Origin of the sequence: Streptomyces sp. NPDC017936 (genome assembly GCF_044328485.1) — a bacterium.
Taxonomy (GTDB): Bacteria; Actinomycetota; Actinomycetes; order Streptomycetales; family Streptomycetaceae; genus Streptomyces.
Genome location: NZ_JBIRHK010000002.1, coordinates 175,014 through 287,446 on the forward strand (window position 1 = coordinate 175,014; position 112,433 = coordinate 287,446).

General features: G+C 74.0%; 98 protein-coding genes and 2 pseudogenes (1 of these 100 only partly in view). 62 read left to right on the plus strand and 38 right to left on the minus strand.

Annotated features, from left to right (window positions below; all coding sequences use genetic code 11):
* The first annotated feature begins 331 nt into the window (after positions 1-331).
* On the plus strand, positions 332-1,024 hold the full coding sequence (locus tag ACH4F6_RS04375) for a response regulator (protein ID WP_397958363.1): 693 nt from the start codon (positions 332-334) through the stop codon (positions 1,022-1,024).
* 452 nt (positions 1,025-1,476) lie between these two features.
* Here ACH4F6_RS04375 and ACH4F6_RS04380 read toward each other — a convergent pair whose 3' ends face one another.
* The 5 genes from ACH4F6_RS04380 to ACH4F6_RS04400 form a co-directional block, all read right to left on the minus strand.
* Positions 1,477-1,899, minus strand: coding sequence for a pyridoxamine 5'-phosphate oxidase family protein (locus ACH4F6_RS04380; protein WP_397958364.1), 423 nt, complete (start codon positions 1,897-1,899; stop codon positions 1,477-1,479).
* Positions 1,900-1,985: 86 nt separating this feature from the next.
* Complete coding sequence (locus ACH4F6_RS04385) at positions 1,986-3,725, minus strand: GAF domain-containing protein (RefSeq protein ID WP_397958365.1); 1,740 nt, start codon at positions 3,723-3,725, stop codon at positions 1,986-1,988.
* A 200-nt stretch (positions 3,726-3,925) separates the two neighbouring features.
* Positions 3,926-4,483, minus strand: a complete 558-nt coding sequence (locus ACH4F6_RS04390; RefSeq protein ID WP_397958366.1) for a TetR/AcrR family transcriptional regulator — start codon at positions 4,481-4,483, stop codon at positions 3,926-3,928.
* Positions 4,484-4,493: 10 nt separating this feature from the next.
* A complete protein-coding gene (locus tag ACH4F6_RS04395) occupies positions 4,494-5,078 on the minus strand; it encodes a sugar O-acetyltransferase (protein WP_397958367.1) in 585 nt (194 codons plus the stop codon).
* 194 nt (positions 5,079-5,272) lie between these two features.
* Positions 5,273-6,238, minus strand: coding sequence for a glycoside hydrolase family 6 protein (locus ACH4F6_RS04400; protein WP_397958368.1), 966 nt, complete (start codon positions 6,236-6,238; stop codon positions 5,273-5,275).
* A gap of 381 nt (positions 6,239-6,619) precedes the next feature.
* Here ACH4F6_RS04400 and ACH4F6_RS04405 point away from each other — a divergent pair, with 381 nt between their 5' ends.
* Both ACH4F6_RS04405 and ACH4F6_RS04410 read left to right on the plus strand, forming a co-directional pair.
* Positions 6,620-7,633, plus strand: a complete 1,014-nt coding sequence (locus ACH4F6_RS04405; RefSeq protein ID WP_397958369.1) for a LacI family DNA-binding transcriptional regulator — start codon at positions 6,620-6,622, stop codon at positions 7,631-7,633.
* A gap of 289 nt (positions 7,634-7,922) precedes the next feature.
* Positions 7,923-9,488, plus strand: coding sequence for a hypothetical protein (locus ACH4F6_RS04410; protein WP_397958370.1), 1,566 nt, complete (start codon positions 7,923-7,925; stop codon positions 9,486-9,488).
* A gap of 431 nt (positions 9,489-9,919) precedes the next feature.
* Here ACH4F6_RS04410 and ACH4F6_RS04415 read toward each other — a convergent pair whose 3' ends face one another.
* Positions 9,920-10,057 carry a hypothetical protein gene (locus ACH4F6_RS04415; protein WP_397958806.1) on the minus strand — a complete coding sequence of 46 codons (138 nt, stop codon included), beginning with the start codon at positions 10,055-10,057 and terminating at the stop codon, positions 9,920-9,922.
* A gap of 38 nt (positions 10,058-10,095) precedes the next feature.
* On the opposite strand from ACH4F6_RS04415, the gene ACH4F6_RS04420 reads away from it, so the two are divergent.
* The 5 genes from ACH4F6_RS04420 (at position 10,096) to ACH4F6_RS04440 (ending at position 13,761) form a co-directional block, all read left to right on the plus strand.
* Positions 10,096-10,299: a respiratory nitrate reductase subunit gamma gene (locus ACH4F6_RS04420; protein WP_397958778.1), complete on the plus strand. Its 204-nt coding sequence runs from the start codon at positions 10,096-10,098 to the stop codon at positions 10,297-10,299.
* Between the two features lie 158 nt (positions 10,300-10,457).
* On the plus strand, positions 10,458-11,759 hold the full coding sequence (gene pcaC / locus ACH4F6_RS04425) for a 4-carboxymuconolactone decarboxylase (protein WP_397958371.1): 1,302 nt from the start codon (positions 10,458-10,460) through the stop codon (positions 11,757-11,759).
* A gap of 40 nt (positions 11,760-11,799) precedes the next feature.
* Positions 11,800-12,435 (plus strand): MBL fold metallo-hydrolase, encoded by a 636-nt coding sequence (locus ACH4F6_RS04430; protein WP_397958779.1) that lies wholly within the window; start codon positions 11,800-11,802, stop codon positions 12,433-12,435.
* 39 nt (positions 12,436-12,474) lie between these two features.
* Positions 12,475-13,254, plus strand: coding sequence for an exodeoxyribonuclease III (locus ACH4F6_RS04435; RefSeq protein ID WP_397958372.1), 780 nt, complete (start codon positions 12,475-12,477; stop codon positions 13,252-13,254).
* A gap of 66 nt (positions 13,255-13,320) precedes the next feature.
* Positions 13,321-13,761: a DUF6278 family protein gene (locus ACH4F6_RS04440; protein ID WP_397958373.1), complete on the plus strand. Its 441-nt coding sequence runs from the start codon at positions 13,321-13,323 to the stop codon at positions 13,759-13,761.
* A gap of 243 nt (positions 13,762-14,004) precedes the next feature.
* Here ACH4F6_RS04440 and ACH4F6_RS04445 read toward each other — a convergent pair.
* A pseudogene (locus ACH4F6_RS04445) lies at positions 14,005-14,186 on the minus strand (acyl esterase); the annotation flags it as partial.
* A gap of 65 nt (positions 14,187-14,251) precedes the next feature.
* Complete coding sequence (locus ACH4F6_RS04450; RefSeq protein WP_397958374.1) at positions 14,252-15,013, minus strand: hypothetical protein; 762 nt, start codon at positions 15,011-15,013, stop codon at positions 14,252-14,254.
* A gap of 143 nt (positions 15,014-15,156) precedes the next feature.
* Between ACH4F6_RS04450 and ggt the strand changes: the two genes are divergently transcribed.
* Complete coding sequence (gene ggt, locus ACH4F6_RS04455; RefSeq protein ID WP_397958375.1) at positions 15,157-16,956, plus strand: gamma-glutamyltransferase; 1,800 nt, start codon at positions 15,157-15,159, stop codon at positions 16,954-16,956.
* On the opposite strand, the gene ACH4F6_RS04460 is transcribed toward ggt, so the two are convergent.
* Positions 16,951-19,494 carry an ATP-dependent Clp protease ATP-binding subunit gene (locus tag ACH4F6_RS04460; protein WP_397958376.1) on the minus strand — a complete coding sequence of 848 codons (2,544 nt, stop codon included), beginning with the start codon at positions 19,492-19,494 and terminating at the stop codon, positions 16,951-16,953. The two genes, ggt and ACH4F6_RS04460, sit on opposite strands and share 6 nt — an antisense overlap.
* A 610-nt stretch (positions 19,495-20,104) precedes the next feature.
* Positions 20,105-20,926, minus strand: a complete 822-nt coding sequence (gene map / locus ACH4F6_RS04465) for a type I methionyl aminopeptidase (RefSeq protein WP_397958377.1) — start codon at positions 20,924-20,926, stop codon at positions 20,105-20,107.
* A gap of 32 nt (positions 20,927-20,958) precedes the next feature.
* Here map and ACH4F6_RS04470 point away from each other — a divergent pair, with 32 nt between their 5' ends.
* The 9 genes from ACH4F6_RS04470 to ACH4F6_RS04510 all read left to right on the plus strand — a co-directional run bounded on the left by ACH4F6_RS04470 (position 20,959) and on the right by ACH4F6_RS04510 (position 32,539).
* A complete protein-coding gene (locus tag ACH4F6_RS04470; protein ID WP_397958378.1) occupies positions 20,959-21,210 on the plus strand; it encodes a helix-turn-helix domain-containing protein in 252 nt (83 codons plus the stop codon).
* A 129-nt stretch (positions 21,211-21,339) separates the two neighbouring features.
* On the plus strand, positions 21,340-23,226 hold the full coding sequence (locus ACH4F6_RS04475) for a hypothetical protein (protein ID WP_397958379.1): 1,887 nt from the start codon (positions 21,340-21,342) through the stop codon (positions 23,224-23,226).
* A 253-nt stretch (positions 23,227-23,479) separates the two neighbouring features.
* On the plus strand, positions 23,480-24,322 hold the full coding sequence (locus ACH4F6_RS04480) for a nitrilase-related carbon-nitrogen hydrolase (RefSeq protein ID WP_397958380.1): 843 nt from the start codon (positions 23,480-23,482) through the stop codon (positions 24,320-24,322).
* Positions 24,319-25,605 (plus strand): aspartate aminotransferase family protein, encoded by a 1,287-nt coding sequence (locus ACH4F6_RS04485; protein ID WP_397958381.1) that lies wholly within the window; start codon positions 24,319-24,321, stop codon positions 25,603-25,605. Before ACH4F6_RS04480 ends, ACH4F6_RS04485 begins: the two co-directional genes overlap by 4 nt.
* A 27-nt stretch (positions 25,606-25,632) precedes the next feature.
* Entirely contained in the window at positions 25,633-27,249 is a 1,617-nt protein-coding gene (locus tag ACH4F6_RS04490; protein WP_397958382.1) for a PucR family transcriptional regulator, read from the plus strand.
* Between the two features lie 193 nt (positions 27,250-27,442).
* A complete protein-coding gene (locus ACH4F6_RS04495) occupies positions 27,443-28,285 on the plus strand; it encodes a nitrilase-related carbon-nitrogen hydrolase (protein WP_397958383.1) in 843 nt (280 codons plus the stop codon).
* A gap of 121 nt (positions 28,286-28,406) precedes the next feature.
* Positions 28,407-29,810, plus strand: a complete 1,404-nt coding sequence (hydA, locus tag ACH4F6_RS04500) for a dihydropyrimidinase (protein WP_397958384.1) — start codon at positions 28,407-28,409, stop codon at positions 29,808-29,810.
* An 11-nt stretch (positions 29,811-29,821) separates the two neighbouring features.
* Positions 29,822-30,841: a TIGR03842 family LLM class F420-dependent oxidoreductase gene (locus tag ACH4F6_RS04505; protein WP_397958385.1), complete on the plus strand. Its 1,020-nt coding sequence runs from the start codon at positions 29,822-29,824 to the stop codon at positions 30,839-30,841.
* A gap of 171 nt (positions 30,842-31,012) precedes the next feature.
* Entirely contained in the window at positions 31,013-32,539 is a 1,527-nt protein-coding gene (locus ACH4F6_RS04510; RefSeq protein WP_397958386.1) for an NCS1 family nucleobase:cation symporter-1, read from the plus strand.
* A 207-nt stretch (positions 32,540-32,746) separates the two neighbouring features.
* Here the strand turns inward: ACH4F6_RS04510 and ACH4F6_RS04515 are convergent, their stop codons facing one another.
* Positions 32,747-33,406, minus strand: coding sequence for a hypothetical protein (locus ACH4F6_RS04515; RefSeq protein ID WP_397958387.1), 660 nt, complete (start codon positions 33,404-33,406; stop codon positions 32,747-32,749).
* 298 nt (positions 33,407-33,704) lie between these two features.
* Between ACH4F6_RS04515 and ACH4F6_RS04520 the strand changes: the two genes are divergently transcribed.
* From ACH4F6_RS04520 to ACH4F6_RS04535, 4 genes are all read left to right on the plus strand, one after another.
* Positions 33,705-35,531 (plus strand): gamma-glutamyltransferase family protein, encoded by a 1,827-nt coding sequence (locus ACH4F6_RS04520; protein WP_397958388.1) that lies wholly within the window; start codon positions 33,705-33,707, stop codon positions 35,529-35,531.
* 145 nt (positions 35,532-35,676) lie between these two features.
* Positions 35,677-36,519 carry an inositol monophosphatase family protein gene (locus ACH4F6_RS04525; protein ID WP_397958389.1) on the plus strand — a complete coding sequence of 281 codons (843 nt, stop codon included), beginning with the start codon at positions 35,677-35,679 and terminating at the stop codon, positions 36,517-36,519.
* Between the two features lie 163 nt (positions 36,520-36,682).
* The gene (locus ACH4F6_RS04530) at positions 36,683-38,095 is read left to right on the plus strand and encodes a phytoene desaturase family protein (RefSeq protein ID WP_397958780.1); all 1,413 of its coding nucleotides are present in this window, start codon (positions 36,683-36,685) and stop codon (positions 38,093-38,095) included.
* A 47-nt stretch (positions 38,096-38,142) separates the two neighbouring features.
* A complete protein-coding gene (locus ACH4F6_RS04535; RefSeq protein WP_397958390.1) occupies positions 38,143-38,652 on the plus strand; it encodes an O-acetyl-ADP-ribose deacetylase in 510 nt (169 codons plus the stop codon).
* Between the two features lie 19 nt (positions 38,653-38,671).
* Here the strand turns inward: ACH4F6_RS04535 and ACH4F6_RS04540 are convergent, their stop codons facing one another.
* Positions 38,672-39,097 (minus strand): DUF2267 domain-containing protein, encoded by a 426-nt coding sequence (locus ACH4F6_RS04540; protein ID WP_397958391.1) that lies wholly within the window; start codon positions 39,095-39,097, stop codon positions 38,672-38,674.
* Between the two features lie 542 nt (positions 39,098-39,639).
* Here ACH4F6_RS04540 and ACH4F6_RS04545 point away from each other — a divergent pair.
* The gene (locus tag ACH4F6_RS04545) at positions 39,640-43,797 is read left to right on the plus strand and encodes a molybdopterin-dependent oxidoreductase (protein WP_397958781.1); all 4,158 of its coding nucleotides are present in this window, start codon (positions 39,640-39,642) and stop codon (positions 43,795-43,797) included.
* Positions 43,798-43,967: 170 nt separating this feature from the next.
* Positions 43,968-47,876, plus strand: coding sequence for a glycoside hydrolase family 2 TIM barrel-domain containing protein (locus ACH4F6_RS04550; RefSeq protein ID WP_397958392.1), 3,909 nt, complete (start codon positions 43,968-43,970; stop codon positions 47,874-47,876).
* A 55-nt stretch (positions 47,877-47,931) separates the two neighbouring features.
* On the opposite strand, the gene ACH4F6_RS04555 is transcribed toward ACH4F6_RS04550, so the two are convergent.
* Positions 47,932-48,261, minus strand: a complete 330-nt coding sequence (locus ACH4F6_RS04555) for a DUF6980 family protein (RefSeq protein ID WP_397958393.1) — start codon at positions 48,259-48,261, stop codon at positions 47,932-47,934.
* 95 nt (positions 48,262-48,356) lie between these two features.
* Here ACH4F6_RS04555 and lpdA point away from each other — a divergent pair, with 95 nt between their 5' ends.
* Both lpdA and ACH4F6_RS04565 read left to right on the plus strand, forming a co-directional pair.
* Complete coding sequence (gene lpdA / locus ACH4F6_RS04560; protein WP_397958394.1) at positions 48,357-49,769, plus strand: dihydrolipoyl dehydrogenase; 1,413 nt, start codon at positions 48,357-48,359, stop codon at positions 49,767-49,769.
* A gap of 115 nt (positions 49,770-49,884) precedes the next feature.
* Positions 49,885-50,358, plus strand: a complete 474-nt coding sequence (locus ACH4F6_RS04565; protein ID WP_397958395.1) for a hypothetical protein — start codon at positions 49,885-49,887, stop codon at positions 50,356-50,358.
* Between the two features lie 76 nt (positions 50,359-50,434).
* Here ACH4F6_RS04565 and ACH4F6_RS04570 read toward each other — a convergent pair whose 3' ends face one another.
* Positions 50,435-50,800, minus strand: a complete 366-nt coding sequence (locus ACH4F6_RS04570; protein ID WP_397958396.1) for an ArsR/SmtB family transcription factor — start codon at positions 50,798-50,800, stop codon at positions 50,435-50,437.
* A 68-nt stretch (positions 50,801-50,868) separates the two neighbouring features.
* On the opposite strand from ACH4F6_RS04570, the gene ACH4F6_RS04575 reads away from it, so the two are divergent.
* The 3 genes from ACH4F6_RS04575 to ACH4F6_RS04585 all read left to right on the plus strand — a co-directional run bounded on the left by ACH4F6_RS04575 (position 50,869) and on the right by ACH4F6_RS04585 (position 54,890).
* On the plus strand, positions 50,869-52,818 hold the full coding sequence (locus ACH4F6_RS04575) for a heavy metal translocating P-type ATPase (RefSeq protein ID WP_397958397.1): 1,950 nt from the start codon (positions 50,869-50,871) through the stop codon (positions 52,816-52,818).
* A gap of 79 nt (positions 52,819-52,897) precedes the next feature.
* Positions 52,898-54,397: an AlkA N-terminal domain-containing protein gene (locus ACH4F6_RS04580; protein WP_397958398.1), complete on the plus strand. Its 1,500-nt coding sequence runs from the start codon at positions 52,898-52,900 to the stop codon at positions 54,395-54,397.
* Positions 54,398-54,407: 10 nt separating this feature from the next.
* The gene (locus tag ACH4F6_RS04585; RefSeq protein ID WP_397958399.1) at positions 54,408-54,890 is read left to right on the plus strand and encodes a methylated-DNA--[protein]-cysteine S-methyltransferase; all 483 of its coding nucleotides are present in this window, start codon (positions 54,408-54,410) and stop codon (positions 54,888-54,890) included.
* Here ACH4F6_RS04585 and ACH4F6_RS04590 read toward each other — a convergent pair.
* A complete protein-coding gene (locus ACH4F6_RS04590) occupies positions 54,887-55,630 on the minus strand; it encodes an SIR2 family NAD-dependent protein deacylase (protein WP_397958400.1) in 744 nt (247 codons plus the stop codon). The genes ACH4F6_RS04585 and ACH4F6_RS04590 overlap by 4 nt on opposite strands.
* A 78-nt stretch (positions 55,631-55,708) precedes the next feature.
* On the opposite strand from ACH4F6_RS04590, the gene ACH4F6_RS04595 reads away from it, so the two are divergent.
* Positions 55,709-55,909, plus strand: a complete 201-nt coding sequence (locus tag ACH4F6_RS04595; protein WP_397958401.1) for a type II toxin-antitoxin system VapB family antitoxin — start codon at positions 55,709-55,711, stop codon at positions 55,907-55,909.
* A 108-nt stretch (positions 55,910-56,017) separates the two neighbouring features.
* Here ACH4F6_RS04595 and ACH4F6_RS04600 read toward each other — a convergent pair whose 3' ends face one another.
* Together ACH4F6_RS04600 and ACH4F6_RS04605 are read right to left on the minus strand one after the other, a co-directional pair.
* Positions 56,018-56,515 (minus strand): NUDIX domain-containing protein, encoded by a 498-nt coding sequence (locus ACH4F6_RS04600; RefSeq protein WP_397958402.1) that lies wholly within the window; start codon positions 56,513-56,515, stop codon positions 56,018-56,020.
* A gap of 69 nt (positions 56,516-56,584) precedes the next feature.
* A complete protein-coding gene (locus tag ACH4F6_RS04605; protein ID WP_397958403.1) occupies positions 56,585-57,673 on the minus strand; it encodes an ADP-ribosylglycohydrolase family protein in 1,089 nt (362 codons plus the stop codon).
* Positions 57,674-57,861: 188 nt separating this feature from the next.
* Here ACH4F6_RS04605 and ACH4F6_RS04610 point away from each other — a divergent pair, with 188 nt between their 5' ends.
* Positions 57,862-58,980 (plus strand): glycerate kinase, encoded by a 1,119-nt coding sequence (locus ACH4F6_RS04610; protein ID WP_397958782.1) that lies wholly within the window; start codon positions 57,862-57,864, stop codon positions 58,978-58,980.
* Positions 58,981-59,414: 434 nt separating this feature from the next.
* On the opposite strand, the gene pssA is transcribed toward ACH4F6_RS04610, so the two are convergent.
* The 12 genes from pssA to ACH4F6_RS04670 all read right to left on the minus strand — a co-directional run bounded on the left by pssA (position 59,415) and on the right by ACH4F6_RS04670 (position 72,252).
* On the minus strand, positions 59,415-60,233 hold the full coding sequence (gene pssA, locus ACH4F6_RS04615) for a CDP-diacylglycerol--serine O-phosphatidyltransferase (RefSeq protein WP_392001135.1): 819 nt from the start codon (positions 60,231-60,233) through the stop codon (positions 59,415-59,417).
* 22 nt (positions 60,234-60,255) lie between these two features.
* Positions 60,256-60,912 (minus strand): phosphatidylserine decarboxylase, encoded by a 657-nt coding sequence (locus ACH4F6_RS04620; RefSeq protein WP_397958404.1) that lies wholly within the window; start codon positions 60,910-60,912, stop codon positions 60,256-60,258.
* A gap of 170 nt (positions 60,913-61,082) precedes the next feature.
* Positions 61,083-62,288: an acyl-CoA dehydrogenase family protein gene (locus ACH4F6_RS04625; protein WP_397958405.1), complete on the minus strand. Its 1,206-nt coding sequence runs from the start codon at positions 62,286-62,288 to the stop codon at positions 61,083-61,085.
* A gap of 2 nt (positions 62,289-62,290) precedes the next feature.
* Entirely contained in the window at positions 62,291-62,815 is a 525-nt protein-coding gene (locus tag ACH4F6_RS04630) for a MaoC family dehydratase (RefSeq protein WP_397958406.1), read from the minus strand.
* 5 nt (positions 62,816-62,820) lie between these two features.
* Positions 62,821-63,783 (minus strand): HpcH/HpaI aldolase/citrate lyase family protein, encoded by a 963-nt coding sequence (locus tag ACH4F6_RS04635; RefSeq protein ID WP_397958407.1) that lies wholly within the window; start codon positions 63,781-63,783, stop codon positions 62,821-62,823.
* On the minus strand, positions 63,780-65,807 hold the full coding sequence (locus tag ACH4F6_RS04640; protein ID WP_397958408.1) for a protein meaA: 2,028 nt from the start codon (positions 65,805-65,807) through the stop codon (positions 63,780-63,782). Before ACH4F6_RS04640 ends, ACH4F6_RS04635 begins: the two co-directional genes overlap by 4 nt.
* Positions 65,808-65,815: 8 nt before the next feature.
* A complete protein-coding gene (gene ccrA / locus ACH4F6_RS04645; protein WP_397958783.1) occupies positions 65,816-67,153 on the minus strand; it encodes a crotonyl-CoA carboxylase/reductase in 1,338 nt (445 codons plus the stop codon).
* A 420-nt stretch (positions 67,154-67,573) separates the two neighbouring features.
* The gene (locus tag ACH4F6_RS04650) at positions 67,574-68,389 is read right to left on the minus strand and encodes a TetR family transcriptional regulator (RefSeq protein ID WP_397958409.1); all 816 of its coding nucleotides are present in this window, start codon (positions 68,387-68,389) and stop codon (positions 67,574-67,576) included.
* 136 nt (positions 68,390-68,525) lie between these two features.
* Positions 68,526-70,331, minus strand: a complete 1,806-nt coding sequence (locus ACH4F6_RS04655; protein ID WP_397958410.1) for a 3-hydroxyacyl-CoA dehydrogenase family protein — start codon at positions 70,329-70,331, stop codon at positions 68,526-68,528.
* Positions 70,332-70,756: 425 nt separating this feature from the next.
* Complete coding sequence (locus ACH4F6_RS04660; protein WP_397958411.1) at positions 70,757-71,095, minus strand: hypothetical protein; 339 nt, start codon at positions 71,093-71,095, stop codon at positions 70,757-70,759.
* 108 nt (positions 71,096-71,203) lie between these two features.
* Positions 71,204-71,686 (minus strand): hypothetical protein, encoded by a 483-nt coding sequence (locus tag ACH4F6_RS04665; protein WP_397958412.1) that lies wholly within the window; start codon positions 71,684-71,686, stop codon positions 71,204-71,206.
* Positions 71,683-72,252, minus strand: coding sequence for a sigma factor-like helix-turn-helix DNA-binding protein (locus tag ACH4F6_RS04670; RefSeq protein WP_397958413.1), 570 nt, complete (start codon positions 72,250-72,252; stop codon positions 71,683-71,685). Before ACH4F6_RS04670 ends, ACH4F6_RS04665 begins: the two co-directional genes overlap by 4 nt.
* A 581-nt stretch (positions 72,253-72,833) precedes the next feature.
* On the opposite strand from ACH4F6_RS04670, the gene ACH4F6_RS04675 reads away from it, so the two are divergent.
* Positions 72,834-73,409, plus strand: a complete 576-nt coding sequence (locus ACH4F6_RS04675) for an adenylosuccinate lyase (protein WP_397958414.1) — start codon at positions 72,834-72,836, stop codon at positions 73,407-73,409.
* Positions 73,410-73,602: 193 nt separating this feature from the next.
* Here the strand turns inward: ACH4F6_RS04675 and ACH4F6_RS04680 are convergent, their stop codons facing one another.
* Together ACH4F6_RS04680 and ACH4F6_RS04685 are read right to left on the minus strand one after the other, a co-directional pair.
* On the minus strand, positions 73,603-74,001 hold the full coding sequence (locus ACH4F6_RS04680) for a RidA family protein (protein WP_397958415.1): 399 nt from the start codon (positions 73,999-74,001) through the stop codon (positions 73,603-73,605).
* Positions 74,002-74,077: 76 nt separating this feature from the next.
* A complete protein-coding gene (locus tag ACH4F6_RS04685) occupies positions 74,078-75,655 on the minus strand; it encodes an alpha/beta hydrolase (protein WP_397958416.1) in 1,578 nt (525 codons plus the stop codon).
* Positions 75,656-76,076: 421 nt separating this feature from the next.
* Between ACH4F6_RS04685 and ACH4F6_RS04690 the strand changes: the two genes are divergently transcribed.
* From ACH4F6_RS04690 to ACH4F6_RS04710, 5 genes are all read left to right on the plus strand, one after another.
* A complete protein-coding gene (locus ACH4F6_RS04690) occupies positions 76,077-76,520 on the plus strand; it encodes an SRPBCC family protein (protein WP_397958417.1) in 444 nt (147 codons plus the stop codon).
* 162 nt (positions 76,521-76,682) lie between these two features.
* Positions 76,683-79,088, plus strand: a complete 2,406-nt coding sequence (locus tag ACH4F6_RS04695) for an MFS transporter (protein WP_397958418.1) — start codon at positions 76,683-76,685, stop codon at positions 79,086-79,088.
* Between the two features lie 140 nt (positions 79,089-79,228).
* Positions 79,229-81,718, plus strand: a complete 2,490-nt coding sequence (locus ACH4F6_RS04700; RefSeq protein WP_397958419.1) for a SpoIIE family protein phosphatase — start codon at positions 79,229-79,231, stop codon at positions 81,716-81,718.
* A gap of 220 nt (positions 81,719-81,938) precedes the next feature.
* Positions 81,939-82,664 (plus strand): methyltransferase domain-containing protein, encoded by a 726-nt coding sequence (locus ACH4F6_RS04705; protein ID WP_397958420.1) that lies wholly within the window; start codon positions 81,939-81,941, stop codon positions 82,662-82,664.
* Between the two features lie 129 nt (positions 82,665-82,793).
* Positions 82,794-83,135 carry a DoxX family protein gene (locus ACH4F6_RS04710; RefSeq protein ID WP_397958421.1) on the plus strand — a complete coding sequence of 114 codons (342 nt, stop codon included), beginning with the start codon at positions 82,794-82,796 and terminating at the stop codon, positions 83,133-83,135.
* 7 nt (positions 83,136-83,142) lie between these two features.
* On the opposite strand, the gene ACH4F6_RS04715 is transcribed toward ACH4F6_RS04710, so the two are convergent.
* Positions 83,143-84,072, minus strand: a complete 930-nt coding sequence (locus ACH4F6_RS04715) for a sigma-70 family RNA polymerase sigma factor (RefSeq protein WP_397958422.1) — start codon at positions 84,070-84,072, stop codon at positions 83,143-83,145.
* 216 nt (positions 84,073-84,288) lie between these two features.
* Between ACH4F6_RS04715 and ACH4F6_RS04720 the strand changes: the two genes are divergently transcribed.
* The 6 genes from ACH4F6_RS04720 (at position 84,289) to ACH4F6_RS04745 (ending at position 90,216) form a co-directional block, all read left to right on the plus strand.
* Positions 84,289-85,122: a M55 family metallopeptidase gene (locus ACH4F6_RS04720; RefSeq protein ID WP_397958423.1), complete on the plus strand. Its 834-nt coding sequence runs from the start codon at positions 84,289-84,291 to the stop codon at positions 85,120-85,122.
* Complete coding sequence (locus tag ACH4F6_RS04725; RefSeq protein ID WP_397958424.1) at positions 85,115-86,419, plus strand: M20/M25/M40 family metallo-hydrolase; 1,305 nt, start codon at positions 85,115-85,117, stop codon at positions 86,417-86,419. Before ACH4F6_RS04720 ends, ACH4F6_RS04725 begins: the two co-directional genes overlap by 8 nt.
* Before the next feature lie 17 nt (positions 86,420-86,436).
* The gene (locus ACH4F6_RS04730) at positions 86,437-88,389 is read left to right on the plus strand and encodes a prolyl oligopeptidase family serine peptidase (protein ID WP_397958425.1); all 1,953 of its coding nucleotides are present in this window, start codon (positions 86,437-86,439) and stop codon (positions 88,387-88,389) included.
* On the plus strand, positions 88,386-89,309 hold the full coding sequence (locus ACH4F6_RS04735; protein WP_397958426.1) for an LD-carboxypeptidase: 924 nt from the start codon (positions 88,386-88,388) through the stop codon (positions 89,307-89,309). The genes ACH4F6_RS04730 and ACH4F6_RS04735 overlap by 4 nt, the downstream gene beginning before the upstream one ends.
* A 74-nt stretch (positions 89,310-89,383) precedes the next feature.
* Positions 89,384-89,635 (plus strand): DUF1049 domain-containing protein, encoded by a 252-nt coding sequence (locus ACH4F6_RS04740; protein WP_397958427.1) that lies wholly within the window; start codon positions 89,384-89,386, stop codon positions 89,633-89,635.
* Positions 89,636-89,655: 20 nt separating this feature from the next.
* Positions 89,656-90,216: a GNAT family N-acetyltransferase gene (locus ACH4F6_RS04745; RefSeq protein WP_397958428.1), complete on the plus strand. Its 561-nt coding sequence runs from the start codon at positions 89,656-89,658 to the stop codon at positions 90,214-90,216.
* On the opposite strand, the gene ACH4F6_RS04750 is transcribed toward ACH4F6_RS04745, so the two are convergent.
* Entirely contained in the window at positions 90,179-90,535 is a 357-nt protein-coding gene (locus tag ACH4F6_RS04750; RefSeq protein ID WP_397958429.1) for a DUF6204 family protein, read from the minus strand. The two genes, ACH4F6_RS04745 and ACH4F6_RS04750, sit on opposite strands and share 38 nt — an antisense overlap.
* 59 nt (positions 90,536-90,594) lie before the next feature.
* Between ACH4F6_RS04750 and ACH4F6_RS04755 the strand changes: the two are divergent.
* A pseudogene (locus tag ACH4F6_RS04755) lies at positions 90,595-91,526 on the plus strand (arginase family protein).
* 12 nt (positions 91,527-91,538) lie between these two features.
* Here the strand turns inward: ACH4F6_RS04755 and ACH4F6_RS04760 are convergent.
* Complete coding sequence (locus ACH4F6_RS04760) at positions 91,539-91,889, minus strand: VOC family protein (protein WP_397958430.1); 351 nt, start codon at positions 91,887-91,889, stop codon at positions 91,539-91,541.
* A gap of 122 nt (positions 91,890-92,011) precedes the next feature.
* Here ACH4F6_RS04760 and ACH4F6_RS04765 point away from each other — a divergent pair, with 122 nt between their 5' ends.
* Positions 92,012-92,506, plus strand: coding sequence for a phage holin family protein (locus ACH4F6_RS04765; protein WP_397958431.1), 495 nt, complete (start codon positions 92,012-92,014; stop codon positions 92,504-92,506).
* A 51-nt stretch (positions 92,507-92,557) separates the two neighbouring features.
* Positions 92,558-93,562 carry an SDR family oxidoreductase gene (locus tag ACH4F6_RS04770; RefSeq protein ID WP_397958432.1) on the plus strand — a complete coding sequence of 335 codons (1,005 nt, stop codon included), beginning with the start codon at positions 92,558-92,560 and terminating at the stop codon, positions 93,560-93,562.
* Between the two features lie 228 nt (positions 93,563-93,790).
* Here the strand turns inward: ACH4F6_RS04770 and ACH4F6_RS04775 are convergent, their stop codons facing one another.
* Entirely contained in the window at positions 93,791-94,744 is a 954-nt protein-coding gene (locus ACH4F6_RS04775; protein ID WP_397958433.1) for an LLM class F420-dependent oxidoreductase, read from the minus strand.
* A 222-nt stretch (positions 94,745-94,966) separates the two neighbouring features.
* On the opposite strand from ACH4F6_RS04775, the gene ACH4F6_RS04780 reads away from it, so the two are divergent.
* The 13 genes from ACH4F6_RS04780 to ACH4F6_RS04840 all read left to right on the plus strand — a co-directional run bounded on the left by ACH4F6_RS04780 (position 94,967) and on the right by ACH4F6_RS04840 (position 105,350).
* Entirely contained in the window at positions 94,967-97,021 is a 2,055-nt protein-coding gene (locus tag ACH4F6_RS04780; RefSeq protein WP_397958434.1) for an FAD-dependent oxidoreductase, read from the plus strand.
* A 4-nt stretch (positions 97,022-97,025) separates the two neighbouring features.
* Complete coding sequence (locus ACH4F6_RS04785) at positions 97,026-98,873, plus strand: transketolase (RefSeq protein ID WP_397958435.1); 1,848 nt, start codon at positions 97,026-97,028, stop codon at positions 98,871-98,873.
* A complete protein-coding gene (ligD, locus tag ACH4F6_RS04790; protein WP_397958436.1) occupies positions 98,870-99,793 on the plus strand; it encodes a non-homologous end-joining DNA ligase in 924 nt (307 codons plus the stop codon). Before ACH4F6_RS04785 ends, ligD begins: the two co-directional genes overlap by 4 nt.
* A 155-nt stretch (positions 99,794-99,948) precedes the next feature.
* Complete coding sequence (locus tag ACH4F6_RS04795; RefSeq protein WP_397958437.1) at positions 99,949-100,299, plus strand: gas vesicle protein; 351 nt, start codon at positions 99,949-99,951, stop codon at positions 100,297-100,299.
* Between the two features lie 57 nt (positions 100,300-100,356).
* Entirely contained in the window at positions 100,357-100,779 is a 423-nt protein-coding gene (locus ACH4F6_RS04800) for a gas vesicle structural protein GvpA (RefSeq protein ID WP_397958438.1), read from the plus strand.
* Positions 100,776-101,528, plus strand: a complete 753-nt coding sequence (locus tag ACH4F6_RS04805) for a GvpL/GvpF family gas vesicle protein (protein WP_397958439.1) — start codon at positions 100,776-100,778, stop codon at positions 101,526-101,528. The genes ACH4F6_RS04800 and ACH4F6_RS04805 overlap by 4 nt, the downstream gene beginning before the upstream one ends.
* Before the next feature lie 27 nt (positions 101,529-101,555).
* Positions 101,556-101,819, plus strand: coding sequence for a gas vesicle protein GvpG (locus ACH4F6_RS04810; RefSeq protein WP_397958440.1), 264 nt, complete (start codon positions 101,556-101,558; stop codon positions 101,817-101,819).
* Complete coding sequence (locus tag ACH4F6_RS04815) at positions 101,816-102,460, plus strand: DNA primase (RefSeq protein WP_397958441.1); 645 nt, start codon at positions 101,816-101,818, stop codon at positions 102,458-102,460. The genes ACH4F6_RS04810 and ACH4F6_RS04815 overlap by 4 nt, the downstream gene beginning before the upstream one ends.
* Positions 102,460-103,692: an SRPBCC family protein gene (locus tag ACH4F6_RS04820; RefSeq protein WP_397958442.1), complete on the plus strand. Its 1,233-nt coding sequence runs from the start codon at positions 102,460-102,462 to the stop codon at positions 103,690-103,692. The genes ACH4F6_RS04815 and ACH4F6_RS04820 overlap by 1 nt, the downstream gene beginning before the upstream one ends.
* Positions 103,689-104,030 carry a gas vesicle protein gene (locus ACH4F6_RS04825; protein WP_397958443.1) on the plus strand — a complete coding sequence of 114 codons (342 nt, stop codon included), beginning with the start codon at positions 103,689-103,691 and terminating at the stop codon, positions 104,028-104,030. The genes ACH4F6_RS04820 and ACH4F6_RS04825 overlap by 4 nt, the downstream gene beginning before the upstream one ends.
* Positions 104,027-104,875, plus strand: a complete 849-nt coding sequence (locus tag ACH4F6_RS04830; protein WP_397958444.1) for a GvpL/GvpF family gas vesicle protein — start codon at positions 104,027-104,029, stop codon at positions 104,873-104,875. The genes ACH4F6_RS04825 and ACH4F6_RS04830 overlap by 4 nt, the downstream gene beginning before the upstream one ends.
* Positions 104,872-105,060 carry a gas vesicle protein gene (locus ACH4F6_RS04835; protein ID WP_397958445.1) on the plus strand — a complete coding sequence of 63 codons (189 nt, stop codon included), beginning with the start codon at positions 104,872-104,874 and terminating at the stop codon, positions 105,058-105,060. The genes ACH4F6_RS04830 and ACH4F6_RS04835 overlap by 4 nt, the downstream gene beginning before the upstream one ends.
* On the plus strand, positions 105,057-105,350 hold the full coding sequence (locus ACH4F6_RS04840) for a gas vesicle protein K (RefSeq protein ID WP_397958446.1): 294 nt from the start codon (positions 105,057-105,059) through the stop codon (positions 105,348-105,350). The genes ACH4F6_RS04835 and ACH4F6_RS04840 overlap by 4 nt, the downstream gene beginning before the upstream one ends.
* 52 nt (positions 105,351-105,402) lie before the next feature.
* Here ACH4F6_RS04840 and ACH4F6_RS04845 read toward each other — a convergent pair whose 3' ends face one another.
* Positions 105,403-106,224, minus strand: a complete 822-nt coding sequence (locus ACH4F6_RS04845) for a methyltransferase domain-containing protein (protein WP_397958447.1) — start codon at positions 106,222-106,224, stop codon at positions 105,403-105,405.
* Positions 106,225-106,917: 693 nt separating this feature from the next.
* On the opposite strand from ACH4F6_RS04845, the gene ACH4F6_RS04850 reads away from it, so the two are divergent.
* Both ACH4F6_RS04850 and ACH4F6_RS04855 read left to right on the plus strand, forming a co-directional pair.
* Complete coding sequence (locus ACH4F6_RS04850; protein WP_397958448.1) at positions 106,918-107,574, plus strand: histidine phosphatase family protein; 657 nt, start codon at positions 106,918-106,920, stop codon at positions 107,572-107,574.
* Positions 107,575-107,660: 86 nt separating this feature from the next.
* Positions 107,661-109,280 (plus strand): ABC-F family ATP-binding cassette domain-containing protein, encoded by a 1,620-nt coding sequence (locus ACH4F6_RS04855; RefSeq protein WP_397958449.1) that lies wholly within the window; start codon positions 107,661-107,663, stop codon positions 109,278-109,280.
* A 165-nt stretch (positions 109,281-109,445) separates the two neighbouring features.
* Here the strand turns inward: ACH4F6_RS04855 and ACH4F6_RS04860 are convergent, their stop codons facing one another.
* A complete protein-coding gene (locus ACH4F6_RS04860) occupies positions 109,446-110,558 on the minus strand; it encodes a Vms1/Ankzf1 family peptidyl-tRNA hydrolase (protein ID WP_397958450.1) in 1,113 nt (370 codons plus the stop codon).
* Positions 110,559-110,616: 58 nt separating this feature from the next.
* On the opposite strand from ACH4F6_RS04860, the gene ACH4F6_RS04865 reads away from it, so the two are divergent.
* Positions 110,617-110,955 (plus strand): DUF6158 family protein, encoded by a 339-nt coding sequence (locus tag ACH4F6_RS04865; RefSeq protein ID WP_397958451.1) that lies wholly within the window; start codon positions 110,617-110,619, stop codon positions 110,953-110,955.
* Between the two features lie 93 nt (positions 110,956-111,048).
* Here the strand turns inward: ACH4F6_RS04865 and ACH4F6_RS04870 are convergent, their stop codons facing one another.
* Positions 111,049-112,433: the 3' portion of a catalase gene (locus ACH4F6_RS04870; RefSeq protein ID WP_397958452.1), read on the minus strand. The gene runs 718 nt beyond the window's last position; 1,385 of the gene's 2,103 nt are visible here — the last part of the coding sequence; the start codon falls outside the window, past its right edge; its stop codon occupies positions 111,049-111,051.

Here is a 112,433-nt window from a genome sequence, read left to right on the forward strand (position 1 = left end):
TGACGCACCGTCGGCCCACGGCCCCGCCCGGCGCGCCGCGCGAGGTCCCCGGGCGGGCCCGCCCCGCGGGGGCGCCCGGGGGCGGGGCCCGGCCCCCCCGGGGCGGGCCCCGCGTCCTGAGCGCGCCCCGCGGACCCCGTCCGGTCGCACCGGCCGCGGACGGACCCTTCCCTCGGGTGTCCGCGGGCGGCCGGGGAATGGGGCGGGCAGGGCCGACCGGCCCTGGTCCTTCGGCCCTGGAACGCGCAGGATCTGCGGTAGACAGGGACGGGTACGGCCCGCCGGGCCGTACCCGTGCACGATCCAGACGGCGCAGAACGAGGAGCATCCGATGGCGGACGGCGAGCGGCCCGGCCCCGACAACCCGATCCGGGTCTTCCTGCTGGACGACCACGAGGTGGTACGGCGCGGGGTGCACGACCTGCTGAACGACGAACCGGACATCACCGTGGTCGGCGAGGCCGGCACGGTCGAGCAGGCGCTGGTGCGCGTGCCCGCGCTGCGCCCGCAGGTCGCGGTGCTCGACGTGCGCCTGCCGGACGGCGACGGCGTGACCGTCTGCCGGGAACTGCGCTCGCGGATGCCGGAGCTGGTCTGCCTGATGCTGACCTCGTTCGACGACGAGGAGGCCCTCCTGGACTCGATCATGGCGGGGGCGTCCGGCTACGTGCTGAAGCAGATCCAGGGCTCGGACCTCGTGTCGGCCGTGCGCACGGTGGCCGCGGGCCAGTCCCTGCTCGACCCGAGCGCCACCGCCAGGCTGATGGCCCGGCTGCGCCAGGGCCAGGAGCCGGAGCCCGAGCCCGACGCCCTGCCCGGTCTGACCGAGCGGGAGCGGGAGATCCTGGCACTGATCGGCGAGGGACTGACCAACCGTCAGATCGGTCAGCGGCTCTACCTCGCCGAGAAGACGGTGAAGAACCACATCTCCCGGCTGCTGGCCAAGCTCGGTGTCGAGCGGCGCGTCCAGGCCGCCGTCATCGCCACACAGGCCCAGGACCGGCTCAGGCAAGAAGGCCACTGAGGCGCCCGGTCCGGACGACGCGCCGTGCCGCCCCACCCCGGCCGACGTCGGCGCGCCGGCCGGGGCGGGGGGGCACCACCGGGCGTCCGTCGTGCCTCGGGGCACAGCACGCCGGTGCCGGCACCGCGGGACCCGCCCGAGCCGTGCGCCGACCCTCGGGAGCGCCGGCCGGGCCTGGCGGCCGGGCACCGGGTGGTGCATGACGGGACGCGGGAGGCGCCGAGCGGGGCGAGCCGCCCGCCCAGCCGCCGGTGGCCGGGGCGCGGCGGGCCCACCGGGCTGCTCCCGGGGCCGGCTGGCCGGACACCGCGGCACCACGCACCACGCGCGGTGCCGGTCGCCGTGGCGCGGGGAGCGGGGAGCGGGCGAGCCTCACCGAGGGCGCCGGCGGACCGGCCCGGCGGTCGCCGTCCCCGTCCCGGCGGCCGTCCCGGCGCCGACAGGGCCGGCTCTCACCGTGCGCCGTGCGGTCCCCTGAGCTCGCGTCCGGTGACCATCTCGGACTCGATCCGCACGAACACCGCGTCCCGCGGCGGCATCCAGGAGACGGGACCGGCCTGCGACAGACGCTCGTGCTCGTCGGGGTCGGTCACCACGGTGGCCCGTCCGGTGACGACCACGCTCCAGCCGGACCGGCCCGCCGCGTCGAACTCGTCCGCCTCGAAGGCCACCACGACGCCGTCGACGGCGCGCACGAGGTCCGAGTCCGGTGAGGTGCACAGCAGGACGGAGGCGTCCGTGTCCAGCGAGAAGTTGAGCGGAAGGACCGCGGGCAGGGCGTGCCGGGTGTAGACCACGCGGCCGACCGGCACCTTGGTGAGCAGGCGCAGGCACTCCTGCCGGTCGAGTGCGCGAAAGGCGTCGTTCTGGGACATCGGCCCATCGTCCCCGCGGCCGTGGCGCGGTGGTAGGGCCGACCGGCCCTACCCTTCGCGTCCCGGCCGCGACGGCGAAGCCGGGCTCAGGCCTGCGCCTGCGTGGGGAGCGGGACCGTCCACTCCGCGACGGTGCCGGCGGGGCCGTTCGCTCCGAGCGTGAAGTCGCCGCCGAGGTCGGTGGCGCGCCGGCGGAGGTTGTCGAGGCCGCTGCGCCGGGTGACGGCGGGGTCGACGCCGGCGCCGTTGTCCGCGACGCGCAGCCGGAGCCGGCTACCGTCGGTCTCGGCCGTGACCTCCACCTGGGTGGCGTGCGCGTGCCGGGCGGCGTTCGACAGCGCCTCGCGCAGCACCGCCAGCAGGTGCTCGGCGTGCTCGGCGGGTACGGCGGTGTCCAGCAGGCCGGTCATGCGCAGCGCGGGGGCGAAGCCCAGCACGCCGGCGGCCCGGTCGGTCTCGGCCAGCAGCTGGGCGCGCAGTCCGCCCCGCGTCCCGGTGCGGTCGCGCTCGTGCAGCGCGTAGATCGTGCCCCGCACCGTCTTGATGGTGTCGTCGAGGTCGTCGACCACCCGCTGCACCCGCTCGGCCACCTCGGGCCGGTCGGAGACCCGGTTGAGCACCGAGTTCAGGGTCAGCCCGGAGGCGAACAGCCGCTGGATGGCCAGGTCGTGCAGGTCACGGGCGATGCGGTCACGGTCGGACAGGACCAGCAGCTGGTCGGCCTCGCGCCGGTGCTCGGCGATCTCCAGGGCGAGCGCGGCCTGGTCGGCGAATCCGCTGATCATGGTCATGGTGGCCTCGGAGAACTCCGGCCGGCCGGGCAGGTTGGCGACCTGCAGCACTCCGCGGGCGTGCTGGTCGCCGCCCAGCGGAAGCAGGAACCCCGGCCCCAGGTCGAGCTGCCCCGCGGAGCCGCCGCCCTCCTGCGGTTCCCGGGACAGCGCGCCGCTGCTGATCCGCTCGTTGGAGTGGTACACCTTCGCCGCCAGGGTGGTGAGCGGCAGCACCAGGCCGTGCACCTGCTCGGAGCCCACTCCGTCGGCGGCCTCGATCACCAGCTCGTCGCCGCCGTCGAACGGCACCGCCAGCGTCACGAGATCCGCCTCGGCCAGCGTCCGTACGGTGGAGGCGACCTGGTGCAGCACCCGGTCCTGCTCCGTGCCCGAGAGCAGGCTGCGGGTCAGCTCGCTGCTCGCCGACAGCCACTGCTCCCTGCGGCGCGAGTCCTCGTACAGGCGGGCGTTGTCGATGGCCACGCCGGCCGCGGCGGCGAGCGTGCGCAGCACCGCCTCGTCCTCGTCGTCGAACTGCGCCCCGCCGCGCTTGTCGGTCAGGTAGAGGTTGCCGAAGACCCGGTCGCGCACGCGCACCGGTGTCCCCAGGAACGTGGTCATCGGGGGATGCCCCTCGGGGAAGCCCACCGAATCGGGATGGGAGCCGAGGTCGGCGAGGCGCAGCGACTCCGGCTCCCTGATCAGCAGGCCCAGGATGCCGTGGCCCTCGGGATAGTGGCCGATCGTCCTGATCGTCGCCTCGTCCACGCCGACCGTGATGAACTGCTTGATCCGCCCTTCCTCGCCCACCACGCCCAGCGCCCCGTACTCGGCGTCCACCAGGGCCACCGCGGACTCGGTGATCCGCCGCAGCACCACGGCGAGATCCAGGTCGGAGCCGATGGCGAGGACCGCGTCCAGCAGCGTGTGCACCCGGTCCCGGGTGGCGCGCACCTGCGCCACCTGCGCCTGCAGCCCCTCCAGCAGTTCATCCAGCCGCAACTGCGGCGCCGTCGGACCGTTCCCGCGCCCCGCTGCCGGACTCTCCGCCATCCCCGCTCCCTCCGGAAAGGTGCCCCCGGCACCTCCACCATCATGCTCGAACGGCCCTGTCGGCACGCGAACACCTGTGTGGTCCGCGGCCGTGCCGACGGTTCAGATCCTAGGGCCCGGCGACCTTGGTGAAGAAGCGGTTCCCGGCCGCCGGCCGGTGGTCCGCGACGTCGTGAACGGGCCGTCGGCGGGGCGGGCCGTCAGCGGGTCCGCCGGGTGGGCGAGGTGATGCGCGTGACGGCTTCCAGGGTCAGGGCGCGGTCGCCGGGTTCCCGGTCCAGGGCGCGGTGGAGGGCCAGCCCCTCGATGAGGGCGTCGAGCTGGCGGGCGGTGTCCGGGTCGAAGTGCTTCTCCAGGTGGGCGCGGCTGCGGGCCATCCACGCGTGGGTGAGTTCCCGGTAGGAGGGCTGCCGGGCGGCGAGGGTGTACAGCTCCTGGGTGAGGACGAGGTCGCGCCGGCTCCCCTCGGACAGGGCGTCGATGAGGTCGGCCACGGCGGCCCTGGCCTGGTCGCGGTCGGCCGGCGCGGCGAGATGCGCGTCGAACAGCGAGACGACGTGGTCGGTGAAGCGCCGGAACGCCTCCCGCAGCAGCTGGTCGATGCCGCTGAAGTGGTAGGTCATCGAGCCCAGGGGCACCCCGGCGCGTGCGGCGATCTTCCGGTGGGAGACGCCCGCCACGCCCTCGTCGGCGATGAGGTCGAGGGTCGCGGCGAGGATGCGTTCACGGCGCTGCGGGTCGGTGTGTCCGGTGGCCACGGCGGGGCCTTCAGAGGGTGCGGACCGGGCGGGCGGGGTTGCCGACGGCGACGACGTTCGCGGGCACGTCCTTGGTGACGACGGCGCCGGCGCCGATGACGGAGTTGTCCCCGATGGTCACGCCGGGCAGCACGATGGCGCCTCCGCCGATCCAGACGTTGTCGCCGATGGTGATCGGCCGGGCGGCTTCCAGCTTGTCGCGGCGGGGCTGCGGCTCCAGCGGGTGGGTGGGGGTGAGCAGCTGGACGTTCGGCCCGATCTGGCAGTCCTCGCCGATGGTGATGGCGGCGACGTCCAGTGCGGTCAGGTGGTAGTTGACGAAGGTCCGCGCCCCGATCGTGATGTTGCTGCCGTAGTCGACGTGGAGGGGCGGCCGTACGTGCGCCTCCTCGCCCAGGGAGCCGAGCAGCTCGGCCAGCAGGGGCCGCGCGGCGTCGGCGTCCTCGGCGTAGGCGGCCTGGTAGCGGGCCGCCAGGCGTACGGCCTGCTGCTGGCGGCGGGCGATCTCGGGATCGTCGGCGATGTAGAGGTCGCCCGCGAGCATGCGCTCCAGGTTCGTGCGCGGGTCCTGTGCGAAGTGGTCCGTCGTCGGCATGCGCCGAGCGTACCCGAGGAGTGTACGAACGTACCCTCGTGGGGCGGGGCGCCCGGTACGGGCACGGCCGCCCCGCCCCTGACAGGGCGCGCGCCCCGCCGGCGCCGAGCCCGCCGACCTGGTCGACGAACCGGTCGGGGGAGCGCCCGCCGCCCCGGCGGACCGCCGGTCGCCGGGGCGGCGGGCGTCCCGGATCAGTAGCCGTAGATCATCTTGTAGGCGACCTCGGGGAGGAACTGCCCGGCCGTGGAGCCGGCTCCGACGCCGCAGTTGCCGTCCGACTCGCCCGGGGCCTTGATCCACAGGAGCATCTCGGCTCCTCCGCCCGTCCGGGTGGGCGTGCCGATGCGGCGGCCCGAGGGATTGCACCACTGGCCGTCGGAGCCGTTGCCGTTGCGGCTGGTGTCCACGACGAACGGCTTGGTGTAGCCGAAGCGGGCGCTGAGTTCGCTGTTGACGGCGTTGCCGTAGGCGGTGTTCTCCGCGGTGGTGAAGTAGTTGGAGACGTTGAGCGAGAAGCCGTGGGCCTGCCGGAGGCCGGCTTCGTGGAGGCGCCGGGCCATGGTCGCCGCGTCGACCCAGCGCGGGTTGCCGGCGTCCAGGTAGACCCAGGTGTTGGGGGCCTGGCGGCCGAACTGGGCGAGGGCGCCCGTGAGCATGCCCTCGCGTTCGTCGATCTGCGCCTGGGTCATGCAACCGTAGTCCCCGAGGGAGTCCGGTTCGAGGATGACGACGGCCGGGCGGTTGCCTATCCCGCCGGCGAACCGGGCGATCCAGTCGGCGTAGGCGGACGGCGAAGCGGCTCCGCCGGCGGAGTGTCCGCCGCAGTAGTCGCGGTTGTAGACGTTGTAGGCGACGAGGACGGGCAGCTTGTCCCGCTGGTCCGCCGCCCCGACGTAGGCGCCCGTGGCGGTGCCGATGCTGCCGCTCCAGGAGCCGAACCAGCGGGCCGTCGGCGTGTTGGCGAGGGACGCGTCGATCGCGGCGGCCCGGCCGTCGCCGGGGTTGGCGGCCACCCACCTCTTCGCGCTGGAGTCGGGGTCCACGTAGAACCCGCTGGTCATGGTGGTCGGGTCGGCCGCGTGGGCGGACGGTGCGGCGGCGAACGCCAGCGGCAGGGCGAAGAGCGCTGCGGCCAAGGCGCGGAGTCTGCGGCGCATGACGGAACCTCGTTCTCCTGGCAGGGATGCGTCGCGCGCTCTCGTCCCGAGCGGGCGACACGCTGAGGAAGTGCGGGGGTACGACCATGTACGGGAGCGCTCCCACTGGAAGCGCTCCCAGTAGCGCGGCACAACTGTTGGGGCGTGGTCGGTATGGTGTGGCGGGGTGGCTGAGCTGTCAAGGGCCAACGCGCAAGCGCTCTCTGCGACTTGTGGACCGCGGGCCTGACGGACGCAGAGACTGGAAGCGCTCCCAATCGGTCGGCCCCTGAGGGTCCTCGCCGGTTCTCGCCGGTCCCCGCCGTCCACCGGACGGGTGGCAGCGGCACGGGCCGAGGTGAGACGCTGCCCGTCCGGTCGAGAGGGAAGGGCTCGTGATCCATGGCAGAGGATGCGCCGCGTCGGCAGCCGACGCTCGACGAGGTGGCCGAACGCGCCGGTGTCTCCCGCTCCGTGGCCTCCCGCGCCCTCAACAACGCCCCGCATGTCAGCCGCGCCAAGCGCGAGGCGGTGGAACGGGCCGTCCGGCACCTCGGGTACGTACCCAATCCGACCGCCCGCGCCCTGGCCACGCGTCAGACGGGAGCGGCCGCCCTGGTCGTCTCGGGCGAGGATCCGTCGATCTTCGCCGATCCGTTCTTCGCCCAGGTGATCGTGGGGGCGTCGGCCGCCCTGGAGGAGGCCGACCTGCATCTGATGCTGTGTCTGGCCGCTTCCGAACGGGGCCGCAAGCGGGTCGAGGAGCTCCTTCGGTCCAAGGGCGCGGACGGGGTCATGCTGATGGCGCTGCGCGAGGACGATCCGCTGGCCCGTACGGCCGATGAGGCGCAGATGCCCGTCGTGTTCGGCGGACGTCCGGTCGGTTCGGTTCCCCGGTGGTACGTGGACGTCGACAACGTCGGCGGAGCGCGTCAGGCGACCGAGCACCTGCTCTCGCGCGGCCGGAGGCGCGTGGCCGCGATCTGCGGGCGTCTGGACACCGAGGCCGGGCGCGCCCGGTACCGCGGCTACCGGGACGCCGTGCTGGGCGCCGGCCTCGATCCGTTCCCCCCGTGGGAGGGCGACTTCACCGAGCCCAGCGGAGCCGCCGCCATGGCCGCACTGCTGGCGGACCACCCCGAGGTGGACGGGGTCTTCGCGGCCAACGACAACATGGCGGTGGGAGCGCTGCGCACGTTGCGGGAGGCCGGCCGACGGGTCCCCGCCGACGTCGCCGTGGTCGGCTTCGACGACCTGACGGTCGCCCGGATCGCCGATCCGCCGCTCACCACCGTCCGTCAGCCCATAGAGGCTCTCGGACGGGAGATGGCGCGCATGCTCGTCGCGCTCGTCAACGGCCAGGACCCCACCCCGCTGATCCTTCCGACCCGCTTGGTCGTCCGCTCCAGCGCCTGACGGCCGTGATCCGGACGCAGCTGTCGACACGGCGGTGACCGACCCACCGTCCGGGAGTCGGGTCCCGGCCCGATCCGGGGCCCGGCATCGGTCAGCAGGCCGAGTGGGTCTGCCGGAACTTTCCGGCCCCTGTGCCACCATGCCGTCCGCTGACGCCGCCCCGGGCCCGGGACCGGTTCCCCGCGACGTGTTCCACGGCATCCCGAGGAGTTTCCCCACCGCACCCCTTCTGTTGGCCGTGCCCGGCTACCTTCGCCTCGCCCGGTCCGGCAGCAGGAGAGGTACGTCCATGAGCACTCCGGTCCACCGCACCCCGCCACGGCGGTCCGCGGCCGTCCCGGCGCCGGCCCGGCAGCGTCGGGAAGGGAGCCGGACCGGGAGCCCGGCGGAGCACGCCCTCCTCCAGATGCAGTCCAGTGCCGGCAACCGGGCCACGACCGCGGCGGTGCAGCGTGCCAGGGGCGCGGACAAGGGGAAGGCCCCGGAGAACGGCGGCGCGTCCGCCGGAGCGAAGAAGAACTACCGCGACCGGATCGCCGAGCTCCTGGACAGGTTCAAGAAGAATCTCGAGCCCATCGACACCTTCATCAAGGGGGTCCAGACCCCCACCAACGCGGGCTTCACCCAGCAGGCCGCCGCCGCGGCCGACGAGGGCCTCAAGCACTCCGCCGCCGCCTCGGGGACCTCCGCCGCGTCGGGGAACCTCCTCACGGAGGCCACCGGCACCGTGGTCAGCGGCATGGACGCGTACAAGAACATGAAGGACGCCAAGAAGCACGAGACCGGGGCCGGCCACCACACGGCGAAGAAGAAGGCCAAGACCAAGGGGACCGACACGGTCATCGGCGCCGCCGGTTCGGGAAGCTACAGCGCCGCCATCGCCAAGGAAGTGACCAAGATCCAGAAGGCGGCGGACGCCGCGGTGGCGTCCGAGGCGAGCGGTGTCGCCAGCGCCTCCGTCGGTGCGATCAAGGGCATGCGGGCGGCCTTCCGCGTCGGGGGAGCGGCCCGCAAGTACAAGAAGGTGAAGGAGCTCGGGGACCCCCACCTCGTCCACGCGGGGTCGCTGGCCCGGCTGAACGAGTCGCGGGAGCAGGCCGACTGGGCCGCGGCCGAGGCGTACGTCGCGCTGGACGCCTACTGGGACCACGAGGGCGAGGGACGGCTGGAGCTCGTCTCCGAGGCCATCGACGCCGCCTGGGAGGCGATGGGGGAGGCCCGTGACGCCGCCGAGAGCCTCCAGCGCGCGGAGCGAGACGTGGAAAAGCTGAGCACGGTGCAGGAGTACGCGAAGAAGAAGCAGCTCACCAAGATCGGCAAGGAGGCGATCGGCGGCGCGGTGGGCGAATCCACCAAGGCCGCGGCCGGCGTCGTGACGGCGGTCGCGGCGGGAACGGCCGGGCTGGCGAGCAACCCGGTCGGATGGGGCCTCGCCGGGGCCGGGGCCGGCCTCGTCCTCGGCGTCACCCTGTACAAGGCGCTCCGCGCCGCCACGAAGCGCTACGAAGAGGTCCGCCACCCCGAGCGCTGGGCGCCGGAGGGCGAGACCCCGGCGGAGGCCGCGTCCCGCGGTGAATCGCTGAAGCACGCCCTGACGTTCTGGAAGAAGGTGTCGAAGGGCGAACGTCAGGCCATGGCGCGCGAGATCTACGCCCTGGCGGCAGGCCCCGACATCCCCGGCAGCGGCGACACGACGGCCGAGATGAGGCAGTCCGCAAGGGCCCTCCTCGTCGCTCTCAAGTCAGGCCCCACCCAGCACAAGCTGGAGCCGGAAGCGTGGGCGGACACCCTCAACGACCCGGCGAAGACCGCCGGTTGGATCAAGGAGATAGCGGAACAGCTGGCCTCGGGGTGACCGGGGGCGGAGAGCGGGACGGTTCGCCGGGCGGCACGGCTGTCGTACGTCTCCCGGTGGGACACGTGCGTGTGTCTCCCGGTGGGACGTGTGCGTGGCTGTGGGACTCGGCGCGTTCCGTCCTCGGCCGCGGGAGGTGCTGCCGGGCGAGCCACGGCCTGCCCGCCCGCGGTGTGCAGCCGCCGTCAGGGCCGTAGCCGAAGCGGATCAGCACCTGCGGATGGCACCGTTCGCGCCGGGGGAGGGCCATGGCCGACCGCAGGCCGGGCCACTCCATGTCCGGCTGTCCGGATCGAGTTGGAAGCGCCGGGGCCGGGTGTCATGGATCGACGGGGCTGCCACGGCGGCTGCCGACAGCGACTCCACGGTGGCCGGCCCGGGCAGGACGGGGGTACGCATGATGCCTCCGGTGTCCGTGTCGTGGTCGCGGCTCATGCGGCGGGCAGGGCGGTGGCGAGCAGGACGACGCCGAACGAGCCGACGAGGGAGACGACCGCCAGGGCACGGACCAGGTCGGTGCGGCCCTCGGAGTGGGCGATGCCGTGCCCCGCGGCGGCGAGCATCACCACCGCGAACAGGGCGAGTTTGGCCGCCGGCCGACCCGGACCTGATGTCCGGCGCCCCGGTGCCGTTCGAGCTGCACGCGATCAGTGCCCTGCTGCTGTTCACGGCCTGGCCGTTCACCCGGCTCGTCCACAGGCCCACCGCGCCGGCGGGCTGTCCGACCCGCCCCTACGTCGCCCACCGCGGCCGCGACGTCCGACTCGGTGCCCGGGCCCCGCACCGCGGCTGGGAACGGACGGGTCCCTGACGGCCCGTCCCGCCACCGGGACCGGCGGGCAGGACCCGACGTGAGGCCGTCCGGCGCCTCGGGCGGTGCGCCGCCCGAGAGGCCTTCGATCCGGCCGGAACGGTACCCGGCGCCCCCTCGTTACAGGGGTGTCCGTGATACATGAGAGGGTCTGACGGGTGAGCGAGACACCACCGAACACCCTGCAATACCGCTTTGACGGGCCAGAAGACGCTCCGGTCCTGATCCTGGGGCCCTCCCTGGGCACCACCTGGCACATGTGGGACCGTCAGGTTCCCGAACTCGCCCAGCAGTGGCGGGTCTTCCGCTTCGACCTGCCCGGTCACGGCGGCGCCCCGGCCCACCCGGCGGGTTCCGTCGCCGACCTCGCCGCCCGGCTGCTCGCCACCCTCGACGCGCTCGGCGTGCAGCGCTTCGGCTACGCGGGCTGCGCGCTCGGCGGCGCCGTCGGCGTCGAACTGGCCCTGCGTCACCCCGAGCGGGTCGCCTCTCTCGCACTGATCGCGGCCTCGCCGCGCTTCGGCACGGCGGACGAGTTCCGGCAGCGGGGCGTGATCGTCCGCACCAACGGCCTCGACCCCATCGCCCGCACCTCGCCGGACCGCTGGTTCACCGGCGGCTTCGCGGCAGCACAGCCCGCGATCACCGACTGGGCGGTGCAGATGGTGCGCACCACCGACCCCGGCTGCTACATCGCGGCCTGCGAGGCGCTCGCCGCCTTCGACGTGCGCCCCGAGCTCGGCCGGGTGGGCGTGCCGACCCTGGTCCTCGTCGGCTCCGACGACCAGGTCACCGGACCCGCCGAGGCGCGCACCCTGGTCGCCGGCATCCCCGACGCCCGCCTCGCCGTCGTCCCCGGCGCCTCCCACCTGGTCCCGGTGGAGCAGCCCGCCGCCGTCACCGACCTGCTGGTCCGGCACTTCTCCACCGCCTGGCAGCCCGCCCACGACCACGGCACGGGCCAGACCGTCCTCCCCGGGATCCCCCCCAAGCCCGCCCTGAACGTGCCCCCGCAGGCCGCGCCCATCGCCGAGATCGCGCCCGCCGCGGCGGTCGTCCCGCCCCGGGTGACGGGCCGCCCCGACCCGTACGACGTGGGGCTGAAGGTGCGCCGGGAGGTGCTCGGCGACGCCCATGTGGACGGGGCCCTGGCGCAGGCCGACGACTTCTCCGGCGACTTCCAGGAGTTCATCACCCGCTACGCCTGGGGCGAGATCTGGGACCGCCCCGGTCTCGACCGGCGCTCACGCTCCTGCGTCACCCTCACCGCGCTCGTCGCCGGCGGCCACCTGGAGGAGCTCGCCTTCCACACCCGCGCCGCCCTGCGCAACGGCCTCACCCCCGACGAGATCAAGGAAGTGCTGCTCCAGGCCGCGGTCTACTGCGGCGTACCGGCGGCGAACAGCGCCTTCCGGGTGGCGCAGCAGATCATCCGGGAGGAGACGACGCCCACCGAATGAGCCCCGCACCGGGCGGGGGCAGGATGGACCCATGACGCTCATGAAGCTCACGAAGAAGTCGCACGCCTGCGTCCGCCTGGTCAAGGACGGGCGCACCCTCGTCCTCGACCCGGGCGCGTTCACCGAGGAGGACGCCACGCTCGGCGCGGACGCCCTGCTCGTCACGCACGAGCACCCCGACCACTTCGACGAGGGGCGGCTGCGGGCGGCCATGGAGGCCGACGCGGCCACGGAGATCTGGGCGCCGAAGTCCGTCGCCGGGAAGATCGCGGCCGCCTTCCCGGGCCGCGTCCACACCGTCGGCCACGGCGACGCCTTCACCGCCGCCGGCTTCGACGTCCAGGTCCACGGCGAGCTGCACGCCGTGATCCACCCGGACCTCCCGCGCGTCACCAACGTCGGCTACCTGATCGACGGCGGCCGCGTCTTCCACCCCGGCGACGCGCTCACCGTGCCCGACCAGCCGGTGCTCACGCTCCTCGCCCCGGTCCAGGCCCCCTGGAACAAGATCGCCGAGGTCATCGACTACGTCCGCGAGGTCAAGCCGCGGCGCGTCTACGACATCCACGACGCCCTCCTCACCGACCTGGCCCGCCCCCTCTACGACACCCACCTGGGCAACCTGGGCGGCGCGGACCACGGCCGGCTGGCGTCGGGCGCCTCCACGCAGGTGTGACGGGCCGCGTTGTCACAGGCGCCGGGTAGGTTGAGAGGCATGCGCATCGCGACCTGGAACGTGAACTCGATCACCGCCCGCCTGCCGAGGCTCCTGGCCTGGTTGGAGAGCAGCGGCACCGACGTGCTCTGCCTCCAGGAGGCCAAGGTCGCCGAGGAGCAGTTCCCGTTCGACCAGCTGCGCGAGCTGGGCTACGAGGCCGCGGTCCACGCCACCGGCCGGTGGAACGGCGTGGCGGTGCTCTCCCGCGTCGGCCTGGAGGACGTGGTCAAGGGCCTGCCCGGCGACCCCGGCTACGAGGGCGCCCCGGAGCCCCGGGCGATCTCCGCCACCTGCGGCCCGGTCCGCGTCTGGTCGGTGTACGTGCCGAACGGCCGCGCGGTGGACCACCCGCACTACGCCTACAAGCTCCAGTGGTTCGAGGCCCTCAGGGCGGCCGTCGCCGGTGACGCGGCGGGCAGCCGCCCCTTCGCCGTGCTGGGCGACTACAACGTGGCGCCGACGGACGACGACGTCTTCGACGTGGCCGTCTTCGAGGGCTCCACCCACGTCACCCCCGCCGAGCGCGCCGCCCTCGCCGCCCTGCGCGAGACCGGCCTGTCCGACGTGGTCCCGCGCCCCCTGAAGTACGAGCACCCCTTCACCTACTGGGACTACCGCCAGCTCGGCTTCCCCAAGAACCGCGGCATGCGCATCGACCTGGTCTACGGCAACGCGCCGTTCGCCAAGGCCGTGCAGGACTCCTACGTCGACCGTGAGGAGCGCAAGGGCAAGGGCGCCTCGGACCACGCGCCGGTCGTGGTCGACCTCGAGGTGTAGCGGCGCCGGCCGTCGCGGTCCGCGCGCCTGTGGTGCGCCCGGTGGTGCGGGTGTCAGGCTGGGCCCATGGAGATCTCCTTCCTGGACAGGTGGCGCAGAAGGCGTGACCCCGCCCGCGGTGCCGCGGCGTTCGACGAGGACGGGGACGGGTCGGGCGGTTACGCCGGGCTCCTGGCCGAGTGCGAGCTGCTGCGTTCCCTGGCCGAGCGGGAGGGGGTCCGGCTCGACGACACCACCGCCTCGCTGGAGGCGCTGGACCAGCTGGTGCCGCGCTGGCGCGACGACGAGGAGACGCTGCAGTGGCTCGGCAACGACGCCGGGCTGTACCTCGGCACGGTCGTCGTGCGCACCGTGCCCGGCGCCGTCTGGCGGATCCTGCCCGGCGGCCGCCCGGTCGTCCGGCTGGCCTCGGGCCGCGAGATCGACGTCGTGTCCGACGGCCAGGCGTGGGCCGCCAGCGGGGTCCCCGAGCTGTCCCAGGCGTACGCCGGGATCGCGGAGGTCTGAGCCGCCGCCGCGGCCCGCTGCCGGACCGGGGGCGCCGGCCCGGCCCGCCGTCCGCACCCGGCTGCCGTCCGGGATCCGTGACGCGTGCCGGGCCCCCGGTCCGCGGCCCGGCCCCCCCCGGGCCGGTCCCCGGTTGTCCCGTGGGCCATGCCCCCGGAGCGGACGTCGACTAGCATGTGCCGTTCGTCCGGGCCGTGAAGGCGGCGGTTCGCAGAGCCCCACCCGCCCGGCCGCGGTCGCAGATCACTGCTCACGCAGCGGGGCCGACACGTACGACGGGTCGTTCGCCGGTGAGGAGAAGGTCAGCCGTGCGCCGGACGGGTTGTGCTCGCGGCAGAGCGGGCCGGCCGGGCCGACGACCGGGGCGAGCCGTGCCCCGCCGGGATGCCGTGGGCGGTGCGGAACGGCGCCCGCGGCGACCGTCCCGCTCCACCGTGAGCGCCCGTCGACAGGTCGCGCGGGAGCGACGATCGCCGGGGCGCGCGGGGCCTCAGGAGGCGCGGTGCGAGTTCCGCGGCGCCGTCGCCTGCGCCGGCAGCGGCGTCTGGGCCGCCCGCGTCACGTCCCCGACCAGTTCGACCACGTCGGGGCCGTAGGCCTGGGAGTTGACGACCTTCAGCAGCAGCACGAACGAGTGGTGGCCGTGCTTGCGGTGCAGGCGCTCGTGGTGACGGGCGAGATAGCGGGTCGCCGCCTGGTTGGTGATCGCCCGCTGCCCGCAGAACAGGAACACCGGACGCGTCTCGCGGTGCTGGCCGGCGGTGAGCCGGGCCAGCATCACGTACTCCGTGACGCCGGGATCCATGCGGTAGCGCTCGCCGCCGATCTGGAACGCGCCCCGGTCCGGCCCCGGTTCGGGATCGACGTTGACGCGCACGCCGGGCAGCATGGCGGACATGTGCGCCGTCATGCGCCGGTTCGAACCCGGCCCTCCCACGCAGAACTCGGTGCGCTCGCCGAACCCCTGGTGGACCGCGTCCTGCGTGACCACCTGGACGTTGGCGCCGCAGTCCTTGATCAGCGCCGAGAGCTCCAGGAGGGCGAAGACGTCGAAGCGGTGGACGGCCGGCTCGGAGGTCGCCGGGTCGCGGTTGACGACGAGCAGCGACTCCGCGTTCTCCGGCAGCCCGAAGAAGGCCTGCTTGCGCCGGAGCCGGCGCTTCCACAGGTAGGTGCGGGCCACCCAGCCGAGCGCGGCACTGACGCCGGCCGCGATGACGCCCAGGACGATGTTGCGCACGTCGTCGTTCATGGGCGCGCATGCTAGCGGGCCAAGAAGGCCCGGGCGTACCCGTGTTCGATGTGTGACGGTCGTGCGACATGCCCGCGACGGGGGCTGTCGGGGCCCCCGCGATCTGGTTACGCTGCGCGGACGGTCCCGGACTGGAGGTATGGATGCGTCGCCCCGTCGCGCGGAAACTGTCGGTCCTGGCGGTCACGGCCGCCGTCGTCTCGGTGGGGGCCGCGGCGCCACCCGCCGCCCCGCACCGGCCCGTCGAGAAGGTCCCGGTCGCCGTCGGTCACGGCGGTGCCGTCGCCAGCGTCGACGCGGACGCCTCCGCGGCCGGCATCGAGGTGCTGCGCAAGGGCGGCAACGCGGTCGACGCGGCCGTCGCCACCGCCGCCGCCCTCGGCGTCACCGAGCCCTACTCCGCCGGCATCGGCGGAGGCGGCTACTTCGTCTACTACGACGCCAAGTCCCGTACGGTCCACACGATCGACGGTCGTGAGACCGCCCCGCTGACCGCCGACGCCGGCCTGTTCCTCGAGAACGGCAAGCCCCTCGCCTTCGCCGACGCCGTCAGCAGCGGCCTCGCCGTCGGCACCCCGGGCACACCCGCCACCTGGGCGACCGCGCTCGACCAGTGGGGCAGCAGGAAGCTCGGCACGGTCCTGAAGCCCGCCGAGCGCCTCGCCCGCGACGGCTTCACCGTCGACGAGACCTTCCGCAGCCAGACCGCCGCCAACGAGACCCGCTTCCGCTACTTCCCGGACACCGCCGGGCTGTTCCTGCCCGGCGGCCGGCTCCCGGTCGTCGGCTCGACCTTCAAGAACCCCGACCTCGCCCGCACCTACGCGGAGTTGGGCAGGAAGGGCGTGCGCACCCTGTACCGGGGCGACCTCGCCGACGACATCGTCGACACCGTCAACCACCCGCCCGTGGACCCGGCCTCGGGCTGGAACGCCCGGCCCGGGAAGCTGACGGAGAAGGACCTCGCCGCCTACGGCGCCGAGCTCCAGGCGCCCACGAGGACCTCCTACCGCGGCCTCGGCGTCTACTCCATCGCCCCCTCCTCCTCCGGCGGCACCACCGTCGGCGAGGCGCTCAACATCCTGGAACGGACGGACCTGTCCAAGGCGAGCGAGGTCCAGTACCTGCACCGCTTCGTCGAGGCGAGCCGCATCGCGTTCGCCGACCGCGGGCGCTGGGTCGGCGACCCCGCCTTCGAGGACGTACCGACGCGGGAGCTGCTGTCCCAGCGGTACGCCGACTCACGGGCCTGCCTGATCGAGGACGACGCCGTGCTCACCAGCCCGGTGGCCCCCGGCGACCCGCGCCGCCCGGAGGCCTGCGGCACGGGCGGCACGGCGGCGCCGACGACGTACGAGGGCGAGAACACCACGCACCTCACCGTCGCCGACAAGTGGGGGAACGTCGTCTCCTACACGCTCACCATCGAGCAGACCGGCGGCAGCGGCATCACCGTCCCCGGACGCGGCTTCCTCCTCAACAACGAGCTGACCGACTTCTCCTTCGCCCCGGCCGACCCGGCCGTCCACGACCCGAACCTGCCGGGCCCGGGCAAGCGGCCGCGCTCCTCGATCGCGCCCACGATCGTCCTCGACCGGCACGGCAAGCCGGTCGTGGCGCTCGGCTCGCCCGGCGGCGCGACCATCATCACCACCGTGCTGCAGACCCTCACCGGGTTCCTCGACCGCGGACTGCCGCTGGTCGACGCCATCGCCGCGCCCCGCGCCAGCCAGCGCAACGCGGCCCAGACCGACCTCGAACCGGGCCTGCACGGCACGGACACCGCCCGGCGGCTGGAGGCCATCGGGCACTCGTTCCGGCTGAACCCCGAGATCGGCGCGGCCACCGGCGTCCAGCGGCTGCCGGACGGCCGGTGGCTCGCGGCCGCCGAGACCGTGCGGCGGGGCGGCGGCTCGGCGCAGGTGGTGCACCCGGCCTCATAGCTCCGCGGTGGGGACGGGCGGCGGCGTCCGGAACGCCAGCCGCCCGTCCCGCACCTCCACCGTCACCCGGTCGCCGTCCTTGACCCGGCCGTCCAGCAGCAGCCTGGACATCTGGTTGTCCACCTCGCGCTGGATGACGCGGCGCAGCGGACGGGCGCCGTACTCGGGCTGGAAGCCGCGCTCGGCGAGCCAGTCCACGGCCCCGTCGGTGAACTCGACCGTGATGCCCTGCGCGTGCAGCAGCCGGCGCGTCTTCTCCAGCAACAGGTCCGTGATCCGCCGCAGCTGCTCACCGGTGAGCTGGCGGAAGACGACGATCTCGTCGATGCGGTTGAGGAACTCCGGCCGGAAGTGCTCGCGCAGCGGCCGCAGGATCTGCTCCCGCCGCGCCTCCTCGTCGGCGTCGGCGCCGCCCGGTCCGAAGCCGATCCCGGCGCCGCGCCGGGTGATCGCCTCCGAGCCCAGGTTGCTGGTCATCACGATCACCGTGTTGGTGAAGTCGACCGTGCGGCCCTGCGCGTCGGTCAGCCGCCCGTCGTCCAGCACCTGGAGCAGGATGTTGAAGACGTCCGGGTGCGCCTTCTCCACCTCGTCGAGCAGCAGCAGCGAGTACGGGTGCCGGCGCACCACCTCGGTGAGCTGGCCGGCCTCCTCGTGGCCGACGTAGCCGGGCGGGGCGCCGACCAGCCGGCTGACGGTGTGCCGTTCCTGGTACTCGCTCATGTCGAGGCGGACCATCCGCTCCTCGCTGCCGAACAGCACCTCGGCCAGGGCGCGGGCCAGCTCCGTCTTGCCCACGCCGGTCGGGCCGAGGAACAGGAAGCTGCCGATCGGCCGGTCCGGGCTCGCCAGACCGGCGCGGGAGCGCAGCACCGCGTCCGCGACGACCCGCACGGCCTCGTCCTGGCCGACGACCCGCTCGTGCAGGTGCTCCTCCAGCCCGAGCAGCCGGTCCTTCTCCTCCTGGGTGAGGCTCGCGACGGGGATGCCGGTCTGCCGCGACACCACCTCGGCGACGGCCTCCGCGGTGACCTCCAGGTTCTGGCCCTCGTCGGCCTCGTCGCCGCCGGTGGCGGCCGCGATCCGCTCCCTCAGCTCGACGATGCGGTCCCGCAGCTGGGTGGCCTGCTCGTACTGCTCGTCCGCGACCGCCTGGTCCTTGTCGCGGGCGAGCTGCTCGACCTCGCGCTCCATGGCGCGCACGTCCGTGCCCTTGGTGCGGGCGCCGAGGCGCACCCGGGCGCCGGCCTGGTCGATCAGGTCGATGGCCTTGTCGGGCAGACGCCGGTCGGTGAGGTACCGGTCGGACAGTCCCACGGCCGCCGCCAGCGCCTCGTCGGTGTAGCGGACCTGGTGGTGGGCCTCGTAGCGGTCGCGCAGCCCGCGCAGGATCTCCAGCGCGTCCGCGACGGACGGCTCGGGCACCAGGATCGGCTGGAAGCGCCGGGCCAGCGCCGCGTCCTTCTCGATCCGCCGGAACTCCTCCAGCGTCGTCGCGCCCACGATGTGCAGCTCGCCGCGGGCCAGCGGCGGCTTGAGGATGTTGCCGGCGTCCATCGAGCCGCCCTCGCCGCCTCCGCCCGCGCCGACCACGGTGTGCAGCTCGTCGATGAAGACGATCAGCTTGTCGGAGTGCGTGCGGATCTCGTCGACGATGTTGTTCATCCGCTCCTCGAAGTCGCCCCGGTAGCGGGTGCCGGCGACCACTCCGGTCAGGTCCAGGGCGACGACGCGGCGCCCGGACAGGACGTCCGGCACGTCGCCGTCCGCGATGCGCTGCGCGAGCCCCTCCACGATCGCGGTCTTGCCGACGCCCGCGTCCCCGATCAGCACCGGGTTGTTCTTGCCGCGCCGGGACAGCACCTCGATGGTCTGCTCGATCTCGTCGTCCCGCCCGATCACCGGGTCGATGCGGCCCTGGCGCGCCAGCTCGGTGAGGTCCCGGCCGTACTTGTCCAGCGTGGGCGTGGCGGCGGGCCGGGCCCGCTCGGGGCGGGCCTGGGCGGTGTCCGGGGCCTCGGCGGGGCCGCCCGAGGGCGCGAAGCGGGCCGCGTTCAGGATGTGCCCGGCCGCGGAGTCCGGGTTCGCCGCGAGGGCGCTCAGCACGTGCTCCGGGCCGATGTAGCCCGCGCCGCGCGAGCGGGCCAGGTCGTGGGCGTCCAGCAGGGCGCGCTTGGCGGCCGGCGTGAGGGACAGCGAGGTGGGCGGTGGCGCCTCGCCCGGCGGGTGCTGGGCCGGGCCCGCCCGCTCGTCGATCTCCGTCGCGAGGGAGTCCGGATCCGCTCCGGCGCGGCTGAGCAGACTGCGGGTCGGCTCCGCGGTGAGGGCCGCGCGCAGCAGGTGCTCGGTGTCCAGGTCGCGGCTGCCGTGCTCGGCGGCGTACTGCGCCGCACCGCGGACCAGCTCCCTGGCCGGCTGGCTCAGGAGCTGGCCGATGTTGATCTGGCGGGGGCCGGGACGGGGCCCGCCGAAGAAGCGGGCCAGGAATTCACCGAAGGGGTCGTTGTAGCCCTCCGGACTGGTGAAGCCGCTGGTCATGGCGTTCCGTTCCTTGGCTGGTCGGCGTGCCGGGGCCGGGTAACCAGGTCTGAGCTCGCTCATGCCACGATGACATGATCCGTCCTGGGGGGCATGTGCGGGAACTCCTGCGGGACGGCAGGGCCCGGACCGGCCCGCGGCTCGTCGGGAGCCCGGGCGAGGAGGCGGGTGCGGCACCCAGCTAGCTGCACGGTGCGGGGGCTCGGCACGGTGAACGCATGAAAGTGGGATCATGCGCAGATGGCGGATGCCGCCGGCCGGCCGCCGGTCGGCTCGCGCCCGCCGACGAGGGCCCGATCGTCGCGGACCGGTCACGCGAATGCGCGAGGAAACGTTTCGAGCTGCGTGTCCGCCATGGTCTCCGACGCGCCCGCGCACATGTCCGGCGGCGCCCCGCGGGGGAGCCGCCGGGCGCATTCCTCACCCGCCGCCGCGCACCGCTCCGGCCCGGAGGTCTGCCGTCACCTCCCTGCCCGCCCCGCGAGATCCGGCGCGCGCATGCGCACGTTCCTCCACGCCCGGCTGCTTTTTCGCTCCGGGCTTCGCTCGAGCGGGAAGGACCCCTGCGCGGGAGGTCCCTGCTCACCGGACGCCGATCAGCCGCGGCTGCTCACCCGCGACCTGATCCGCCGGACAGTCCCCGGGCGGCGGTGCCCCGGGCGGCTTCGCGTGCCGTGAGAACGCGTGGGCCCGTCTCCGTGATCGCCACCGTGTGTTCCGCGTGGGCCGCCCTCGAGCCGTCGTTCGTCCGGAGGGTCCAGCCGTCGGGGGCCGCGTGGTAGTCGTCCCCGCCGCCGGCGATCAGCATCGGCTCGATCGCCAGGACCATGCCGCGGCGCAGGGGGAGACCCCGGCCGGGGCGGCCCTCGTTGGGGACCGCGGGGTCCTCGTGCATCCGGCGGCCCACGCCGTGGCCGCCGAAGCCGTCCGGGACGCCGTAGCCGGCGGACCGGCAGACCGTGCCGATCGCGTGGGCGATGTCGCCGATGCGGTTGCCCACGACCGCCGCCTCGATCCCGGCCGCCAGCGCGCGCTCGGCGGTCTCCACCAGACGGACGTCCGCCGGGCGCGGTGTGCCGACGACGAAGCTGATCGCGGAGTCGCCGGCCCAGCCGTTCAGCTGGGCGCCGAAGTCGATCGAGACCAGGTCGCCGTCGCGCAGCCGGTAGCCGGTGGGGATGCCGTGCACGATCGCGTCGTTCACGGACGCGCAGATCACGGCCGGGAAGGGCGTCGGCGCGAAGGACGGGCGGTAGCCGAGGAACGGGGAGGTCGCGCCCGCCCCGCGCAGCACGTCGTGCGCCAGCTCGTCCAGCTCCAGCAGGGAGACGCCCACGGCTGCGGCCTCGCGCACGGCCGTCAGGCCGCGCGCGACCACCTGGCCCGTCTCGTACATGGCATCGATCGATGCGTCCGTCTTCAGTTCCACCATGCCAATTACTATACCGGTATTAGAATGGCGTCATGGTACGCACCCCGCTGACCCCCGAAGAGCGCGAACGTGGCGAGCGGCTCGGCAGACTGCTCCGCGAGGCCCGGGGCGACAGGAGCATGGCCGAGGTCGCGGCGAGCGCCGGCATCTCCGCCGAGACCCTCCGCAAGATCGAGACCGGCCGCGCCCCGACCCCGGCCTTCTTCACCGTCGTCGCCCTCGCCCGCGCCCTCGGACTGTCCACGGACGAACTGGCGGAGCGGTGCGTCCTCGTGGTCGTGTGAGGCCCGCCGGCCGGCGGCGGTGAGCGCGGTGGGCCCGCCGCCTCCCCCGGAAAACTCCCCGTAGTCCGGCTGTAACACGGCTGGTGTTTCCTACGGGCCGGAGTGTTCCGGTCGGACGGGAGCTGGGTGATGACTCTGGACCGACTCCCGGCCGAGGTACGGGAGTTCGCGCACTACCTGGACGGTCTGCTGGCGCGCGTCGACCAGGGCTCCGGCTGGTGCGCGGTGTTCTGGGGGCGCGACGCGGACGGCATGCGGGCCTGTCTCGACGGGCGTGAGGTGCCGCCCTGGGACGTGGTGGAGGCGGTGCTCCAGGACCTCGCCGCGCAGTACGGCACGCCGGCCGCCGCCCGGGAGGCCGAGCGGGCGCGCCCCCTGCACCTGGCCGCCCTCGCCGCCCACGACGACCGGCCCGGCGGCCGCGAGGCCCTCGGCGACCGCCTCGACGTCATGCTCCGCGAACAGCGCCACGCCGTCGCACGCCAGGCCGAGCTGGGCCGTCTGCTCGCCGACGCGGCCACCCGCGAGGAGGCCGACGCCCTCCGCCTCGACCTCGCCTGGGCCCACGACGACCACGAGCGGGCCACCGCCCGGTGCGCCGAACTCCGCCACCGCATGGCCGCGGCGGACCGGCGCGCGGCGCACGCGCCGCGACGGACCACGGACGCCACCGGCACCGATGCCCTCGCCTCCGGCTACGACGACGCCCCGACGGCCCCGGCGCCAGCCACCCACGACGGCACTCCGGCGGCCCACGACGGCACTCCGGCGGCCTCGGCCTGGCCCGCCTACGGTGACGCCTCCGTGGCCTCGGTTCGGCCCGCCCACGGTGACGCCTCCGTGGCCTCGGTTCGGCCCGCCTACGGCGGTACTCCGGCGGCCTCGGCGCCAGCCACCCACGACGGCACTCCGGCGGCCCACGGCGGTACTCAGGCGGCCTCGGCCTGGCCCGCCTACGGTGACGCTCCGGCCGCCTCGGCTCGGCCCGCCTACGGCGGTACTCCGGCGGCCCCGGTTCCGGCCGCCCACGGTGACGCCTCCGTGGCCTCGGCTCGGTCCGCCTACGGTGATGCTCCGGCGGCCTCGGCTCGGTCCGCCCACGGTGACGCCTCCCCGGCCCCCGCCGCCCACGGTGGCGCCCGCGAGGCCTCGTACGACGACCTCCGCCGCTTCGCCGACGCCGACCCCGCGCACGCGTCGCACCGGGGGAGCCGCCCCGGGGCCGCCCCCGCCGAAGCGGCCCCGGGCGTCCCCGCGCCGAGCGCGTCCGTCCCCGAGCAGCGCAAGCGCCGGCGGGGCGGTGCCCGCTTCGCCGGCATGGCCGAGGAGGAGGCCGCCGCACCCGTCGTCGTACCGCCGGCCGCCGCACCCGTGCCGCCCGCGTCCGCGGCCGCCTCGCGCCGCACCCCCCGCGGCGCCCGCTTCGCCGGGGCCGCCGAGGCCGTGGAGCCGCGGCCGCAGCCCCCGGGGCGCGAGCCGCTGGACGCGGTGGCGCGCCGGGAGACCGCCGGGGCGGTGGAGCGGCTGGTGCGGCTGCGCGGCGAAGGGCGCAGCGGCGAGGCGCACGCGCTGCTCGCGGAACTCGCCCACTGGCCCGCCGCCCGCCTCCCGCTGCTCGCCGCCGACCTCCGGCGCGCCGGGCTCACCGCCGACTGGACGACCCTGCTCTGGGAGGCCGCCTCGCTGCCCGCGGACCGGCTCGTCGCCGTGGCGGACGCGCTGGCCGCGGCCGGGCGGACGGCCGACGGCGAGCAGGTCCTGCGGCAGGGCGTCGTGCGGCCCGCCGGCGAGATGGGGGAGGCCGTGCGCGGACTCCTCGCCGACGGCCGCCACCAGGAGGCGCGGGCGCTGCTCGACGCCTACGTCCGGGTCCGCGCCCCCGAGGAGGCCGCCCGCAGCGCCGCCCCCGACCCGCACACCCTCGCCCCGCTGCTGCTGGAGGCGGCCCGGGGCGTCTCGGAGCAGCGCCGCCGCGACCTCGCGCACGCCCTGCGGGTCGCCGGCCTCGGCACCTGAGCCGCGCCTAGGCGCCCCCGCTCCCGCACACCACCCGCCGGCCCGCCGGCCCGCACCCTCCGCGACACCCGGCCCGCCCTCCGCGCGTACGCCGTACGCGCGCCTCCCGCCCACCGGAGGGTGAAACGCGATCGACTCCGCGGGTTAACGACGACGGTCTTGGCAAGCCTGTCCCGGAGGCTTACGTTCGTCCCTCTACGGCCGTCGTCTACGGGCGTAGAGGCTCTGGCGTTCCCCGTCGAAGGAGCAGCTCATGGCCAACGTCGTGCGTGCCGCCCTGGTCCAGGCCACCTGGACCGGCGACACGGAGTCCATGGTGGCGAAGCACGAGGAGCACGCCCGTGCGGCGGCCCGGCAGGGCGCGCGGATCATCGGGTTCCAGGAAGTCTTCAACGCTCCTTACTTCTGCCAGGTCCAGGAACCGGAGCACTACCGCTGGGCCGAGCCGGTCCCCGACGGGCCGACCGTGCGCCGCATGCGGGAGCTCGCGCGCGAGACCGGCATGGTCGTCGTCGTCCCGGTCTTCGAGGTCGAGCAGTCCGGTTTCTCCTACAACACCGCGGCCGTGATCGACGCCGACGGCGCCTACCTCGGCAAGTACCGCAAGCACCACATCCCCCAGGTCGAGGGCTTCTGGGAGAAGTACTACTTCCGCCCCGGCAACAGCGGCTGGCCGGTCTTCGACACCGCCGTCGGCAAGGTCGGCGTCTACATCTGCTACGACCGCCACTTCCCGGAGGGCTGGCGCCAGCTCGGCCTGAACGGCGCCCAGCTGGTCTACAACCCGTCCGCCACCCACCGCGGCCTGTCCGCCCACCTCTGGCGGCTGGAGCAGCCCGCGGCGGCCGTCGCCAACGAGTACTTCGTGGCGGCGATCAACCGGGTGGGCGTCGAGGAGTACGGCGACAACGACTTCTACGGGACCTCCTACTTCGTCGACCCGCGCGGACAGCTCGTCGGCGAGCCGGCCAGCGACCGCCACGAGGAACTCGTCGTCCGCGACCTCGACTTCGACCTGGTCGAGCAGGTACGCCGGACGTGGGCCTTCTACCGCGACCGACGCCCCGACGCCTACGAAGGGCTGGTGCAGCCGTGAGCAGCGACCTCCACGCACGCCACCGCGACGTCCTGCCGGACTGGCTCGCCCTCTACTACGACGACCCGCTGGAGATCACCCACGGCGAGGGCCGCCACGTCTGGGACGCGCAGGGGAACAAGTACCTCGACTTCTTCGGCGGCATCCTCACCACCATGACCGCGCACGCGCTGCCCGAGGTGACCAAGGCGGTGAGCGAGCAGGCCGGACGGATCGTCCACTCCTCCACCCTCTACCTCAACCGGCCGATGGTCGAACTCGCCGAGCGCGTCGCCCGGCTGAGCGGCGTCCCGGACGCCCGCGTCTTCTTCACCACCTCCGGCACCGAGGCCAACGACACGGCCCTGCTGCTGGCGACGACGTACCGGCGCAGCAACACGGTCCTGGCCATGCGCAACAGCTACCACGGCCGCTCCTTCAGCGCCGTCGGCGTCACCGGCAACCGCGGCTGGTCCCCGACGTCCCTGTCCCCGCTGCAGACCCTGTACGTCCACGGCGGCGTGCGCACCCGCGGCCCGTACGCCGCGCTCGGCGACGCCGAGTTCATCGCCGCCTGCGTCGAGGACCTGAAGGACCTCCTCGGCCACACCCGGCCGCCCGCCGCGCTGATCGCCGAACCCGTCCAGGGCGTCGGCGGGTTCACCTCGCCGCCGGACGGCCTGTACGCGGCGTTCCGCGAGGTGCTGGACGCCCACGGCATCCTGTGGATCGCCGACGAGGTGCAGACCGGCTGGGGCCGCACCGGCGACCACTTCTGGGGCTGGCAGGCGCACGGCAGGAACGGCCCGCCGGACATCGTCACCTTCGCCAAGGGCATCGGCAACGGCATGTCCATCGGCGGGGTCGTCGCCCGCGCCGAGATCATGAACTGCCTGGACGCGAACAGCATCTCCACCTTCGGCGGCACCCAGATCACCATGGCCGCCGGCCTCGCCAACCTCGCCCACCTGCTGGAACACGACCTCCAGGGCAACGCCCGACGGGTCGGCGGACTGCTCATCGAACGGCTGCGGGCGGCCGCCGCGCAGGATCCCGGCGTACGGGAGGTGCGCGGGCGCGGACTGATGATCGGCGTCGAACTCACCCGGCCCGGCACCGACCGGGCCGACCCGGACCGGGCGGCCGCCGTGCTGGAGGCGGCCCGCGCCGGCGGCCTGCTCGTCGGCAAGGGCGGCGGCCACGACACCAGCGCCCTGCGCATCGCGCCACCGCTGTCCCTGACCGTCGCGGAGGCCGAGGAGGGCGCCGCGATCCTCGAGGGCGCACTGAGGAGCACGCAGTAGCGGCACCGGCAGCAAGGGAACGCACACATGACTACCGTCCCGGAGTACCGGGGGGCCGCGGAGCCCCTCGAACCCGCCCTGTCGGTCCGTCAGGTCCTGTCGCTGGAGCGCGTGCTGGCCGGGGAGCCCGAGGTGGTGGCCGGCGCGGCCCAGCTCGACCGGCCCGTGCGCTGGGTGCACGTCGCCGAGGCCGCCGACGTCGGCGTGATGCTCAGCGGCGGCGAGATGGTGCTCACCACGGGGGTGCTGCTCGCCGGCGACGAGGGCAAGCAGGCCGAGTACATCCGGTCCCTGCACCGCGCGGAGGCCGCCGCCGTCGTCCTGGGCCTCGGGCGGGCCTTCCCCGCGCCGCCGGACGTGATGCGGCGCGCCGCCGAGCGGTGCGGGCTGCCCCTGGTCGTCCTGCACCGGCCGTTCCCCTTCGCCGCGCTGACCGAGGAGGTCCAGTCCCGGCTGGTGCGGCGCAAGTTCGCCGCCGTCAGCCTCTCCGAGGCCGTCCGCACCGCGCTCACCGGACTGATCACCGCCGGCGCGCCGCTGCAACGCCTGCTCGACGAGGTCGCCCACCACACCGGCTGCCCGGTCGTCGTCACCAACCTCGCCCACCGCGTGCTGGCCACGGCGGGGGAGCGGCCCGCGGTCGACGACGTGCTGCGCGACTGGGAGCGCATCGCCCGCCAGGCAGGGGGGCACCACCCAGGCCGTTCAGGCACGGGGGGAGGCAGCGAGGGCGACGGCTGGATCCGCGCCGAGCTGGGCGGACACGGCGAGCGCTGGGGACAGGTCGTGCTGTGCGGCTACCGCGGCGACACCGCGGGCGGGCGGCTGCTCGCCGACCGGGCCGCCGAGGCCCTCGTGCTGCACCGCATGCTCGCCGGCCCCGCCGCCCCCTCCTGGGAGGAGCAGTCCGCCCAGGGCCTGCTCACCGACCTGGTCTCCGGCGTCGTACCGGCCCGGCAGTCGCTGCCCCGCGCACGGGCCGCCGGGCTGCCGGTCAACCGGCGCACCTTCGTCCCGCTCGTCGTCCGGGACGCCGATCCCGCCGGCCTCGACCGCGTGCTGCGGCTGCTCGGCCTGCCCGGCCTGGTCGCCCGGCTCGCCGACGGAGCCACCGCCGTCCTGCTCAGCCTCGCCCGGGACCAGGACGCCGAGGCGCTCGCCGCGCACTTCGCGACCCGGCTGCGCACCGAGTCGGGGGAGGACCGGACCGTCGTCGCCGCGGCCGGCCCGCGGACCGCCTGGGACGACGTGCCGGCCGGGCTGCGCGAGGCCCGGCACGTCGCGGACGCCGTCGCCGGCTCCCCGGCCGTCCTCGACCTCCCGCCCGTCGTCCGCCTCAAGGACGTCCACCTGCGCGGCCTGGTCCGGCTGCTGAGGGACGACCCGCACGTGCAGTCCTTCGCCGAGCGGGAGCTGGACGGGCTGCTGTGCGCGGCCGGCGACGACCTGCTCGCCGTCCTGCGCACCTACCTCGCCACCGGCCGCAACAAGTCCCGCACCGCCCAGCTCCACCACGTCTCCCGGCCCGCGCTGTACCGCCGGCTGGAGGCGATACAGGCGCGGCTCGGGATCGACCTCGACGACTTCGAACAGGCGGCGTCGGTGCACATCGCGCTCCTCGCGCACGACGCCCAGCGGGGATGAGCGCACGCCCGCCGACGCGGCGCGCGCAACAGCAGTGAAACATGGGACGACTTGGGAGAACGGTGGTGAAACATGGGCCCACGACGGCGTGACACCGTGGCACGCCGCACGCCTTCGGACGTGACACCGTGCACCTCAAAGCGGGCCCGCCGGCTTCCTAGGCTCCTCGCACACCGAGCGACCGGAGGTCCCGATGAGCCCAGTGATCCGTGCCGCCGTCTTCCAGACCGCGTGGACCGGCGACAAGGAGTCGATGATCCAGGTGCACGAGCGGGCGGTGCGCGACGCGGCCGCCCAGGGCGCCCGCGTCATGTGCTTCCAGGAACTGTTCTACGGGCCGTACTTCTGCCAGGTCCAGGACCCCGCCTTCTACGAGTACGCCGAACGCGTCCCCGACGGGCCGATCGTCAAGCGCTTCCAGGCCCTCGCCCGCGAACTGGGCATCGTCCTGGTGCTGCCGATGTACGAGGAGGAGCAGCCCGGCGTCCTCTACAACACCGCGGCCGTGATCGACGCGGACGGCTCGTACCTCGGCAAGTACCGCAAGCACCACATCCCCCAGGTCGAGGGCTTCTGGGAGAAGTTCTACTTCCGCCCCGGCAACAGCGGCTGGCCGGTCTTCGACACCGCCGTCGGCCGGATCGGCGTCTACATCTGCTACGACCGCCACTTCCCCGAGGGCTGGCGCGCCCTGGGCCTGGCGGGCGCCGAGATCGTCTTCAACCCGTCGGCCACCTCCCGCGGCCTGTCCGCCTACCTCTGGCAGCTGGAGCAGCCGGCGGCGGCCGTCGCCAACGAGTACTTCGTCGGCGCGATCAACCGGGTCGGCGTCGAGGAGCTGGGCGACAACGACTTCTACGGGACCTCGTACTTCGTGGACCCGGAGGCCCGGTTCGTGGGCGAGGTGGCCGGCGACAAGGAGACCGAGCTGGTCGTCCGCGACCTCGACATGGCCAAGCTGCGCGAGGTCCGCGACCGCTGGCAGTTCTACCGCGACCGCCGTCCGGAGGCCTACGGCCCGCTGACGGCACCGTGACCCACGCGGACCCCCGCGCCCCCCGCCGGGCGCGGGCCGGTGGCCCCGTGCGGTCCCGCCGCGGGGCGCGACCCACCGCGCACGCACCGCACCGTCCCGATCGCCGTTCTGGAGATGCCCCATGAGCAGCCGGAAAATCATCCGCGGCGGTCTCGTCGTCACCGCCTCCGACGAGATCCACGCCGACGTCCTGATCGAGGACGGCCGCATCGCCGCCCTCGCCGCGTCCGGCACCCCGGCCGCCGAGGCCTGGACCGCCGGGCGGATCATCGACGCCACCGGGAAGTACGTGATCCCGGGCGGGGTCGACGCCCACACCCACATGGAGCTGCCGTTCGGCGGCACCTTCGCCTCCGACACCTTCGAGACCGGCACCCGGGCCGCCGCCTGGGGCGGTACGACGACCATCGTCGACTTCGCCGTGCAGAGCGTCGGCCACACCCTGCGCGAGGGCCTGGACGCCTGGCACGCCAAGGCGGAGGGCAACTGCGCGATCGACTACGGCTTCCACATGATCGTCTCCGATGTGAACCAGGAGACGCTCAAGGAGATGGACCTGCTGGTGGAGGAGGGGGTGACCTCCTTCAAGCAGTTCATGGCCTACCCGGGCGTCTTCTACTCCGACGACGGCCAGATCCTGCGCGCCATGCAGCGCTCCGCCGAGAACGGCGGACTGATCATGATGCACGCGGAGAACGGCATCGCCATCGACGTCCTGGTCGAGCAGGCCCTCGCCCGCGGCGAGACGGACCCCCGGTACCACGGCGAGGTCCGCAAGGCGCTGCTGGAGGCCGAGGCCACCCATCGCGCCATCAGGCTCGCGCAGGTCGCCGGCGCGCCCCTGTACGTCGTGCACGTCTCGGCGATGGAGGCGGTCGCCGAACTGGCCAGGGCGCGCGACGAGGGGCTGAACGTCTTCGGCGAGACCTGCCCGCAGTACCTGTTCCTGTCGACCGACAACCTCGCGGAGCCCGACTTCGAGGGCTCCAAGTACGTGTGCAGCACACCGCTGCGGCCGAAGGAGCACCAGGCCAAGCTCTGGCAGGGCCTGCGCACCAACGACCTCCAGGTGGTCTCCACCGACCACTGCCCCTTCTGCTTCGTGGGGCAGAAGGAGCTGGGCCGCGGCGACTTCTCCAAGATCCCCAACGGCCTCCCGGGCGTGGAGAACCGGATGGACCTGCTCCACCAGGCCGTCGTCGACGGACACCTCTCGCGCCGCCGCTGGATCGAGATCGCCTGCGCCACCCCGGCCCGCATGTTCGGCATGTACCCGAAGAAGGGCACCATCGCCCCGGGCGCCGACGCCGACGTCGTGATCTACGACCCGCACGCCGAGCAGACCGTCTCCGCCGAGACGCACCACATGAACGTCGACTACTCCGCGTACGAGGGCAAGCGCCTCACCGGCCGGGTCGAGACGGTGCTCTCGCGCGGCGAACTCGTCATCACCGAGCGGGAGTACACCGGACACGCCGGGCACGGCGTCTACACCCCGCGCTCCACCTGTCAGTACCTCACCTAGGAAGGGCGCACATGGACTTCGGACTCGTCCTGCAGACCGATCCGCCGGCCTCGCGGGTCGTCGAGCTGATGCGGCGCGCGGAGGACAACGGCTTCACCCACGGCTGGACCTTCGACTCCGCCGTGCTCTGGCAGGAACCGTTCGTGATCTACAGTCAGATCCTCGCGCACACCAGCAGGCTGACCGTGGGACCGATGGTCACCAACCCGGGCACCCGCACCTGGGAGGTCACCGCCTCCACCTTCGCCACCCTCAACGACATGTTCGGCAACCGCACCGTCTGCGGCATCGGCCGCGGCGACTCCGCGATGCGCGTCGCGGGCCGCACCCCGAACACCCTCGCCCGGATCAGCGGCGCCATGAAGGTCATCAGGGCGCTCGGCTCGGGCCAGGAGGCCGACCTCGGCGGCACGGTGGTCAGGTTCCCCTGGATCGGGGAGGACGCCCGGCTCCCCGTCTGGATGGCCGCGTACGGCCCGAAGGCGCTGAAGATGACCGGCGAGGAGGCCGACGGCTTCATCCTCCAGCTGGCCGACCTCTATCTCACCGAGTACATGGTCAAGGCGGTCAAGGACGCGGCCGTCGCCGCCGGGCGCGACCCGTCCGAGGTGACGATCTGCGTCGCGGCCCCCGCCTACGTCACCGACGACGACTCGCCCGAGGCGCTCGCCCACGCCCGTGAGCAGTGCCGCTGGTTCGGCGGGATGGTCGGCAACCACGTCGCCGACCTGGTGTCGAAGTACGGCGAGCACTCGGCGGCCGTCCCCGACGAACTCACCGAGTACATCAAGGCGCGCGAGGGCTACGACTACTCCCACCACGGACGCGCCGACAACCCCGACACCGCGTTCGTCCCCGACGAGATCGTCGACCGGTTCTGCCTCGTCGGCCCGGTCGAGAAGCACATCGAGAAGCTCACCGCCCTGCGCGAGCTGGGCGTCGACCAGTTCGCCGTCTACGACATGCACGACGCGCAGGAGAAGGTCATCGACGCCTACGGCACGACGGTGATCCCTGCCCTCAACGGCTGACCCGCACCGCCCGGGTTCGATCCCCCCACCCCGCTCTCCCCTCCCCGCCGTCCCGGGGAGGGGCCGGCGGGGCCGGGGAAGGACGGGCACGTCCCCCCACGCCGCTCTTCCCCGGCCCCGCCGGCCCCGCACGGCCTCTCCGGACCCACCCCTCGTTTGATTGGCCTGCCCATGACCGACACCGCTCCCACAGCGATACCGCCGACCTCCCAAGTCACCCTCGCCGACGGCCGGGTGGAGATCGCCCCTGGTTCGCCGCAGCCCAGCGGCCCCTACGCCAACGAGGACCTGCTCCCGGTCCCCGTCGAGAAGCGCACCTGGACCACGTACAACTTCTCCGCGCTGTGGGTCGGCATGGCCCACAACACGGCGTCCTGGACGCTCGCCTCCGGTCTGATCGCCGTCGGCATGGACTGGAAGCAGGCGGTGCTCACCATCGCGCTGGCCAATGTCGTCGTGCTGGTGCCGATGCTGCTCACCGGGCACGCCGGCCCCAAGTACGGCATCCCCTTCCCGGTCTTCGCCCGCGCCTCCTTCGGGATCCGCGGCGCCAACCTGCCCGCCGTCGTGAGGGCGTTGGTGGCCTGCGGCTGGTTCGGCATCCAGACCTGGATCGGCGGCGAGGCCATCTACTTCCTCGCCGGGAAGCTCATCGGCAACGGCTGGAGCGAAGCCGGGGAGTTCGGCGGCCACCCGTGGACGATGTGGCTGTCGTTCGCGGTGTTCTGGGCGATCCAGGTCGCGATCATCTACCGGGGCATGGAGACGATCCGCCGTTTCGAGAACTGGGCGGCGCCGTTCGTGCTCGTCGGCGCGTTCGCGATGCTGATCTGGATGAGCGACAAGGCGGGCGGCTTCGGCCCGCTGCTCGACCAACCCTCCGAGTTCGGCTGGGGCGGCGACTTCTGGAAGCTGTTCTGGCCGTCCCTGATGGGCATGATCGGCTTCTGGTCGACGCTGTCGCTGAACATCCCGGACTTCACCCGCTACGGCAGGTCCCAGAAGGCGCAGACGTGGGGGCAAGCACTTGGCCTCCCCACGACCATGACGCTCTTCGCGCTGCTGTCCGTCATGGTCACCTCCGGTTCGCAGGCCGTGTACGGCGAGACGATCTGGGACCCGGTCCAGCTCGCCGCCAAGACGGACAACGTCGTCGGCCTGCTCTTCGCACTGGTCACCGTGCTGGTCGCGACCCTGTCGGTGAACGTCGCCGCCAACCTGGTCTCCCCGGCCTTCGACTTCTCCAACATCGCGCCCAGGAAGATCGGTTTCCGCACCGGCGCCCTCGCCACCTGCGTCCTCGGTGTGCTGATCCTCCCGTGGAAGCTGTACTCCGACCCGCAGGGCTACATCTTCACCTGGCTCGGTCTGGTCGGCGGACTGCTCGGCACGGTCGCCGGCATCCTCATCGCCGACTACTGGATCCTGCGCCGCGGCCGGCTCGACCTGGTCGACCTGTACCGCGCCGGCGGCCGCTACTGGTACGACGGCGGCTGGAACTGGCGGGCCGTCGTCGCCTTCGCCGTCGGCGGTGTCCTCGCCGTCGGCGGCGCGAACTTCAAGCCGCTGATCGACGGCCGGCCCGTCCCGGCGCTGGAACCGCTGGCCGACTACGGCTGGGCGGTGGGCCTCGGCACCTCGATGGCGCTGTACCTGGCGCTGATGCTGCTCGCAGGGCGCGAGAAGAACGCTCTGTGACGCCCGCAGGACCGGGCCGGGGCGGCCGGAGGGCGGGTGAACCCCCCTGCGGCCGCCCCGCGTCGGCCGTCGCGCGGGCCACCGGCGGGCGCCGGGCGGGCCGTTCGCGGTCCGTTCCCCGGCCGTCCCGTCAGGGTCCGCTCCCTCGCCGTCCCGGTCCCGGACGTGCCGCCGCGGGCGCCGGTCCGAACGCACCGGCGGCGCGCCTCAGTTCGCCGAGGCCTTCAGCGCGGCGACCGCTTCCTTCGCCGCCTTGATGGCGCCCTTGTTGATCTCGTCCGTGCCGGGCGCCTTCTTCGTCTCGAAGTCGCTGCCGTTGTAGGTGACGACCACCAGCGCATTGGACACCCGCGCGAACACCGTGCCCTCACGGGTCTGCTGCTTGTCCTCGGTGGTCAGGTTCACCACCGAGTACCCCTCGTCCCCCAGGCCCGGGACCGCCCCGCCGCCGCTCTTGTCCGCGACGCGCTCCTTGTACGAGGTCGTGGCCGCCTCGTCGGAGTCCAGGAGTTCGAAGGAGACGTCGAGCCAGCGGTAGTCGTAGCCCTTGAGGGCGTTCCAGGAGCAGGTGCGGCGCAGGGTGGTGTCCGTCGAGGGGATCTCCTTGCCCGCCGCCTTGGCGCCCGGCACCAGGGAGGAGACCGTCTTCGTGGCCACGCTCGCGCAGGGCGCGGGCGCGGCGGCGAACGTCTTGGCCGCCGCGGTGGAGGAGGGGGCGGACGTCGACCCGGGGCGGGGCTCGGTCGTGTCCTGGGCCGCGGTGTCCTTCGTGGCGGGACCGGACGTCAACGCCCAGCCCGCGCAGGCGAGCACCACCACGGGGGACAGGCGCGCGGTGAGGGCGAGCGGCAGAGGCAGAGAGCGCACGGCGCACTTTCGTGGGGGTCGGTGCGGACGGCATCCGCGACGCGGACAGGGACGCCAGTGTCACACGACTCCCTGTGGGGCGGAAGGGCGAACTCGCTCCGTGGCGGGGCGGTGACGGCCCGCGCGGACGGACGGACGTCCGGCGGGGCGACATGTCCCGTTGCGTCGCCGAGGTCCCGGTCGAACACCCGCCGCCGGCCGCGGGGGAGAGCCTGCCGACGGCGGACGCCGGGGCTGCCGCGGGGACGCCGGTGCGTACGATCGCACGACCGGCCGCCGCGCAGTGAGGAGCCCGCCCGTGTTCACCACCCGCCCCACCCTCCAGGGCACCTTCGGCATGGTGTCCTCCACCCACTGGCTGGCCTCCCAGTCGGCGATGGCCGTCCTGGAGGACGGCGGCAACGCCTACGACGCGGCCGTCGCCGGCGCCTTCGTGCTGCACGTCGTCGAACCCCACCTCAACGGCCCCGCGGGCGAGGTGCCGATCCTGCTCGCCCCGGCGGGCGGCGAGGTGCGGGTCCTGTGCGGTCAGGGCGTCGCCCCGGCCGGCGCGACCGTCGCGCACTACCGGTCGCTCGGTCTCGACCTCGTGCCCGGCACGGGTCCGCTGGCCGCCGCCGTCCCCGGCGCCTTCGACGCCTGGATGCTCCTGCTGCGCGACCACGGCACCAAGTCCCTCGACGACGTCCTGAAGTACGCCGTCGGATACGCCGAGCACGGACACCCGCCCGTCGAGAACGTCGGCGCGACCGTCGAGACCGTACGGGAGCTGTTCGAGACGGAGTGGACCTCGTCCGCGCGGGTGTACCTGCCGGACGGCGAGGCCCCCCGCCCCGGCCGCCTGCTGCGCAACCCCGCCCTCGCCGCCACCTGGAAGCGGCTGCTCGCCGAGACCGCCGGCGCGGGGGACCGCCAGGCGCGGATCGAGGCGGCGCGGGAGGTGTGGCGCACCGGCTTCGTCGCGGAGGCGCTGCTGCGGCAGTCCGCCCGGCCCACCCTGGACACCAGCGGCGAGCACCACACCGGCACCCTCACCGCCGCCGACCTCGCCGGCTGGTCCGCGACCTACGAGGCGCCGGCGACGTACGACTGGAACGGCTGGACCCTGTGCAAGGCCGGCCCCTGGAGCCAGGGCCCGGCCCTCCTGCAGCAACTCGCCCTGCTCTCGCCCGAACTGCCCGAGTACGGCTCCGCGGACTACGTCCACCTGCTCGTCGAGGGCTGCAAGCTCGCCATGGCCGACCGGGAGGCGTGGTACGGCGACGCCGCTGACGTCCCGCTGGACGAGCTGCTCTCGGCGGGGTACAACGCCGAGCGGCGCCGGCTCGTCGGGGACAAGGCGTCGTACGAGCTGCGGCCGGGCAGCCCCGGCGGGCGCACCCCCCGGCTGAGCGCCCACGCGGGCGTGGTGGCCACGGACGAGCCCGGCTTCAGCCCGATGGGCGTCGGGGAGCCCACGGTCGCGAAGCCCCCGACCTCGCCGGTGCCCGGGGAGCCGCGGGTCACCGCCGAGGGCTCCACCCGCGGCGACACCTGCCACCTCGACGTCGTCGACCGCTGGGGCAACATGGTCGCGGCCACGCCCAGCGGCGGCTGGCTCCAGTCCAACCCGGTCGTGCCCGAGCTGGGCTTCCCGCTCGGCACCCGTCTGCAGATGACCTGGCTGGAGGAGGGCCTGCCGAACTCCCTCACCCCCGGCCGCCGCCCCCGCACCACCCTCACGCCCTCGATCGCCCTGCGCGACGGCGTTCCCGTGCTGGCCTTCGGCACCCCCGGCGGCGACCAGCAGGACCAGTGGCAGCTGCACTTCTTCCTGGCCGTCGCCCTCCGCGCACGCGTGCGCGGAGGGCTCGACCTCCAGGGCGCCGTCGACGCCCCGAACTGGCACAACGACGCCTTCCCCGGCTCGTTCTACCCGCGCGGCATGCGGCCGGGCAGCGTGACCGTCGAGTCCCGCGTGCCGGCCCGCGTCGTGGAGGAGCTGCGGCGGCGCGGCCACGACGTCACCGTCGGCGACCCCTGGTCCGAGGGACGGCTGTGCGCCGTCGCCCGCGACCCGGCGACCGGCGTCCTGTCGGCGGCGGCGAATCCCCGGGGCATGCAGGGGTACGCGGTGGGCCGCTGAGCCCCGAGCCCCGGGTCCTGTGCCCCGGGCCCCGGGCCCCGTGCCCTGCGGCCGGGACGGCGCCGGCGCCCGTTGTTCACGGTGATTCCACCCGGGACGCACCGGCGGATCGGGGATCGTCACAGGGACGTGCTCTCATGGAGGCATGATCGACTACACGGAAACCATCGACGAGTTTCTCGCCCGGCACGCGTCCGACGTGGAGGAGGCGGTGCGCAAGGCCGCCGCGACCGAGATCATGCCGCGCTTCCGGCAGCTCGGCGCGCACGAGGTCGACCAGAAGAGCGGCCCCCACGACCTGGTGACGGACGCCGACCGCAACGCGGAGCTGTACCTCACCGAGGCGCTCCCCGCCCTGCTGCCCGGCTCGGTCGTCGTCGGCGAGGAGGCGGTGCACGCCGATCCGGTGACGTACGAGGCGCTGCGGGGCGACGCCCCCGTCTGGATCGTCGACCCGGTCGACGGGACCCGGCAGTTCGTGCACGGCGAGGACGGCTTCTGCACCCTGGTGGCGCTGGCCCGGCACGGCGTCGTGCTGGCGTCCTGGATCCACGCCCCGGCCCGCGACCAGTTCGCCACGGCCGTGCGCGGGTCGGGCGCCTTCCTGGACGGCGAGCGGCTGTTCGCCGGCCCCCCGGAGGCGGGCCGCGACCTGACGGTGGCCACCTCCCACCCCGACTACACCACCGACGAGCAGAAGCGGGCCCTGCTCGGCCTGTGGACGGACGGCGTCGCACCGCGCCCGTGCGGCTCGGCCGGCCTGGAGTACCTGGCCGTCGCCCGGGGCGAGTTGGACGCCACGGCCTTCAACTGGGAAGCGGCCTGGGACCACGCGGCGGGCCTGCTGCTGGTCGAGGAGGCGGGCGGCGCCCACCTCACCGTCACCGGCGAACCGTTCCGCACGGCGGGCGGCAACAGCCTGCCGTTCACCGCGGCCCGGGACGCGGCGACGGCACGGCGGGTGGTGGCACTGCTGTCGGGGACATGACCCCGACGGTCCGGTGATCCGGACCCCGACGGTCCGGTGATCCGGACCCCGGCCGGGGGGCTTCGGACCTCGATCCCGGGGCCCCCGTGCCGCAGGCGCTGTCGGACCCCCGGCATATCCTGATCCCGGAGGCCACCGGCTGACGAAGGGGTCCGAAGTGCCGATGCTTGACGTGGTCGTGGTGGGAGCGGGGCCCAACGGCCTGACCGCTGCCGTGGAGCTGGCCCGGCGCGGCTTCTCCGTGGCCCTCTTCGAGGCGCGGGACACCGTGGGCGGGGGCGCCCGCACCGAGGAGCTCACCCTGCCGGGCTTCCGTCACGACCCCTGTTCCGCCGTGCACCCCCTGGGCGTCAATTCCCCCGCCTTCCGCGCCCTGCCCCTGGAGCGCTACGGGTTGGAGTGGCTGCACTCCGAGCTGGCCATGGCGCACCCCTTCCCGGACGGCAGCGCCGCCGTGCTGTCCCGTTCGGTCGGCGAGACGGCCGCCTCGTTCGGACCCCGTGACGCGGGCGCGTACCGCAGGCTCGTCGAGCCGTTCCTGCACAAGTGGGACGTGCTGGCCCGGGACTTCATGTCCCTGCCGCTGACCGCGCTGCCCCGCGACCCGGTGACGCTGGCCCGCTTCGGCCTCGTCGGCCTGCCCCCGTCCACCTGGCTGACCCGCCGCTTCCGCGACGAACGGGCCAAGACCCTCTTCGCCGGCCTCGTCGCCCACGTCATGTCGCCGCTGGGCGGCTTCGCCACCGGGGCCATAGGCCTGGTCTTCGCCCTCGCCGCGCACGCCCGCGGCTGGCCGGTGGCCCGCGGCGGCTCGCAGGCCGTCTCGGACGCCCTGGCCGCCTACCTGACGGACCTCGGCGGCGCCCTCCACACCGACTACGAGGTCAAGCGCCTCGACGACCTGCCCCCGGCCCGCGCCTACGTCTTCGACACCTCGCCCACCGCCCTCGCCCGCATCGCCGGCCTCGGCCGCTTCTACGACCGCTACCGGTACGGCGCCGGCGTCTTCAAGATCGACTACGCGCTCGACGGACCGGTGCCCTGGACCGCCGAGGAGGCGCGCGTCGCCACCACCGTCCAGATCGGTGCCGACAGCACGGAGATCGGCGCGGCCCTGCACGCCGCCTCCCGCGGGGGCCGCGCACCCGAACGGCCCTTCATGATCACGGCCCAGCCGGGCATCGTCGACCCCGGCCGCGCCCCGGCCGGCAAGCAGGTCTTCTGGGCGTACGCCCACGTGCCCAACGGCTGGACCGGCGACCTCACGGACGTCATGGAACGCCAACTGGAGCGCTTCGCGCCCGGCTTCCGCGACCGCGTCCTCGCCCGCGCGATCGCCGGCCCCGCCGAACTCGCCGCCCGCAACGCCAACTACGTCGGCGGCGACATCGGCACCGGCGCCGCCTCCGGTCTCCAGCTCCTGCTGCGCCCCCGGCTCTCCCTCTTCCCCTACTCCACCCCGCACCCGGCCGTCTTCATCTGCTCCTCGGCCACCCCGCCGGGCCCGGGCGTCCACGGCATGTCCGGTCACAACGCCGCGAAGGCCGTCTGGCGGAGGCTGCGGCAGGCGGCGTGACCCCCGGGGCCGCGGCCCCGGCGACCGACGACAGGAAGGCAGCCGCCATGACCACCATCACCCTCGTCCGGGGCGACATCACCCACCAGTCGGTGGACGCCGTCGTCAACGCCGCCAACTCCTCGCTGCTCGGCGGCGGGGGCGTCGACGGCGCCATCCACCGCCGCGGCGGCCCCGCGATCCTCGCGGAGTGCCGCGAGCTGCGCGCCTCGCGCTACGGGCGGGGCCTGCCCACCGGACAGGCGGTCGCCACCACCGCCGGCGCGCTGGACGCCCGCTGGGTGATCCACACCGTCGGTCCGGTGTACAGCGCCACCGAGGACCGGTCGGACCTGCTGGCCTCCTGCTACCGCGAGTCCCTGCGCGTCGCCGACGGACTCGGCGCCCGCACCGTCGCCTTCCCCGCCGTCTCCGCCGGCGTCTACGGCTGGCCGATGGACGACGCGGCCCGCATCGCGATCGAGACGGTACGGCAGACCCCGACGGCGGTGGCGGAGACCAGGTTCGTCCTCTTCGACGAGCGGGCGTACGAGGCGTTCGCCGCGCATCTCGGCTGACGGCGCCCCGCCGTTCCGCTCAGGCCGACTCGTCGGCGCGCGCCGCGGGCAGGAGTTCGCGGATGTCGGCGGGCAGGGCGTGGACCAGCTTCAGCGTCTCCTCCGGGGAGACGGCGGCGTCGAGGACCTCCAGGACCGCGGCGGAGTACCGCAGCGCCGTGTCCTCCGTCGTTCCGGCCCGGACGGCGACCCGGCCGGCGAAGACCGTCAGGTCGAACGGTTCGCCCGCACCGCTCGACCGTCCGTCCGTGACGGCGGCGGAGGTCGTCTCGTGGATGTACGCCGCCAGATCGTGGGGGAGCTGCGCGGCCAGGTGGTCGGCCAGCCCGGTCGGCAGCCGTTCCGCCAGGGTCTGCAGCACCGACCGGGTCGCGCGCTCGGCCGACCCGCGGTCCGGGAGGTGAGCGAGGGACTGCACCTTGCCGATCATTTCGTCATGCCGCATGGCCGTGCCTCCTTTCCCCCACCGGCCGGGTAACCCCGCGCGCCGCCCGTCACACGCGAGGGCCACCGCACGCGGATCCGTGCCGTCCGCCGGGCCGCCAGGGGCCGCCGGGCCGTGCCGTCCGCCGGGCCGCCGTCAGCCGTCGGGCCGCCGGCCGTCGCACGGCTCGAGGGCCCGCCGGAGCACGTCCCGCACCCGGCGCGGCGCCGGCACGTCACCGGCGGCCGCCTCCCCGTCCGGGAGGCCGGACCAGCGGGTCGGCAGGATCCGCGGCCGCTCCCGCACGGCGACCGGACCCCCTCACCCGTGCGGCGACCGCGCTCACACCCGCGCGCCGTGCGCTGTGCGCCGGGCTTAACCCCCGGCGGCCGGTCCGGGAGACACCCGCGTAATGCTCGGTTCGTACCGTCGCAGAGGCTCTCACCAGGCCGATCGTCGGAGAATCGTCAGAGAAGGGGGCGCCCGTGGCCGTGCCGGACCCGCGGACCGACAGCGCTGCGAAGGTGCGCACGGTCTGCTCGTACTGCGGTGTCGGCTGCGGCATGGTCCTCGACGTCGGCCGCGGACCGGACGGCCGTCGCACGGTCCTGAAGGCGTCCGGCGACAAGGAGCACCCCGCCAACCGGGGCCGGCTGTGCACCAAGGGCGCCACCACCGCCGACATGCTCGCCGCGCCCGGCCGGCTGACCACCGCGCTGGTCCGCCCGGACCGCGGCGAGGAGCCCGAGCCCGCCCCCGTGGCCGCGGCGGTCGCCGAGACGGCACGGCGGCTGCGCACGATCGTCGACGAGCACGGCCCCGACGCGGTCGCCCTCTACGTCTCCGGCCAGATGAGCCTCGAAGCGCAGTACCTGGCGAACAAGCTGGCCAAGGGCTATCTGCGCACCAACCGGATCGAGTCGAACTCCCGGCTGTGCATGGCGAGCGCGGGAACCGGCTACAAGCTGTCCCTCGGCGCCGACGGCCCGCCCGGTTCCTACGACGACCTGGACGAGGCCGACGTCTTCCTCGTCATCGGCTCCAACATGGCCGACTGCCACCCGATCCTCTTCCTGCGCATGATGGAGCGGGTGAAAGCGGGCGCGAAACTGATCGTCGTCGACCCGCGGCGCACCGCCACGGCCGCGAAGGCCGACCTGTTCCTCCAGGTCCGGGCGGGTACGGACCTCGCCCTGCTGAACGGCCTGCTGCACCTCCTGCACGAGAACGGCCACACCGACCCCGACTTCGTCGCCGCGCACACCGAGGGCTGGGAGGCGATGCCCGCCTTCCTCGCCGACTACCCGCCGGCCGCCGTCGCCGGGATCACCGGCGTCCCCGAGGCCGACCTGCGCGAGGCAGCCCGGCTGATCGGCGAGGCGGGGGAGTGGACCAGCTGCTGGACCATGGGCCTCAACCAGTCCACGCACGGCACCTGGAACACGAACGCCCTGGTCAACCTCCACCTCGCGACCGGCAAGATCTGCCGCCCGGGCAGCGGCCCGTTCTCCCTCACCGGGCAGCCCAACGCCATGGGCGGCCGCGAGATGGGCTACATGGGCCCCGGCCTGCCCGGCCAGCGGTCCGTCCTCGTCGACGCCGACCGCGCGTTCACCGAGGGGGTGTGGGGCCTCGCGCCCGGCACCCTGCGCGCCGACGGCATCGGCGGGGGCACGGTGGAGATGTTCCGGAAGATGGCCGACGGCGAGATCAAGGCGTGCTGGATCATCTGCACCAACCCGGTCGCCTCCGTCGCCAACCGCCGGACCGTCATCGAGGGCCTGGAGGCCGCCGAGTTCGTCGTCACCCAGGACGTGTTCGCCGACACCGAGACCAACGCGTACGCCGACGTCGTCCTGCCCGCCGCCCTGTGGACCGAGACCGAGGGCGTCCTGATCAACAGCGAGCGCACCCTCACCCTGGCCCGGCCCGCCGCCGACCCGCCCGGCGAGGCCACCGCCGACTGGCGCCTGATCGCCGACGTCGCCCGCGCGATGGGCTACGAGGACGCCTTCTCCTACGACAGCGCGGAGCAGGTCTTCGAGGAGATCAAGCGCTTCCACAATCCGCAGACCGGCTACGACCTGCGCGGAGTGACCTACGACCGGCTGCGCGCCACCCCCGTCCAGTGGCCCGCCGCCACCGCCGACGGCGCCGACCGCAACCCCGTCCGCTACGTCGGCCCGGACGGCGCCCTCACCTTCCCCACTCCCGGCGGCCGCGCCGTCTTCCACCCCCGCCCGCACCTGGAGCCGGCCGAGATGCCGGACGACGACTACCCGTTCGTCCTCAACACCGGCCGTCTGCAGCACCAGTGGCACACCCTGACCAAGACCGCCCGGGTGGACCGGCTCAACAAGCTGGATCCCGGCCCGTTCGTCGAGGTGCACCCCGAGGACGCGGCCGCCCTCGGCCTCGCCGACGGCGACAGCGTCGAGGTCGCCTCCCGGCGCGGCCGGGCCGTGCTGCCCGCCGTCGTCACCGACCGCGTCCTGCCCGGATCCTGCTTCGCGCCGTTCCACTGGAACGACCTGTTCGGCGAGTACCTCAGCGTGAACGCGGTGACCAGCGACGCCGTCGACCCGCTCTCCTTCCAGCCCGAGCTGAAGGTGTGCGCGGTGTCGCTGACGAAGACGGCGACACCGGTGAGCGTGCAGGCGCCGGCCGACCGGGCGCGGGCCGCCGGCGCCCCCGCCGCACGGACCCCGGAGACGGCGCTCGTCCCCACCGCCGTCCACCCCCGTGCCGCGTCCGTCTTCGGCCTGGAGCCCGCCCCGCCGCCGGTGCTGACCGAGCGCGAACGCCGGTACCTGGTCGGCTTCCTCGCCGGCGTCCCGGCCGGCGCGCCCGGCGTCCCGGTCCTGCCGCCCGACGCCCCCTTCAGCCCCGAGCACGCCCTGTGGGTCAACGGCACCCTGGCCGGCATGTACTCCCGCACCGCCACCGCCACCGCCACCGCCGCCGCATCCGCCCGGCGGCCCGAGGGCCGCCGGGTCGTCGTCCTGTGGGCCTCGCAGACCGGCAACGCCGAGGAGTTCGCCACCGCCGCCGCCGCACGCCTCGGTGCGGGCGGCCACACCGCCAGTCTCGTCGCCATGGACGAGGCCGACCCCGCCGCCCTGCCGGCCGGCGCCGACCTGCTGCTGATCACCAGCACGTTCGGCGACGGCGACGCCCCCGACAACGGCGCCGGCTTCTGGGCCGGCCTGACCGCCCCCGGCTTCGGCGGGCTGGAGGGCCGGCGCTACGCCGTCCTCGCCTTCGGGGACTCCTCCTACGACGACTTCTGCGGGCACGGACGCCGGCTGGACGACCGCATGGACGAGCTGGGCGCCGTCCGGCTCGCGCCGCGCACGGACTGCGAGCCGGACTACGAGCCCCAGGCGCAGGCCTGGCTGGAACAGGTCCTCATCGCCCTCAAGGAGACGGAGGAGACGGGGAGGACGGAGGAGACCGAAGGAACCGAGGGGACCGAGGGGACCGCAGGCGAGTCCGGCGCGGCCGCGCGCACCGGCGGCGACGCCCGCCCCGGCGCCGTACGGCCGCCGTCCGCGGGCCCGGCGTCCGTGACCGCCCCGCCCGCCCCGGCCCGGTCCAGGCGTCCCGCCCCCGTCACCGCCCGCCTCGTCGGCAACCGGCTGCTGAGCCGGCCGGGGTCGGGCAAGGAGGTGCGCCGCTTCACCTTCGACACCCGCGACAGCGGGACCCCGCTCGTCTACGAGGCCGGCGACGCCCTCGGCGTGCGCCCGCTCAACTCCCCGGACCTGGTGGCCGAGTGGCTGGCCGTCACCGGCCTGGACGCGCGGGCCCCCGTACGGGTGAACGGCGTCGGGGAGGTCCCCTTCGGCGAGGCCCTGCTGCGCCACCTCGACATCACCCGGATCACGCCCGCCCTGCTGCGCTTCACCGCCGACCGCACCCGTGACCCGCGCGAGCTGCGCAAACTACTGCGCCCCGACAACAAGGGCGAGCTGGCGAAGTGGTCCTGGGGCCGCCAGGCCGTCGACGTGACCGCCGAGTTCGGCGTCCGGGCCGACGCGCAGGAGTGGGCGCAGGCGCTGGGACGCCTCCAGCCGCGGCTGTACTCGATCTCGTCCAGCCCGCTCACCGACCCCCACCTCGTCTCGCTCACCGTCTCCGTGGTGCGCTACGAGAACCTGGCCGGCCGCCCCCGCCAGGGCGTCTGCTCCCCGTTCCTCGCCGACGCCGAGCCGGACACCGGGGTCCCGGTGCACGTGCAGCGCTCCCCGCACTTCCGCCCGCCCGCCGACCCGGCGACCCCGATGGTGATGGTGGGGCCCGGCACCGGAGTGGCGCCGTTCGTCGGCTTCCTGGAGGAACGGCGGGCCCGCGGCCACCGGGCGCCGAACTGGCTGTTCTTCGGCGAGCAGCACCGGGCGACGGACTTCTACTACGAGGAGGAGCTGACCGCGCTGCGGGCCGACGGCACCCTGGCCCGTCTGGACACCGCCTTCTCCCGGGACCAGCGGGCCAAGGTCTACGTGCAGGACCGGATGCGCGAGCACGGCTCCCAGCTGTGGTCCTGGCTCCGCGACGGCGCCCACTTCTACGTCTGCGGCGACGCCTCCCGGATGGCCAAGGACGTCGACCGGGCGCTGCGGGACATCGCCGTCGTCCACGGCGGCCTCGCGGAGGAGGAGGCCGCCGCGTACGTGAAGCAGCTCGCCTCGGACAAGCGGTACGTGCGGGACGTGTACTGACGCGACGGACGGGCGGCCCCCCGAGCGATCCAAGTGGCGTTGCGCCGAAGTGAGTTGAAATCCGGCCAACGCGGCGCGCCCCTGTTCGGTTTATCAACACTATCCGACAAGATCTGACGCACCCTGCGTCCCGCGCAGCCGCACGGGACGCCCCGAGGAAGGTCATGGTCATGTCGCACCCGCACGTGTCGTCCATGGACCGGCCGGACCGCCCCCAGCGCGCGGTCGTCAGCCGTCGTCGTCTCCTCGAAGGATCGGCCGCCGTCCTCGGCGCGCTCGCCCTCTCGGGTCCCCTCACCCCCCACCGGGCCGCCGCGGCCGACGGCACCCCCGAGTGGAACGGCCGCATCGACGTCTTCCGCCTCGGCACCGAACCCCCGCACACCACCCTCATGCCGTACGCGACGGTCGCCCAGGCGCTCGCCGCCGACCGCACCCGCTCCCCGTACCGGCTGAGCCTGGACGGCACCTGGAAGTTCGCGTACGCCGACCGCCCCGACGACCGGGACGCCGACTTCCACCGCACCGACCTCGACGACGGCGACTGGGACACCGTCCCCGTCCCCTCCGCCTGGCAGCTGCACGGTTACGACCGCCCGATCTACCTCAACATCACCTATCCGTGGTGGGGCCCCAACGGCCTCGGCGAGGAGGCGCAGCCGCCGCTCGCCCCCACCCGCTACAACCCCGTGGGCCAGTACCGCCGCACCTTCACGGTCCCGCGCGACTGGGCCGGACGGCGGACGTTCCTGCACTTCGAGGGGGTCAAGTCGGCCCACTACGTGTGGATCAACGGGGAGCTGGTCGGCTACCACGAGGACTCCTACGACCCCGCCGAGTACGACATCACCCCGCACCTGCGGCCGGGCGCCAACCAGATCGCGGTGGAGGTCTACCGCTACTCCGACGGGGACTGGCTGGAGGACCAGGACATGATCCGGCTGAGCGGCATCTTCCGCTCGGTCTACCTCTTCTCCACGCCCGCCGTGCACCTGCGCGACTTCCGGCTGGACACCCCGCTGAGCGACGACCACCGGGCGGCCGAGCTGGCGGTCACCGCGAGCGTGCGGGACTACGGCGGACAGGGCGGCGGCCGGTACTCCGTCGAGACCCAGCTGTACGACGCGCACGGCCACCCCGTGTGGTCCCGGCCGCTGGCCCGAACCGTCGTGCTCGGCTCCGGCGACGAGACGACCGTGCGGGCGGCGAGGGCGGTGCCCGCACCGCGCCTGTGGTCGGCCGAACACCCGTACCTCTACACCGCCGTGCTGCGCCTGCGCGACCCCGCGGGCACGGTGATCGAGACCCTGTCCCACCGGGTCGGCCTGCGCGAGTTCGCGCTCGAGGACGGCCTGATGCGCATCAACGGCAAGCCGGTCTCCTTCCGGGGCGTCAACCGGCACGAGATGCACCCCGTCCACGGCTCCGCCCTCACCCGCGCGGACATGGTCGAGGACATCGAGCTCATCAAACGGCTGAACATCAACAGCGTCCGCACCTCGCACTACCCCAACAACCCGCTGTGGCTGGAACTCGCCGACGAGTACGGCCTGTACCTCGTGGGCGAGACCAACCTCGAGACCCACGGCATCCGCGCCGAGTACCCCGGCGACCACGCCGAGTGGACGAGGGCGTGCGTGGCCCGCGCCCAGAACATGGTCCACCGCGACAAGAACCACGCCTCGGTCGTCATCTGGTCCCTCGGCAACGAGGCGGGCGGCGGCAGCACGTTCACCGCCATGCACGACTGGATCCGCTCCTACGACACCACCCGTGTCATCCAGTACGAGGGCGACGACCGCCCCGGGATCAGCGACATCCGCTCCGAGATGTACGACACCCCCGCCCGCGTCGAGGCGCGGGCGAAGGACACGAGCGACACCCGCCCGTACGTGATGATCGAGTACTCCCACGGGATGGGGAACTCCAACGGCAACTTCAAGAAGTACTGGGACCTCGTCCGCCGCCACCCCGTGCTCCAGGGCGGCTGGATCTGGGACTTCGCCGACCAGGCCCTCTCCTGGCCCACCCCGGCGCGCAGGCTGTTCACCGAGGCCGGCCCCGCCGCGCTGCGCGGCGAGATCCTCGCCCCCGGCGGCGCCTTCGACCGCGACCGGGGCGTCCGCGGCGGAACCGTCTTCGCCCGCGACCCGGGCCTCGACCTCACCGGGTCGCTCACCCTGGAAGCCTGGATCACCCCGCACGTGACCGGCTACCACCAGCCGATCCTCGCCAAGGGCGACACCCAGTACGCCCTGAAGCAGACGAACAGGACCCTGGAGTTCTTCCTCCACGACGGCGGCCAGTGGATCACCGCGAGCTGGGCCCTGCCCGACGACTGGACCGGCGCCGAACACCATGTGGCGGGCGTCTTCGACGCGGTGGCCGGCACCCTGACGCTCCACGTCGACGGCTCGGTGCGGGCCACCCGGACCACCACCCGGCGCCCCGCCGTCAACACCGCGTCCCTGTCCCTGGCCACCGACGTCGACAACCCGACCCGGGAGTTCAGCGGCACCGTCCGGCGGGCCCGCGTCTACGCCCGCGCGCTGACCGCCGCCGAACTGGCCGACGCCGGCCGCGGCCCCGACGGCGACGGCGTACGGTTCTGGTTCGACGCCGCCACCGTCGATGTCACCGAGGAACGGCCCCGCGAGAAGACGTTCCACGCCTACGGCGGCGACTGGGCCGACAACCCCAACGACGGGGCCTTCTCCGGGGACGGCATCGTCACCGCCGACCGCCGGCCCACCGGCAAGTCCGCCGAGGTCAAGCAGATCTACCAGGCCGTCGGCGCCGCACCGGCCTCCGGCGGCACGCTGGCGCCCGGCGGGGCGGTCACCCTCACCAACGAGTACCTCTTCACCGGCCTCCGCGCGTTCGACGCCCGCTGGGAACTCGTGTGCGACGGGAGGACGGTGCAGCGCGGAAAGCTGAGCCGCGCCCAGCTGGACGTGGCCCCGCTGTCGAGCAAGGACGTCACCGTGCCCTTCCGGCTGCCGGACGACCCGGCGCCGGGCGCGGAGTACTTCCTGCACCTGTCCTTCACCACCCGGGAGCCCACGAAGTGGGCGAAGGCGGGCTTCGAGGTGGCCAAGCAGCAGCTCGCCGTCGCCGCCGGCAGCCCCGCCGTCACACCGGCGCCGCCGGCCGGCGTCCCCCCGCTGCGCCACGAGGACGGCGACGACGCGGTCACCGTCACGGGCCGGGACTTCTCCGTCACCGTCGACAAGGCGTCCGGCGTCATCACCTCGTACCGGGCCGGCGGCGCCTCGCTGATCTCCTCCGGGCCGGCCCCGAACTTCTGGCGGGCGCCCACCGACAACGACCGGGGCAACGGGCAGCACACCCGCAACCAGACCTGGCGCGACGCCGGCGCCCGGCGCACCGTGACCGGCGTGGGCGTGCGCGCCCTGGGCGACCGGGCCGTCGAGATCACGGTCACCGGCACGCTCCCGACGACCGTGCGGTCGACGTACACGACCACCTACACCGTGTTCGGGAACGCCGAGATCAAGGTCGACCACACGCTGCACCCGGGCGCCGCGAGCCTGCCGTACATCCCGGAGGTGGGCAGCATCCTGTTCCTGCCCGCCCGCCTCGAACACCTGCACTACTACGGTCGCGGCCCCGAGGAGAACCACTGGGACCGCAACGACGCCACCGACGTGGGCCTGTACTCCGGCACCGTCACCGGGCAGGGGACCCCCTACCTGCGCCCGCAGGAGAACGGCAACAGGACCGACGTCCGCTGGGCCGCCCTCACCGGCCGCGACGGCACCGGACTGCTCGTCTCCGGCGAACCGCTGCTGGAGGTCAACGCCTCGCACTTCACGCCCGAGGACCTGTCCGCAGGCGTCCGCCACGACTACCAGCTCACCCCGCGCCGGGAGGTCGTCCTGCGGCTGAGCCACCGGCAGATGGGCGTCGGCGGCGACAACAGCTGGGGCGCGCACACCCACGACGAGTACAAGCTGTTCGCCGACCGCGACTACGCCTACACCTACCGGCTGCGGCCGCTCCCCTCCGTCGAGCGCGCGACGGAGCTCTCGCGCCGGCCGACGGCGGCCCCGCGGTGACACCGGGGACCGGTGTCCTCGCGGTCACCGGTCCCACCGCCCGCGGCGGGCACGGTCACGGTTCCCGGGCCGTGCCCGCCGACTGCCGCCGCCACCACCGGTCGTCCTCGAACTCCGCGGGCACCTCGTCCTCCCACGGATCGATCCCGCGCGCCTCCAGCTCGTCGAACCACCGGTCCCGCTGCGACTCCGGCAGCCGCGCGCCGCACCACGGACAGAAGCCGATGCCGACGCACGAGCGGCCCCCGTCGTGGACGATCAGCCCGTACTCCCGGAACCGCGGGGTGAACCGCACGAGCGCGTCCGGGCAGGAGAAGGCGTCCGCGTGCGCGTCGCAGGTCCACGCCACCCGTCGGGTCATCTCCGGACAACAGTGTTCGATCATTCGCCCATTCTCCCCGCCGCACGGAACAATCGAAGACGCATCACCAGCGCGACCCCGCACCTCACGCACCCACGGAACGGAAGAGGAAAACCCCCATGGTCGAGCAGGACGAACGCTTCGACGTCGTGGTCCTCGGCGCGGGCCCCGGCGGCTACGTCGCCGCGGTGCGCGCCGCCCAGCTGGGCAAACGCGTCGCCGTCGTCGAGGAGAAGTACTGGGGCGGCGTCTGCCTCAACGTGGGCTGCATCCCCACCAAGGCCCTCCTGCGCAACGCCGAACTCGCACACATCGTCACCCGCGAGGCGAAGACCTTCGGCATCAAGGTCGACGGACAGGTCTCCTTCGACTACGGCGAGGCGTTCCGCCGCAGCCGCAAGGTCGCGGACGGCCGCGTCAAGGGCGTCCACTACCTGATGAAGAAGAACAAGATCACCGAGTTCGACGGCCGCGGCACCTTCCTCGACCCGCACACCCTCCAGGTGACCGACTACGAGGGCACCACCCGCACCATCGGCTTCGACCACTGCGTCATCGCCACCGGAGCCACCCCCAAGCTGCTGCCCGGCACCCGCCGCACCTCCCGCGTGGTCACCTACGAGGAGCAGATCCTCGCCGAGGACCTCCCGCGGTCCGTCGTCATCGCGGGCGCCGGCGCCATCGGCATCGAGTTCGCCTACGTCCTGCACAACTACGGCGTGAAGGTCACCGTCGTCGAGTTCCTGGACCGCGTCGCCCCCCTGGAGGACGCCGAGGTGTCCGCCGAACTCGCCAAGCAGTACCGCAAGCTGGGCATCGACGTGCTCACCTCCACCCGGGTCGACGCCATCGACGAGTCCGGACCCCAGGTCCGCGTCACCGTCACCGCGAAGGACGGCTCCCAGAAGGTCCTGGAGACCGACAAGGTCCTCCAGGCCATCGGCTTCGCCCCGAACGTCACCGGCTACGGCCTGGAGAACACCGGCGTGCGCGTCACCGAACGCGGCGCGATCGACGTCGACGGCCGCTGCCGCACGTCCGTCCCGCACCTCTTCGCCATCGGGGACGTGACGGCGAAGCTGATGCTCGCGCACGCCGCCGAGGCGATGGGCGTGATCGCCGCCGAGACGATCGCCGACGCGGAGACCATGGAACTGGACTACGCGATGATCCCCCGGGCCACCTACTGCCAGCCCCAGATCGCCAGCTTCGGCTACACCGAGGCCCAGGCCCGCGAGCTCGGCCACGACGTGAAGGTCGCGAAGTTCCCGTTCACCGCCAACGGCAAGTCGCACGGCCTCGGCGACACCACGGGCTTCGTCAAGCTGATCAGCGACGCCCGGTACGGCGAGCTCATCGGCGGTCACCTCATCGGCCCCGACGTCACGGAACTCCTGCCCGAACTCACGCTGGCCCAGCAGTGGGACCTCACGGTCCACGAGGTCGCCCGCAACGTCCACGCCCACCCGACCCTGGGCGAGGCCGTCAAGGAGGCCGTCCACGGACTCGCCGGCCACATGATCAACATGTGAGCCCGCGCGGCGGGCCGCTCACCCGAACGGCCCCGCCGCGCTCGCCCGCGCGCCGCGCCCGGGATGTCCTGCAACGGAGCTCCGCGGAGGAGCCCGACGAAAGGGACGCCCGTCCATGACCTCCCACCCGACGCCCTCGTCCGGCAGGCCCCGGGGCGAGATCGGCACCGCCTGGTCCGCACCGCCCGGCGGGCCCCGCGGGCCCTCCCCGCAGGACGCCCGGGTCCCTTCCGGTTCCGCCTTCGCGGGCGTCCTGTTGCTGTGCGGCGGCGTCCTCGCCGTCCTGCAGGGCGTCGCCGCCCTCGCCGGGGACGACGTCTACGCCCGCGTCGGCTCGTACCTCTACGGACTGAGCCTCACCGGCTGGGGCGTCGTCCACCTCGTGCTCGGCGTCCTCGCCGCCGCCACCGGCGCCGGGCTGCTCCGGGACGCCGCCCGGGCCCGCCTCCCGGGCGTCCTCCTCGCCTCGCTCGGCCTGGTCGCCCAGTTCCTGTTCCTGCCCTACGAACCCGTCTGGTCGGTCGTGGTGATGGCGATCGACGTGCTCGTGATCCGGGCGCTGACCGCCCCCGGGGACCGCACGGGCTGACACCGGCCCCGCGCCGCGCACCGGCCCGCTCGCACCGGCCGGCGTGCCCTGTCGTGCCCGGGCGCCGCCGTCCGCCCTACTCGGGCTGCTCGGAGCTGTCGCTGATGCCCAGCCGCAGGTGCTCCACGTGGTACACGGCCTGATCGAGGAGTTCGGCGACGTGGTGGTCGTGCAGCGCGTAGACGACCGACCGGCCGCGCCGCTCGCCGACCACCAGGCCCAGGTTGCGCAGCAGCCGCAGCTGGTGCGAGCAGGCGGACTGCTCCATCCCCACCTCGGCGGCCAGCTCCGTCGCGGGCAGGGGGCCTTCGCGCAGTCGCGCGAGGATCAGCAGCCGGGACGGGGTGGACAGGGCCTGGAGGGTGGTGGCCACCTTGGCCGCGTTGCCCGCGTCCAGGCGTACGCGCTCGGCGGCTGCGGGGGTGACGGCTCCATGACCCATGCGGGCCATCTTACCCATCGCACATGAATGGATGAACGAGTCTTCATGTGTTCCTGTATGGTGGCCGCGTGTCCACGACTCTCGCCTCCCCGTCGACCACCGCGTCCGCTCCGACGGCCCCGCGCCGCCGCACCCGCCTCCTGTCCCTCCCCGAGGCCCGCTGGGCCCTGGCGGCCACCGTCGCCTTCCTGCTGGGACTGGTGCTGGACGTCGGCGGTGCACCGTCATGGGCGTACGGAATCCTGTATGCGATCGCCTATGCCGCCGGCGGCTGGGAGCCTGCCCTCGCGGGCCTGCGGGCCCTGCGCGGGAAGACCCTCGACGTCGACCTGCTGATGATCGCCGCGGCCCTCGGCGCCGCCGCGATCGGTCAGGTCCTCGACGGCGCGCTGCTGATCGTCATCTTCGCCACCTCCGGCGCCCTGGAAGCCGTCGCCACCGCCCGGACCGCCGACTCCGTGCGCGGCCTGCTCGACCTCGCCCCCGCCACCGCCACCCGGCTCCTGCCGGACGGGACCGAGGAGACGGTGGACACCGAGCACCTGGCTGTCGGGGACACGATCCTGGTCCGGCCCGGTGAGCGGGTCGGCGCGGACGGCCGGGTCCTCGACGGGGCCGGTGACGTGGACCAGGCCACCATCACCGGCGAGCCGCTGCCGGTGCCCAAGCAGGCGGGGGACGAGGTGTTCGCCGGCACCGTCAACGGCACCGGCGCCCTGCGCGTGCGGGTCGAGCGGGACCCGTCGGACTCGGTGATCGCCCGGATCGTGAAGATGGTGGAGGAAGCCTCCGAGACCAAGGCCCCCACCCAGCTGTTCATCGAGAAGGTCGAACAGCGCTACTCGATCGGCATGGTCCTCGCGACCCTCGCCGTCTTCGCGATCCCGCTCGCCTTCGGCGACTCCCTCTCCTCGGCGCTGCTGCGGGCCATGACGTTCATGATCGTGGCCTCGCCGTGCGCGGTGGTGCTCTCCACCATGCCGCCGCTGCTGTCCGCCATCGCCAACGCCGGCCGCCACGGCGTGCTCGTCAAGTCCGCCGTCGTCATGGAACGCCTCGGCCAGATCGACACCGTCGCCCTGGACAAGACCGGCACCCTCACCGAAGGCATCCCGCACGTCACCGAGGTGCGCCCCCTGCCCGGCAGCGGCCTGGAGGAGGGTTCGCTGCTCGCGCTGGCCGCGTCCGCCGAGCACCCCAGCGAGCACCCGCTGGCCCGGGCCGTGGTCGCCGCCGCCCGCGAACGCGGCCTGTCCCTGACCGACGCCGAGGACTTCACCTCCACCCCCGGGCAGGGCGTCACCGCCACCGTCGACGGCCGCACGGTCACGGTCGGCGCGCCCGCGCGGCTGCCGGCCGGTGCCGCCCACCAGCCGCACCGGGCGGTGGTGGCCGAGCTGGAGGAGGCCGGGCGGACCGCGGTCGTCGTCCTGCGCGACCGGGCGCCGGTGGGCGTGCTGGGGATCGCGGACCGGCTGCGGCCGGACGCGGCGGCCACCGTCGCCGCCCTCACCCGCCTGACCGGCCGCACCCCGATCCTGCTGACCGGCGACAACCGGCGCGCCGCCGAGCACCTGGCCGCCGAGGTCGGCATCACCGAGGTCCGCGCCGGACTGCTGCCCCAGGACAAGGTCGCCGCCGTCAAGGAGTGGGAGGCCCGAGGCCGCCGGGTGCTGGTCGTCGGCGACGGCGTCAACGACGCCCCCGCGCTGGCCGCCGCGCATTCCGGGATCGCGATGGGCAAGGCCGGCTCCGACCTCGCCCTGGAGACCGCCGACGCCGTCGTCGTCCGCGACGAGCTGGCCACCCTCCCCTCGATCGTGCGGCTCTCCCGCACCGCCCGCCGCTTCGTCCTCCAGAACCTGGCCATCGCCGGCGCGTTCATCGCCGTCCTGGTCGCCTGGGACCTGGTCGGCACCCTCCCCCTGCCCCTCGGCGTCGCCGGCCACGAGGGCTCCACCGTCATCGTCGGCCTCAACGGCCTGCGCCTGCTGCGGGAACGCGCCTGGAAGGGGTGAACGACGGCGGTGCCGGTCACGCGAGGTCGATGTCGGATTCCTGCCAGCGCCGGCCGGTGCGGTGGCCGATGCTGGACGCATGCAGAACGGGATGCACACCGACCGGGAGCGGTGTCTGCGCGCCGTGCGGTCCAAGGACGCGCGGTTCGACGGATGGTTCTTCACGGCGGTCCTGACCACCGGGATCTACTGCCGGCCCAGCTGCCCCGTCGTGGCGCCCAAGCCGGAGAACATGACCTTCCACCCGAGCGCCGCGGCCTGCCAGCAGGCCGGGTTCCGGGCCTGCAAGCGCTGCCGGCCCGACACCAGCCCGGGCTCCCCGGAGTGGAACCGGCGCGCCGACCTCGTCGCCCGCGCCATGCGGCTCGTCGCCGACGGCGTCGTCGACCGCGAGGGCGTCCCCGGCCTGGCCGCCCGCCTCGGCTACAGCACCCGCCAGGTCGAGCGCCAGCTCCTCGCCGAACTCGGCGCGGGCCCGCTCGCCCTGGCCCGCGCCCAGCGCGCCCAGACCGCCCGCCTCCTCATCGAGACGACGGAACTGCCCATGGCGGACGTGGCGTTCGCCGCCGGCTTCGCCTCCGTCCGCACCTTCAACGACACCGTGCGCGAGGTCTTCGCGCTCTCCCCGAGCGAGCTGCGCGCCCGCCTGCCGCAGCGAGGCGGCCGCGTCCCGGCGACGCACCCCGCCACCCCGGCCACCCTCCAGCTCCGCCTGCCGTTCCGCGCCCCGCTCCACCCCGACAACCTCTTCGGGCACCTCGCCGCGACCGGCGTGCCCGGGGTCGAGGAGTGGCGGGACGGGGCCTTCCGGCGCACCCTGCGGCTGCCGTACGGCCACGGCATCGTGGCGCTCACCCCCCGGCCCGACCACATCGGCTGCCGCCTCACCCTCACCGACCTGCGCGACCTCACCGTCGCCATCAGCCGCTGCCGGCGCATGCTCGACCTGGACGCCGACCCGGTCGCCGTCGACGACCGGTTGCGCACGGACCCGCAGCTCGCGCCGCTGGTGGACAAGGCGCCGGGCCGCCGCGTCCCGCGCACCGTCGACGAGGCCGAGTTCGCGGTCCGGGCGGTCCTCGGCCAGCAGGTCTCCACGGCGGCCGCCCGCACCCACGCGGCCCGCCTGGTCACCGCGCACGGCGACCCCGTCGACGACCCGGAAGGCGGCCTCACCCACCTCTTCCCCACCCCCGAGGCCCTCGCCGAGGTCGACCCCGCCTCCCTGGCCATGCCCCGCACCCGCCGCACCACCTTCACCACCCTCGTCGGCCACCTCGCGGACGGCAGCCTCCACCTGGGCGTGGAGAGCGACTGGGCACAGGCCCGCGCCCGTCTCCTCGCGCTGCCCGGCTTCGGCCCCTGGACGGTCGAGGTCATCGCGATGCGCGCCCTCGGCGACCCCGACGCCTTCCTCCCCACCGACCTCGGCATCCGCCGCGCCGCCCGGGAACTGGGCCTGCCGTCCACCCCGGCGGCGCTCACCGCCCGCGCGGCGGCCTGGCGCCCCTGGCGGGCGTACGCGGTCCAGTACCTGTGGGCCACCGACAGCCACCCGGTCAACTTCCTCCCCGTGTGAGGCGACACCCGTGAAGCGACACACCGTCATCGACAGCCCCTACGGCCCCCTCACCCTCGTCGCCGACGACGGCGCCCTGTGCGGCCTCTACATGACCGAGCAGCGCCACCGCCCGCCGCAGGAGAGCTTCGGCGCCCGCGACGACACCCTCTTCCACGCCGCCGAGGAACAGCTGGAGGCCTACTTCGCCGGAGAGCTGACGGAGTTCACCCTCGAACTGCGGCTGCACGGCACCCCGTTCCAGCGCACCGTCTGGTCCGAACTGCGGAGGATCCCCTACGGCGAGACCCGCACCTACGGCGAACTCGCCGCGGTCCTCGGCAACCCCGCCGCCTCCCGCGCGGTGGGCCTCGCCAACGGCAGGAACCCGGTCGGCATCATCGTCCCCTGCCACCGCGTCGTCGGCGCGAGCGGCGGCCTCACCGGCTACGGCGGCGGCCTCGACCGCAAGAGGCGCCTGCTGGACCTCGAGAGCGGAACGTCCCTCTTCTAGCCCGGCGCGTCCCGGTCCCGGGCCAGCTCTTCCAGGAGCCGGGGCAGCGCCGTGCCGATCGGCTCGCGGACGACCTCGTCGGCGATCCCGTCGTACGGGGTCGGCTCGGCGTTGACGACGACCAGGCGGGCGCCGTGGTCGGCGGCGACGCCCGCGAGGCCCGCCGCCGGCTGGACCTGGAGACTGCTGCCGACGGCGATGAACACCTGGCACGCCTTGCTGATGGCGAGGGCCTCGCCGAGCACGACCGGGTCGAGCCGCTCACCGAACATCACGGTCGCCGCCTTCAGGACGCCGCCGCACCCCAGGCACGGCGGGTCCTCCTCGCCGGCGGCGACCCGGGCGAGCGCGTCCTCCACGGGCCCCCGCGCGTGGCACTTCGTACAGACGACGCTGCGCGCCGTGCCGTGCAGTTCGATGACCTTGCGGGCGGGCATCCCGGCGAGCTGGTGCAGCCCGTCCACGTTCTGCGTGATCACCCGGACCGGCACGCCGGACCGCTCCAGTTCGGCCACCGCCCGGTGCGCCGCGTTCGGTTCGGCCCCCAGGGCGTGGGTCTCGCGGCGCATCCGCCAGGACCGCCGCCGGATCTCCGGGTCGCCCATGTAGTGCTCGTAGGTGACGAGCTTCTCGGCCTCCGGGTCGCGCCGCCACAGTCCGTTCGGCCCGCGGTAGTCCGGGATGCCGGAGTCGGTGGAGATTCCGGCGCCGCTGAGGAGGGCGACGAGGGGCTTGGTCATGGCTACGAGGGTAGGACGGGTGATCCGGGACCGGCGAACGGATATCGGGCGACCGCGAAGGGGTGTTACCGTCCGGCCATGGCCAAGGTCACTGTCTCCCTGGACGCCGAACTCGTCGTCGAGGTCATGGTGCTCACCGGTGTGGGCAGCCCCCAGGACGCCGTGGAACTCGTCGTCCGCGACTACATCGAGCGCGGTCACCGGACGGAGGCCCGGACGGCGACGCGCGACGAGGCGCTGCGCGCGGTGGACGCCAAGCCGCGCGACGTGGAGGGCTGACACCCCGGAGCCGGGGGGAGCCGGCACTCCGGAGCCGGCGAGGGCCGGCACCCCGGAGCCGGTCCGGGCGCCGCGAGGCGTCCGGCCGCGCCGTGACCGCCCGGCCGCTCAGGCCACCCGGCGGCCGTTCTCCAGCTCGGCCGTCCCCGAGCCGTCCGCCAGCACGTCCAGTGCGACCAGCGTCCGCCGGCCGAGCGGGCCGAGCAGATGGCCGGTGATCGCCCCGCGCGGCACCAGCCGCCAGGAGAGCAGCTCCTCCTCCTGCAGCCGGATCGCCTTGAGGTCCTCGTCGGCGAGGACGCCGCCGTCGTAGAGGTACGCCACCAGCGGCGGCCGGTTCGGGCCGAGCACCCAGTCCACCGCCAGCAGCCGGCCCGGCTCACGGTCGAGGCCGATCTCCTCGAGCGTCTCGCGGCGGGCCGCCTGACGCGGGGTCTCGCCGGTGTCGGACTCGATCGTGCCGCCCGGAAGCGCCCACCCCTCCCGGTAGTTGGGCTCGACCAGCAGCACCCGCCCCTCGGCGTCCCGGAACAGCGCGGCGGCGCCGGCCAGGACGCGGGGCAGGGAGGCGATGTACGCGGCGTAGCCGGTGTCAGCGGTGGTCATCCAGGAAGGTTAACCAGACCGGGCCCCCGCCCGCCCGGTGCGGCGCGCGGCGCGCGGACGAGCGCCGGGTCACGGCGTGTCCGTCCCCACCAGCCGCACCGTCCGCTCCGCCAGCTCGCTGATGCGCACCCCGTCGAAACCGAACACGGCGCTGCGCACGGTGTCCGCCAGCGGCTCCGTCCACTGACCGGGGATCGCCCCGGCGCCGGTCAGGACGCCGGCGACCGAACCGGCCGTCGCGCCGTTGGAGTCGGTGTCCAGGCCGCCGCGGACGGTGAGGGCGATGGTGCGGGTGAAGTCGCCGTCGCCGTACAGCAGCCCGGCGGTGATCACGGCGGCGTTCGGGACGCTGTGGATCCAGCCCAGTCCCGCGGTCTCCTCGGCGACCGTCGTCAGGGTGTCCTCCCAGGGCATGCGGGTCTCGTGGAGGGAGGCGACCCGGCGGACGACGCGGGCGAGCCGGCTGCTCGCCGGGATCACGGTCAGCGCCTCGTCGACCGCGTGCCGCACCGTCGGCGCGGTGAACGCGGCCGAGATCAGCGCCGCCGCCCACATCGCGCCGTACACGCCGTTGCCGGTGTGCGACAGCACCGCGTCCCGGCGGGCCAGCGAGGCGGCCCGGCGCGGGAGGCCGGGGCTGGTCCAGCCGTAGACGTCGGCGCGGATCAGCGCGCCGATCCACTCCTGGTAGGGGTTGTCGTACGTCGCCGTCAGCGGCGGTCTCAGCCCGTTGGCGAGGTTGCGGTACGCGGCCCGCTCCGCGGTGAACGTCTGCAGGAACGGCAGCCGCAGCAGCCACAGGTCGCCGACCTGCTCGGTGCTGAAGCCGAAGCCGTGGGTCTCCAGCAGGTGGAGGCCCAGGATCGCGTAGTCGACGTCGTCGTCGCGGCAGCTGCCGTGGATGCGGCCGCGCACGCACTGGCGCCATTCGGGCCGCATCGGAGGGTCGCCGTCCCCGGCGGCCGGCTCCGGCAGGTAGTCGGTGAGCGGCAGGGCGGCCGCCCGCCGCAGGTAGCGGTCGATGCGCTCGCGCGTCCACAGGTCGCCCTGCTCGACCGGTTTGCCGAGCATGTTGCCGGCGATCCGGCCCAGCCATCCCCCGAGGATGCGGTCGGCGAGCCGGGTGACGGTGGCCGCGGGTGTGCCCACAAGGGTCATGGTTCCGGTTTACCCGATTCCGGCGAGGGCCGCGCCGCCGCGTCGTGTCCGAGGGCCGGGCAGGGCATGACGGCGGGCGCCTCCTGCGGATAGGGTCGCTGCGGCGCGACTGGCCCCTGACGTGCGCGGGGCCCGGAGAGCAAGGGGATGGCAAGGTGGCGGACGCTGCAGCGCAGGGCACCCGCAGGGTGCTCGTGGCCGCGGACAAGTTCAAGGGCTCGTTGACGGCCGTGGAGGTCGCCGAGCGGGTGACGGCCGGGCTGCGCCGGGTCGTGCCGGACGTCGAGGTCGAGGCCCTGCCCGTCGCCGACGGCGGCGACGGCACGATCGCCGCGGCGGTCGCGGCCGGCTTCGAACGCCGTGAGGTACGGGTCGCCGGGCCCCTCGGCCACGAGGTCACCGCCGCGTTCGCGCTGCGCGGCGACACCGCGGTCGTGGAGATGGCCGAGGCGAGCGGCCTGCAGCGGCTGCCGGCCGGTGTGTTCGCGCCGCTGACGGCCTCCACGTACGGCTCCGGCGAGCTGCTGCGCGCCGCGCTGGACGCGGGAGCGCGCACCATCGTGTTCGGCGTCGGCGGCAGTGCCACCACGGACGGCGGCGCGGGCATGCTGTCCGCGCTCGGCGCGCGCTTCCTCGACGGGGACGGCGAGCCGGTGGCGCCGGGCGGCGGCGGTCTCACGGAACTCGCCCGCGCCGACCTGTCGGGCCTCGACCCCCGGCTGTCCTCGGTGGAGCTGGTCCTCGCCAGCGACGTCGACAACCCGCTGACGGGCCCGAAGGGCGCCCCGGCGGTGTACGGGCCGCAGAAGGGCGCCTCCCCGGACGACGTGGAGGCGCTGGACGCGGCCCTCGCCCACTACGCGAAGGTCCTGGAGGCGGCGGTCGGCCCGCGGGCCGCGGAGTACGCCGCCGCGCCCGGCGCGGGCGCCGCGGGCGGCATCGGGTACGGGGCGCTGCTGCTCGGCGCGCGGTTCCGGGCCGGCATCGAGGTCATGCTCGACGTGCTGGGCTTCGCCCCGGCCCTCGAACGGGCCGGGCTGGTGATCACCGGCGAGGGGTCCCTGGACGAGCAGACCCTGCACGGCAAGGCCCCCGCGGGTGTCGCCGCGGCGGCCCGTGCGGCCGGCAAGGAGGTCGTCGCGGTGTGCGGGCGGCTGACGCTGGCGCCCGAGGCGCTGGGGCGGGCCGGGATCCGGCGGGCCTATCCGCTGACGGAGGCCGAACCGGACGTCGCGAAGTGCATCGCGGACGCCGGGCCGATCCTGGAGCGGGTCGCGGAACGGATCGCCCGCGACTTCCTGAGCTGAGGCCCCACGAGCGGGGGCCGGAGTGTTTCGCCCCCGCCGCCCCCGGCGTTCCCGGGGCTGCGCCCCCGGACCCCCGCTTCGGCCCTGAACGGGCCTCGTCCTCGAGCGCCGGACGGGCCGGATCCGTCGGCCTCGGCTGGAGTGGGGCGTCCTGTCCTCCGGCCGAGCCGGGCGGTGGCGGACGAAGGCCGCCGCCCCCGGTGGTCCCCTGCCGGCGGCCCTGAACGGGCCTCGTCCTCGCCCCCCGGAGGGGATGCCTCCGGGCGCGCTGGATCCGCTCACCCTTCTCCCGAGCGAGTCGGGTGGTGCGGGCGGGCGGAGGACCGGGGATCCGGAGGCGGAACCCGTGGCGTCGTCCGTTCCGGTGCGCCGGGACCCGGGCAGGCGAAGGGCCCCGGACCCAACCCTGGTCCGGGGCCCTTGGCGGCGGAGCGCTACGGCAGCTGCGCCGCCCGCGCCTCCCGCCGGTTGTCGCGGAAGTTGTTCACCCGGCGGGCCGTGGCGAACAGGGGGATGACCGCGCCCATGACCAGCTGCAGGGCGCAGCCCGTCTGGAGGAGCAGCTGGCCGCTGGGGGCGTCGAAGGCCCAGGCGGCCAGGAGGCCCATCGACAGCACGATCCACGACAGCATCGCGCCGGCGAGGCGCCCGCGCGGCTTCGGGTACTCGACGCGGCTCACCATCAGCCAGGCGGTCCCCAGGATGGCCAGCAGCGTCGCCACGAAGGGCAGCTCCAGCAGCACGATCGAGACGACCGTCAGCGCGCCGAACGGCGAGGGCATGCCCTGGAAGGTGCCGTCCTTCACCGTCACGCAGGAGAATCTCGCCAGCCGCAGCACGACCGCCAGCAGCACCACGATCGCGCCGACCGCCGCCACCCGCTGGTGGGCGTCGTCGGCGACCATGCCATAGACCAGGACGAAGTACGCCGGCGCGAGGCCGAAGCTGATCAGGTCGGAGAGGTTGTCCAGCTCCGCGCCCATGGGCGAGGAGCGCAGCTTCCGCGCGACCAGGCCGTCGAAGAGGTCGAAGACCGCCGCGCAGAGCATCAGGATGACCGCCGTGGCCGCGCTGTGGCGGGCCATGCCGGACTCCTGGCTGCCGGTGAGGTGCGGGATCAGGATGCCGGTGGTGGTGAAGTACACCGCCATGAAGCCGCACGTGGCGTTGCCGAGGGTGAGGGTGTCCGCTATCGACAGGCGGAGAGAGAGGGGCATCTCCTCCTCTTCGTCCACCTCGTCGGCCTCCGGCACCCAGCCGGCCTGCGTCTCCGGGTCAATCACGGTCAATGCGAGTCACCCCCGCCACGGTCTTCTGCCCGACCTCCACCGCGACCTCCACGCCCTCGGGCAGGTAGATGTCGACGCGCGAGCCGAAGCGGATCAGACCGATCCGGTCGCCCTGCTCGACCTTCGTGCCCTGCGGGACGTAGGGGACGATGCGGCGGGCGACGGCGCCGGCGATCTGGATCATCTCGATGTCACCGAGTTCGGTGTCGAAGTGCCAGACGACGCGCTCGTTGTTCTCGCTCTCCTTGTTGAACGCCGGCACGAACCCGCCCGGGATGTGCTCGACCGAGGTCACCGTGCCGGACAGCGGGGCGCGGTTGACGTGGACGTTGAGCGGGCTCATGAAGATCGCGACGCGGGTCCGTCCGTCCTTCCACGGCATGATGCTCTGCACCACTCCGTCGGCGGGGGAGATGACCCGGCCCGGGGCGATCTCGCGCTCGGGGTCGCGGAAGAACCACAGCATGCCCGCCGCGAGAGCGGTGGCGGGCACGGCGACGGCCTTGGCGACGCCCGAGCGGCGGGCGCGGACCAGGCTGACGGCTGCGGTGGCGACGGTCGGCAGGAGCCACGGCGATGCTCCGCGCGCGAGGCGTGCGCCTACCAGGCTGTCGCGGTGTGCAGAGGTTTGGCTGTGGGGCATGGATGACCTTCGTAGCGGATGATGCCGCGCTTCGACGGGGGGACGGCGGCTTTCCGCGATCGTAGCGGTTCGGGGCCGCAACTGGGTAAGCCGAGCAGCCGAGTCGACGGCTGAACAGGGTCGACGGGGTGTGATCTTCTTCTCGAAGAAAACACCCCCAACCCGGACATCTAGCCCTCGAACCGGTACTCCTCGAGCAGCCTGCGCCCGATGATCATTTTCTGGATCTCGGCGGTGCCTTCACCGATCAGCAGCATCGGGGCCTCACGGTAGAGGCGCTCGATCTCGTACTCCTTGGAGAAGCCGTAGCCGCCGTGGATCCGGAAGGCGTCCTCCACGACCTCCTTGCAGTACTCGGAGGCGAGGTACTTCGCCATCCCTGCTTCGAGGTCGTTTCGCTCACCGGAGTCCTTTTTGCGAGCCGCGTTCACCATCATGGCATGCGCGGCCTCGACCTTGGTGGCCATCTCCGCCAGTTTGAACTGGACGGCCTGGTGCTGGGCGATCGGCTTGCCGAAGGTGTGCCGCTGCTGGGCGTACCGGACCCCCAGTTCGAACGCCCGCTGCGCGACGCCGCAGCCGCGCGCCGCGACGTTGACGCGACCCACCTCCACGCCGTCCATCATTTGGTAAAAACCTCGGCCCGTGACCCCTCCGAGCACGCGGTTCTCGGGAATCCGCAGACCGTCCATGATCAGCTCGGTCGTGTCGACGCCCTTGTAGCCCATCTTCTCGATCTTGCCCGGGACGGTGAGGCCGGGGCGGACCTCGCCGAAGCCGGGCTCCTTCTCGACGAGGAAGGTCGTCATCGACTTGTGGGGCGCCGTGCCCTCGGGGTGTCCTTCGTCACTCCGGACCAGCACGGCCACGAGCGACGACGTGCCGCCGTTCGTCAGCCACATCTTCTGGCCGTTCAGGACGTACTCGTCGCCGTCCCGGACCGCCTTCGACGTGATCGCCGACACGTCCGAGCCGAGGCCCGGCTCCGACATCGAGAAGGCGCCCCGGACGTCGCCGGCCGCCATCCGCGGCAGGAAGTGGTCCTTCTGCTCCTGGGTGCCGTGCTGCTTGAGCATGTACGCCACGATGAAGTGCGTGTTGATGATGCCGGAGACGGACATCCAGCCGCGGGCGATCTCCTCCACGCACAGGGCGTAGGTCAGGAGCGACTCGCCCAGGCCCCCGTACTCCTCGGGGATCATCAGGCCGAAGAGGCCGAGTTCCTTCAGGCCGTCGACGATCTGCTGCGGATACTCGTCGCGGTGCTCCAGCTCGGTGGCGACCGGGATGATCTCCTTGTCCACGAAGTCGCGGACGGTGGAGAGGATCTCCTGCTGGATGTCCGTCAGACCGGCGGTCTGGGCGAGACGGGCCATGGCTACTTCTCCGACTTTTCCGAAGGGGCGTTCAGCTCGGGGCGGCCCGGCTGCTCGCCGCCGCGCTCCTTGATGTACGTCTCGGTGGGCACCATCACCTTGCGGCGGAACACGCACACCAGCGTGCCGTCCTGCTTGTAGCCCTTGGTCTCGACGTGGACGATGCCGCGGTCGTCCTTGGACTTCGAGGGCCACTTGTCGAGGACGGTCGTCTCGCCGTAGATCGTGTCGCCGTGGAAGGTCGGCGCCACGTGCCTGAGCGACTCGATCTCCAGGTTGGCGATCGCCTTGCCGGAGACGTCCGGCACGGACATGCCGAGCAGGAGCGAGTAGATGTAGTTGCCCACCACGACGTTCTTGCCGAAGTCCGTCGTCTTCTCGGCGTAGTTCGTGTCCATGTGGAGCGGGTGGTGGTTCATGGTGAGGAGACAGAAGAGGTGGTCGTCGTACTCCGTGACCGTCTTCCCGGGCCAGTGCTTGTAGACCGCCCCGACCTCGAACTCCTCGTAGGTGCGTCCGAACTGCATCGCGCTCAGGCCTCCGGGATCTCGAACTTCGACGTGCGCCGCATGCCGGCCGCGCGTCCCTTGCCGGAGACGACCAGCGCCATCTTGCGGCTGGCCTCGTCGATCATCTCGTCGCCGAGCATCGCCGAGCCCTTCTTGCCGCCCGCCTCGGACGTGTAGTAGTCGTACGCGTCCAGGATCAGCTCGGCGTGGTCGAAGTCCTCCTGCGACGGCGAGAAGATCTCGTTGGACGCCTCGACCTGGCCCGGGTGCAGCACCCACTTGCCGTCGAAGCCGAGGGCGGCGGCGCGCCGCGCGACCTCGCGGTAGCCGTCGACGTTGCGGATCTGCAGGTAGGGACCGTCGATCGCCTGGAGGTCGTTGGCGCGGGCGGCCATCAGGATCTTCATCAGGATGTAGTGGTAGGCGTCCGCCGGGTAGCCGGGCGGCTGCTCGCCCACGACCAGCGACTTCATGTTGATGGACGCCATGAAGTCGGCCGGGCCGAAGATGATCGTCTCCACGCGCGGGGAGGCCTGCGCGATCGCGTTGACGTTGTTCAGGCCCTGGGCGTTCTCGATCTGCGCCTCGATGCCGATGCGGCCGACCTCGAAGCCCATCGTCTTCTCGATCTGCGTCAGCAGCAGGTCCAGCGCCACGACCTGCTGGGCGTCCTGCACCTTCGGCAGCATGATGCAGTCGAGGTTCTGGCCGGCGCCCTCGACGACCGTGACGACGTCGCGGTACGTCCATTCGGTCGTCCAGTCGTTCACCCGCACGACCCTGGTCTTGCCCGTCCAGTCGCCCTCGTTGAGGAACTTGACGATGGTGTGCCGCGCCTCCGGCTTGGCGAGCGGCGCGCACGCGTCCTCCAGGTCCAGGAAGACCTGGTCGGCGGGGAGGCCCTGCGCCTTCTCCAGGAAACGCGGGTTGCTTCCCGGTACCGCCAGGCAGGAGCGGCGGGGGCGAAGGCGGTTGACGGTCGTCATGCGGGGACCTCCAGGGGGTCGAGCTTGTTCGCTTTCCGGATCTCGTCGACGATGCGGCCGATGATCCCGGTGATGTCGAAGTCCTTCGGGGTGAAGACGGCGGCCACTCCGGCGGCCCTGAGCTGCTCGGCGTCCCCGCCTGGGATGATGCCACCGGCGATCACCGGAATGTCTGTGGCACCGGCCACACGCAGCCGTTCGAGGACGTCGGGCACCAGCTGGGCGTGCGATCCGGAGAGGATGGACAGGCCGACCGCGTGCACGTCCTCGGCGAGGGCCGCGTCCACGATCTGCTCGGGCGTCAGCCGGATGCCCTGGTAGACCACCTCGAACCCGGCGTCACGGGCCCGCACGGCGATCTGCTCGGCGCCGTTGGAGTGGCCGTCCAGACCCGGCTTGCCGACCAGGAAGCGCAGCTTGCCCACGCCGAGGTCCTTCGCCGTCAGGTCGACCTTCCGGCGGACCTCCGACAGGGCCGAACCCTCCTCGGCGGCGACCGCCACCGGCGCCGAGGACACCCCGGTCGGCGCCCGGAACTCGCCGAACACCTCGCGCAGCGCCCCGGCCCACTCGCCGGTCGTGACGCCGGCGCGGGCGCACTCCAGGGTGGCCTCCATGAGGTTGTCGGTGCCCTTCGCGGCCTCCTTCAGCCGCTCCAGCGCCTTGCAGGGGCGCGGGTGGTTGAAGGGCGGCTGGTAGCGGGTGTCGCGCCAGTGCCGGAGGGAGGCGACGACGCGGGCCTCGACGGCCGGGTCGACCGTCTGGATCGCGGTGTCCAGGTCGGCGGTCAGGGGGTTCGGCTCGGTCGTCTCGAAGATGTTGACGCCGACGATCTTCTCCTGGCCGGACTCGATGCGGGCCCGGCGCTCGGCGTGCGAGGAGACGAGCTGCGACTTGAGGTAGCCGGACTCGACGGCGGCCATCGCGCCGCCCATCTCCTGGATCCGCTCGATCTCCGCGAGGGACTCCTCGACGAGCCGGGAGACCTTCGCCTCGATCACCTTCGAGCCCTCGAAGATGTCCTCGTACTCCAGCAGGTCGCTCTCGTGGGCGAGGACCTGCTGGATGCGCAGCGACCACTGCTGGTCCCAGGGCCGGGGCAGGCCCAGCGCCTCGTTCCAGGCGGGGAGCTGCACGGCACGCGCGCGTGCGTCCTTCGACAGGGTCACGGCCAGCATCTCGAGGACGATCCGCTGGACGTTGTTCTCCGGCTGCGCCTCGGTCAGGCCCAGCGAGTTGACCTGGACGCCGTAGCGGAAGCGGCGGTGCCGGGGGTCCTCGATGCCGTACCGCTCGCGGGTGATCCTGTCCCAGATGCGGCCGAACGCCCGCATCTTGCACATCTCCTCGACGAAGCGGACGCCCGCGTTCACGAAGAAGGAGATGCGGCCCACGACGTCGCCCATGCGCTCCTGCGGCACCTGCCCGCCGTCGCGCACGGCGTCCAGCACCGCGATGGCGGTGGACATCGCGTACGCGATCTCCTGGACCGGCGTGGCGCCCGCCTCCTGCAGGTGGTAGCTGCAGATGTTGATCGGGTTCCACTTCGGCATGTGGGAGACCGTGTACGCGATCATGTCCGTCGTCAGCCGCAGGCTCGGCCCCGGCGGGAAGACGTGCGTCCCGCGGGACAGGTACTCCTTGACGATGTCGTTCTGGGTCGTGCCCTGGAGCTTGGTGACGTCCGCGCCCTGCTCCTCGGCGACGACCTGGTAGAGCGCCAGCAGCCACATGGCGGTGGCGTTGATCGTCATCGAGGTGTTCATCTGCTCCAGGGGGATGTCCTGGAACAGCCGGCGCATGTCACCGAGGTGCGCGACCGGCACGCCGACCCGGCCGACCTCGCCGCGGGCGAGGACGTGGTCGGAGTCGTAGCCGGTCTGCGTCGGCAGGTCGAAGGCCACCGACAGACCCGTCTGGCCCTTGGCGAGGTTGCGGCGGTACAGCTCGTTGGACGCCTCGGCCGTGGAGTGACCGGCGTAGGTCCGCATCAGCCACGGCCGGTCCTTCTGACGCTCAGTCATCTGTGACCTCAGATGTTCCGGAAGCGGTTGATGGCGTCGATGTGCCGTGCGCGCTTCTCCGCGTCGCGCACGCCGAGGCCCTCCTCGGGGGCCATGCACAGCACGCCGACCTTGCCCTGGTGGAGGTTGCGGTGCACGTCGTAGGCGGCCTGTCCGGTGTCCTCCAGGGAGTACACCTTGGACAGGGTGGGGTGGATCCTGCCCTTGGCGATGAGCCGGTTGGCCTCCCACGCCTCGCGGTAGTTCGCGAAGTGCGAGCCGATGATCCGCTTCAGCGACATCCACAGGTAGCGGTTGTCGTACTCGTGCATGTAGCCCGAGGTCGAGGCGCAGGTGGTGATGGTGCCGCCCTTGCGCGTGACGTAGACCGAGGCGCCGAAGGTCTCGCGGCCGGGGTGCTCGAAGACGATGTCGATGTCCTCGCCGCCGGTCAGCTCGCGGATGCGCTTGCCGAAGCGCTTCCACTCCTTGGGGTCCTGGGTCTGCTCGTCCTTCCAGAACTTGTAGTCCTCGGCGGTGCGGTCGATGATCGCCTCCGCGCCCATGGACCGGCAGATGTCGGCCTTCTGCTCGCTGGAGACGACACAGATCGGGTTGGCGCCGCCGGCCAGCGCGAACTGGGTGGCGTAGGAGCCGAGGCCGCCGCTCGCGCCCCAGATCAGGACGTTGTCGCCCTGCTTCATGCCGGCGCCGTTGCGGGAGACCAGCTGCCGGTAGGCGGTGGAGTTGACCAGGCCCGGGGCCGCGGCCTCCTCCCAGCTGAGGTGGTCGGGCTTGGGCATCAGCTGGTTGGACTTGACCAGGGCGATCTCGGCGAGGCCGCCGAAGTTGGTCTCGAAGCCCCAGATGCGCTGCTCCGGGTCGAGCATGGTGTCGTTGTGGCCGTCGGACGACTCCAGCTCGACGCTGAGGCAGTGCGCGACGACCTCGTCACCGGGCTTCCAGGCGTTGACGCCGGGACCGGTGCGCAGGACGACGCCCGCGAGGTCGGAGCCGATGATGTGGTACGGCAGGTCGTGCCGCTTGGCCAGGTCGTTGGTGCGGCCGTAGCGCTCCAGGAAGCCGAAGGTCGACAGCGGCTCGAAGATCGAGGTCCACACGGAGTTGTAGTTGACGGAGGAGGCCATGACGGCCACCAGGGCCTCGCCCGGGCCGAGCTCGGGCAGCGGCACCTCGTCGAGGTGGATCGACTTGCGCGGGTCCTTGTCGCGGGTCGCGAGGCCCGCGAACATCTCCGTCTCGTCTTTGTGCACGGTGATCGCGCGGTACGACTCGGGGAGCGGCAGGGCGGCGAAGTCGGCCGACGTGGATTCGGGCGACTGGATCGCGTCCAGGATGTCCTTCACGGTCACGGTGTTGCCTCCGGCGGTGAGCGCCCTGAGGGCGGGGCGCTGAGGGTTACGTCGGTGCTGCTGAGGGATGAGGGGTGTGCCGTCGGTCCGGCGGGTGGTGCTGATCGGCAGCGCTTTGTGGCGCGGGAGGTGCCTGTGACGCAGGCGTCCGGGCGCACAGGCCGTAAGAGGCTTGCGGGGACAGCCGACGTACGCGTGGTCTCTGCACGCCGGCCGCCCGGACTCCTTCAACGTATGACACCGCGTGTCACCCCGCAAGGCACTGAGTGCCAGAACTTCCACTCAGATGAAATCTTTACGTAACACATGAGCGATGATCGATCGAACGGGCTCGGGAACCCCTCCGAAAAGGGGTCCTGACATGCCAAAACGGCCACCCGGGCGGGTGGCCGTTCTCACGAGGGTCGGGAGGGGTCAGCGGTCCTTGAGCGCCTGCTCGATGGTCCGCATCACCTCGTCCAGCGGGGCGTCGGTGCGGGCGACCGTCACCAGGACCTCGCCCTGCGCGGAGACCGCGGCGGGGGCCGGCCTCGGGGACGCGGAGCCGCCGCGCCCCGCTCCGATGCCCGTCCCGAACGTCTTGCGGACGATCGCGAAGGCGTGGTCGAGCTGTGCCTCCACGTCTCCCTGCCCGTCGGCCCGCAGCCAGCGCCGCAGCACGTGGTTGTGGGCGGTGACCACCGCGGACGCGGCGACCTCGGCGAGCAGCGGGTCGTCGTTGGCGTCGTCGTCGTGGGCGTGCTCGTCGAAGTGGCCGAGGAGGTAGCGGGTGAAGAGGCGCTCGTAGCGGGCCACCGACGCGATCTCCGCCTCGCGCAGGGTGGGCACCTCGCGCGTGAGCCGGTAGCGGGCGACCGAGATCTCCGGCCGGGCCGCGTACATCTTCATCACTTCCTTGATGCCGCGGCACACCGTGTCGAGCGGGTGCTCGTGCGCGGGGGCCGCGTTCAGCACCGCCTCCGCGCGGATCAGGGTGTCGTCGTGGTCGGGGAAGATCGCCTCTTCCTTGGAGCGGAAGTGGCGGAAGAACGTACGGCGGGCGACCCCGGCCGCGGCCGCGATCTCGTCGACGGTGGTCGCCTCGTACCCCTTGGTCGCGAACAGCTCCATCGCCGCGGCCGCCAGTTCCCGGCGCATCTTGAGCCGCTGGGCCGCCGCGCGGGAGCCCGCGGCACTTTCCGGCGCGTCGGGCGTGGCGGGGGTACGTGAGGACTTGGCGGGCTGGGACATGCCCTGAACGTACTGCATGCGCGCGGCTCGACGCTCGTGCCCGGGGTTCCCCCCGCCCCACGCGGGCGGGGGAGGGGCCGCCGGCTCCAGCAGCCCGCCCCAGTCCTCACCGGTCCGAAGCCGGTCGCCGACGCCGTCAGCGGCGGGCATACTCGCGGAAACCGCGGCCCGTCTTGCGGCCGAGGCAGCCCGCGGCCACCAGGTGCTCCAGCAGCGGCGCGGGGGCCAGGCCGGGGTCGCGGAACTCGCGGTGCAGGACCTTCTCGATGGCGAGCGAGACGTCGAGCCCGACGACGTCGAGCAGTTCGAAGGGCCCCATCGGGTAGCCGCCGCCCAGCTTCATCGCCGCGTCGATGTCGTCGAGCGACGCGTAGTGCTCCTGCACCATCTTCACGGCGTTGTTGAGGTACGGGAACAGCAGCGCGTTCACGATGAAGCCCGCGCGGTCGCCGCAGTCCACCGCGTGCTTCCTGATCCTCCCGCAGACCTCGTGGACGGTCGCGTGGACGTCCTCGCCGGTCAGCACCGTGCGGACCACCTCGACCAGCTTCATCGCCGGCGCCGGGTTGAAGAAGTGCATCCCGATCACGTCCTGGGGACGCGAGGTCGCCCGGGCCAGCGCGACGACCGGCAGCGACGAGGTGGTCGTGGCCAGCACCGCGCCCGGCTTGCACACCTTGTCCAGCGAGGCGAACAGCTGCCGCTTGACGTCCAGGTCCTCCGCGACCGCCTCGACGGCCAGGTCGACGTCGGCGAAGGCGTCGTAGGAGCCGGCCGGGGTGATCCGGTCCAGGGTCAGCGCGGCCGCCTCGGCGGTGAGCCGGCCCTTGTCCACGGAACGCGCGAGCGACGTGCCGATCCGGGCCTTCGCGGTCTGCGCCTTCTCCTCGCTGCGGGCGGCGAGGACGACGTCGTACCCGGCCTTGGCGAACACCTCGGCGATGCCCGAGGCCATCGTGCCGGAGCCGGCCACACCGACCGAGCGGACCGTGCGGCCCGGGACGCCGGTGCCGCCGGCGAGGGGCGTCAGCGCGTCCGGCACGACCGTCGCGCTGTTCGGCGCCTCGTAGGTGTAGAAGCCGCGGCCCGCCTTGCGGCCGGTCAGGCCGGCCTCGCTGAGCTGCCTCAGGATCGGCGCCGGCGCGTGCAGACGGTCGTGGGACGCGGCGTACATGGCCTCCAGGACCGTGCGCGCGGTGTCGATGCCGATCAGGTCGAGCAGCGCCAGCGGGCCCATCGGCAGGCCGCAGCCCAGCCGCATCGCGGCGTCGATGTCCTCGCGGGAGGCGTACCGCGCCTCGTACATCGCGGCGGCCTGGTTGAGGTAGCCGAACAGCAGCCCGTCGGCGACGAACCCGGGCCGGTCGCCGACCGCGACCGGCTCCTTGCCGAGGTCGAGGGCGAGGTCGGTGACGGCCGTGACGGCGGCCGGCGCGGTCAGCACCGAGGAGACGATCTCGACCAGCTTCATCGCCGGCGCCGGGTTGAAGAAGTGCAGCCCGAGCACCCGCTCGGGGTGCGCCGAGTCGGCGGCGAGCCGGGTGACGGACAGCGCGTTGGTCCCGGTGGCGAGGATCGCCCCGGGCCGCACGATCCCGTCCAGCTCCCGGAAGATCTGCTGCTTGATCTCGTACGACTCCGGCGCCACCTCGACGACGAGGTCGGCGTCGGCCGCCGCCCGCAGGTCGGTGGAGGTGCGGACGCGGGCGAGGGCGGCGGCGCGCTCCTGCTCGGTCAGCCGGCCGCGCTGGACGGCGCGGGCGGTGGAGGCCTCCAGGGCGGCGACCGACCGCGCGGCCTGGGCCTCGCTGACGTCGATGCCGATCACCTCGCGACCGGCCTTGGCCAGGACCTCGGTGATGCCGGTGCCCATGGTGCCGAGGCCGACCACGGCGATCGTCCGCAGCGGGGACTGGGGGGCGGGGGACAGGGGAGTGGCCATCGCGGGACTCCAGAAATGAGGGTGACGACTGGGAAGGCGCCCCGCGTGCGCCGAGGGCCTCGTCGAAGGCCCGGGCGCACCGGGTGCGCAAAGGGGTGCGGGTGTTGCCGGGCTGCGAGCGCACACGCCCGGGACCGCCGCTGCGGACGCGCACACGTCCGAGGAACGGTGATGACCGACCGGCCCTGTCCCGAGGCCGGGTCGTACAAGCGGTACACGAGGTACCGGACCGACTTCCCCCACGGCCTCTGCGGCGTGGGAGGTGTCCCGCCGCCACGGCTGCGTCACCAGGCCGTCACGAGCGGGGGTGCGAGTGGGTGACTCGCTCGTATGAGCTTAACCGGTGGGTAACGAGCGCGCCACCCCCTGGTGCGCGTGACGTGGATCGCGCGGCGGCTCCCGTCGTGGCCGCACGCGGCACGGCCTCAGGCGGCCTCGCCGGAGCCGGGGCCGCCCTCGCCGCGGAGGTGCAGGTAGACGGTGACGCAGACACCCGTCCCGGCCACGCCGACCGAGGCCAGTCCGACGTAGACCCCGGCGAGCACGGGCTGTTCGGCCACCTGCCCGAGGGCGAGGCCGATGGCGCAGAGACAGCCGGCGACCAGTACGTGGACGGTGGCCTTGAGGGCGCGCAGGCGGCGGCGCAGCCGCCGGGCGGAGGCGGAGTTCCGTACGGCGGCGGAGTTCCGTACGGCGGCGGCCTCGCCCCCGGCCGGGGGCTGCCGTTCGGTCTCGTGGTGCGGCGGGATGCCGTGGGTCGCCATCGTCGTGCGCTTTCTGCTCGGGGGGCGGGGGCGGGGGCGGGGGTGCCGGCGCCGGATGCCGCCGCTCCGGAACGTGACAGCGGCAGGAGCGGCGGCTCGCGCGGGGCGTCAGCGGGCTAGCGCCTCCGCGCTGTCCAGCGGCGTGACGACGGTCCGGCCGCCGCGGACGGGCGGGCTGGTCGTGGCCTCCTTTCGGCGGGTCCGGGCGGGCGACCGGATGCTGTGGACCGGATGGTCACCCACGCCCGCGAACTCCTCGACGGGGTGCGCCCCCGGACCGCTTTTGGGGCGGCCGCACTTCCTGCGGAGCGACTCGGACAGGAAGCACAGGCGGACGACCGCTTCGCGGGGCAGGTGCCGCAGGGAGAGGAGGACGCGTCGCGCGGTGGCCCCGGCGTGGGCGGTCGTGTCGAAGTACAGCGGCGATGCCCACGGAGCCTCCTCGGGCTCACCCCCCTCGGCCCTGCGCTGGATCTCGGCCTCGATGTCCGCGAAGTACCGGGCATCGTTCTCCAGCCACTCCCTCGGAGTGGGCGGAGCGGCATGGTCGACCAGACGCGCCTTGCGGCGATCCGGCGTCGGGCGGATCATCCCTTCTCCTTCCTTCGTTCGATCTCTACGTCGAAGAAGCCCGTCTGGAGCTCCTCCACGGAGACGCCGGCGGTCGTCAGGGCGGCGCGCGCCCGGCCCATGAGCTTGCTGGTCCAGCCCTCGGACAGGCCCAGGACCTCGGCGGTCCTGGCGTTGCTCCAGCCCAGGGAGGCGATGAGCCGGTAGACCGCTCGCTCCGGCCTCGGCAGGGCGTCGACCTCCACCAGCCACGGCTGGAACTCGTCGTCGAGCTCCGGGAGCCGGAAGCCGTACAGGGAGACCAGGGGCACGATGTGCACCTCGGACAGGCCCGTGCGGCGCTCGAAGTCCTCCTGGTGCTGCGCCGCGAGCCGCATGGCCTCGTCCATCAGCCGCTCGTAGGCCTCCCCTTCGCGGACGTCGGCCGGCAGGAGGGGAAGGGTCCTGGTGAACGACTCCAGGGTGAAGGCCGTGACGTTGCAGCGGGGGTCGTCATAGGCCTCGAACGTGTCGAACCGAACCTTGTGGAACAGACCGCGCATCAGTTCCCCCCGGCGGGACGGATCGAGGGGGCGGGTAGAACTCATAGCTCAAGGCCCTTCGGACAAAACGGTGGCGCCGCCGGCGCCTCGGTGCAGGAGCGCATCCGCTCCGCATCGACGGGTCACATCATCGGGGGAGTGGTCGACGGCCCTTTCCTGTCGGTTCGAGGGCCCGTCTGACAGCTCATTACTTATCAGTAGCAACGCTCTTTGATCGTTCTCGGTCAGCCCGCCGGCCATGGCTGCGGGCATCGAGGGGTGCGTCAACGGCAGCCGCTCCGCAGGGCGTTGCGGCGCCGTCGCCGCTGTTGGGGCGACATAGTACTGACGCGCGACCCGACTCCTTTCCGCCCGTGAAATTCGCGCTTGCGAATGATCTGGATTCGAAAACGTGCCGAATGTGTCCGCCTGTGACCGATGTGATGTCCGACGGTGGTGTGTCGTGTGTGGGTCGCACGACATTGCTGCACGTCACTGGTCCGGACGGGAGCGGGCGAGAGGGCTCCCGTGACGGCGTCGAGGAGCGGATGTGCGCAAACCGCCGGCGCTCACGGAACGGGGCTCGGTGCGCTGCTCGTGCTTCCGTGCGCCCTGCGGCCCTCCCGGCCTGCCCTACGCTCGGCACCATGGACGAAGAGTGGCGAGCGCTCACGGAGCGCTTACGGCGGGAGTCGGGCGGCACGGCGGACTACGAGCGGCTGGCGAGCACCGCCGACCGCGACGAACTGGCGGGTGTGCTCACCGAGCCGGGCCGGCCGCTGTGGGCCCGGGAGCTGGCCGCGTTCCGCCTGGGGCTCGCGGGGGACCGGCGCGCCTTCGAGTCCCTCGTCCTGCTGCTCAACCATCGCGACCCACCGCGCTGCGCGTCCGCCGCCCATGCCCTGGCCCGCCTCGGCGACCCCCGCACCGCCCGTGCCGCGGCCGCCCTGGCCACCAACGAACTGCGCGTCGCCTACGCCCTGCACCCCGTCCGGCTCCTGGTGGAGCTGCGCGCACCCGAGTCGGTGCCCGCGCTGGTCACCACGCTGCGGCGACGGCTGCGCCCGCACGACCCCCACCGGCGGGTGGCCCTCGCCTGCGTCGACGGCCTCGGCGCCCTGGGCGACGACCGCGCCCGCCCCGTCCTGAACGAGGCCCTCGCGCACCCGGCGCTCGCCGAGGCGGCCGTGCGCGCGCTGGCCCGGATCCCGGGACAGCGGTGAGCCGCCGGCCGCGCGGGCACCCGGCCTGCCGCACCCCCGGCGCCTCCCCGTCCTCCGCCCCGCCCTCCGCCCCGTCAGGCCCTTCCGCCGGGTCCCGCCGGGCCGACCGCCGGCCGGGGAAGCGGGGATGCCGGTGACGCGGTCCGGCCGGCGACCGCCGCCTCCCGGACCACCGGGGTCGGGAAGTGAGTCGTCACCCGGGCACCACCGCGAAGGCCTCGATCTCCATCAGGAACTCCGGGCGGACCAGCGCGGCGACCTGCACGGCCGAGGAGGCCGGCAGGCGGTCGTCCGGTATGTGCGCGGCGCGGGCCGCGCGGATCGCCGGCATGTGGGCCATGTCCGTGACGAAGTAGGTGAGTTTCACGACGTCGTCGAAGGTGGCCCCCGCCGCGGCGAGGCAGCGCCGGAGGTTCTCGAAGACCTGGCGGGCCTGGGCCCCGGGGTCGCCCGCGCCGACCGGGGCGCCGTGCTCGTCGAGGGGAAGCTGCCCGGAGACGGCCACGAAACGGCCGGTCCCCAGGACGACATGGGTGTACTGGGCGGCCGCGGCGACGCCGTCGGGGGCGGGGATCCTGATCAGCTCACTCATGCGCCCATGGTGGACCACGGGTCCGGCGACGCTCCCGGCGGGCCGCCGCCGGGAGCGTCGCCGGGGGCGGCCCGGCTCAGCCGCGGAAGCCGAGCAGCCCGTGCAGCGTCGAGCCGTGGGCCGTGCCGGACGCGACCTTCGCGCTCAGCGGCTTGGGGTCGGGCACCGCGGCGCACACCGCGTCGACCGCCCCGGCGCCGCGCGGCACGGTGCCGTCGGCCAGGTACGCCGCCAGGTGCTCGTCCAGACAGGCGTTGCCGCTCAGCGTGATGCCGTGGTTCCCGCCGCCCTCCTCGACGACGAGGCTGGAGCCGCGCAGCAGGGCGTGGACCGTCGCGCCGCCCTCGTACGGGGTGGCCGCGTCATCCGTCGCCTGGAACAGCAGGGCCGGCGGCAGGTCCTCGTTGGAGACGTCCACCGGACCGGCGGGAGGGACCGGCCAGAAGGCGCACGGCGCGTTGTACCAGGCGTTGTTCCAGGTCATGAACGGCGCCTTCCGGTACGTCGCCCACTGGTCCGCCCGCCACCGCTCCCAGTCGCGCGGCCAGGCGGCGTCACGGCACTGCACCGAGGTGTAGACGCTGTAGCCGTTGTCCCCCGAGGCGTCGACCGCGCCGAAGTTCTCGTACGCCTCGACCAGCGGGCCGGAGTCCTCCTCGTTGACGTACGCGGCGAACGCCTCGGCGAGGTGCGGCCAGTACCCGTTGTAGTAGCCGCCGGGCAGGAAGGTGTCCTCCAGTTCCGCGGCGCCCACCGTGCCGTCCGCCGGCCGCTTCGCCAGCGCCGCCCGCATCGCGTACCACGCGGCCTCGACCTCCTCGGGATCGGTGCCGAGCCCGTACGTGGCGTCGTGCCGGGCGATCCAGGCCATCAGGGCGCGGTGCCGGTCGTCGAAGGCCAGGTCCTGGGCGAGGTTGGCCTCGTACCAGACGCCGGTGGGGTCGACGATCGAGTCGAGGACCAGGCGCCGCACCCGCTGCGGGTACTGCCGGGCGTACACGGCCCCGAGGTAGGTGCCGTACGAGTAGCCGAAGTAGTTCAGCCGCGACGCGCCGACGGCCCGGCGGATCGCGTCCATGTCCTTCACGGCGCTGAGCGTGTCGACGTACGGCAGCACGTCCGCGTACTTCTCGCCGCAGGCCGCCGCGAAGGACCGGGCGCGCTCGAGGTTGGCCCGCTCGAGAGCTCCGGTGGCCGGCACGGAGTCCGGGCGCACGGGGGTGAACCGCTTCGGCTCGCAGTCCAGCGCGGGCGTGCTCCCGCCCACCCCGCGCGGGTCGAAGCCGATCACGTCGTACTGGGCCGCCACGCCCTTCGGCAGCGCGGACGCGACGAACCCGGCGAGCGTCAGCCCGCTGCCGCCGGGACCGCCCGGGTTGACCAGCAACGGGCCCTGGGACCTCGCCGCGGTGTGCGGCACCCGGGACAGCGCGAGCGTGATCTGCCGCCCGCCGGGATCGGCGTGGTCGAGCGGCACCTTCAGGGACGCGCACTGCAGCGTCGGATGGTCGGTGGTGGCGCACCCCTTCCAGGTGAGCTGCGCCGTCCGGACGGCCCGAGGGGTGGGCGACGGGCTCGCGCCGGCGGACGCGGCGGTCAGCGTCCCGGCCACGACGACGGCGGCACCGCACAGCACCGCTGCGCGTCTTCTCATGGAGTCCTCCCAGGACGGAGGTCGACGGACCGCGTGGATCACGGCCCTCGGCGCATCGTCCCGGAAAGAACGTCCGGAAGGACCCGATGTGGCGATACGTGACCCGATCGGGCCGAGCGATGCCCTCGAACGCGCTCGGACCGGCGTGGGCCGGGCCGGACCGGGCCCGGCGGGCCGCTCGTCCACCGGCTCGGCCGGCCGGGGCCCGCGGGGCGCCCCCGCGCGCGGGACCGATGCCGCTCCGAGCGGGTGACGCCTCCTCGGCGGCACCGCGCCCGGGGAGGGAACGCGTGTTCCCCTGATCGCGCGGCGGCCCTTTTCGATCGCCCGGCGACCGCTTGCGCAACCCCGATTTGGGCGGCCGGGGACCGGGGTGGTTGGCTTGCCCCAACCCCGAGACACGAGGACCTGGAGGAACCCCATGGCGCAGGTCGAAGCCACCACCGAGCGGGTCGTCGCGGCGGACCCGGACCAGGTGTTCGACACGCTCGCCGACTACAGCGGCACGCGCGCGAAGCTGCTGCCCGAGCACTTCAGCGAGTACGAGGTGCACGAGGGCGGCGACGGCGAGGGGACCCTCGTCCACTGGAAGCTCCAGGCCACCAGCAAGCGCGTCCGCGACTGCCTCCTGGAGGTCACCGAGCCCACCGACGGCGAGCTCGTCGAGAAGGACCGCAACTCCTCGATGGTCACCGTCTGGCGCGTCACCCCGGCCGGCGAGGGCAGGTCCCGGGTCGTGGTGACCACCACCTGGACCGGCGCCGGCGGCATCGGCGGTTTCTTCGAGAGGACGTTCGCCCCCAAGGGCCTCGGCCGCATCTACGACGCGGTCCTCGCCAGGCTCGCCGCCGAGGTCGAGAAGTAGTCCGCCCGGTCAAGGACCCGACCGTCCTTGACCGTTGGCCCCCCTCACCGGTTCGAGTGGTTCTCCCTTCGGACCGGGTCGGTGCCGTAACTCGTCGCACCCGTGCGAAGTTGCCGCTGATGCGCGGCGACGGCGGGACAGGTGCGACGAGGGGAGCGGCAGGTGCGCGGGACCACTCTGGTGCAGGACGGACGCCACGGCGAACCGCGGAGCACCCCGGCGGCGCCCCCACGGGCGCCCGCCCCCGAACCGCCCCCGGCCGCCGGACCGAGCCCGCGCCGGGTGCGGCTGGTCTTCCTCGCCCTCATGCTCGCGCTGCTCCTGGCGGCGCTGGAGCAGATGATCGTCGCCACCGCCCTGCCGAAGATCGTCGGCGAGCTGCACGGCCTGGACCGCATGTCCTGGGCGATCACCGCCTACCTCCTCACCGCCACCGTCGGGCTGCCCGTCTACGGCAAGCTCGGCGACCTCCTCGGCCGCAAGGGCGTCTTCCAGTTCGCGATCGTCGTCTTCGTCGTCGGCTCCGCGCTCGCCGGACGGGCGCGGACCATGGACCAGCTGATCGCCTTCCGCGCCGTGCAGGGCGTCGGCGCCGGCGGCCTCATGACCGGCGTGCAGGCGATCATCGCCGACATCGTGCCGCCCCGGCAGCGCGGCCGGTTCATGGGCCTCATCGGCGCCGCCTTCGGCCTCGCCTCCGTCGCCGGCCCGCTCCTGGGCGGCTGGTTCACCGACCACCTGTCCTGGCGCTGGTGCTTCTACGTCAACGTCCCCTTCGGCCTGCTCACCCTCGCCGTCGTCGCCGTCGTGCTCGAGCTGCCCAAGCCGCGCACCAGGCCCCGCTTCGACGTGCTCGGCACCCTGCTGCTCGCCGCCGCCTCCACCTGTCTGGTCCTGCTGACCAGCTGGGGCGGCACCGAGCACGCCTGGGGCTCGCGCGTCATCCTCGCCCTGGCCGCGGGAGCCGCCGTCGCCACCGCCCTCTTCCTCGTCGTCGAGCACTTCGCCGCCGAGCCCCTCGTCCCCCTGCGGCTCCTGCGCGACCCCGTCTTCGTCGTCACCGGCCTGGTCGGCCTGGTCACCGGTGTCGCCCTGTTCGGCGCGGCCGGCTACCTGCCCACCTTCCTCCAGATGGTCGACGGGGTGTCCGCCACCGAGTCCGGCCTGCTGATGCTGCCCATGATGGGCGGCATCGTCGTCGCCTCCGTCCTCGCCGGACAGCTCGTCAGCCGCACCGGCCGCCACCGGATCCACCCCGTCCTCGGCTGCGGGCTCGCCGCGCTCGGCATGGCGCTGCTGTCCCGGCTCGAGGCGGACACGCCCCGCCTTCACTACAGCCTCTGGATGGCCGTCCTCGGCACCGGCATCGGCCTGGTCATGCCCGTGCTGATCCTCGCCGTGCAGAACTCCGTCCGCCCCGCCGACCTCGGCACCGCCACCAGCGCCCACAACTACCTGCGCCAGATCGGCGGCAGCGTCGGCGCCGCGGTCTTCGGCACCCTCTTCGCCGACCGGCTCGCCGACGCCCTGCGCGAGCGCCCGCCCGCGTCCGCCGGCACCGGCCTGCCCGACCCCGAGTCCCTCACACCACAGCTCGTCCACGCCCTGCCCCCGGCGCTGCGGGACGCCTACGTCCACGCCTACGCCGACGCCATGCCGAGGATCTTCCTCTACCTCGTACCGGTGCTCCTCCTCGGCCTGCTCATCGCCTTCTTCCTCAAGGAGAGACCGCTGGTGTCCCATCCCACCGCCGCGACGCAGTCCCCGCTCCCCGACGCCACCGTCCCGCAGGCCCGTTCCGCGCACGCCGCCGGCATCGCCGTCTGCGGCACGGTCCGGCACTCCGACGGGACCGCCGTGCCCCGGGCCGCGCTCACCCTCATCGACGTCGCCGGACAGCAGATCGGGCGCGGCGCGAGCGGCGAGGACGGGCGGTACGCGCTGGCCACGCCCGGCCCGGGGGCGTACGTCCTGATCGCCGCCGCGGGCGGGCACCAGCCGCAGGCCGTCTCCGTCAGCGTCGGGGAACGCCCCGTCGACCTGGACGTCGTCCTCGGCGGCGCGGGCCGCCTCGCGGGCGCCGTGCTCACCGCGGACGGCACCCCGGTGCGGGACGCCACCGTGACCCTCACCAACGTCCACGGCGAGGTCGTGGCGAGCACCCGCAGCGGACGTGAGGGCGGCTACCTCATCACCGAGCTGGTGGCCGGCGAGTACACGCTCGCCGCCAGCGCGCCCGCCTTCCGCCCGGCCGCGCTGCCCGTCAGCGTGCAGGCCGCGCGGGAGACCCGCCAGGACGTCGAACTCGCCGGCGGCGCCCTGCTGCGCGGCACGGTCCGGGCCGCCGGCGGGAGGCCGGTCGAGGACGCGCGCGTGACGCTCCTCGACGCGGCGGGCAACGTCGTCGACACGCTCACCACGGGCGCCGACGGGACGTTCCGCTTCGTCGACCTGGCCTCCGGCGAGTACACCGTCATCGCCGCCGGCTACCCGCCGGTGGCCACCGTGCTGCACGTCGCCGGAGGCCGCCGCACGGAGCGTGACCTGCAGCTCGGCCACGAGGACTGACGCGGCACGGGGCGGCTGCCGCACGGCGCCGCCCCGGTGGAACCAATTCCAGAAATGCCGCACATCCCGAGCGACGTGCGCCGTACGGTGGTGGCTGCGGGACAGATCTTGCACAGCTCTGGGGAGAGAGGGCCTGGGCCATGGACCGTGGCACCGAGAGGGACGCACCCCCGAGCCGCGGAGCCGGGAGCGGTACGGCGGACGGTCCCGCCGGCGCCGGACGCGTCCCGCTCGCCGTGGTGGTGGTCGACCGCGACGGCCTCGTCTCCCACTGGAGCAGCGGCGCCCGCCGGCTGTTCGGCGTCCCCAAGGACGAGGCGATCGGCCAGGCCGCGATCGACCTCCTGCCCGTCTCCGGCGCCCTCCCCGAGGCGGACGAGGACCTGCCGTACGAGGACGGCGCGGCCTGGAACGGCATCGGACCGGAGCTCGGCACCTCCCTCGACGGAGGACTCGGCTACCCGGCCGCCGGGCGGGCCCGGCTGACCGTGCCCGGGCGGAGCGGGACGGGAGTACCGCCGGCCCCGGGCCGGGAGAGGGACCGCGTGGACGTCCTGTGGTGGGCCTACCCGCTGGTCGGGCCGGGCCGTGAGCGGCTGCTCGTGCTGGCCGCCGACGCGCAGGCCCTGCACCGGGACGGCACGCCCGTGGAGCGCATCGCGCCCGGCTTCGCGCTGCACACGGACTTCCCCGGCTTCGAGGAACTGGCCCGCAGGCTCCCCGACATCCTGCCCAGCATGAGCGTCGGCGAGAGCGCCCGCATCGTCGCGCAGGTCCTCGAACTCGGCTACCCGATCCTGGAGTTCACCCAGAACGACCGGGTGCCCGTCACCCCGGACTGGGGCGTGGCCCGGCGCGTCGAGCGCAGGGCGCGCCGTGAGCGCGCCGCCCGCGCCGCCGCCGAGGGCCGGCCCGTACCGCAGGACCCCGGCGACGAGGGCGAGGACCTCGAGCACGCGGCGGTCCGCGAGCGCCTGGAGTTCCTCAACGAGGTCAGCGGGCGGATCGGCACCTCCCTCGACCTGTCCCGCACCGTCGTCGAGGTCAGCAGGGCCGTCGTCCCCCGCTTCACCGACGTCGCCGGCACCTATCTGCGCGAACAGGTCGTCGCCGGCGAGGGGTTCCCCGAGGGCGTGCCCGACACGACGACCGTGTGGCACCGGGTCGCCGTCGAGCACACCGACGAACCGGGCCGCTGGGACGACGTCGTCCCGGTCGGCGAGGCCATGCCCTTCCCGGCGCACACCCCGTTCTTCCAGTGCATGACCACCGGCGAGCCCGTCCTCGTGCCGCGCATCAGCGAGCAGATGGGCCACGCCATCGCCTCGCAGTTCGAGAAGCGCGACATCCGGCCCCTGATCACGGGCCGCTCCATGCTGGTCGTGCCGCTGAAGGCGCGCAACGTCGTCCTCGGGTTCATGATCCTGCTGCGGCACCCCGAACGCGCCGAGTTCAACGACATGGACCGGGTCACCGGCGCCGAACTCGCCGCCCGCGCGGGCCTCGTGCTCGACAACGCCCGCATGTACACCTACCAGGAGTCCGTCGCCGAGACCCTCCAGGACAGCATGCTGCCGCGCATCCCGCCGCGGACGGCCGGCTGCGACATCGCCACCCGGTACCTGCCGGGCACGCTGCTCGGACGCGTCGGCGGCGACTGGTTCGACTCCGTGAAGCTGCCCGGCGCCCGCACCGCCCTCGTCGTCGGCGACGTCATGGGGCACGGCCTGAACTCCGCCGCCATGATGGGGCAGTTGCGCACCGCGGTGCAGACCATGGCCGCCCTCGACCTGCCGCCCGCCCAGCTCCTGCGCAACCTCGACGACCTCGCCCAGCGCCTCGGCGACACCTACCTCGCGACCTGCCTGTACGCCGTCTACGACCCGATCGCGGGCGAACTGCTCCTCGCCAACGCGGGTCACATACCACCGGTGCTGGTCCGCGCCGCCGACGGCCGCAGCGAGCTGCTCGACCTGCCCACGGGCGCGCCGATCGGCGTCGGCGGGGTGCCCTTCGAGGCGGTCCGCGTGCGGGTGGAGCCCGGCGACCGGCTCGTGATGTGCACCGACGGCCTGGTCGAGGTGCGCGGCGAGGACATCGGCGTGGGCCTCGCCACGCTGTGCGAGTCCGCCGCCCACCCGGCCGCCTCCATGGACGACGCCTGCGACACCATCATCCGCTCCCTGGGCGCCCGGGGCGGCCGCAAGGACGACGTGGCCCTGCTCATGGCCCGCCTGGGCGGCATCGCCCCCGACGACGTCGCCGAGTGGACCTTCCCCCTCGACGCCGTCCAGGTCGGCCGGGCCCGCGCGGTGGTCCGCGAGCGGCTCCACGCGTGGGGGCTGTCCGAGCTCGCGCACCCGGCCGAGCTGATGGTCAGCGAGCTGGTCACCAACGCCGTACGGCACTCCCGCGCCCGGCCGGTCGCCCTGCGGCTGGTCCGCGGGGACACCCTGCTGTGCGAGGTGGACGACGACGACCACGAGCTGCCGACCCTGCTGAGCGCCGGCCCCGGCGACGAGTCGGGACGCGGGCTGCGCGTGGTCAGCACGCTGGCCCGTGCCTGGGGCACCAGCCGTACGGGCGGCGGCAAGTCCGTCTGGTTCGAGCTGACCCTGCCGAGACGGTGAACACGCCGGCCGGCTGAACACGCCGGCCGGCTGAGCGCGCTCCGGGGCGCCGGGCGCGCCCCCCGGTCGCGGGCACACCTCCCCCGGTGCGCGGCGGCGCGCGTCCGTCGGGCGGGGCGCGAGGATCCGCGCCCCGCGCTTGCCCGTACCCCCGGCGCGCGATACACCGTACTGGCCCGTCACTTACGGCGGATCGGCGTCGCACACTGGGGAGTTGGGCATGGGCGTGACGAGTCGGTACCGGGAGGCCTGGGAGGGTTTCTGGCGGGAGGCACCTCAGGAGGCGGGCGCGGTGTTCTGGGACGCCGACCCCGCGGTGACCGCCGCCCGCCACCTCGCCTTCTTCGAGCCACGGCTCCTCGACCCCGGGCTGCCGCTGATCGACCTCGGCTGCGGCAACGGCACCCAGACGCGGTTCCTGGCCGACCGCTTCCCGCACGTCGTCGGCACCGACCTGGCCGCCGCCGCCCTCGACCGCGCCCGCCGCGCCGACCCCGCGGGGCAGGCCGCGTACCGGCGGCTCGACGCGGCCGAGAAGGGCGAGGCCGAGGCGCTGCACGCCGAACTCGGCGACGCCAACGTCTACATGAGGGGCGTCCTGCACCAGTGCGAGCCCGACGACCGGCAGCCGCTGGTGGACGGGATCGCCGCGCTCCTCGGCGCACGCGGCCGGGCCTTCCTCGTCGAGCTGTCGGAGGCCGCCCGCCCGGTCCTCGGCGGCCTCGCCCAGAGCCCCGACGGGCCGCCCCCGAAGCTCGAGCCGGTCTTCCGGCACGGCATAGCCCCCGGCGAGGTCTCCGACGACGCGGTGCCCGTCCACCTGGGCGCCGCCGGACTCAGCGTCCTCGCCTGCGGTGATCTCCCGCTCACCACCACGGAGTTCCTGCCCGACGGCACGCGGATCGAGCTGCCGTCGAAGTGGATCCTGGCCGGCCGGGCGGTGTGAGCACGCTCACACCGGAAGGCCGCCCTTCCGCTGTCACACAAGCGCGGCGCGGCGTGTCGAAGGGGTGAAGCAGGCCCGGAAGGCCCGGAACCCCGGGAGTCCCGGACACCCCGATGAGGAGCTGCCGACATGTCCACCGCCTACGTCGTCGTCACCGTGCTGGGAGCCGTCATGGCCGGGTTCTCGGCCGCCTCGGTCTTCCTCGGAGCCGAGTGGACCGTGAAGCCGCTGGCCGACTACGGAGTGCCCCGCTCGTGGTGGCCGTGGCTGGGCGCCGCCAAGGCGGCCGGGGCGGTCGGGCTCCTGGCCGGGCTGTTCGTGCCCGTGATCGGAGCGACGGCCGCCGCCGGCCTGGTGCTGTACTTCCTCGGGGCCGTCGTGACGGTGCTGCGGGCCCGCTGGTTCTCGCACGTGCCGTTCCCGCTCCTCTACGCGGCTCCGGCGGCGGCCTCGCTCGTGCTGTGGTTCTGAGGACCCGTCAGCCGTCGAGCGCGACGGGGCCGGGCGCCTCGGGATCGAGTGCGGCGGGATCGAGCGCGGCGGGGCCGGGCACCGCCACCTCGATCCCGGCCAGCCGCTCCCGGTCCGCGACGACGTCGATCCGGGTGATCCCCTCGTCCGTGACCGTGAAGAGGAGCACCAGCCGCAGCCGGCCGTGCGGCGCCATCACGAGGCCGAGGCGGCCGTCGAGCAGCGCGAGACCGGTGAACCGGGCCCGCCCGGTCGCGGCCATCGCGCCCTCGGCGACGGGCCGGGCCCCGCTGACCGCGATCGGCTCCGGCGTCGGCACGACGAACCGGTCGGCGGTCAGCACCACGTCGGGGTGCAGCAGCGACAGCAGCGCCTCGAAGTCCCCGCCGCGGGTGGCGGCCAGGAACGCGTCGACCGCCTCCCGCTGCCGGCCCCGGCCGGCGGCCGGGACGGTCCCGCCCCTGACCCGCCGGCGGGCCCGGCTCGCGAGCTGCCGGGTCGCGGCCGGTGTGCGCTCGATCAGCGGGGCGATGCCGTCGAACGGCACCGCGAACAGGTCGTGCAGCACGAACGCCAGCCGCTCGTCCGGATTCAGCGTGTCCAGGACGACCAGCAGCGCCACCCCGACCGAGTCGGCCAGCAGCGCCTCCTCCTCCGGATCGGTCGCCTCCCGCGCGTCGGCCGGGTACGCCTCCAGCGGTTCCTCGCGCCGGGTCCGGCGCGAGCGCAGCAGGTTCAGGCTCACCCGGCCCACCACCGTGGTCAGCCAGGCGCTGACGTTCTCCACCTCGCCGACGTCGGCCCGCGACGCCCGCAGCCACGTCTCCTGCACGGCGTCGTCGGCCTCGGCGAGCGAGCCGAGCACGCGGTGGGCGACGGCCCGCAGTCGCGGCCGGTCCGCCTCGAAGCGCTCCGGCGGCAACGTGTGCGTCGTCATGGGTCCCCGTTCGTGTCGCGCGCGGAGGGTTCCGCCAGGAGATCAGAGCAGAGACGGACCCCGCGGGTCCCCGGGATGCGCGCCGACGAGGCGTGACGCGCGCCACACGGCCGTCGGGCGGGGCGACGCGCGCGGGGTGACGCGGCCGCTCCCCGGACGCCCGGCGGACGGCCGGTTAAGCTCGGGGGATTCTCCGGCGGAGGGCGAGGACCGGGCGTGAAGATCCTGATCAGTGCCGACATGGAGGGCGCCACCGGCGTCACCTGGCCGGCCGACGTGCTGCCCGGGACGCCCGAGTGGGAACGGTGCCGCGTCCTGTTCACCTCGGACGTCAACGCCGCCGTCCTCGGCTTCTTCGACGGCGGCGCCGACGAGGTCCTGGTCAACGAGGCCCACTGGACCATGCGCAACCTGCTCCTCGAGCGGCTCGACGAGCGGGCGCACCTGCTCACCGGGCGGCACAAGGCGCTGACGATGGTGGAGGGCGTCCAGCACGGCGACGTCGACGGTGTCGCGTTCGTCGGCTACCACGCGGGCGCCGGCGCGGAGGGCGTCCTCGCCCACACGTACCTCGCCAACTCCGTGACCGGGGTGTGGCTCAACGGCGTACGGGCGAGCGAGGGGCTGCTGAACGCGCACGTCGTCGCCGAGTACGGGGTGCCCGTGGTGCTGGTCACGGGGGACGACGTGGCCTGCGAGGACGCGCTCGGGTACGCGCCCGAGGCGCTGAAGGTGGCGGTCAAGGACCACGTGTCCCGGTACGCGGCCGTGTGCCGCACCCCGGCCCGCACCGCCGCCGACATCCGCGCCGCGGCGGCGCGGGCCGCGGGCCTGGCGGTCCGTCGGGAACCGGTCCCGGCCGGGCCGTTCACCGTCGTGGTGGAGTTCGACGCCGAGCACCTGGCGATGGCCGCGACCGTCGTGCCGGGCGTGGCACGGACCGGGGAGCGCAGGGTCGCGTACACCAGCGGCACCATGTACGAGGGGATCCGCACGTTCAAGGCGGTCACGACGGTGGTGTCGGCCGCGGTGGAGGAGCAGTATGGCTGACGCGCAGGCGAGGGACGAGGTCGTGCGGTTCACCTCCGACCTCATCCGGATCGACACCACCAACCGGGGCGGCGGGGACTGCCGGGAGCGGCCGGCCGCCGAGTACGTGGCCGCGCTGCTGGCGGAGACGGGCCTGGAGCCGGTGCTGCTGGAGCGCACCCCTGGCCGCACCAACGTCGTGGCCCGGATCGAGGGCACCGATCCGTCCGCGGACGCGCTGCTGGTCCACGGTCACCTCGACGTCGTGCCCGCCGAGGCCGCCGACTGGAGCGTGCACCCCTTCTCCGGGGAGGTGCGCGACGGCGTCGTGTGGGGGCGCGGCGCGGTCGACATGAAGAACACGGACGCGATGGTCCTCGCCGTCGTCCGCGGCTGGGCCCGGCAGGGCGTGCGGCCCCGGCGGGACGTCGTCCTCGCCTTCACGGCCGACGAGGAGGCCAGCGCCGAGGACGGCTCCGGCTTCCTCGCCGACCGGCATCCGCACCTCTTCGAGGGCTGCACGGAGGCCATCGGGGAGTCCGGCGCCTACACATTCCACGACGGCGACGGACGCCGGATCTACCCCGTCGCGGCGGGGGAGCGCGGCACCGCCTGGATCAGGCTCACCGCGCGCGGGCGGGCCGGGCACGGCTCCAAGGTGAACAGGGAGAACGCGGTGACCCGCCTCGCCGCGGCCGTCACGCGGATCGGCGGACACGAGTGGCCGCTGCGGCTGACCCCGACCGTCCGGGCCGCGCTCACCGAACTCGCCGCGGTCTACGGCCTCGACGGCGGCCTCGACGACGTCGACGGCCTGCTGGAGAAGCTCGGCCCGGCGGCCGCCCTGGTCGAGGCGACCGTCCGCAACAGCGCCAACCCGACCATGCTGGACGCCGGTTACAAGGTCAACGTGATCCCGGGGGAGGCCGTCGCCCACATCGACGGACGGTACCTGCCGGGCGGCGAGGAGGAGTTCCGCGCCACCCTCGACGAACTCACCGGCCCCGACGTGGACTGGGAGTACGAACACCGCGAGGTCGCCCTCCAGGCGCCGGTGGACTCGCCGACGTTCGCGCACATGCGGGCGGCCGTGGCGGAGTTCGCGCCCGAGGGGCACGTGGTGCCGTACTGCATGTCCGGCGGCACGGACGCCAAGCAGTTCTCGCGGCTCGGCATCACCGGCTACGGCTTCTCGCCGCTGAGGCTGCCCGAGGGCCTCGACCACCAGGCCCTCTTCCACGGCGTCGACGAACGCGTCCCCGTCGACGCCCTCCACTTCGGTGTCCGTGTCCTCGACCGCTTCCTGCGGTCGGTCTGAGACGAGCGGGGAAGAACGTGCAGATCCTGCCGTACGGTTCCTGGCCGTCCCCCCTCGACGCGCGCCTCGCCGCCGCGCACGGCGGACGGCCCGAGCACGTCGGCTTCGTCGGCGACGAGGTGTGGTGGACCGCGCCCCGGCCCGCCGAGGACGGCCGGCGCGCCCTCGTGCGGCGCCGGACGGACGGCACCGAGGAACAGGTCCTGCCCGCGCCGTGGAACGTGCGCAGCCGGGTCCTCGAGTACGGCGGACAGCCGTGGGCGGGCGAACTGCTCGACGGCCGGCCCCTGGTGGTCTTCGTGCACCACGCCGACCAGCGGCTGTACGCGTACGAGCCCGGCGGCGAGCCCCGGCCGCTGACCCCCGTCTCCGCGGTGGGCGGCGGGCTGCGCTGGGCGGAGCCGCTGATCCGGCCGGCACGGGGCGAGGTGTGGTGCCTGCTGGAGGAGTTCACCGGCGACGGGCCCACCGAGGTGCGCCGGCTCCTGGCCGCCGTACCGCTGGACGGCTCGGCCGCGGACGACCGGCACGCGGTGCGTGAACTCACCGACGACCGGCGGCGGTTCGTCACCGGGGCGCGCCTGTCGCCGGACGGGCGGCGGGCCGCCTGGCTGGCCTGGGACCATCCGCGGATGCCGTGGGATGGCACGGAGGTCGTCGTCGCCGAGGTCGGCGCCGACGGGACGCTCGCCCGGGCGGACGTCGTGGCGGGCGGGCCGCAGGAGTCGGTCGCGCAGGTCGACTGGTCGGCGGACGGCCGTCTCCTGTACACGAGCGACCGTTCGGGCTGGTGGAACCTCTACCGCGACCACGCGCCCGTCTGCCCCCGCGAGGAGGAGTTCGCCGGACCGCTGTGGAAGCCGGGTCTGCGCTGGTTCGCCCCGCTGGACGGCGGGCTCGTCGCCGTCGTGCACGGCCGGGGCGCCGCCGCCCTCGGCGTCCTGGACCCGGAGACCGGCGAGGTCGTCGACGTGGCCGGACCGTGGACCGAGTTCACGCCGACGCTCGCCGTGCGCGGCGAGCGCGTCGTCGGCGTCGGGGCCAGCCCCCGCAGCGCCCACGAGGTGGTGGAACTGGACACCGCGACGGGCCGGGCGCGCGTCGTCGGCGCCGCGCACCGGGACGGCGTCGACCCCGCCTACTACCCGGAACCGCAGATCCGCACCTTCACCGGCCCCGACGGCCGGGACGTCCACGCCCACGTCTACCCGCCCCACCACCCCGGCTGCGCCGCCCCCGACGCGGAACTGCCGCCGTACGTCATCCACGCGCACGGCGGCCCCACCGACCGGGCGCCGCTCGTGCTGGACCTGGAGATCGCCTACCTCACCTCCCGGGGCATCGGGGTCGCCGAGGTCGACTACGGCGGGTCGACGGGGTACGGGCGCCGGTACCGGAACCGGCTGCGCGAGCAGTGGGGCGTGGTCGACGTGGAGGACTGCGCGGCCGTGGCCCTGGCGCTCGCCGACGAGGGCACCGCGGACCGGCGGCGCCTGGCGGTCCGCGGCGGCAGCGCGGGGGGCTGGACCGCCGCCGTCTCGCTCACCTCCACCGACGTCTACGCCTGCGGCACCATCGCCTATCCCGTCCTCGACCTCGCGGCCTGGGCGACGGGCGGCACCCACGACTTCGAGTCCCGCTACCTCGACACCCTCGTCGGACCGCTCGCCGAGGTGCCCGCCCGGTACGCCGAACGCTCGCCCGTCGAGCACGCCGACCGGATCACCGTGCCGTTCCTGCTGCTCCAGGGCCTGGACGACGTGATCTGCCCGCCCGCCCAGGCCGAACGCCTGCTGGCCCGCCTGGCCGGCCGCCGGGTGCCGCACGCCTACCTCGCCTTCGCGGGGGAGGGGCACGGGTTCCGGCGGGAGGGGACGCTGGTGCGCGCCCTGGAGGCCGAGCTCTCCCTGTACGCTCAGGTCTTCGGGCTGCGCCCGCCCGGCATCCCGACCCTGGAGCTCGTGACGTGAAGGACCTCCGCCGGCCCGCCCGGCTCGCCCCCGGCGCCCGGGTCGCGGTCGTCGCACCCAGCGGGCCCGTCGCGGAGGAACGGCTCCAGGCCGGACTGGACGTCCTGCGCGGCTGGGACCTCGACCCGGTCGTCGCCCCCCACGTCCTGGACCGGCACGACACCCTCGGCCACCTCGCCGGCGCCGACGCCGACCGGGCCGCCGACCTGCAGCGCGCCTGGTGCGATCCGTCCGTCGACGCGGTGCTGTGCGCGCGCGGCGGCTACGGCGCCCAGCGCACGGTCGACCTGCTCGACTGGGACGCGATGCGGGCCGCCGGCCCCAAGGTGTTCGTCGGCTTCAGCGACGCGACGACGCTGCACGAGGCGTTCGCCGTCCGCCTCGGCCTGGTCACCCTGTACGGGCCCGTCGTCGCCGGCGTCGACTTCCTCAAGAACGCCCGCGCCCAGGAGCACCTGAAGGCAACCCTGTTCGCCCCGGAGACCGTCCGCACCCTCACCTCCGCCGGCACCGCCCTCGCCCCCGGCCGGGCGCGGGGCGTCACCCTCGGCGGCTGCCTCGCCCTGCTCGCCACCGGCCACGGCACCCCGCACACCCGTCCCGGCGCCCGCGGCGGACTGCTCCTGCTGGAGGACGTGGGGGAGCGGCCGTACCGCGTCGACCGCGCGCTCACCCAGCTGCTGCGCACCGGCTGGCTCGACGGCGTCGCCGGGGTCGCGCTCGGCTCCTGGGCGAGCTGCGGACCCTACGAGGAGCTGCGCCCGGTGTTCGCCGACCGGCTCGGCGGCCTCGGGGTGCCCGTCGTCGAGGAGCTCGGCTTCGGGCACTGCGACGGGGCGCTGACCGTGCCCTTCGGGGTGAGCGCCGAGCTCGACGCCGACGCCGGCACGCTGACCCTCGACGCGCCCGCCCTGAGCTGACCGCGGCGCGGCGGGGCCGTGCGCCGGGCCGGCCCCGTCGTGCGGCCGGGCGGATCGCGGCCCACCCTGGTGCCATGGGTACGAAGACCTCCGAGAGGGGCACGAAGGCCGGCCGCCGGGGCCCGGAGCTGACGCCCGGCCGGATCGCCGTGCTGGTGCTGGCCGCCCTCGCCCTGATCTTCATCTTCGAGAACCGGGGCCCGACCGAGATCAGACTGCTGGTCCCGGTGGTGACGCTGCCGCTGTGGGTGGCGCTGCTCGCCACGGCCCTCATCGGCGCCGTGTGCGGCGCCTACGCCGGGTGCGTGCGGAGACGGCGCCGCTGAGCGGGCCGTACGCTGGGCCGATGCCGCACACCGCATCCCGCTTCCTCGCCGAGGGCCCCCGCGTGGGCATACGCCACTTCACCCACGCGGACGCCGCCGAGTTCACCGCCCGGGTCCGCGAGAGCAAGGACCTGCACCACCCGTGGCTGTTCCCGCCGGCCACGACCCAGGCGTACACCGCGTACGCGGGCCGGCTCATCGAGGACCCCACGAAGGCCGGTTTCCTCGTGTGCACCCTCGACGACGGGGCCGTCGCCGGATTCATCAACATCAACAACATCGTCGAGGGCGGCTTCCAGTGCGGTGCGCTGGGCTACGGCGCCTTCGCGCACGCGGCCGGCCGGGGGCTGATGCGCGAGGGCCTCGACCTGGTGATCCGGCACGCGTTCGGGCCGATGCGGCTGCACCGGCTGGAGATCAACGTCCAGCCCGGCAACGCCGCCTCGATCGCCCTCGCCCGCTCCTGCGGGTTCCGCCTGGAGGGCTTCTCCCCGAAGATGATCTACATCGACGGGGACTGGCGGGACCACGAACGGTGGGCGCTCACCGTCGAGATGCGCTCCGCGCGCCCTTCCGGTTGATCTTCATCGTGTCGAGGTCGGTGACCGTCGACCGCAGCCCCGTGAAGCCGTAGCCCAGCTCCCGCAGCCGCGTTCCGGCGAGGTCCTCGGCGAGCGCGCCGGCCATCTCCTCGCCGTCCGCCGCGTCCGACACCACCACGTAGCGCATCGAGAAGTGCTTCAGCGGCGACGGTTCGTACGTCAGCGTGCCCTCCTCGGTGAACCGCATGCTGCCCAGTCCGTGGCCGGCGGCCCGGTCGAGCAGCCGGGCACGGGCCTCGTCGGTGAGACCCTCCCAGGTGCCCCGGACGATGACCCGGTAGGTGTGCTGTTCGCTCACGCTCACTCCTCGGCGCAACTCGGTGGATGCCCGACTGTACGTCCGCGAGGATGCCGCGCATGCGGAATTTCGTCGTGCTCGACGCCCCCTCCCACCCGGGTCTGCGCCCGCCCGCCCCCGGCACCGTGCCCGGCTGCCACAAACCGGCCGGCGCCCTGCGCGAGCAGCGGATCCCGCGGGGGCACCTCCCCCGCCTTCAAGGCAGTGGGGGAGGACCGGCGCGGCCGAGGGCGGGGTCGTCGTGCCGCCGCGCTACGACCGGGGCGACTGGCGGGAGGGCGACGGCGTCTTCCACGCGGCCGCCCTCGCCGGCTGCACCCGCAGGCTCGCCGACCGCGTCGAACGGCACGTCCGGGCCGGAGACTTCCCCGTCGTCCCCGGCGGCGACTGCTCGATCGGGCTCGGCTCCTCCCTCGCGCCGCGCCGCGTCGGCCGGTACGGACTGGTCGCCGTGGACGCCTCGCCGGACTTCCGGCACCCGGGCAACTCCGACCGGATCGGCGCGGCGGGCGGCGAGGAGATCGCGCTCGCCACCGGGCGCGGGCAGGAGGACCTCACCGACCTGGAGGGGCTGCGCCCCTACCCGCGCGACGAGGACGTGCGGTTCTTCGGCATCCGGGACTGCTTCACGCAGGACCGCGCCGAACCCGCCGCCCTGAAGACGCCGGTCGTGACGGTCGGCGAGCCGCGCGCGTGGGGACCGGGGGCACGCGCCGAGGCCACCGCCCAGGCCTTCGCGATCCCCGGACTGGACGGCTTCCGGGTCCACCTGGACGCCGACGTGCTCGACCCCACCGTGATGCCCGCCGTCGACAGCCCCGACCCCGACGGCCTGTTCCCCGACGAACTCGTCGCGCTGCTGCGCCCGTTGCTCGCCTCCCCGCACTGCGCCGGCCTCAACGTCATCCTCTACGACCCCGGCCTCGACCCGGACGGCACCGCGGGCGCCCTCCCCGCCGACGTCGTCGTCCGCGCCCGCGGCCGCTCCTGACCGGCGTCCGCGTCAGGGCGTGCGGCGGTCGACGTACTCGTACACCGAACCGTCCGGGTGCCGGGCGATCAGGTTGCGGCCCACCGGCGTCGGCACCGGGCCCGCGATCACGTCGGCGCCCAGCCCGGTGAGCGTCTTGTGCGCCTCGTCGACGTCCGTGACGGCGATGGTCGCCGCGACCTTGCGCAGCACCTCCAGCTCGCTCTCGGGCCCGCTCATCAGCAGGAAGCAGCCGACCGCCGCCACCTGCACGCCCCCACGGCCGAACCGCTGCGCGGGAGCGCCCGCGAGCCGTTCGTAGAAGGGCACGGCGGCTTCCAGATCGTCGACGCAGACCCGCAGCGTTGCTCCCAGAATGTCCATGCGGGACAGCCTAGTTGGGGCGGCCGCGACGACAGGATCCCCTCCCCGGGCCCGCTCGCCGGACCGGGCGGGCCCGGGCCCCGACGGCGTTACGCGCCCGTCACGCCGGGTACCCGGCCGCCATGGAACGCATGGATCACCTGGAGCACCTGGACAAGCACCTGGTCGACGAGCTGGCGCAGGTGGCACGCGAGACCATCCGCGAGGAACTGCGCGAGCAGACCCGCAAGCAGCGCCGTACGGCCATGCTGTACGCCGCGTCCGGCGCCGTCGCCCTGTACGCGGGCGCCGCCGTCGCGCTCGCCGTCGGGCTGGCGCTCGGCGAGGGACTGCCCGGCTGGGCCGCCGCGCTGATCACCGCGGCGGTCCTCGGCGTCCTCGCGTACGTGCTGCGCGGCGCCGCCCGGCCGCACCGGCACCCGGCCCACCCCGGGGCCGGCGCGTCCGCCCCGCACGACCGGGTCGTCGGCGGCACGCCGCCCGCCGGTCCGCCCGGGGGCCTCGGCCTGCCGTACCCGCCGATGCCGCACACCGCGCCGGGCGCCGGCATGCCGCGGCCCGGCGAGGCGCCGCGGGCCGGCGACATCGACCCCGAGTCGCCGCACCACCGGGCGTGATGCCGGGTGCGGACGCCCTGGGGGCCCGCGGCCTGCAAGGGCCGGGTCGTCGTGGTGACCGGAGCCAGCGGCGGCGTAGGCCGGGCCGCGGCCCGTGCCTTCGCCGCGCGCGGCGATCGGGTCGCCCTCCTGGCCCGGGGACGTGAGGGCCTCGCCGCGGCGGCCGACGACGTGCAGCGCGCCGGCGGCGAGGCCCTCGTCGTGAGCGTCGACATGGCCGACGCCAAGGCGGTCGACGACGCGGCGCAGAGGGTCGCCGACGTCTTCGGCCGCATCGACGTGTGGGTCAACAACGCCTTCACCGGCGTCTTCGGCCCGTTCACCGAGATCACTCCCGACGAGTTCCGCCGGGTGACCGAAGTGACGTACCTGGGCTATGTGTTCGGCACGCGGGCCGCCCTGCGGCACATGCTGCCGCGCGACCGCGGCACGGTCGTGCAGGTCGGTTCCGCGCTCGCCTACCGCGGGGTGCCCCTGCAGGCGGCGTACTGCGGGGCCAAGCACGCCATCCAGGGCTTCAACGAGTCGCTGCGGTGCGAGCTGCTGCACTCGGGCAGCCGGGTGCGGACGACGATGGTGCAGCTGCCCGCGGTCAACACCCCCCAGTTCGAGTGGGTCCTGAACCGGATGCCGGGGCGGCCCCGGCCGGTGGCGCCCGTGTACCAGCCGGAGGTGGCCGCGCGCACGATCGTGCACGCCGCCGGGCACGCGCGGCGGCGCGAGTACTGGGTGGGCGCCTCGACGGCGGCGACGCTGGCGGCCAACGCCGTGGCGCCCGGGCTCCTCGACCGGTACCTGGCCCGCACCGGGTTCGACTCGCAGCAGGAACCGCGGGACGGCGCGGCGGCCGGCAACGGACCCGGCAACCTGTGGAGCCCGGCCGACGGCCCGCACGGGCGGGACTTCGGGGCGCACGGACGGTTCGACGAGGAGTCCGTCGCCCGGGACCCGCAGGAGTGGGCCTCGCGCAACCGGAGCCGGGTGGGCGCCGGACTGCTGGCGGCGGGCGTCGGCGCGGCGGTGGCCGCGGGACTGCGCCGACGGGCCCACGGCTGACCGACGGGACGCCGCGGCCTCTGCCCGGCCGGGGAACCGAGTACTCGGTTCCCCGGCCGGGCAGAGGCCGTTTCCTGCCGGAGCGGACGTCCGGCCCGTATGGTCCGGCCGTCCGCCGCGGTCCGGCGACCGCGGCGGCGTCCCCGGCGTGCGCGCCGTCCGCGGCCGGGCCGCCGGCCGGGCCGTGGGCGCCGGCCCGGCCGCGCACGGCCCCGGGACCGCGCGGCCTCAGGGCAGGCGGGGCAGGACCTTGGTCCGGTAGAAGTCGAAGAAGCCCCGCTGGTCGGGGCCGATCTGGTTGACGTAGATCCGGTCGAAGCCCGCGTCGGCGAACGCGGTCAGCGCGGCGACGTGCTCGTCGACGTCGTCGCCGCACACCGTGTTCTCGCCCACCATCTCCTCGGTGATCAGCGGTTCGAGCTGCTCGAAGTGGCGCGGCGTGGGCAGGATCTGGCCCATCTCGCCGGGCAGCAGCTGGTTCGACCACAGCCGGCGGACCGTGCGGACGGCCTCGGCGCGGTCCGGCCCGTAACAGACCTTCGTGCCGCCGCTGACCGGCTTCGTCCCGCCGCCGCCCTTGCGGAACTGCGCCACCATCGGCTCCTCGGGCATCATCGTGATGTAGCCGTCGCCGACGCGGGAGGCGAGCGCCGTCGCCTCGGGGCCGAAACCGGAGATGTCGATCGGGACGGGCTCGTCGGGGACGGTGTAGAGGCGGGCGTTCTCCACCGTGTAGTGGGTGCCGTGGTGGCTGACCTGCTCGCCGGTGAACAGCCGGCGCATGACGTGGATCGCCTCCTCCAGCATCTCCAGGCGGACGTGCGTGGGCGGCCAGGCGTCGCCGAGGATGTGTTCGTTGAGGGCCTCGCCCGAGCCGACGCCCAGACGGAAGCGGCCGTTCGTCATCACCGCGCTCGTCGCCGCGGCCTGGGCCACCACCGCCGGGTGCATCCGCACCGTCGGGCAGGTCACCGCCGTCTCGATCGGGAGCGACACGGCCTCCGACAGCGCGCCGATCACCGACCAGACGAACGGGCTCTGACCCTGCGCGTCGTTCCACGGGTGGTAGTGGTCGGAGATCCACAGCGCCCGGAAGCCGGCCTGCTCGGCCATCCGCGCCTGTTCGATCAGGTCCGCCGGGCTGAACTCCTCGCAGGACAGGAAGTAGCCGTACTCGGGCATGGGAGGTACCTCCGCCGGTGTGCCGCGGGTGGGACGGGTCGCCGCCCGGGTACCCGGGGCCGAGGGAGCACAACCGGGGCCGGACGGCCCCGCCCGCGGCCCCGCGGACGTTTGACGGCCCTGGCCAGGGGGACGCGGAAACCCTCGTACGCGGAAAACTCCCGTACGACGCACGCCCCCACCGCCACGAGAGCGGGGGGACACCCGATCCGGAGGCGAACCGTGAGTCGACCTCGCATCGTGATCGTCGGAGCCGGTTTCGCCGGGTACCGGACGGCCCGCACCCTCGCGCGGGCGGCCCGGGGCCGGGCCGACATCACCCTGCTGAACCCGACCGACTACTTCCTCTACCTGCCCCTGCTGCCGCAGGTGGCCGCCGGCATCCTCGAACCCCGCCGGGTCACCGTCTCCCTGTCCGGCACCCTGCCGGACGTACGCCTGGTGCTCGGCGAGGCCGGCCGCATCGACCTCGACGGGCGCACCGTCCACTACACCGACCCCGAGGGCGGATCCGGCACCCTGGCCTACGACCGGCTGGTGCTGGCCGCGGGCAGCGTCAACAAGCTGCTGCCGATCCCCGGCGTCGCCGAGCACGCGCACGGCTTCCGCGGCCTGCCCGAGGCGCTCTACCTGCGCGACCACGTCACCCGCCAGATCGAGCTCGCCGCCACCGCGGACGACCCCGGCGAGTGCGCCGCGCGCTGCACCTTCGTGGTGGTCGGTGCCGGCTACACCGGCACCGAGGTCGCCGCGCAGGGGCAGCTGCTGACCGACGCGCTGGTGCGCTCCCACCCCCTGCGCCAGGGCATACGGCCGCGCTGGCTGCTCCTCGACGTCGCCGGCCGCGTCCTGCCCGAACTGGACCAGCGGCTCTCGGACACCGCCGACCGGGTGCTGCGCGCGCGGGGCGTCGAGGTGCGCATGGGGACCTCCGTGAAGGAGGCCACCCGCGACGGGGTCCTGCTGACCGACGGCGAGTCCGTCGACACCCGCACCCTGGTGTGGTGCGTGGGCGTGCGGCCCGATCCGCTCGTCGAGTCCCTCGGACTGCCCCTCGAACGCGGCCGGCTCCTCGTCGAGCCCACGCTCCAGGTCCCCGGCCGGCCCGAGGTGTTCGCGTGCGGCGACGCGGCCGCCGTGCCCGACCTGGACCGGCCCGGGCAGTACACGCCGATGACCGCGCAGCACGCCTGGCGGCAGGGCAAGGTGGCGGCGCACAACGTCGCCGTCTCCCTCACCGGGGGCACACCGCGGCCCTACCGGCACAAGGACATGGGCTTCGTCGTCGACCTCGGCGGGGTCAAGGCCGCCGCCAACCCGCTCGGCATCCCCCTCTCCGGGCTGCCGGCCGGCCTGGTCACCCGCGGCTACCACCTCGCCGCCATGCCCGGCAACCGCGTCCGCGTCGCCGCCGACTGGCTGCTGGACGCCGTCCTGCCGCGCCAGGGCGTCCAGTTGGGGCTCGTGCGGTCCTGGTCGGTGCCGCTGGACACGGACGCGCCGGAGCTGGCGCGGGTGCCCGGCGGACGCGAGCGGGAGCAGGGGACGGCCGGGTCCGCCCCCGGGACGGCCGACGCGGGCGGCACCCCGGCCCCGGCCGGACAGCGGGCCGCCGGCGGGGGCGGTGGTGCGGACACTTCACGGACGATCACGTCGCCGACGCCCGCTCCGGTGAAGCGTGAGCCCGCCAGGCGCCGGGGGGAGCGGGGGTCCGCGGCCGACGGTCCCGCCGTCCCGGGCGCGACGGGCGGGGGTGGCGGCGAGGACTCTTCGCGGACGATCACGTCGCCGACGCCCGAGCCCGTGAAGCGGCAGCCCGCGCAACGGGAAGCCGCCGGGCACCGGGAGCAGCAGGGACCCGTGGCCGACGGTCCCGACCTCCCGGGCGCGACGGGCGGGGGCGGTGGTGCGGACACCTCGCGGACGATCACGTCGCCGACGCCCGCTCCGGTGAAGCGTGAGCCCGCCAGGCGCCGGGGGGAGCGGGGGTCCGTGGCCGACGGTCCCGCCGTCCCGGGTGCGACGGGCGGGGGCGGTGGTGCGGACTCCTCGCGGACGATCACGTCGCCGACGCCCGAGCCCGTGAAGCGGCAGCCCGCGCAGCGGGAAGCCGCGCATCGGGAGCCCGGCGGCGACCGGCCCGGCTCCGGACCGGTGAAGGACCGGCCGGACCGGCGGCCCGGTGCGCGGACCGCCGGGCACGAGCCCGCTCCCGGCCCCGTCAGGCGCTCCGACGCGCCCGACGCCCCCGACACCCCCGTGGAAGGAGACCAGTAACCCGATGGACACCGCCGAACTCACCGAACTCGGACAGCAGTTGCGCGTCGACAGCGTGCGCGCCTCCGCCGCCGCGGGCTCCGGGCACCCGACGTCCTCGATGTCCGCCGCCGACCTGATGGCCGTCCTCCTCGCCCACCACCTCCACTACGACTTCGACCGCCCCGCCCACCCGGGCAACGACCGCTTCGTCCTGTCCAAGGGCCACGCCTCCCCGCTGCTGTACGCGGCCTACAAGGCGGCCGGGGCCATCGACGACGACGAACTGCTCACCTTCCGCAAGCTCGGCAGCCGGCTCGAGGGGCACCCCACCCCGCAGCGGCTGCCCTGGGTCGAGACCGCCACCGGATCCCTCGGGCAGGGGCTGCCGGTGGGCGTCGGCATCGCGCTGGCCGTGAAGCGGCTGGACCGCTCCGAGGCGCGCGTGTGGGTGCTGTGCGGGGACAGCGAGCTCGCCGAGGGCTCGGTGTGGGAGGCCGCCGAACAGGCCGGCCACGAACACCTGGACAACCTCGTCGCGATCGTCGACGTCAACCGGCTCGGCCAGCGCGGTCCCACCCGGCACGGCCACGACCTCGACGCCTACGCCCGCCGGTTCCAGGCCTTCGGCTGGCACACCGTCGAGCTCGACGGCCACGACGTCGACGCGATCGACCGCGCCTACGGGGAGGCCCGCTCCACCCAGGGCCAGCCCACCGCGATCCTCGCCCGCACCCTCAAGGGCAAGGGCGTGGCGGCCGTCCAGGACCGCGAGGGACTGCACGGCAAGCCGCTGCCGGACGCCGACGAGGCCATCGCGGAACTCGGCGGCCCCCGCGACCTGCGGGTCGAGGTGCACGAGCCGCCCGCCACCCGGATGCTGCACTCCGTCCCCACCGGCCACCTGAACATGCCCCGCTGGGACGAGGGCGACGAGGTCGCCACGCGCGACGCGTTCGGCCAGGCCCTCGCCGCGCTCGGCACCGCCCGCGGTGACGTCGTCGCGCTGGACGGCGAGGTCGGCGACTCCACCCGCACCGAGGTCTTCGCCAAGGAACACCCCGAGCGGTTCTTCGAGTGCTACATCGCCGAGCAGCAGCTCGTCGCGGCCGCCGTGGGCCTCGCGACCCGCGGCTGGGTGCCGTACGCCTCCACCTTCGCGGCCTTCCTCACCCGCGCGTACGACTTCGTGCGGATGGCCTCGATCAGCGGCGCCGGGATCAACCTCGTCGGCTCGCACGCCGGCGTCGCCATCGGACAGGACGGGCCCTCGCAGATGGGCCTGGAGGACCTGGCGATGTTCCGCGCCGTGCACGGCTCGACCGTGCTGTACCCGTGCGACGCCCACCAGACCGCCCGTCTGGTCGCCGCGATGGCCGGACTGGACGGCATCCGGTACCTGCGCACCTCGCGCGGCGCCGCCCCGGTGATCTACGGCCCCGACGAGGAGTTCCCGGTGGGCGGCAGCAAGGTGCTGCGCTCCTCCGGCGACGACCGGCTCACGCTCGTCGCCGCCGGCGTCACCGTGCACGAGGCGCTGAAGGCCGCCGACGCCCTGGCCGGCGAGGGCATCCCGGTCCGGGTGATCGACCTGTACTCGGTCAAGCCCGTCGACCGGCCCACCCTGCGGCAGGCCGCCGAGGACACCGGCTGCCTGGTCACCGTGGAGGACCACCACGAGGAGGGCGGGCTCGGCGACGCCGTCCTGGAGGCCTTCGCCGACGGGCGGCCCGTGCCCCGCCTGGTGCGCCTGGCCGTGCGGACGATGCCGGGCTCGGCGAGCCCGGCGGAGCAGCTGCACGCGGCCGGGATCGACGCCGAGTCCATCGCCGCCTCCGCCCGGCTGCTGGTGGAGACGGCGGTCGTGCCGTGAGCGGCGACGTCCGCAGGGTGCGCGCCGGACGCCGCGGCGTCGAGGTCCACCGGCCGGACAAGGTGCTCTTCCCCGGCGGCGAGGACGGCAAGGAGTACACGAAGGGCGACCTCGTCGCGTACTACCGCTCGGTGTCCGCGTTCATGCTGCCGCACCTGCGGGGCCGCCCCCTGATGCTGGAGCGGCACCCCGACGGCCTCGCCGGGCCCCGCTTCATGCAGAAGAACACCCCCGACCACTACCCGGAGTGGATCACGCGGGCGGAGGTGGCGAAGGAGGACGGCACCGTGTGCCACACGGTGTGCGACGACGTCGCCGGCCTCGTCTTCCTCGCCGACCAGGCCTGCCTCACCTTCCACCGCTGGCTCTCGCGGACCGGCCACGTCGACCGCCCGGACGTGATGGTCCTCGACCTCGACCCGGCCGGCGACGACTTCGGCGCCGTCCGCGAGGCCGCCCGGTGGGTGGGCGAACTGCTGGACGAGGTCCGGCTGCCGTCGGCGCCGATGACGACCGGCTCGCGCGGGCTGCACGTCGTCGTCCCCCTGGACGGGCGGCACGCCTTCGACGAGGTGCGCGCCTTCGCCCGGGACGCCGCGGAACTGCTCGCCGCCCGGCACCCCGACCGGCTCACCACGGCCGCCCGCAAGAAGGACCGCGGCGACCGCCTCTACCTCGACGTGCAGCGCAACGCCTACGCCCAGACCGCCGTCGCCCCCTACACGGTGCGCGCCCTGCCCGGCGCGCCCGTCGCCACGCCCATCGCCTGGGAGCAGCTCGACGACCCGGACCTCGGCCCCCGCCGCTGGACCGTCGCCGACGTCCTCGAACAGGCCCGCACCGACCCGTGGTCCGGGGTGACGGGCCGCGGCCGCGCCCTCGGGCCCGCCCGGCGCCGCCTCGACGCCCTGCGCGGCTGAACCACCGGCCGAACCGTGTGACCGAACCGCACGGCCGAACCGTGTGGCCGATACACGCACCGCCGGTACGCAGCCCGTCCGTCCGGCGGCCCGGACCCGCGCGCTCGTGAAGGTTTGGCCAAGGACCTTCCGGCCACACGGAAGAAGAGGTGGCCATGGCGAACACAAACGACACATCGCATTCGCGGACTTCACAGAACTCGAACGGCAAGGACGACGACGTGGCTGACGACCGGCCGACCCCCATGGAGGTGCTGCGCGAGGCGCGCAGCCAGCTGGCGGAGCTGACCGGCATGACCGCCGAGAGCGTCTCGTCCTTCGAGCAGACGGAGGACGGCTGGTCGCTGGAGGTGGAGGTCCTCGAGCTCGCCCGGGTGCCCGACACGATGAGCCTGATGGCGAGCTACCTGGTCGAACTCGACCCGCAGGGGCAGCTCACCGGCTACCGGCGTGTGCGCCGCTACGAACGCGGGAGGGCCGACGCGCACCGGTCCGGCGGTCGCTAGACCGCGCTCCCGCACCCATCCGAACACCATCGACGAAAGTGAGGAGGCGCGGTCGGCATGACCGTTGTCCCGGCACAACAGACCGGAGGCGGAGGCGGCAGCAGCGGCCTCTACGACGTGCTGGAGCTCGTCCTGGACAGGGGGCTCGTGATCGACGCGTTCGTGAGGGTCTCCCTCGTCGGCATCGAGATCCTGAAGATCGACGTCCGGGTGGTCGTCGCCAGCGTCGACACCTACCTGCGCTTCGCCGAGGCGTGCAACCGCCTCGACCTGGAGGCGGGCCCGCGCAAGAGCCCGGGGCTGCCCGACATGGTCGGCGAGATCACCGAGTCCGGTGCGCGCGGCAAGTCCAAGGGCGCCCTCTCCGGCGCCGCGGAGACCATCTCCGGCGCCTTCAAGCAGGCCCGTGAGGAGAGCGAGACCGAGCGGCCGCGCGCCCGCAAGTCCACGTCCGCCCGCAGGAAGGAGGAGCAGGAGTGAGCACGTACGTCTACGGCATCACCGAGCGCTCGCACGCCGCCCTCCCCGAGGGCCTGGCCGGTGTCGGCGAGCCGCCGCTGCCGGTGCGCGTGCTGACGGAGGGCGACCTGGCGGCGATCGTCAGCGACGCGCCGGAGAACCTGCGGCCCAAGCGCAAGGACCTGCTGGCCCACCAGAACGTCCTGGCCGAGGCCGGTGCCGAGGGCTGTGTGCTGCCCATGCGGTTCGGCAGCGTCGCCCCCGACGACAAGGCCGTCACCGGGGTGCTCGCCGAGCGCGCCGACCACTACGCGGAGCGCCTGCGGGCCCTCGACGGCAAGGTCGAGTACAACGTCAAGGCCACCCACGTCGAGGAGGCCGTGCTCCACCACGTGATGGCGCAGAGCCCCGAGCTGCGGGCCCTGGCCGAGTCCAACCGGCAGGCCGGCGGCGGCACGTACGAGCAGCGTCTGCAGCTCGGCGAGATGGTGGCCGCGGCGGTCCAGGCCCGCGAGGCCCAGGACGCGGCCGAGGTGCGGCAGACCCTGGAGCCCCTGGCGGCCTCCGTCAGCGTGGGCCCGGAGTCCACGGGCTGGCTGGCCAACGTGTCGTTCCTGGTGGAGCGGGACTCGGCCGCGGCGTTCGCCGAAGCGGTGGACGGCCTGCGCAGGGAGCACCCGCACCTCGACGTGCGCCTCAACGGGCCGCTGCCGCCCTACAGCTTCGTCGAGCCCGGCCCCGCACAGCCCGCGGGCGCCATGGCCGAGTAGCGGGGGCACGGAGGAAGGAGCAGGGAGATGGGCCTGATCTCGGAGGTGCTGCTGCTGCCGTTCGCCCCGGTGCGCGGCAGTGGCTGGGTGATCGGACAGGTGCTCCGCGAGGCGGAGCGGATCTACTACGACCCCTCCACGATCCGGGCCGAACTCTCCCGGCTCGAGGAACAGCTGGAGGCCGGGGAGATCACGGAGGAGGAGTTCGACCGCAGGGAGGACGAACTCCTCGACCGGATGGAGACCGCCACGCGCCGGAGCGCGGGAACGGACGACGGGACGGCACGATGAACCGAACGGGTATGGGCCTCGCGATAGGGGCCGGGTACGTCCTCGGACGTACGAAGAAGCTGAAAATGGCGCTGGCGGTCGGCTCCCTGGTGGCCGGCAAGAAGCTGAACCTCACCCCGAGGGCGCTGGCCGACCTGCTCTCCCAGCAGCTGCGGGACAATCCGCAGTTCAAGGAGATCGGCGACCAGCTCCGCCAGGACCTGCGCGGGGTCGGCAAGGCGGCCTCCGGGGGTCTGGCCGAGCGGCAGATCAACGCGCTCGCCGACCGGCTGCACAGCCGCACCTCCCAGGTCCGCGACCAGCTCGCGGGCGTCGCCCCCGACGTCCCCGGCGCCACGTCGCGCGAGGACGAGGAGGAGGCCGACGAGGAGCACGAGGAGCCGGAGCTCGCGCGGGACGAGGACGAGACCGCCGACGAGGGCGGCGAGGAGGCCGCCCGCGAGGACGGCGAGGACGAGGAGCCGGCGCCTCGCAAGCCGGCGGCGAAGAAGGCGCCCGAGAAGAAGGCGCCGGCGAAGAAGGCCGCCAAGAAGGCGCCCGCGCGCGCGGGGGCCGCCGCGAAGAGGGGCGGCACCGCGGTCAGGAAGACGGTGACGAAGACGGCTTCCCGGAGCCGGGGACCGAAGCGGGGCGATGAGTGATGACCGAGACACTCGGATCCGCGAAGTCCGCGGCGGGCAAGGCGACCGGCGGCAACCCGCTCGCCGGCCTGGCGCAGAGCGAGGCCGCCGACCGGCTGAAGGCGGAGGTGCAGGAGTACCTCGCCGCCCAGGCCCAGCGGATGCTGGTCGGCGTCGGCCGCAAGCTGGGCGAGACCACCGGCAAACTGAACGACATCGCCGACGGCAAGAGCCCCGGCTTCGCCAAGCTGGCCCTGGACGGCGGCCGCAAGCTCGCCGAGGGCAAGGGCCCGCTGCGCACCGCGCTGGAACTCGGCGCCTCCCGCGCCAAGGACAGCGTGACCGGCGCCCTGAAGAACCTCGGCGGCGGCAAGGCCGGCAAGCGCAAGCGCGGCGCGGGCCACAAGCCGACCGTCATCATGGAGTCGGTCGACGTCGGGGTGCCGCTGCGCACCGCCTACGACCAGTGGACCCAGTACCAGGACTTCAGCACCTTCGCCAAGGGCGTCAAGAGCGCGAGCCGCTCCGACGACACCGTCAGCGACTGGCAGGCGAAGATCTGGTGGTCCAACCGCAGCTGGAAGGCGAAGACCACCGAACAGGTGCCGGACGACCGGATCGCCTGGACGTCGGAGGGCGCCAAGGGGACCACGAAGGGCGTCGTCTCCTTCCACCGGCTCGCCGACAACCTCACCCGCGTCCTGCTCGTCATCGAGTACTACCCCTCCGGCCTCTTCGAGAAGACCGGCAACATCTGGCGCGCCCAGGGCCGCCGCGCCCGGCTCGACCTGAAGAACTTCGCCCGCTTCATCAGCCTGAAGGGAGAGGCGCAGGACTCCTGGCGCGGCGAGATCCGCGACGGCGAGGTCGTCCGCTCCCACGAGGACGCGCTCGCGCAGGAGGAAGAGGAGCAGGAGCAGGAGGAGGGCCGCGCCGAGGACGAGGACGAGGAGCCCGAGGGCCGCGCCGAGGACGAGGACGAGGAACCCGAGGGCCGCGCCGAGGACGAGGACGAGGAACCCGAGGGCCGCGCCGAGGACGAGGAGTACGACGAGGAGGAGCCCGAGGCGGAATACGCCGACGAGGAGGAGCCCGAGGCGGAGTACGACGAGGAGCGGCCCGAGGCGGAGGAAGAAGAGGAAGAAGAGGACGAGGAAGACCAGGAAGGCGAGGAGGACGAGGCGGACGACGGTTACGACGAGGAGTACGACGAGGACGAGCGGACGCAGGGCGGCGACAGGGGCCGGCGATGAGCTTTCCGAGCCGGATGCCGGAGCCGTACGGCCAGGGAAGCGGCGCCAATCTCGCCGACATCCTGGAACGGGTCCTCGACAAGGGGATCGTCATCGCCGGCGACATCCGGATCAACCTGCTCGACATCGAACTGCTCACGATCAAGCTCCGCCTCATCGTCGCCTCGGTCGACAAGGCCAAGGAGATGGGCATCGACTGGTGGGAGGACGACCCGGAGCTGTCCACCCGCGCCCGCCGGGACGAACTCGCCCGTGAGAACGCCGAGTTGCGCGAACGGCTGGCGCGGCTGGAGGAGCTGGAACCGGGCCGCTCCCGAGCGCGAGAGGAATCTCCATGACCGGACTGCGGTACGTGTACGCCGTCTGCCGCCCCTTCGAGAAGCCCCTCCAGGCCGAGCTGACGGGCGTGGGGGGCGCCCCCGCGAAGCAACTGCTGCACAACGACCTGATCGCCGTCGTCAGCGACGTGCCGCCGCAGGACTTCGCGGAGGAGGCGCTGCGGGCCCGCCTGGAGGACCTGGACTGGCTCAGCGCGACCGCCCGGGGGCACCAGCAGGTGATCGACGCCCTCACGGCGGTCACCACCCCGCTTCCCCTCAGGCTCGCGACCGTCTTCCGGGACGACAGCGGCGTCCGCATGATGATCGAGGAACGCGGGGAGGACTTCCGGCGCACCCTGGACCGGCTCGAGGGCCGCGTGGAGTGGGGCGTGAAGATCTACGCCGAGGCCGAGGCGCGCGAGGAGACGCCCGCCGCGGCGCCGGCGAAGCCCGCCTCCGGCCGGGACTACCTGATGCAGCGCCGGATGCGCGCCAAGGCGCACGAGGACACCTGGCAGCGGGCCGAGCGCTTCGCCGGCCGGCTGCACTCGCTGCTCTCCGCGCACGCGGACGCCTCCCGCCTCCACCCGCCGCAGAACCCGGCCCTCTCCCGGGCCTCCGGACAGAACATGCTGAACGCCGCCTATCTGGTGCCGCGCGCCGCGTCCGAGGAATTCGTGGAGATCGTGGACCGCACGAAGGGCGAGGAGCCCGGAATGCGCGTCGAACTCACCGGCCCGTGGGCGGCCTACTCCTTCGTGGACCTCGACTTCACGGAGACCGCCGGACAGGACACGGAGACGTCCGGAGAACGCGCGGAGCCCGGAGCGCGCGCGGAGACATCCGGGAAGGAGGGGTCATGACCGTCATCGAGCGCCGTGAGATCGCCCTCGTCGACCTGCTCGACCGGCTGCTGGCCGGCGGCGTCGTCATCACGGGTGACATCACGCTGCGCATCGCGGACGTCGACCTCGTCCGCATCGACCTGAACGCCCTGATCAGTTCCGTGAACAAGAACGTCCCGGCGCCCTGGGGGGAGTGGGCGTGAGCACGCCGAGCACACCACGCAAACGGCTCGACCTCGAGCCCGACACCGTCGAGCGCGACCTGATCAAACTCGTCCTCACGGTGGTGGAGCTGCTGCGCCAGCTGATGGAGCGGCAGGCGCTGCGCCGCTTCGACGAGGGCGACCTGACCGAGGAGCAGGAGGAGCGCATCGGGCTCACCCTGATGCTGCTCGACGACCGCATGACCGAGCTGCGCGAGCGCTACGGGCTGCGGCCGGAGGACCTCAACCTGGACCTCGGGCCGCTCGGACCGCTGCTCCCGCGGCAGTGACGCGCGCCCCCGGGGAGCCGGGGGCGCGTCGCGTCCGTGCCGTGGACCGGGATCAGGCGTCCTTCCGGCACAGGACCTCTCCGTGCAGGACGGCGAACCACCCGTCCGGCCGCTCTCCCCACTCCCGCCAGGCCTCCGACACGGCCCGCAGTTCCTCCTCGGTGGCGTGCCCGCCCGAAACGGCGAGCTCGGCGTACGCGGAGGCCACGGTCCGGTCGGCCCACAGGCCGCTCCACCAGGCGCGCTCCTCGGGCGTGCTGAAGGTCCAGGTGCCCGAGCCGGCCGTGATGTCGGTGAAGCCGGCCGCCGATGCCCAGGACCTCAGCCGGCGCCCGGCGTCCGGCTCGCCGCCGTTGGCGCGGGCCACCCGCCGGTACAGGTCCAGCCAGTCGTCCAGGCCGGGCGAGGCGGGGTACCAGGTCATGGCCGCGTAGTCGGAGTCCCGTACGGCGACGAACCCGCCGGGCCGGGTGACCCGGCGCATCTCGCGCAGCGCCTGCACCGGGTCGCCGACGTGCTGGAGGACCTGGTGGGCGTGGACCACGCAGAACGTGTCGTCGGGGAAGTCCAGGGCGTGGACGTCGGCGACCGCGAAGTCGACGTTGGTCAGACCGCGTCCGGCGGCGGTGGCCCGCGCCCGGTCCAGGACGCCCGGCGCCCGGTCGACGGCGGTGACGTGCCCGTCGGGGACCAGGGCCGCCAGGTCGGCGGTGATGGTGCCGGGCCCGCAGCCGACGTCCAGGATCCTCATGTGGGGCTTGAGCGAACCGAGCAGGTAGGCCGCGGAGTTGGCGGCCGTCCGCCAGGTGTGCGAGCGCAGCACGGACTCGTGGTGTCCGTGGGTGTAGACGGCGGTCTCCCGTGCTGTCGGCATGGCTGTGCCCCTTCTCTACGGACCGGCTCCCGGGCCTGCGGGAGGCCCGGACGATGCATCTCACCGTACGCGCGCAACCGAATGCTGAGACCATTCGTTTCGTCATGTGGACTGACGTCCCGTCAGTCCACCGGTGCGCGCCGGTCCGTGGCCAGCCCTCCGGGCGGCTCCGGCGTCACCTCGGCGCACCCCCCGGCGACTTCGCCGTCGACGGCGCGGAACGCGCCCGGGGCGGCGCGGAGCCGGGCCGGCCGGAGCGCGGGCCGGCGCCGGGCCCCGTACGGCGGACGCGGCATCCGCGCCCGGGCCGGCGCCCGCGGTGGCGTCGCGGGGGAGAGGGACCCCGTGCGGGCGCGGGGCGGCGCCGACGCCAGGGCCGGCCGACGCCGCCGCGCCCCGGGCCGGTGGCTCCGGGGTGCGGCCCCGGCCCGCGCGGACCGCCCGCCCGGCAGGGCGGGCCCGGCACCGGGCCGACCGGGCGGCGACGGTCCGCGGCGGCGACGGTCCGCGGCGGCGACGGTCCGCGGCGGCCCCGGACGGCCGGCGGGCGGGGGCGGGCGGCCCGGCCGGGCGGGGCGCGCCGGACCGGCTCCGGGACGGTCGGGCCGACGTCCGGCCGCAGGCGGCGCGGGTACCCTGAGGTGGCCGTCCCCCGCGCGGGGACGGAGCACCGACACCGGAGGGTGAGACCGCATGCGACTGATCCTCGTCCGCCACGGCGAGACGCCCACCAACGTGGACTACCTGCTGGACACCGCCGCCCCCGGACCGGGACTGACCGAGCTCGGCGAACGGCAGGCCGCCGCGCTCCCCGGGGTCCTCGCCGGCGAGGACGTCGAGGCCGTCTACGCCTCCACCCTCGTCCGCACGCAGCGCACGGCCGCCCCGCTGGCCGCCGCCCGCGGCCTGGACGTCCGGGTCCGCGACGGCATCCGGGAGGTCTTTGCCGGCGACCTGGAGATGCTGTCCGGCCACTCCGAGCAGGGCGAGCTCTACCTGCGCACCGTCTTCGCCTGGGCGGCCGGGGACACCGACCTGCGCATGCCGGGCGGCGAGAGCGGCGCCGAGTTCCTCGCGCGGTACGACGCCGTCGTCGCCGAGGCCGCCGGCAGCGGCGCCTCCACCGCCGTCCTGGTCAGCCACGGCGCCGCCATCCGCGGCTGGTCGGCCGCCCGCGCCCACAACGTCGACATCCCCTTCGCCGCCGCCCACCGCCTCGCCAACACCGGCGCCGTCGTCCTGGAGGGCTCCCCGTCCGACGGCTGGAAGGCCCTGTCCTGGGCGGGCGCGACCGTCGCCCCCGCGGGCGAGGCCGGACCGACCGGGGAACCGGTGGGCGGCGCGGGCTGAGCGACGGCCCTCCCGGACCGCTCCGGGAACGGCCCGCGGGATAACGGTTTGCCGCCGCCCGCGGGCGGCCCGCAGAATGCCTCCCCATGGGACACCTGGAAGCCGCGCACCTCGAGTACTACCTCCCCGACGGGAGGGCGTTGCTCGGCGACGTGTCGTTCCGGGTGGGCGAAGGGGCCGTCGTGGCCCTCGTCGGACCCAACGGCGCCGGCAAGACCACCCTGCTGCGGCTGATCTCCGGCGAGCTGAAGCCGCACGGCGGCACCGTCACCGTCAGCGGCGGGCTCGGCGTGATGCGCCAGTTCGTGGGCTCCGTACGGGACGAGACGACCGTGCGCGACCTGCTCGTCTCCGTCTCCGCGCCCCGGATCCGGGAGGCCGCGAAGGCCGTCGACGAGGCCGAGCACGCGATCATGACCGTCGACGACGAGGCCGCGCAGCTGCGGTACGCGCAGGCCCTCGCCGACTGGGCCGAGGCGCGCGGCTACGAGGCCGAGACGCTGTGGGACATGTGCACGACGGCCGCGCTCGGCGTGCCGTACGACAAGGCGCAGTTCCGGCTGGTGCGCACCCTCTCCGGGGGCGAGCAGAAGCGCCTGGTGCTGGAGGCCCTGCTGCGCGGCACCGACGAGGTGCTGCTGCTCGACGAGCCCGACAACTACCTCGACGTGCCCGGCAAGCGGTGGCTGGAGGAACGGCTGAAGGAGACCCGCAAGACGGTGCTCTTCGTCTCCCACGACCGCGAACTCCTCTCCCGCGCCGCCGAGAAGATCGTCTCCGTGGAGCCCTCGCCGGCCGGCGCCGACGCCTGGGTGCACGGCGGTGGCTTCGCCACCTACCACGAGGCCCGCCGCGAGCGCTTCGCCCGCTTCGAGGAGCTGCGCCGCCGCTGGGACGAGAAGCACGCCCAGCTGAAGAAGCTGGTGCTGAACCTGCGCCAGGCCGCCTCCGTCAGCCACGAGATGGCCTCCCGGTACCACGCCGCGCAGACCCGGCTGCGCAAGTTCGAGGAGGCCGGCCCGCCGCCCGAGCCGCCCCGCGAGCAGGACATCACGATGCGCCTGAAGGGCGGCCGCACCGGCGTGCGGGCCGTCACCTGCGCGGCCCTGGAGCTGACCGGCCTGATGAAGCCCTTCGACCTGGAGGTCTTCTACGGCGAACGCGTCGCCGTCCTCGGCTCCAACGGCTCCGGCAAGTCGCACTTCCTGCGGCTGCTGGCCGGCGAGGCCGTGCCGCACACGGGGGAGTGGAAGCTCGGCGCGCGGGTCGTCCCCGGGCACTTCGCCCAGACCCACGCGCACCCCGAGCTGCAGGGCCGCACGCTGCTGGACATCCTGTGGCGGGAGCACTCCCAGGACCGCGGCGCCGCCATGTCGAGGCTGCGCCGCTACGAGCTGACCCAACAGGCCGAACAGACCTTCGACCGGCTCTCCGGCGGCCAGCAGGCCCGCTTCCAGATCCTGCTCCTGGAACTGGAGGGCGCCACCGCCCTGCTGCTCGACGAGCCGACCGACAACCTCGACCTGGAGTCCGCCGAAGCCCTCCAGGAAGGCCTGGAGGCCTTCGAGGGCACCGTCCTCGCGGTCACCCACGACCGCTGGTTCGCCCGCTCCTTCGACCGCTACCTGGTCTTCGGCAGCGACGGCCGGGTCCGGGAGACCCCGGAGCCGGTGTGGGACGAGCGGCGCGTGGAGCGGGCCCGGTGACCGCGGCGGCGCGGGCCGCGACGGCGGGCGGCGGGGGCCCGGGGGTCACGCCCCCGCCGTAGCGACCGTCCGCGCCCCGTCCGGCGGGACCGGACGGGCGTCGGGGCGGACCGCTGTCGGGGCGGACAGCCGTCGGGGCGCCGCGGCCACCCGCCGGGAGAAACGTCACTTCCAGCGCAGCAGCGCGCCCAGGCCGCCCACCGGGGCGTCCTCCCCGGCGGCACCGCCGGCGGGCACCACGAGCACGGGCGCGTCCGTCTCGACCGCCGAACGGATCAGCGCGTCGTCCGCCCGGGCCGCCCACGAGTGCTGCTCGCCGAGGGTCCGCAGCTCCGTGCGGCGCACGGCCAGCTGGTCGGGACCCTCACCGATCCACACCTCGCGGTGCGCGTCCGGACCGTCGGCGCGGATCAGCAGCTCGTCGATCCGGTGCTCCCGGGCCGCCTCGACCAGCGCCGGCACACCCTCCACGGCCCCGGTGCGCCCCTCGGCGTCCGGCGCCCGGGCGGCCAGGAACCGTTCCAGCTCGGCCTCCGTGCGCCGGCGGGTGTGCTCGGCGCGGGCCGCCTCCACCTCGTCGTCCAGCAGCCGGCTGCCCGTGCCGTGCGAGGCCTCGACCACCCGGTCCTGGAGCCGCTGCGGCAGCCGCTCGTGCACGGACCGCCGCTCCCGGTCGTCGCCCACCAGGATCAGCAGGTCGGCCCGGGTCTCCTCCTGGCACACGGCGAGCGCGTCGGCGATCTCCGCCGCGTTGTGCTCCCAGGTGTTCTCCACCTTCAGCTGGAAGTGCCGCTCGGACCAGTCGGCGCTCGCCGTGCGGTGGACGGGGTGCTGCCGGCCGGTGACGGAGCCCGCGCCCTCCCGTCCCAGCCCGCTGCGCAGCTCGAAGTCCGCTCCCTTGCGGTCGATGTACGCCACCACGCACACCGGGTCCTGACCGGCCAGCTCCAGCAGCGGGGCGACCCGCGGCAGCGGCGCCCACTCCGCCGTGTCGCCCTGCGGGGGACGGGCCAGCGGCGGATCGAGGACGATCTCGCCGGCCCGGGCGAACAGGGCCCGCCCGTTCGGCTCGGAGGAGTGGCGCAACTCCTCGATCGCGTTCTCCACCGCCCGGCAGGTGGCCTCGTCCGCGCCCTGCTCCGCCAGCCGGCGGGCCATCGCGGAGGCCGTCAGGTGACGCTCGTGGGCCATGCTCTCCGTGTGGCGGGAGGTGTCGACGTACACGGAGGCCCAGGGGCCGGAATGTTCGTACAGTGGATGCAGAAAAGTGAGATCCATGGCTCCCTCCCGGATGCCGCTCGAGGGTCGCTGCTTCTCAGGCGGGTACCCGAACCCCATGGACGAACACGACGAGTGGGGCACGACGATGACCGGAGTCGACCCGGACCGGCTGGACGACCAGCAGCTCATGAAGGAGCTGGAGACGATCCACCGGACGCGCCACGACACCCTGCTGTACGGCTCGAACGACGCGCTGCGCGCCCACAACGACCGGATGGCCAAGCTGGAGGGCGAGTACCTGCGGCGCAACCCGCGCCGCTCGGTCCTCCCGGGCCGCACCCGTGAGGGCGCCCGGGAGCGCGAGGCGGCCGACGACCAGGGCGGCAAGGCGTCCGCCGGCACCCCGGTCGGCAAGTGGGGCCCGGGACGGACGAACGGCCCCGGCAGGGCGTGAACCCGCCGGGGCCGCCAGGGCCGTCGGGCCGGCGCCGGGACGACCGGTGCCGGGACGGTCCGACGGACCGCCCCGGCACCGGTCAGCGCCTGATCAGTGCCGCACCGGCGGGCGGTCCCAGTGCCGGTGTGCCGCGATCGCGGCGACGAACGCCTGGACGAACTCCGGTCCCGCCGACCCCGGCGAGGTGTCCGTCACCACGCCCCGGTCCGACATCGTACGGTCGGACCCGTCCGCCAGCCGGAGGCCCTCCGGCGCCAGCGCGGACAGCACTCCCACACCGGACCCCAGCGCCCCGACGGGCTTGCCGTGGCGGTAGGCGTCCCGGACGAAGCGCATCGCGTCCGGGTCGCCCGTGATCGCCGAGCCGTCCGCCGGCCCGCCGGGCAGCAGGACCGCGTCGTACAGCACGGAGGCGACGGTCGGCAGCGCGCGGTCGACCGCATACAGTTCTCCGTCGGCGCCCTTCACCGTGCCGTCCGTCGCCGCCAGCGCCTCCACGATCGCGCCCTCGGCGGCCAGCGCCTCCCGCACGGAGGTCACCTGCTCGGCGTCCACCCCGTCCGCGACCAGCACCGCGATCTGCCGGGTGCGGATCGAACCGCCCCCGCGCAGCGACTCCAGACTCAGCGCGGGCGAGGACAGCTCGGACGCCCGCTGCTTCTCCTGCGGCTCCGGCACGCCGATGCCCCGTGCCACCTCGGCGGCCAGCTCGCCGTCCACCTTCGCCAGCTGCTCGACCGTACGGACGCGCACGGTCCGCGCGTCGACCTTGCCCAGCTCGAACCGGAACGCCTGCACGATGTGCTGCTTCTCCCAGTCGGCCATGCTGTTCCAGAACAGCGCGGGCTGGCTGTAGTGGTCCTGGAAACTGGGGCTGCGCCGGCGGATCTTGGCGCCGTCGACCCGTTCCGTGTAGTGGGTGTACGCCGACCCGTCGACGCCCGCGTGGGCCGGGCAGCCGGCGCCGAGCGAGTTCGGGGAGTAGTTCGTGCCCCGGTGGATCGTGCCCTGGTGGTAGCCGTCGCGCTGGTTGTTGCGCACCGGCGCCACCGGCCGGTTCACCGGCAACTGGGAGAAGTTGGGGCCGCCCAGACGGATCAGCTGGGTGTCCAGGTAGGAGAAGTTGCGGGCCTGGAGCAGCGGGTCGTTGGTGAAGTCGATGCCCGGCACCACGTTCGCCGTGTGGAAGGCGACCTGCTCGGTCTCGGCGAAGAAGTTCTCCGGATTGCGGTCCAGCACCATCCGGCCGATCGGCCGCACCGGCACCTGCTCCTCCGGAATGAGCTTCGTGGCGTCGAGCAGGTCGAAGTCGAACGAGAACTCGTCCTCCTCCGGCACCAGCTGGACGCCCAGCTCCCACTCCGGGTACTCGCCCGCCTCGATCGCGTCCCACAGGTCACGCCGGTTGAAGTCGGGGTCGCGGCCCTGGCACTCCTGCGCCTCGTCCCACACCAGGGAGTGCACGCCCAGCTTCG

Bases quoted from the DNA above. Each gene is read 5' to 3' on its own strand.
- ACH4F6_RS04400 (WP_397958368.1), bottom strand. From the start codon at position 6,238: ATGCGCCGCAGACTCCGCGCCTTGGCCGCAGCGCTCTTCGCCCTGCCG.
- map (WP_397958377.1), bottom strand. From the start codon at position 20,926: ATGGTGGAACTGAAGACGGACGCATCGATCGATGCCATGTACGAGACG.
- ACH4F6_RS04745 (WP_397958428.1), top strand. From the start codon at position 89,656: ATGCCGCACACCGCATCCCGCTTCCTCGCCGAGGGCCCCCGCGTGGGC.
- ACH4F6_RS04655 (WP_397958410.1), bottom strand. From the start codon at position 70,331: ATGGCCACTCCCCTGTCCCCCGCCCCCCAGTCCCCGCTGCGGACGATC.
- ACH4F6_RS04810 (WP_397958440.1), top strand. From the start codon at position 101,556: ATGGGCCTGATCTCGGAGGTGCTGCTGCTGCCGTTCGCCCCGGTGCGC.
- ACH4F6_RS04635 (WP_397958407.1), bottom strand. From the start codon at position 63,783: ATGACGACCGTCAACCGCCTTCGCCCCCGCCGCTCCTGCCTGGCGGTA.
- ACH4F6_RS04850 (WP_397958448.1), top strand. From the start codon at position 106,918: ATGCGACTGATCCTCGTCCGCCACGGCGAGACGCCCACCAACGTGGAC.
- ACH4F6_RS04410 (WP_397958370.1), top strand. From the start codon at position 7,923: ATGAGCACTCCGGTCCACCGCACCCCGCCACGGCGGTCCGCGGCCGTC.
- ACH4F6_RS04475 (WP_397958379.1), top strand. From the start codon at position 21,340: ATGACTCTGGACCGACTCCCGGCCGAGGTACGGGAGTTCGCGCACTAC.
- ACH4F6_RS04555 (WP_397958393.1), bottom strand. From the start codon at position 48,261: ATGATCGAACACTGTTGTCCGGAGATGACCCGACGGGTGGCGTGGACC.
- ACH4F6_RS04690 (WP_397958417.1), top strand. From the start codon at position 76,077: ATGGCGCAGGTCGAAGCCACCACCGAGCGGGTCGTCGCGGCGGACCCG.
- ACH4F6_RS04540 (WP_397958391.1), bottom strand. From the start codon at position 39,097: ATGCGGCATGACGAAATGATCGGCAAGGTGCAGTCCCTCGCTCACCTC.
- ACH4F6_RS04760 (WP_397958430.1), bottom strand. From the start codon at position 91,889: ATGGACATTCTGGGAGCAACGCTGCGGGTCTGCGTCGACGATCTGGAA.
- ACH4F6_RS04670 (WP_397958413.1), bottom strand. From the start codon at position 72,252: ATGAGTTCTACCCGCCCCCTCGATCCGTCCCGCCGGGGGGAACTGATG.
- ACH4F6_RS04855 (WP_397958449.1), top strand. From the start codon at position 107,661: ATGGGACACCTGGAAGCCGCGCACCTCGAGTACTACCTCCCCGACGGG.
- ACH4F6_RS04545 (WP_397958781.1), top strand. From the start codon at position 39,640: ATGGTCCTCGACGTCGGCCGCGGACCGGACGGCCGTCGCACGGTCCTG.
- ACH4F6_RS04820 (WP_397958442.1), top strand. From the start codon at position 102,460: ATGACCGAGACACTCGGATCCGCGAAGTCCGCGGCGGGCAAGGCGACC.
- ACH4F6_RS04845 (WP_397958447.1), bottom strand. From the start codon at position 106,224: ATGCCGACAGCACGGGAGACCGCCGTCTACACCCACGGACACCACGAG.
- ACH4F6_RS04490 (WP_397958382.1), top strand. From the start codon at position 25,633: ATGACTACCGTCCCGGAGTACCGGGGGGCCGCGGAGCCCCTCGAACCC.
- ACH4F6_RS04715 (WP_397958422.1), bottom strand. From the start codon at position 84,072: ATGACGACGCACACGTTGCCGCCGGAGCGCTTCGAGGCGGACCGGCCG.
- ACH4F6_RS04825 (WP_397958443.1), top strand. From the start codon at position 103,689: ATGAGCTTTCCGAGCCGGATGCCGGAGCCGTACGGCCAGGGAAGCGGC.
- ACH4F6_RS04435 (WP_397958372.1), top strand. From the start codon at position 12,475: ATGCGCATCGCGACCTGGAACGTGAACTCGATCACCGCCCGCCTGCCG.
- ACH4F6_RS04380 (WP_397958364.1), bottom strand. From the start codon at position 1,899: ATGTCCCAGAACGACGCCTTTCGCGCACTCGACCGGCAGGAGTGCCTG.
- ACH4F6_RS04620 (WP_397958404.1), bottom strand. From the start codon at position 60,912: ATGCCCCACAGCCAAACCTCTGCACACCGCGACAGCCTGGTAGGCGCA.
- ACH4F6_RS04375 (WP_397958363.1), top strand. From the start codon at position 332: ATGGCGGACGGCGAGCGGCCCGGCCCCGACAACCCGATCCGGGTCTTC.
- ACH4F6_RS04605 (WP_397958403.1), bottom strand. From the start codon at position 57,673: ATGACCCTTGTGGGCACACCCGCGGCCACCGTCACCCGGCTCGCCGAC.
- ACH4F6_RS04795 (WP_397958437.1), top strand. From the start codon at position 99,949: ATGGCGAACACAAACGACACATCGCATTCGCGGACTTCACAGAACTCG.
- ACH4F6_RS04740 (WP_397958427.1), top strand. From the start codon at position 89,384: ATGGGTACGAAGACCTCCGAGAGGGGCACGAAGGCCGGCCGCCGGGGC.
- ACH4F6_RS04470 (WP_397958378.1), top strand. From the start codon at position 20,959: ATGGTACGCACCCCGCTGACCCCCGAAGAGCGCGAACGTGGCGAGCGG.
- lpdA (WP_397958394.1), top strand. From the start codon at position 48,357: ATGGTCGAGCAGGACGAACGCTTCGACGTCGTGGTCCTCGGCGCGGGC.
- ACH4F6_RS04405 (WP_397958369.1), top strand. From the start codon at position 6,620: ATGGCAGAGGATGCGCCGCGTCGGCAGCCGACGCTCGACGAGGTGGCC.
- ACH4F6_RS04815 (WP_397958441.1), top strand. From the start codon at position 101,816: ATGAACCGAACGGGTATGGGCCTCGCGATAGGGGCCGGGTACGTCCTC.
- ACH4F6_RS04650 (WP_397958409.1), bottom strand. From the start codon at position 68,389: ATGTCCCAGCCCGCCAAGTCCTCACGTACCCCCGCCACGCCCGACGCG.
- ACH4F6_RS04625 (WP_397958405.1), bottom strand. From the start codon at position 62,288: ATGGCCCGTCTCGCCCAGACCGCCGGTCTGACGGACATCCAGCAGGAG.
- ACH4F6_RS04550 (WP_397958392.1), top strand. From the start codon at position 43,968: ATGTCGCACCCGCACGTGTCGTCCATGGACCGGCCGGACCGCCCCCAG.
- ggt (WP_397958375.1), top strand. From the start codon at position 15,157: ATGCGTCGCCCCGTCGCGCGGAAACTGTCGGTCCTGGCGGTCACGGCC.
- ACH4F6_RS04565 (WP_397958395.1), top strand. From the start codon at position 49,885: ATGACCTCCCACCCGACGCCCTCGTCCGGCAGGCCCCGGGGCGAGATC.
- ACH4F6_RS04665 (WP_397958412.1), bottom strand. From the start codon at position 71,686: ATGATCCGCCCGACGCCGGATCGCCGCAAGGCGCGTCTGGTCGACCAT.
- ACH4F6_RS04590 (WP_397958400.1), bottom strand. From the start codon at position 55,630: ATGACCAAGCCCCTCGTCGCCCTCCTCAGCGGCGCCGGAATCTCCACC.
- ACH4F6_RS04505 (WP_397958385.1), top strand. From the start codon at position 29,822: ATGGACTTCGGACTCGTCCTGCAGACCGATCCGCCGGCCTCGCGGGTC.
- ACH4F6_RS04860 (WP_397958450.1), bottom strand. From the start codon at position 110,558: ATGGATCTCACTTTTCTGCATCCACTGTACGAACATTCCGGCCCCTGG.
- ACH4F6_RS04480 (WP_397958380.1), top strand. From the start codon at position 23,480: ATGGCCAACGTCGTGCGTGCCGCCCTGGTCCAGGCCACCTGGACCGGC.
- ACH4F6_RS04785 (WP_397958435.1), top strand. From the start codon at position 97,026: ATGGACACCGCCGAACTCACCGAACTCGGACAGCAGTTGCGCGTCGAC.
- ACH4F6_RS04385 (WP_397958365.1), bottom strand. From the start codon at position 3,725: ATGGCGGAGAGTCCGGCAGCGGGGCGCGGGAACGGTCCGACGGCGCCG.
- ACH4F6_RS04535 (WP_397958390.1), top strand. From the start codon at position 38,143: ATGACCACCATCACCCTCGTCCGGGGCGACATCACCCACCAGTCGGTG.
- ACH4F6_RS04450 (WP_397958374.1), bottom strand. From the start codon at position 15,013: ATGAACGACGACGTGCGCAACATCGTCCTGGGCGTCATCGCGGCCGGC.
- ACH4F6_RS04725 (WP_397958424.1), top strand. From the start codon at position 85,115: ATGGCTGACGCGCAGGCGAGGGACGAGGTCGTGCGGTTCACCTCCGAC.
- ACH4F6_RS04440 (WP_397958373.1), top strand. From the start codon at position 13,321: ATGGAGATCTCCTTCCTGGACAGGTGGCGCAGAAGGCGTGACCCCGCC.
- ACH4F6_RS04510 (WP_397958386.1), top strand. From the start codon at position 31,013: ATGACCGACACCGCTCCCACAGCGATACCGCCGACCTCCCAAGTCACC.
- ACH4F6_RS04680 (WP_397958415.1), bottom strand. From the start codon at position 74,001: ATGAGTGAGCTGATCAGGATCCCCGCCCCCGACGGCGTCGCCGCGGCC.
- ACH4F6_RS04705 (WP_397958420.1), top strand. From the start codon at position 81,939: ATGGGCGTGACGAGTCGGTACCGGGAGGCCTGGGAGGGTTTCTGGCGG.
- ACH4F6_RS04675 (WP_397958414.1), top strand. From the start codon at position 72,834: ATGGACGAAGAGTGGCGAGCGCTCACGGAGCGCTTACGGCGGGAGTCG.
- ACH4F6_RS04640 (WP_397958408.1), bottom strand. From the start codon at position 65,807: ATGACTGAGCGTCAGAAGGACCGGCCGTGGCTGATGCGGACCTACGCC.
- ACH4F6_RS04580 (WP_397958398.1), top strand. From the start codon at position 52,898: ATGCAGAACGGGATGCACACCGACCGGGAGCGGTGTCTGCGCGCCGTG.
- ACH4F6_RS04835 (WP_397958445.1), top strand. From the start codon at position 104,872: ATGACCGTCATCGAGCGCCGTGAGATCGCCCTCGTCGACCTGCTCGAC.
- ACH4F6_RS04710 (WP_397958421.1), top strand. From the start codon at position 82,794: ATGTCCACCGCCTACGTCGTCGTCACCGTGCTGGGAGCCGTCATGGCC.
- ACH4F6_RS04685 (WP_397958416.1), bottom strand. From the start codon at position 75,655: ATGAGAAGACGCGCAGCGGTGCTGTGCGGTGCCGCCGTCGTCGTGGCC.
- ACH4F6_RS04765 (WP_397958431.1), top strand. From the start codon at position 92,012: ATGGAACGCATGGATCACCTGGAGCACCTGGACAAGCACCTGGTCGAC.
- ACH4F6_RS04660 (WP_397958411.1), bottom strand. From the start codon at position 71,095: ATGGCGACCCACGGCATCCCGCCGCACCACGAGACCGAACGGCAGCCC.
- ACH4F6_RS04800 (WP_397958438.1), top strand. From the start codon at position 100,357: ATGACCGTTGTCCCGGCACAACAGACCGGAGGCGGAGGCGGCAGCAGC.
- ACH4F6_RS04700 (WP_397958419.1), top strand. From the start codon at position 79,229: ATGGACCGTGGCACCGAGAGGGACGCACCCCCGAGCCGCGGAGCCGGG.
- ACH4F6_RS04595 (WP_397958401.1), top strand. From the start codon at position 55,709: ATGGCCAAGGTCACTGTCTCCCTGGACGCCGAACTCGTCGTCGAGGTC.
- ACH4F6_RS04460 (WP_397958376.1), bottom strand. From the start codon at position 19,494: ATGACCAGCGGCTTCACCAGTCCGGAGGGCTACAACGACCCCTTCGGT.
- hydA (WP_397958384.1), top strand. From the start codon at position 28,407: ATGAGCAGCCGGAAAATCATCCGCGGCGGTCTCGTCGTCACCGCCTCC.
- ACH4F6_RS04630 (WP_397958406.1), bottom strand. From the start codon at position 62,815: ATGCAGTTCGGACGCACCTACGAGGAGTTCGAGGTCGGGGCGGTCTAC.
- ACH4F6_RS04395 (WP_397958367.1), bottom strand. From the start codon at position 5,078: ATGCCGACGACGGACCACTTCGCACAGGACCCGCGCACGAACCTGGAG.
- ACH4F6_RS04570 (WP_397958396.1), bottom strand. From the start codon at position 50,800: ATGGGTCATGGAGCCGTCACCCCCGCAGCCGCCGAGCGCGTACGCCTG.
- ACH4F6_RS04830 (WP_397958444.1), top strand. From the start codon at position 104,027: ATGACCGGACTGCGGTACGTGTACGCCGTCTGCCGCCCCTTCGAGAAG.
- ACH4F6_RS04600 (WP_397958402.1), bottom strand. From the start codon at position 56,515: ATGACCACCGCTGACACCGGCTACGCCGCGTACATCGCCTCCCTGCCC.
- ACH4F6_RS04865 (WP_397958451.1), top strand. From the start codon at position 110,617: ATGGACGAACACGACGAGTGGGGCACGACGATGACCGGAGTCGACCCG.
- ACH4F6_RS04430 (WP_397958779.1), top strand. From the start codon at position 11,800: ATGAAGCTCACGAAGAAGTCGCACGCCTGCGTCCGCCTGGTCAAGGAC.
- ACH4F6_RS04495 (WP_397958383.1), top strand. From the start codon at position 27,443: ATGAGCCCAGTGATCCGTGCCGCCGTCTTCCAGACCGCGTGGACCGGC.
- ACH4F6_RS04775 (WP_397958433.1), bottom strand. From the start codon at position 94,744: ATGCCCGAGTACGGCTACTTCCTGTCCTGCGAGGAGTTCAGCCCGGCG.
- ACH4F6_RS04525 (WP_397958389.1), top strand. From the start codon at position 35,677: ATGATCGACTACACGGAAACCATCGACGAGTTTCTCGCCCGGCACGCG.
- ACH4F6_RS04530 (WP_397958780.1), top strand. From the start codon at position 36,683: ATGCTTGACGTGGTCGTGGTGGGAGCGGGGCCCAACGGCCTGACCGCT.